94 protein-coding genes, 1 pseudogene and 1 riboswitch (1 of these 96 only partly in view) are annotated in these 109,013 nt (G+C 69.2%); of the genes and pseudogenes, 39 read left to right on the forward strand and 56 right to left on the reverse strand.

The features are described 5' to 3' along the window. From AB0L60_RS28525 to AB0L60_RS28545, 5 genes are all read right to left on the reverse strand, one after another. Positions 1-117: the 5' portion of an acyl-CoA dehydrogenase family protein gene (locus AB0L60_RS28525; protein WP_364619798.1), read on the reverse strand. Its footprint begins 1,047 nt before the window's first position; the window shows 117 of its 1,164 coding nt (coding positions 1-117); the start codon lies at positions 115-117; the stop codon falls past the left edge of the window. A gap of 3 nt (positions 118-120) precedes the next feature. Beyond that, entirely contained in the window at positions 121-2,115 is a 1,995-nt protein-coding gene (locus AB0L60_RS28530; RefSeq protein ID WP_364619801.1) for a biotin carboxylase N-terminal domain-containing protein, read from the reverse strand. 50 nt (positions 2,116-2,165) lie between these two features. Further along, complete coding sequence (locus AB0L60_RS28535; protein WP_364619804.1) at positions 2,166-3,770, reverse strand: carboxyl transferase domain-containing protein; 1,605 nt, start codon at positions 3,768-3,770, stop codon at positions 2,166-2,168. Further along, a complete protein-coding gene (locus tag AB0L60_RS28540; RefSeq protein WP_364619807.1) occupies positions 3,767-4,930 on the reverse strand; it encodes an acyl-CoA dehydrogenase family protein in 1,164 nt (387 codons plus the stop codon). The genes AB0L60_RS28535 and AB0L60_RS28540 overlap by 4 nt, the downstream gene beginning before the upstream one ends. An 88-nt stretch (positions 4,931-5,018) precedes the next feature. After that, positions 5,019-6,734: an acyclic terpene utilization AtuA family protein gene (locus tag AB0L60_RS28545; RefSeq protein ID WP_364619811.1), complete on the reverse strand. Its 1,716-nt coding sequence runs from the start codon at positions 6,732-6,734 to the stop codon at positions 5,019-5,021. Positions 6,735-6,913: 179 nt separating this feature from the next. On the opposite strand from AB0L60_RS28545, the gene AB0L60_RS28550 reads away from it, so the two are divergent. After that, positions 6,914-7,072, forward strand: coding sequence for a hypothetical protein (locus AB0L60_RS28550; protein ID WP_364619814.1), 159 nt, complete (start codon positions 6,914-6,916; stop codon positions 7,070-7,072). Positions 7,073-7,093: 21 nt separating this feature from the next. On the opposite strand, the gene AB0L60_RS28555 is transcribed toward AB0L60_RS28550, so the two are convergent. From AB0L60_RS28555 to thiO, 6 genes are all read right to left on the reverse strand, one after another. After that, complete coding sequence (locus tag AB0L60_RS28555; RefSeq protein ID WP_364620044.1) at positions 7,094-7,951, reverse strand: adenylate/guanylate cyclase domain-containing protein; 858 nt, start codon at positions 7,949-7,951, stop codon at positions 7,094-7,096. A 450-nt stretch (positions 7,952-8,401) separates the two neighbouring features. Next, on the reverse strand, positions 8,402-9,220 hold the full coding sequence (locus tag AB0L60_RS28560; protein ID WP_364619816.1) for an ABC transporter permease: 819 nt from the start codon (positions 9,218-9,220) through the stop codon (positions 8,402-8,404). Then, complete coding sequence (locus AB0L60_RS28565; RefSeq protein ID WP_364619819.1) at positions 9,220-10,188, reverse strand: ABC transporter ATP-binding protein; 969 nt, start codon at positions 10,186-10,188, stop codon at positions 9,220-9,222. The genes AB0L60_RS28560 and AB0L60_RS28565 overlap by 1 nt, the downstream gene beginning before the upstream one ends. Before the next feature lie 118 nt (positions 10,189-10,306). Beyond that, on the reverse strand, positions 10,307-11,050 hold the full coding sequence (locus AB0L60_RS28570; protein WP_364620047.1) for a thiazole synthase: 744 nt from the start codon (positions 11,048-11,050) through the stop codon (positions 10,307-10,309). A gap of 103 nt (positions 11,051-11,153) precedes the next feature. Beyond that, positions 11,154-11,366 carry a sulfur carrier protein ThiS gene (gene thiS / locus AB0L60_RS28575; RefSeq protein WP_364619822.1) on the reverse strand — a complete coding sequence of 71 codons (213 nt, stop codon included), beginning with the start codon at positions 11,364-11,366 and terminating at the stop codon, positions 11,154-11,156. Continuing rightward, positions 11,363-12,448 carry a glycine oxidase ThiO gene (gene thiO, locus AB0L60_RS28580; protein ID WP_364619826.1) on the reverse strand — a complete coding sequence of 362 codons (1,086 nt, stop codon included), beginning with the start codon at positions 12,446-12,448 and terminating at the stop codon, positions 11,363-11,365. The genes thiS and thiO overlap by 4 nt, the downstream gene beginning before the upstream one ends. A 153-nt stretch (positions 12,449-12,601) precedes the next feature. Between thiO and thiE the strand changes: the two genes are divergently transcribed. Then, positions 12,602-13,303 (forward strand): thiamine phosphate synthase, encoded by a 702-nt coding sequence (thiE, locus tag AB0L60_RS28585; RefSeq protein ID WP_364619829.1) that lies wholly within the window; start codon positions 12,602-12,604, stop codon positions 13,301-13,303. Here thiE and AB0L60_RS28590 read toward each other — a convergent pair whose 3' ends face one another. From AB0L60_RS28590 to AB0L60_RS28600, 3 genes are all read right to left on the reverse strand, one after another. Continuing rightward, positions 13,304-13,780, reverse strand: coding sequence for a molybdopterin dinucleotide binding domain-containing protein (locus AB0L60_RS28590; protein WP_364620050.1), 477 nt, complete (start codon positions 13,778-13,780; stop codon positions 13,304-13,306). Positions 13,781-13,868: 88 nt separating this feature from the next. After that, entirely contained in the window at positions 13,869-14,000 is a 132-nt protein-coding gene (locus AB0L60_RS28595; protein ID WP_364619832.1) for a hypothetical protein, read from the reverse strand. Between the two features lie 3 nt (positions 14,001-14,003). After that, the gene (locus AB0L60_RS28600) at positions 14,004-14,678 is read right to left on the reverse strand and encodes an NUDIX domain-containing protein (RefSeq protein ID WP_364619835.1); all 675 of its coding nucleotides are present in this window, start codon (positions 14,676-14,678) and stop codon (positions 14,004-14,006) included. Between the two features lie 156 nt (positions 14,679-14,834). Here AB0L60_RS28600 and AB0L60_RS28605 point away from each other — a divergent pair, with 156 nt between their 5' ends. From AB0L60_RS28605 to AB0L60_RS28615, 3 genes are read left to right on the forward strand one after another with little or no spacing between them, the layout of a single operon-like run. After that, positions 14,835-16,166, forward strand: a complete 1,332-nt coding sequence (locus AB0L60_RS28605) for a hypothetical protein (protein ID WP_364619838.1) — start codon at positions 14,835-14,837, stop codon at positions 16,164-16,166. Further along, positions 16,163-17,149: a glutamate ABC transporter substrate-binding protein gene (locus AB0L60_RS28610; protein WP_364619841.1), complete on the forward strand. Its 987-nt coding sequence runs from the start codon at positions 16,163-16,165 to the stop codon at positions 17,147-17,149. The genes AB0L60_RS28605 and AB0L60_RS28610 overlap by 4 nt, the downstream gene beginning before the upstream one ends. A 2-nt stretch (positions 17,150-17,151) precedes the next feature. Further along, positions 17,152-19,578: a tetratricopeptide repeat protein gene (locus AB0L60_RS28615; RefSeq protein ID WP_364619844.1), complete on the forward strand. Its 2,427-nt coding sequence runs from the start codon at positions 17,152-17,154 to the stop codon at positions 19,576-19,578. Positions 19,579-19,787: 209 nt separating this feature from the next. On the opposite strand, the gene AB0L60_RS28620 is transcribed toward AB0L60_RS28615, so the two are convergent. Genes AB0L60_RS28620 through fgd form a run of 3 tightly spaced genes read right to left on the reverse strand, consistent with a single transcriptional unit; the run spans position 19,788 to position 24,113 of the window. Beyond that, positions 19,788-20,984 (reverse strand): acetate kinase, encoded by a 1,197-nt coding sequence (locus tag AB0L60_RS28620; protein ID WP_364619847.1) that lies wholly within the window; start codon positions 20,982-20,984, stop codon positions 19,788-19,790. Continuing rightward, positions 20,981-23,062, reverse strand: coding sequence for a phosphate acetyltransferase (gene pta, locus AB0L60_RS28625; protein WP_364619850.1), 2,082 nt, complete (start codon positions 23,060-23,062; stop codon positions 20,981-20,983). Before pta ends, AB0L60_RS28620 begins: the two co-directional genes overlap by 4 nt. Before the next feature lie 40 nt (positions 23,063-23,102). Then, positions 23,103-24,113 carry a glucose-6-phosphate dehydrogenase (coenzyme-F420) gene (gene fgd / locus AB0L60_RS28630; protein WP_364619853.1) on the reverse strand — a complete coding sequence of 337 codons (1,011 nt, stop codon included), beginning with the start codon at positions 24,111-24,113 and terminating at the stop codon, positions 23,103-23,105. A 297-nt stretch (positions 24,114-24,410) separates the two neighbouring features. On the opposite strand from fgd, the gene AB0L60_RS28635 reads away from it, so the two are divergent. Beyond that, on the forward strand, positions 24,411-25,169 hold the full coding sequence (locus AB0L60_RS28635; protein WP_364620053.1) for an HAD-IIA family hydrolase: 759 nt from the start codon (positions 24,411-24,413) through the stop codon (positions 25,167-25,169). On the opposite strand, the gene AB0L60_RS28640 is transcribed toward AB0L60_RS28635, so the two are convergent. The 5 genes from AB0L60_RS28640 to AB0L60_RS28660 all read right to left on the reverse strand — a co-directional run bounded on the left by AB0L60_RS28640 (position 25,170) and on the right by AB0L60_RS28660 (position 28,641). Then, positions 25,170-25,631 (reverse strand): MarR family transcriptional regulator, encoded by a 462-nt coding sequence (locus AB0L60_RS28640; RefSeq protein ID WP_364619856.1) that lies wholly within the window; start codon positions 25,629-25,631, stop codon positions 25,170-25,172. Then, a complete protein-coding gene (locus AB0L60_RS28645) occupies positions 25,628-26,266 on the reverse strand; it encodes a type 1 glutamine amidotransferase family protein (protein WP_364620056.1) in 639 nt (212 codons plus the stop codon). Before AB0L60_RS28645 ends, AB0L60_RS28640 begins: the two co-directional genes overlap by 4 nt. 64 nt (positions 26,267-26,330) lie before the next feature. Continuing rightward, entirely contained in the window at positions 26,331-27,545 is a 1,215-nt protein-coding gene (locus AB0L60_RS28650; protein ID WP_364619859.1) for an O-succinylhomoserine sulfhydrylase, read from the reverse strand. Between the two features lie 34 nt (positions 27,546-27,579). Beyond that, a complete protein-coding gene (locus AB0L60_RS28655; RefSeq protein ID WP_354843433.1) occupies positions 27,580-28,002 on the reverse strand; it encodes a rhodanese-like domain-containing protein in 423 nt (140 codons plus the stop codon). 14 nt (positions 28,003-28,016) lie between these two features. After that, positions 28,017-28,132, reverse strand: a riboswitch (SAM riboswitch). Positions 28,133-28,194: 62 nt separating this feature from the next. After that, positions 28,195-28,641 (reverse strand): hypothetical protein, encoded by a 447-nt coding sequence (locus AB0L60_RS28660; protein ID WP_364619862.1) that lies wholly within the window; start codon positions 28,639-28,641, stop codon positions 28,195-28,197. Positions 28,642-28,928: 287 nt separating this feature from the next. Between AB0L60_RS28660 and AB0L60_RS28665 the strand changes: the two genes are divergently transcribed. The 3 genes from AB0L60_RS28665 (at position 28,929) to AB0L60_RS28675 (ending at position 32,490) form a co-directional block, all read left to right on the forward strand. Beyond that, positions 28,929-30,320, forward strand: coding sequence for an FAD-dependent oxidoreductase (locus tag AB0L60_RS28665; RefSeq protein ID WP_364619865.1), 1,392 nt, complete (start codon positions 28,929-28,931; stop codon positions 30,318-30,320). Between the two features lie 91 nt (positions 30,321-30,411). Further along, the gene (locus AB0L60_RS28670) at positions 30,412-31,284 is read left to right on the forward strand and encodes an amidohydrolase family protein (RefSeq protein ID WP_364619868.1); all 873 of its coding nucleotides are present in this window, start codon (positions 30,412-30,414) and stop codon (positions 31,282-31,284) included. A 108-nt stretch (positions 31,285-31,392) separates the two neighbouring features. After that, positions 31,393-32,490: a CaiB/BaiF CoA-transferase family protein gene (locus tag AB0L60_RS28675; protein WP_364619871.1), complete on the forward strand. Its 1,098-nt coding sequence runs from the start codon at positions 31,393-31,395 to the stop codon at positions 32,488-32,490. Positions 32,491-32,571: 81 nt separating this feature from the next. Here AB0L60_RS28675 and AB0L60_RS28680 read toward each other — a convergent pair whose 3' ends face one another. After that, positions 32,572-33,108: a YceI family protein gene (locus AB0L60_RS28680; protein ID WP_364619874.1), complete on the reverse strand. Its 537-nt coding sequence runs from the start codon at positions 33,106-33,108 to the stop codon at positions 32,572-32,574. Between the two features lie 102 nt (positions 33,109-33,210). On the opposite strand from AB0L60_RS28680, the gene AB0L60_RS28685 reads away from it, so the two are divergent. The 3 genes from AB0L60_RS28685 to AB0L60_RS28695 all read left to right on the forward strand — a co-directional run bounded on the left by AB0L60_RS28685 (position 33,211) and on the right by AB0L60_RS28695 (position 37,973). Beyond that, positions 33,211-34,032 (forward strand): helix-turn-helix domain-containing protein, encoded by an 822-nt coding sequence (locus tag AB0L60_RS28685; protein WP_364619877.1) that lies wholly within the window; start codon positions 33,211-33,213, stop codon positions 34,030-34,032. 65 nt (positions 34,033-34,097) lie between these two features. Beyond that, the gene (locus AB0L60_RS28690) at positions 34,098-36,719 is read left to right on the forward strand and encodes a LuxR C-terminal-related transcriptional regulator (RefSeq protein WP_364619880.1); all 2,622 of its coding nucleotides are present in this window, start codon (positions 34,098-34,100) and stop codon (positions 36,717-36,719) included. Between the two features lie 225 nt (positions 36,720-36,944). Further along, on the forward strand, positions 36,945-37,973 hold the full coding sequence (locus AB0L60_RS28695; RefSeq protein ID WP_364619883.1) for a hypothetical protein: 1,029 nt from the start codon (positions 36,945-36,947) through the stop codon (positions 37,971-37,973). 70 nt (positions 37,974-38,043) lie between these two features. On the opposite strand, the gene AB0L60_RS28700 is transcribed toward AB0L60_RS28695, so the two are convergent. Both AB0L60_RS28700 and AB0L60_RS28705 read right to left on the reverse strand, forming a co-directional pair. Beyond that, complete coding sequence (locus AB0L60_RS28700) at positions 38,044-38,604, reverse strand: methylated-DNA--[protein]-cysteine S-methyltransferase (RefSeq protein ID WP_364619886.1); 561 nt, start codon at positions 38,602-38,604, stop codon at positions 38,044-38,046. A gap of 52 nt (positions 38,605-38,656) precedes the next feature. After that, positions 38,657-38,959 carry a hypothetical protein gene (locus AB0L60_RS28705; protein ID WP_364619889.1) on the reverse strand — a complete coding sequence of 101 codons (303 nt, stop codon included), beginning with the start codon at positions 38,957-38,959 and terminating at the stop codon, positions 38,657-38,659. Between the two features lie 62 nt (positions 38,960-39,021). On the opposite strand from AB0L60_RS28705, the gene AB0L60_RS28710 reads away from it, so the two are divergent. After that, entirely contained in the window at positions 39,022-40,515 is a 1,494-nt protein-coding gene (locus AB0L60_RS28710; protein WP_364619892.1) for a PLP-dependent aminotransferase family protein, read from the forward strand. A gap of 208 nt (positions 40,516-40,723) precedes the next feature. On the opposite strand, the gene AB0L60_RS28715 is transcribed toward AB0L60_RS28710, so the two are convergent. Next, positions 40,724-42,025: an adenylosuccinate synthase gene (locus AB0L60_RS28715; protein WP_364619895.1), complete on the reverse strand. Its 1,302-nt coding sequence runs from the start codon at positions 42,023-42,025 to the stop codon at positions 40,724-40,726. Between the two features lie 358 nt (positions 42,026-42,383). Between AB0L60_RS28715 and AB0L60_RS28720 the strand changes: the two genes are divergently transcribed. Together AB0L60_RS28720 and AB0L60_RS28725 are read left to right on the forward strand one after the other, a co-directional pair. Then, positions 42,384-43,043: a hypothetical protein gene (locus AB0L60_RS28720; protein WP_364619897.1), complete on the forward strand. Its 660-nt coding sequence runs from the start codon at positions 42,384-42,386 to the stop codon at positions 43,041-43,043. A 56-nt stretch (positions 43,044-43,099) separates the two neighbouring features. Then, on the forward strand, positions 43,100-43,882 hold the full coding sequence (locus tag AB0L60_RS28725) for a site-2 protease family protein (RefSeq protein WP_364619900.1): 783 nt from the start codon (positions 43,100-43,102) through the stop codon (positions 43,880-43,882). A gap of 258 nt (positions 43,883-44,140) precedes the next feature. Here AB0L60_RS28725 and AB0L60_RS28730 read toward each other — a convergent pair whose 3' ends face one another. Then, the gene (locus tag AB0L60_RS28730) at positions 44,141-45,292 is read right to left on the reverse strand and encodes an FUSC family protein (RefSeq protein WP_364619903.1); all 1,152 of its coding nucleotides are present in this window, start codon (positions 45,290-45,292) and stop codon (positions 44,141-44,143) included. Position 45,293: 1 nt separating this feature from the next. Then, the gene (locus AB0L60_RS28735) at positions 45,294-45,737 is read right to left on the reverse strand and encodes a DUF3151 domain-containing protein (RefSeq protein WP_354843386.1); all 444 of its coding nucleotides are present in this window, start codon (positions 45,735-45,737) and stop codon (positions 45,294-45,296) included. An 83-nt stretch (positions 45,738-45,820) separates the two neighbouring features. Between AB0L60_RS28735 and AB0L60_RS28740 the strand changes: the two genes are divergently transcribed. Then, the gene (locus AB0L60_RS28740) at positions 45,821-48,064 is read left to right on the forward strand and encodes a hypothetical protein (protein WP_364619907.1); all 2,244 of its coding nucleotides are present in this window, start codon (positions 45,821-45,823) and stop codon (positions 48,062-48,064) included. A gap of 238 nt (positions 48,065-48,302) precedes the next feature. Then, positions 48,303-49,352 carry a fused (3R)-hydroxyacyl-ACP dehydratase subunits HadA/HadB gene (locus AB0L60_RS28745; protein ID WP_364619910.1) on the forward strand — a complete coding sequence of 350 codons (1,050 nt, stop codon included), beginning with the start codon at positions 48,303-48,305 and terminating at the stop codon, positions 49,350-49,352. Positions 49,353-49,419: 67 nt separating this feature from the next. Here the strand turns inward: AB0L60_RS28745 and AB0L60_RS28750 are convergent, their stop codons facing one another. The 3 genes from AB0L60_RS28750 to fbaA form a co-directional block, all read right to left on the reverse strand. Further along, entirely contained in the window at positions 49,420-50,886 is a 1,467-nt protein-coding gene (locus tag AB0L60_RS28750) for a DUF4185 domain-containing protein (RefSeq protein ID WP_364619913.1), read from the reverse strand. A 174-nt stretch (positions 50,887-51,060) separates the two neighbouring features. Continuing rightward, positions 51,061-52,179 (reverse strand): BTAD domain-containing putative transcriptional regulator, encoded by a 1,119-nt coding sequence (locus AB0L60_RS28755; protein WP_364619915.1) that lies wholly within the window; start codon positions 52,177-52,179, stop codon positions 51,061-51,063. Positions 52,180-52,269: 90 nt separating this feature from the next. Further along, positions 52,270-53,307: a class II fructose-bisphosphate aldolase gene (gene fbaA / locus AB0L60_RS28760; protein WP_354843373.1), complete on the reverse strand. Its 1,038-nt coding sequence runs from the start codon at positions 53,305-53,307 to the stop codon at positions 52,270-52,272. A 227-nt stretch (positions 53,308-53,534) separates the two neighbouring features. Between fbaA and AB0L60_RS28765 the strand changes: the two genes are divergently transcribed. Together AB0L60_RS28765 and AB0L60_RS28770 are read left to right on the forward strand one after the other, a co-directional pair. Further along, positions 53,535-54,188, forward strand: coding sequence for a VTT domain-containing protein (locus AB0L60_RS28765; RefSeq protein ID WP_364620059.1), 654 nt, complete (start codon positions 53,535-53,537; stop codon positions 54,186-54,188). A gap of 113 nt (positions 54,189-54,301) precedes the next feature. Next, positions 54,302-54,931, forward strand: a complete 630-nt coding sequence (locus AB0L60_RS28770) for a DedA family protein (protein ID WP_364619917.1) — start codon at positions 54,302-54,304, stop codon at positions 54,929-54,931. Between the two features lie 4 nt (positions 54,932-54,935). Here AB0L60_RS28770 and AB0L60_RS28775 read toward each other — a convergent pair whose 3' ends face one another. The 3 genes from AB0L60_RS28775 to AB0L60_RS28785 form a co-directional block, all read right to left on the reverse strand. Then, on the reverse strand, positions 54,936-56,078 hold the full coding sequence (locus AB0L60_RS28775; RefSeq protein ID WP_364619920.1) for a glycoside hydrolase family 76 protein: 1,143 nt from the start codon (positions 56,076-56,078) through the stop codon (positions 54,936-54,938). 63 nt (positions 56,079-56,141) lie between these two features. Then, entirely contained in the window at positions 56,142-56,825 is a 684-nt protein-coding gene (locus AB0L60_RS28780) for a TrmH family RNA methyltransferase (RefSeq protein WP_364619922.1), read from the reverse strand. Between the two features lie 18 nt (positions 56,826-56,843). Beyond that, positions 56,844-57,251 carry a DUF4190 domain-containing protein gene (locus tag AB0L60_RS28785; protein WP_364619925.1) on the reverse strand — a complete coding sequence of 136 codons (408 nt, stop codon included), beginning with the start codon at positions 57,249-57,251 and terminating at the stop codon, positions 56,844-56,846. Positions 57,252-57,342: 91 nt separating this feature from the next. Between AB0L60_RS28785 and AB0L60_RS28790 the strand changes: the two genes are divergently transcribed. The 6 genes from AB0L60_RS28790 to AB0L60_RS28815 all read left to right on the forward strand — a co-directional run bounded on the left by AB0L60_RS28790 (position 57,343) and on the right by AB0L60_RS28815 (position 63,345). Then, a complete protein-coding gene (locus AB0L60_RS28790) occupies positions 57,343-58,734 on the forward strand; it encodes a sensor domain-containing protein (RefSeq protein ID WP_364619928.1) in 1,392 nt (463 codons plus the stop codon). A gap of 44 nt (positions 58,735-58,778) precedes the next feature. Further along, positions 58,779-59,420, forward strand: coding sequence for a response regulator transcription factor (locus AB0L60_RS28795; protein WP_354843642.1), 642 nt, complete (start codon positions 58,779-58,781; stop codon positions 59,418-59,420). A gap of 306 nt (positions 59,421-59,726) precedes the next feature. Next, positions 59,727-60,173, forward strand: a complete 447-nt coding sequence (locus AB0L60_RS28800) for a hypothetical protein (RefSeq protein WP_364619931.1) — start codon at positions 59,727-59,729, stop codon at positions 60,171-60,173. Between the two features lie 54 nt (positions 60,174-60,227). Next, the gene (locus AB0L60_RS28805; RefSeq protein ID WP_364619934.1) at positions 60,228-61,553 is read left to right on the forward strand and encodes a cytosine permease; all 1,326 of its coding nucleotides are present in this window, start codon (positions 60,228-60,230) and stop codon (positions 61,551-61,553) included. Then, a complete protein-coding gene (locus AB0L60_RS28810; RefSeq protein ID WP_364619937.1) occupies positions 61,550-62,662 on the forward strand; it encodes a phosphotransferase in 1,113 nt (370 codons plus the stop codon). The genes AB0L60_RS28805 and AB0L60_RS28810 overlap by 4 nt, the downstream gene beginning before the upstream one ends. A 161-nt stretch (positions 62,663-62,823) precedes the next feature. Beyond that, positions 62,824-63,345, forward strand: coding sequence for a hypothetical protein (locus tag AB0L60_RS28815; RefSeq protein WP_364619940.1), 522 nt, complete (start codon positions 62,824-62,826; stop codon positions 63,343-63,345). 127 nt (positions 63,346-63,472) lie between these two features. Here AB0L60_RS28815 and AB0L60_RS28820 read toward each other — a convergent pair whose 3' ends face one another. The 7 genes from AB0L60_RS28820 to clpB form a co-directional block, all read right to left on the reverse strand. After that, complete coding sequence (locus AB0L60_RS28820) at positions 63,473-64,159, reverse strand: lysoplasmalogenase (protein ID WP_364619944.1); 687 nt, start codon at positions 64,157-64,159, stop codon at positions 63,473-63,475. Further along, on the reverse strand, positions 64,159-65,217 hold the full coding sequence (locus AB0L60_RS28825) for a beta-ketoacyl-ACP synthase 3 (RefSeq protein WP_354843340.1): 1,059 nt from the start codon (positions 65,215-65,217) through the stop codon (positions 64,159-64,161). The genes AB0L60_RS28820 and AB0L60_RS28825 overlap by 1 nt, the downstream gene beginning before the upstream one ends. A gap of 122 nt (positions 65,218-65,339) precedes the next feature. Continuing rightward, on the reverse strand, positions 65,340-65,885 hold the full coding sequence (pyrE, locus tag AB0L60_RS28830) for an orotate phosphoribosyltransferase (protein ID WP_354843337.1): 546 nt from the start codon (positions 65,883-65,885) through the stop codon (positions 65,340-65,342). Between the two features lie 8 nt (positions 65,886-65,893). Further along, on the reverse strand, positions 65,894-66,721 hold the full coding sequence (locus AB0L60_RS28835) for an SDR family oxidoreductase (protein ID WP_364619948.1): 828 nt from the start codon (positions 66,719-66,721) through the stop codon (positions 65,894-65,896). Between the two features lie 148 nt (positions 66,722-66,869). Further along, positions 66,870-67,994, reverse strand: a complete 1,125-nt coding sequence (locus tag AB0L60_RS28840; protein WP_364619951.1) for a hypothetical protein — start codon at positions 67,992-67,994, stop codon at positions 66,870-66,872. 198 nt (positions 67,995-68,192) lie between these two features. Beyond that, positions 68,193-69,074 carry a DUF5666 domain-containing protein gene (locus AB0L60_RS28845; protein ID WP_364619954.1) on the reverse strand — a complete coding sequence of 294 codons (882 nt, stop codon included), beginning with the start codon at positions 69,072-69,074 and terminating at the stop codon, positions 68,193-68,195. A gap of 162 nt (positions 69,075-69,236) precedes the next feature. Then, on the reverse strand, positions 69,237-71,792 hold the full coding sequence (gene clpB / locus AB0L60_RS28850; protein ID WP_364619957.1) for an ATP-dependent chaperone ClpB: 2,556 nt from the start codon (positions 71,790-71,792) through the stop codon (positions 69,237-69,239). Between the two features lie 191 nt (positions 71,793-71,983). Here clpB and AB0L60_RS28855 point away from each other — a divergent pair, with 191 nt between their 5' ends. From AB0L60_RS28855 to AB0L60_RS28865, 3 genes are all read left to right on the forward strand, one after another. Next, the gene (locus tag AB0L60_RS28855) at positions 71,984-72,961 is read left to right on the forward strand and encodes an NADP-dependent oxidoreductase (protein ID WP_364619960.1); all 978 of its coding nucleotides are present in this window, start codon (positions 71,984-71,986) and stop codon (positions 72,959-72,961) included. Positions 72,962-73,095: 134 nt separating this feature from the next. Then, entirely contained in the window at positions 73,096-74,256 is a 1,161-nt protein-coding gene (locus AB0L60_RS28860) for an FAD-binding oxidoreductase (protein WP_354843320.1), read from the forward strand. A 31-nt stretch (positions 74,257-74,287) separates the two neighbouring features. Continuing rightward, entirely contained in the window at positions 74,288-75,073 is a 786-nt protein-coding gene (locus AB0L60_RS28865; RefSeq protein WP_364619964.1) for an FAD-binding oxidoreductase, read from the forward strand. A gap of 13 nt (positions 75,074-75,086) precedes the next feature. Here the strand turns inward: AB0L60_RS28865 and AB0L60_RS28870 are convergent, their stop codons facing one another. The 7 genes from AB0L60_RS28870 to AB0L60_RS28900 all read right to left on the reverse strand — a co-directional run bounded on the left by AB0L60_RS28870 (position 75,087) and on the right by AB0L60_RS28900 (position 83,138). Then, positions 75,087-76,256, reverse strand: a complete 1,170-nt coding sequence (locus tag AB0L60_RS28870; RefSeq protein ID WP_364619966.1) for a globin domain-containing protein — start codon at positions 76,254-76,256, stop codon at positions 75,087-75,089. A gap of 668 nt (positions 76,257-76,924) precedes the next feature. Next, the gene (locus AB0L60_RS28875) at positions 76,925-77,317 is read right to left on the reverse strand and encodes a helix-turn-helix transcriptional regulator (RefSeq protein WP_364619969.1); all 393 of its coding nucleotides are present in this window, start codon (positions 77,315-77,317) and stop codon (positions 76,925-76,927) included. After that, complete coding sequence (dnaJ, locus tag AB0L60_RS28880; protein ID WP_364619972.1) at positions 77,317-78,495, reverse strand: molecular chaperone DnaJ; 1,179 nt, start codon at positions 78,493-78,495, stop codon at positions 77,317-77,319. The genes AB0L60_RS28875 and dnaJ overlap by 1 nt, the downstream gene beginning before the upstream one ends. Before the next feature lie 54 nt (positions 78,496-78,549). Beyond that, complete coding sequence (gene grpE / locus AB0L60_RS28885; protein ID WP_364619975.1) at positions 78,550-79,158, reverse strand: nucleotide exchange factor GrpE; 609 nt, start codon at positions 79,156-79,158, stop codon at positions 78,550-78,552. Further along, positions 79,155-80,993 (reverse strand): molecular chaperone DnaK, encoded by a 1,839-nt coding sequence (dnaK, locus tag AB0L60_RS28890; RefSeq protein ID WP_364619978.1) that lies wholly within the window; start codon positions 80,991-80,993, stop codon positions 79,155-79,157. Before dnaK ends, grpE begins: the two co-directional genes overlap by 4 nt. A 295-nt stretch (positions 80,994-81,288) precedes the next feature. After that, on the reverse strand, positions 81,289-82,059 hold the full coding sequence (locus AB0L60_RS28895) for a DUF1707 domain-containing protein (protein ID WP_364619980.1): 771 nt from the start codon (positions 82,057-82,059) through the stop codon (positions 81,289-81,291). An 8-nt stretch (positions 82,060-82,067) separates the two neighbouring features. Beyond that, positions 82,068-83,138, reverse strand: coding sequence for a DUF1707 domain-containing protein (locus AB0L60_RS28900; protein ID WP_364619984.1), 1,071 nt, complete (start codon positions 83,136-83,138; stop codon positions 82,068-82,070). 163 nt (positions 83,139-83,301) lie between these two features. Here AB0L60_RS28900 and AB0L60_RS28905 point away from each other — a divergent pair, with 163 nt between their 5' ends. Next, positions 83,302-84,195, forward strand: coding sequence for an LLM class flavin-dependent oxidoreductase (locus AB0L60_RS28905; RefSeq protein ID WP_364619987.1), 894 nt, complete (start codon positions 83,302-83,304; stop codon positions 84,193-84,195). 25 nt (positions 84,196-84,220) lie between these two features. Here the strand turns inward: AB0L60_RS28905 and AB0L60_RS28910 are convergent, their stop codons facing one another. Next, positions 84,221-84,706 carry an SRPBCC domain-containing protein gene (locus AB0L60_RS28910; RefSeq protein ID WP_364619990.1) on the reverse strand — a complete coding sequence of 162 codons (486 nt, stop codon included), beginning with the start codon at positions 84,704-84,706 and terminating at the stop codon, positions 84,221-84,223. A gap of 124 nt (positions 84,707-84,830) precedes the next feature. On the opposite strand from AB0L60_RS28910, the gene AB0L60_RS28915 reads away from it, so the two are divergent. After that, positions 84,831-85,313 carry a helix-turn-helix domain-containing protein gene (locus tag AB0L60_RS28915; protein WP_364619993.1) on the forward strand — a complete coding sequence of 161 codons (483 nt, stop codon included), beginning with the start codon at positions 84,831-84,833 and terminating at the stop codon, positions 85,311-85,313. On the opposite strand, the gene AB0L60_RS28920 is transcribed toward AB0L60_RS28915, so the two are convergent. The 3 genes from AB0L60_RS28920 to AB0L60_RS28930 all read right to left on the reverse strand — a co-directional run bounded on the left by AB0L60_RS28920 (position 85,302) and on the right by AB0L60_RS28930 (position 87,714). Beyond that, entirely contained in the window at positions 85,302-86,147 is an 846-nt protein-coding gene (locus tag AB0L60_RS28920; protein ID WP_364619996.1) for an RNA polymerase sigma factor, read from the reverse strand. The two genes, AB0L60_RS28915 and AB0L60_RS28920, sit on opposite strands and share 12 nt — an antisense overlap. A 109-nt stretch (positions 86,148-86,256) precedes the next feature. Further along, complete coding sequence (locus AB0L60_RS28925) at positions 86,257-87,129, reverse strand: haloalkane dehalogenase (protein ID WP_364619999.1); 873 nt, start codon at positions 87,127-87,129, stop codon at positions 86,257-86,259. A gap of 69 nt (positions 87,130-87,198) precedes the next feature. Next, positions 87,199-87,714 carry a MarR family winged helix-turn-helix transcriptional regulator gene (locus AB0L60_RS28930; RefSeq protein ID WP_354843282.1) on the reverse strand — a complete coding sequence of 172 codons (516 nt, stop codon included), beginning with the start codon at positions 87,712-87,714 and terminating at the stop codon, positions 87,199-87,201. 113 nt (positions 87,715-87,827) lie between these two features. On the opposite strand from AB0L60_RS28930, the gene AB0L60_RS28935 reads away from it, so the two are divergent. Then, a complete protein-coding gene (locus AB0L60_RS28935) occupies positions 87,828-89,510 on the forward strand; it encodes an MFS transporter (RefSeq protein WP_364620003.1) in 1,683 nt (560 codons plus the stop codon). Between the two features lie 123 nt (positions 89,511-89,633). After that, entirely contained in the window at positions 89,634-90,794 is a 1,161-nt protein-coding gene (locus AB0L60_RS28940) for a zinc-binding dehydrogenase (protein WP_364620006.1), read from the forward strand. 10 nt (positions 90,795-90,804) lie between these two features. Here the strand turns inward: AB0L60_RS28940 and AB0L60_RS28945 are convergent, their stop codons facing one another. The 3 genes from AB0L60_RS28945 to AB0L60_RS28955 all read right to left on the reverse strand — a co-directional run bounded on the left by AB0L60_RS28945 (position 90,805) and on the right by AB0L60_RS28955 (position 96,639). Next, positions 90,805-92,406: a dynamin family protein gene (locus tag AB0L60_RS28945; RefSeq protein ID WP_364620008.1), complete on the reverse strand. Its 1,602-nt coding sequence runs from the start codon at positions 92,404-92,406 to the stop codon at positions 90,805-90,807. Between the two features lie 239 nt (positions 92,407-92,645). Beyond that, positions 92,646-94,493 (reverse strand): dynamin family protein, encoded by a 1,848-nt coding sequence (locus AB0L60_RS28950; RefSeq protein WP_364620064.1) that lies wholly within the window; start codon positions 94,491-94,493, stop codon positions 92,646-92,648. Between the two features lie 85 nt (positions 94,494-94,578). Beyond that, the gene (locus AB0L60_RS28955) at positions 94,579-96,639 is read right to left on the reverse strand and encodes an IniB N-terminal domain-containing protein (RefSeq protein ID WP_364620010.1); all 2,061 of its coding nucleotides are present in this window, start codon (positions 96,637-96,639) and stop codon (positions 94,579-94,581) included. Positions 96,640-96,952: 313 nt separating this feature from the next. Between AB0L60_RS28955 and AB0L60_RS28960 the strand changes: the two genes are divergently transcribed. The 6 genes from AB0L60_RS28960 to AB0L60_RS28985 all read left to right on the forward strand — a co-directional run bounded on the left by AB0L60_RS28960 (position 96,953) and on the right by AB0L60_RS28985 (position 106,798). Continuing rightward, positions 96,953-98,755: an Hsp70 family protein gene (locus tag AB0L60_RS28960; protein WP_364620013.1), complete on the forward strand. Its 1,803-nt coding sequence runs from the start codon at positions 96,953-96,955 to the stop codon at positions 98,753-98,755. Between the two features lie 22 nt (positions 98,756-98,777). Next, positions 98,778-101,651, forward strand: a complete 2,874-nt coding sequence (locus tag AB0L60_RS28965; protein WP_364620015.1) for a LuxR C-terminal-related transcriptional regulator — start codon at positions 98,778-98,780, stop codon at positions 101,649-101,651. A 46-nt stretch (positions 101,652-101,697) separates the two neighbouring features. Beyond that, entirely contained in the window at positions 101,698-102,831 is a 1,134-nt protein-coding gene (locus AB0L60_RS28970) for a hypothetical protein (RefSeq protein ID WP_364620018.1), read from the forward strand. Positions 102,832-102,948: 117 nt separating this feature from the next. Then, positions 102,949-104,301 carry a S1 family peptidase gene (locus tag AB0L60_RS28975; protein ID WP_364620021.1) on the forward strand — a complete coding sequence of 451 codons (1,353 nt, stop codon included), beginning with the start codon at positions 102,949-102,951 and terminating at the stop codon, positions 104,299-104,301. A gap of 150 nt (positions 104,302-104,451) precedes the next feature. Continuing rightward, a complete protein-coding gene (locus tag AB0L60_RS28980) occupies positions 104,452-105,798 on the forward strand; it encodes a S1 family peptidase (protein ID WP_364620023.1) in 1,347 nt (448 codons plus the stop codon). A 166-nt stretch (positions 105,799-105,964) separates the two neighbouring features. Further along, on the forward strand, positions 105,965-106,798 hold the full coding sequence (locus AB0L60_RS28985; protein ID WP_364620026.1) for an NRDE family protein: 834 nt from the start codon (positions 105,965-105,967) through the stop codon (positions 106,796-106,798). A 110-nt stretch (positions 106,799-106,908) separates the two neighbouring features. Here the strand turns inward: AB0L60_RS28985 and AB0L60_RS28990 are convergent, their stop codons facing one another. Continuing rightward, positions 106,909-107,841 (reverse strand): hypothetical protein, encoded by a 933-nt coding sequence (locus AB0L60_RS28990; protein ID WP_364620030.1) that lies wholly within the window; start codon positions 107,839-107,841, stop codon positions 106,909-106,911. A 251-nt stretch (positions 107,842-108,092) separates the two neighbouring features. On the opposite strand from AB0L60_RS28990, the pseudogene AB0L60_RS28995 reads away from it, so the two are divergent. Further along, positions 108,093-109,013: pseudogene (locus AB0L60_RS28995) on the forward strand (Fe-S oxidoreductase); the annotation flags it as partial.

Here is a 109,013-nt window from a genome sequence, read left to right on the forward strand (position 1 = left end):
GAAGGGCTCGTTGCGGCGAGCCTTAGGGCCGGCGTAGTCGCGGAAGTTGTACTTGGCGGCCAGCTTGGCCACCGCGGCTCGCAGCGCCTTCTGCTCGTCGGTCTCGATGAAACTCATTGCCTACTCCTGATCTTCGCTGTGGACCACGGCGAGAACCGTGCCGACCTCGACCTGCTGGCCGGCGGAAACGTTCAATTCGGTGAGCACGCCGGCGGTGGGTGCGGCAATGGTGTGCTCCATCTTCATCGCCTCCAGCCACAGGATGGGCTGGCCCTTCTCGAGCCGGTCGCCGACCGCCGCGCCCAGGCGGATGACCGCACCCGGCATCGGGGCCAGCAGCGAGCCCTCGGCCACCTGGTCGGCCGGGTCCTCGAAGCGCGGCAGGCGGCGCACGGCCACCGGGCCGAGCGGGGAATCCACCGCGACCAGGTCGCCGTAGCGGGCGATCTCGAAGCGCCGGCGCACCGGGCCGCGCTCCCCCGGGACCTGGAGCACCACGAGATCCGGTGTGGCCTCCAGCAATTCGAGGCCGTCGTGGCCCTCGACCTCGACACCCGTGCGGGTCAGGCGGTAGCGCACCTCATGCTTGCCGGTCAGGCGCGACTCGTAGAACTTGGACTGCGGCTGCGACGGCAGATTGCGCCAGCCGCTGGGCAGGCCGCTGCCAACCCGTGCCGCGCGCCGGTTGGCGGCGGCGTCGGCGAGCGCGGCGGCCACGATGGACAGCTGCTCGCCGGTCTCGGAAACCAGTGGCGCCGAGAGCTTCTCGAGATCGTGGGTCGCGAAGAACGCCGTATCGGTGTCGCCCGCCAGGAACGCCGGATGCCGCAGCACCCGCACCAGCAGGTCGCGGTTGGTGACGAGGCCATGAATCTTGGCCCGCTGCAGGGCAGCAGCCAGCAGATGCGCCGCCTCGTCGCGGGTCTCGGCGAAGGAGATGACCTTCGACAGCATGGGGTCGTAGTGCACGCCCACCACGGAACCGTCCACCACGCCGGTGTCCAGGCGCACGCCCGGCTCGGTCAGCACGGTGAATTCGCCCAGGGTGCCGGGGATGTCGAGCTTGTGGACAGGTCCGGACTGCGGCTGCCAGTCGTGGGCCGGATCCTCGGCGTACAGGCGCACCTCGATGGAGTGGCCGCGCATCTCCGGCTGCCGCGCGGGCAGCGCGCGACCGGCGGCCACCTGCAGCTGCAGGCGCACCAGGTCGAGGCCGGTGACCTGCTCGGTGACCGGATGTTCCACCTGCAGACGGGTATTCATCTCCAGGAAGAAGAAGTCGCCCTTCTCGTCGGCCAGGAATTCGACGGTGCCCGCACCCTCGTAGCCGATGGCCTCCGACGCCAGCCGCGCCGCCTCGAACAGCCGCGCCCGCATACCGTCGATCTTCTCGACCAGCGGCGACGGAGCCTCCTCGACGACCTTCTGGTGGCGGCGCTGGATCGAGCACTCGCGCTCGCCGACCGCCCACACGGTGCCGTGGGTGTCGGCCATCACCTGCACCTCGATGTGGCGGCCGGTCTCCAGGTAGCGCTCACAGAACACGGTCGGATCGCCGAAGGCGGACTGGGCTTCCCGCTGCGCCGCCTCGATCTGACCGGTCAGCTCGGACAGTTCGCGCACCACACGCATGCCGCGACCGCCACCGCCGGCGGACGCCTTGATCAGCACCGGCAGCATGTCGGCGGTGACCTCGGCCGGATCCAGCTGCTTCAGCACCGGGACACCGGCGGCGTCCATCATCTTCTTGGACTCGACCTTGGAGCCCATCTGCTCGATGGCCGCGACCGGCGGGCCGATCCAGACGAGGCCGGCGGCCTGCACGGCCTTGGCGAATTCGGCGTTCTCGGAGAGGAATCCGTAGCCGGGGTGGATGGCGTCGGCACCGGCGGCCAGCGCGGCCTCGATGATCAGGTCGGCACGCAGGTAGGTCTCGCCGGGGGTGTTGCCCGGCAGGCGAATTGCGGCATCGGCCTCGGCCACGTGCGGGGCGTTCGCATCGGCATCCGAATAGACGGCAGTGGTCGCGATACCCATCCGACGGCAGGTGGCGAACACCCGTCGTGCGATCTCGCCACGGTTGGCGACCAGAACATTGGTGAGCCCGCCCGTCACCCCACCGCCACCCCTGTGGGAATCGCTTCGCGATACAGTCATTTCTGGCCTCACATCCGGAAGACGCCGAAGCCCTCGGCGCCCTTGATCGGGGAATTGTGGATGGCGGACAACGCCATTCCCAACACCGTGCGGGTGTCACGTGGGTCGATGACGCCGTCGTCGTAGAGGCGGCCCGACATGAACATGGGCAGCGATTCGGCCTCGATCTGCGCCTCGATCATGGCGCGCATCCCGGCGTCGGCCTCCTCGTTGAAGGGCATGCCCTTGGCCTCGGCCGCGGCCCGGCCCACGATGGAGATGACGCCCGCCAGCTGTGCGCCGCCCATGACGGCGGATTTGGCGCTGGGCCAGGCGAACACGAAGCGCGGATCGTAGGCGCGCCCGCACATGCCGTAGTGGCCCGCGCCGTAGGACGCGCCCATGAGCAGCGAGATATGCGGCACCTTCGAATTCGACACCGCGTTGATCATCATCGCGCCGTGCTTGATGATGCCCTTCTGCTCGTACTCCTTGCCGACCATGTAGCCGGTGGTGTTGTGCAGGAACAGCAGTGGCGTGTTCGACTGGTTGGCCAGCTGGATGAACTGGGTGGCCTTCTGCGCTTCCTCGGAGAACAGCACGCCGCGGGCATTGGCGAGAATGCCGACCGGGTAGCCGTGCAGTTCCGCCCAGCCGGTCACCAGGCTGGAACCGTAGAGCGGCTTGAACTCGTCGAAGTCGGAGCCGTCGACCACGCGGGCGATGACCTCGCGCGGATCGAACGGGATCTTGAGGTCGGTCGGCACGATGCCGAGCAGTTCCTCCGAGTCGTACATCGGCTCGATCACCTCGGTGACCGGGCGCGCGGCCGGACCCTGCTTCTGCCAGTTCAGCCGCTTGACGATGGAGCGGCCCAGCCGGATCGCGTCCTGCTCGTCCACGGCCAGGTAGTCGGCCAGACCCGAAATCCGGGCGTGCATTTCGGCGCCGCCGAGGGATTCGTCGTCGGACTCCTCACCAGTGGCCATCTTCACCAGCGGCGGACCGCCCAGGAACACCTTGGAGCGCTCCTTGATCATGACCGTGTAGTCGGACATGCCCGGGACATACGCGCCGCCGGCGGTGGAGTTGCCGAAAACCAGTGCGATGGTGGGGATTCCGGCTGCCGACAGCCGGGTGAGGTCCCGGAACATCCGCCCGCCGGGGACGAACACCTCTTTCTGCGTCGGCAGATCCGCGCCGCCGGACTCGACCAGGCCGATCACCGGCAGCCGGTTCTCCAGCGCGATGTCGTTCATGCGCAGGTTCTTGCGCAGCGTCCACGGATTCGACGTACCGCCGCGCACGGTCGGATCCGGCGCCACGATCATGCACTCGACGCCCTCGACAATGCCGATGCCCGCGATCACGCTGGCGCCCACATGGAAGTCGCTGCCCCAGGCCGCGAGCGGGGCCAGCTCCAGGAACGGCGAATCCTCGTCGATGAGCAGTTCGATGCGCTCACGCGCGGTCAGTTTGCCGCGCTTGCGGTGCCGGGCCATCTTGTCCGGGCCACCGCCCGCGATGTTCTTGGCGTACTCGGCCTCCACCTCGGCCAGCTTGGCCGTCATGGCCTCGGCGGCGGCCTGATAGTCCGCCGAATTCGGGTCTACGGATGTGCGCAGAATACTCAAGACTGGAACCCCAATCGCTTGGCCGCGAGGCTGGTCAGGATCTCGTTGGTGCCGCCGCCGATGCCGAGAATGCGGACATCGCGGTAGTGGCGCTCGACTTCGGACTCACGCATGTAGCCGAGGCCGCCGAAGAGCTGCACCGCCTGGTGGGCAACCCATTCCGCGGTCTCCACGGCGGTGTTCTTGGCGAAGCACACCTCGGCGATCAAATCGGTCTCACGGCGGGCGGCGCGCTCGGCCACGGCGTGTGTGTACACGCGCGCGACATCGATGCGGCGCGCCATCTCCGACAGCGTGTTCTGCACGGCCTGGCGGCTGATCAGCGGGCGGCCGAAGGTCTCCCGGTCCCGGCACCACTGCAGCGTCAGGTCCAGGCAGCGCTGGGCGTGCCCGTACCCCTGCACGGCCAGGCCCACCCGCTCGCTCACGAAAGCCTGTGCGATCTGGGCGAATCCGCTGTTCTCCGGGCCGACCAGGTTCGAGACCGGCACTCGCACATCGACATACGACAGTTCGGCGGTGTCCGAGCACAGCCAGCCCATCTTCTCCAGCTTGCGGCTGACGGTGAACCCGGGCGTGCCCTTCTCCACCACCAGCAGCGACACACCCGCCGCGCCCGGACCGCCCGTACGCACCGCGGTCACCACGAAATCGGCGCGCACACCGGAGGTGATGAAGGTCTTGGACCCGTTCACGATGAAGTCGTCGCCGTCCCGGACCGCCGTGGTCCGCAGATGCCCGACATCCGAACCGCCGCCCGGCTCGGTGATGGCCAGCGATCCGATCTTCTCGCCCGCCAGCGTCGGCCGCACCCAGCGCTCGATGTGCTCGGCATTGCCCGAGGCGATCAGGTGCGGCACCGCGATACCGCAGGTGAACAGGGAGGCGAACAGGCCGCCCGAGCAGCCCGCGTAGTGCAGCTCCTCGGCCACGATGGCGGCGTCGATGCCGTCGCCACCGGAACCGCCGGCGGATTCCGGGAACTGGATGCCCAGCAGCCCCAGCGCACCCGCCTTCTTGTGCAGCTCACGCGGGATCTCGCCGTTGCGCTCCCACTCGTCCAGATACGGCAGTACCTCCCGCTCCGCGAAACCGCGCACGGTGGCGCGCAATTCGCGACGTTCGGGTGTCTGCCACGGGTCTGCATATCCGGCGCTCATACCGCCTCGTTCCCTTCCGCGAGGCCGAACCCTCGCCTGTCACCGGCCCGGCCGGTCCACGGCCGCAGCGCAGGTCCGCCGCGCCGCCTCACGGCAGCAACTCCGCGGGAATGTCCAGGTACCGGGCGCGCAGCCATTCGCCGAGCCCCTTGGCCTGCGGGTCGAAGCGGGCCTGATAGGCCACGCCCTCGCCGAGCAGGCCCTCGACGATGAAGTTCAGCGCCCGCAGATTCGGCAGCACGTGCCGGGTGACCGGCAGCGCGGCGGTCTCGGGCAGCAGGCGGCGCAACTCGTCGACGGTCAGTGTGTGCACCAGCCAGCGCCACTGCTCCTCGGTGCGCACCCAGACGCCGATATTGGCATTGCCGCCCTTGTCGCCACTGCGGGCCAGCGCGATCGCGCCCAGCGGGGCGCGGGTGGTGGCTCCGGCCGGAAGCGGCTGCGGCAGTTCCGGTTCCGCGACCGCACCCAGCTCCAGGGTTTCCCCGGCCGGCGCGATCGCCACCTCGGTGCCGTCCGCCAGGACCGCCGTGTGCGGAATCTCCTTGGAATCCACGTATCCCGGCGTGAACACCCCGTACGGACCGCCATTGCCGGGCGGGGCCGTCAGCGAGAAGCCGGGGAAGCTGGCCAGGGCCAATTCCACGGCGACGCTGGAGAACGCGCGCCCCACCTTGTTCGGATCCGGGTCCCGGACCACACAGCGCAGCAGTGCGCTGGCCTGCTCCTCGGTATCGGCGTCGGGCCGGTCCAGCCGCGCCAGGGTCCACTCCAGCTCGGCGGGCCGTGCCGGCAGCCACGACTCCAGCTGCCGTTGCACCAGTTCGGCTTTGGCCTCGATATCCAGGCCGGTGAGGATGAACTCCATCTCGTTGCGGAATCCGCCGATGGTGTTGGTCGACACCTTGGTCTGCGGCGGCGGGGCCTCCCCGGTCACGCCGCTGATCAGCACCCGGTCGGGGCCCTCCTGGCTCACCTCGATGGTGTCGAGTCGTGTGGTGACATCCGGCCCGGCATAGCGCGCGCTCTGGATCTCGTACATGAGCTGGGCTTTCACCGTGTCCACGGTGACCGCGCCGCCGGTTCCCGCATGCTTGGTGATGACACTGCTGCCATCGCGCCGCACCTCGGCGATCGGGAAGCCCGGCCGCCCCAGATCGGCGATCTCGGTGAAGAAGGCGAAATTGCCGCCGGTGGCCTGGGTGCTGCACTCGATGACGTGCCCCGCCACCACCGCACCGGCCAGCGCGTCGTAATCGGTTCGGCCCCAGCCGAAATGCGCGGCCGCGGGACCGACCACCACCGACGCGTCGGTGACCCGCCCGGTGACCACGATGTCCGCGCCCGCGGTCAGGCATTCGGCGATGCCCCACGCGCCCAGGTAGGCGTTCGCGGTGAGCGGCGCGCCCAGCCCGAGCTCTCCGGCCCGCGCCAGCAGATCGTCACCGGTCACGTACGCGACCTTCGGTGCGAGACCGAGCTTTTCGGCCACCTCCCGCACCCGCTGGGCCAGCCCGGCCGGATTCAGCCCGCCCGCATTGGCGACGATCTTCACCCCGGACTCGAGGGCCAGGCCGAGGCTGCCCTCCAGCTGCTTCACGAAGGTTTTGGCGTAGCCGAGGTTCGCGTCCTTCATGCGATCGCGTCCCAGGATCAGCATGGTGAGCTCGGCCAGATAGTCGCCGGTGAGCACGTCGAGCTGCCCGCCCTCCAGCATCTCCCGCATGGCGCTGAGGCGATCGCCGTAGAACCCGGAACAGTTGCCGATCCGAATCAGATCCGGAGTGTCGGCGAGCTGACTCATGGCGGGCCTCCCTGTACACCTGCGCTGTCACAGCGCGGTCGGCGCAGCCTCTGTGCTGCGGTCGGTTACAGGGTCACATCGGTCCCGGAAAAAATCAAGCCCGCGTGCTTGTTATTTTCCAGAACCCCAGGTCGGGACCGGTCTCCGGTGCGTCGGCAACCTTCAGGCACACTGAACAGGTGTCCTCAGACGTCACCGTGATCGTCCTGCTCGCCCTCGCCGGATTCCTGCTCGGCGGGGCGTACTCGCTGTTCAAGACCTCGCGCCCGCTGGCCATCGGGCTCATCGTCTGCGGCGTGCTCGCGGCCGTGGGCGCGGTGCTCTGGATGACGAACTGACTCTCGGGCCGGCGCGGACCGTCACTCGGCTTCGAGGCGGAAGATGCGGAGATCTTCCGGGACGCCGTTCAGGGGAGCCGCGAAAAAGCTACGGCGATAGGGCTTTACACCCAGGCCGAGCTCCTCGAGCGTCTCCGGGCGCAGCGAGTCCAGCGTCACGCCCGAGAGCATGGTGTTGCCATTGCCGCCCGCCTCCATGACGCGTGCCGCGATGTTCACATCGATGCCGAGCCAGTCGCCGCCGATCTCGCGCGGACTGCCGGTGTGCAGCCCCAGGCGCATCTGCGGGCGATAGCCGTCCACCGATACCGCCGACAGGTTCTCCTTGGCCGCCACCGCCGCCCGCACGGCCCGGTCCGCGGACGGGAACACGGCCATCACGCCGTCGCCCATGCGCTTGACCACGTGGCCGCCGCGATCCACGATGGGCGGCTCGATGGCCTTGGCCACCCGCCGCAGCAGGTCCAGGGTCACCTCGTCCCCCGCGGCCAGGGACCAACTGGAGAAGGCCACCAGATCGGTGAACATGATGGTGATCTCCTGCGGGCCGCGGCCCTTGCCGATCCGCTCCAGCACGGCCTGCCAGACCTGCAACGCACCCAGCCCCAATTCGCGTGCGGCACTGGGGGAATCACCGACCAGTTTGTCCGCCGCGCGGGCCACGGCACGCGCGCCACCGGGCCCGGAGACCGAGAGCGGATCACCGAAGGCCGGATCGCCGGGCAGGTTCTCGCGCGCCTTGCGGATGGCGTCGATGATGTCGCCGCGCTGATTGGCGGCATTGACCATGGCCGAGAGCTGCCCGGGGAAACGGCCGCGCCGCCGCCCGGTCTGTGACTCGTCGGTCTCGTCGGGGTCCTCGGACGGTTCCGCGGGAATCAGGGGGATAACCGCATCCGGGTCGATGCGGGGTTGCCGTGCCCGGCTGCCGGGCGCGTCGCGGGACCGGTTGCGATCGGTTCCCAGTCCGTCCGTACGGTTCGCGTCGGAGGCGCGTTCACCGCCGTCGGAGGGTCGTTCGCTCACGCCCAGAGCGTATCTCAGCGTTCCGTCGCGGAATGGATCAATGATTGCCACCTGACACCTCCCGATCGGTGTAGCGGCCACATCATTGGACCCGCCGAAGGTTTGAGTGTTTTGGTTGCTGTTCCGATGCTACCGACCGTCCAGTACGACGGCCAACCGATCGACGCCGACAGGAAAAGTTAGCTGGAACACACTTTTGGCCCGTTATGACACCGGCCCGATACGGAGAATCCGTATCGGGCCGATGCTCGCCGCCGTGCCGGGCAGTGGCCGGCGGCCCCTAGGGCAGGGTCTGTGCGCGCTCTACGCGTCGCGCTCATTTACCACGAACAACGCGGCCGCGAAGATCAATCCAACAAAGATCGCGAAGTAGACCAGGCCGCCCCACGGACCCCAATGCCAGTACGACGACTTGGCGTCCACGGTGCCCAGGAACAGGCCCGCGTTCTGGAACGGCAGCAGCACCTGGATCTCCCGGCCGACCTTGCCGAACGCGCCGACCATGGGCTCGAGGATGACCGGCCATACGATCAGCAGCGACAGCGCGCCCGCCGACTGCCGGATCAGCGTGCCCACGCCGACCGCCAGGAAGACCACCAGCAGGATGAACAGCGGCACGGCGTAGAAGACCCGTAGATCGCCACTGCTCAGGCTCAGGTGACTGCCCGCGTCGTGATTCACCATGACCTTGAAGATAAAGAAGCCGAGGAAGGTCAGCACCGCACTCAGCAACGCCATAGCAACCCCGATGACGCCGGCTTTGGTGAGCAGCACGGTGGTTCGACCGGGAACCGCGAGGAAGGTGGTCTTGATGGTGCCGAAGCGGTATTCACTGGTGACCGCGAGCGCCGCCAGGATCATGACCATCAGGTAGCCGAAACCCGGAATGCCCTGGGCCAGGCCGGTGATACCGAGGCCCGCCACCGAGTTCTCCGCGTACGGCGCGTCGGCCGCGGTCATCTTGCCCTGGGCCAGCTGATCCTCGAACACCCGCCAGGACGCGTTCAGGGCCAGGCTGAACAGCGCCGCGATACCCAGCGCGAACACCACCAGCAGCGCCGTGCACCAGACCGGGGACTTGGTCGAGGTGAGCTTGATTCGTTCCGCCGCGAGCACTCCCATCAGAGCGCACCTCCCATAACCTGATCGAAGCCTTCGCCGTGGTACTGCACCGCGCCACCGGTCATGCGCATGAACGCCTCCTCCAGCGAGGCGCGCTGCGGCGAGAGCTCGTAGAGCGTGATGTCATTGGCGCCGGCCAGTTTTCCGACCGCGTCGCTGGTGACGCCCGCGACCACCAGGGCCGGGCCCTCCGCGTCCGCAGGTTCTTTACCGGCCGGCCGGGCACCATCCTCGCGGACCGTCATGCCGTTCGAGGTGAGCAGGCTGCGCAGTTGATCCAGCTGCGGACTGCGTACGCGCACAGACTGTTCCGAGGCCTTCTCGATGAAATCCTTTGTGGTGGTGTCGGCAATGAGCCGGCCCCGGCCGATCACGACGAGATGCTCGGCGGTCTGTGCCATTTCGGAGAGCAGATGGCTCGACACCAGCACGGTGCGGCCCTCGCCCGCCAGCCGCTGCATGAAACGGCGGATCCACAGAATGCCCTCGGGATCCAGGCCGTTCACCGGTTCGTCGAACAGCAGCACCTGGGGGTCGCCGAGCAGGGCGCCGGCCAGGCCGAGCCGCTGCGACATGCCGAGGGAGAAACCACCGGCGCTCTTGTTGGCGACCTCGGACAGGCCGACCAGGCGCAGCACCTCCTCCACCCGCGACTGCGGAATGTCATTGGAGGCGGCCATCCACCGCAGGTGCGAGCGCGCGGAACGATTGGGATGCACCCACTTCGCGTCCAGCAGCGCGCCGACGGTATCGAGCGGACGCTTCAGGTCGTGGTACGGCTTACCGTCGATGAGGGCGGTGCCGGAGGTCGGCGTGTCCAACCCCAGGATCATTCGCATGGTGGTCGACTTGCCCGCCCCGTTCGGGCCGAGGAAGCCGGTCACCTGCCCTGGACGGACCGTGAACGACAGGTCCGACACCGCGACGGTCTGGCCGTAGTGCTTGGTCAGGCCTCTCAGTTCGATCATGGCGACCAGTCTTCCCCATGTACGGAGCGCGCACTATCGCTCAATGGTCGCGCGTCGCTCATCCCTGAGGATGACTACGCGGCGGACCGGACTCCGGGTTCAGAACCCGGGCCGGACTTCAGAATCCGGGCGAGGACGCTTGGGCCCAGAAGCGCTTGGGGATTCGACCCGCTTGCCGCGCCAGCCACCCGCCCTCGACCGCGCGGGCCATGGCGGCGGCCATCAGCGCGGGCTGCCGGGCGCGGGTGACCGCGGTGGCCAGCAGGACCGCCGAGCAGCCGAGTTCCATTGCCAGCGCGGCATCACTGGCGGTGCCGATGCCCGCGTCGAGGATGACCGGCACGCCCGCGGCGGCCACGATCATCTCGATATTGTGCGGATTGCCGATACCCAGCCCGGTGCCGATCGGTGAGCCCAGGGGCATGACCGCGACGCAGCCGGTGTCCTCGAGGCGCTTGGCCAGCACCGGGTCGTCGGTGGTGTAGGGCAGCACGGTGAAGCCGTCGTCCACCAATTGCTCTGCGGCGGCGACCAATTCGATGGCGTCGGGCAGCAGGGTGCGCTCGTCGGCGATGACTTCCAGCTTCACCCAATCGGTTTCGAGAGCCTCGCGGGCCAACTGGGCGGTGAGCACCGCCTCGGCGGCCGTCCGGCAGCCGGCGGTATTGGGCAGCGGCGCGATCTCCAGCCGCTCGAGCAGGTCCAGCACGCCGGTGCCGCCCGCGGCGTCCACCCGGCGCATCGCTACCGTGGTGAGCTCGGTGCCCGAGGCGACCAGGGCCTCCTCCAGCACGGCCAGGTTCTCCGCCCCACCGGTGCCCATGATCAGCCGCGAGCCGAACTCACGGCCGGCGATGACCAGCGGCGCTGTGCTCGATGCGGCGTGCGCGGGGCCCTGCGTGGTTACGCGAGCAAGCGCGGAGGGGCGGAGCGACGCCTCCTGGCCCTGCGCTCCCGCCGGCGCGCTAGCCACCCTGCACCGCCGTCAGCACCTCGATCTCCCAGCCGCGGCCGACCGGCTCGTCCCAGCGGGACCTGGGGAACACCGCGCCGTCGATGGCCAGCGCCACGCCCTGGCACGGCAGGTTCAGCCGTTCCAGCAGCTGCCGGATGGTGAGCTCGTCGGGGAAAACATGATCCTCGCCATTGACGGTGACGCCGACCGGGATTGCGGTCATCGGACTCCTCCTGGGTGAAACGGTGCGGCGGTGGTGAACCGGCGCGGATCCGCGGCGCGCGCCTCGGGCAGCTCGGTGTCGGCGAGCAGCGCCAGGACGGCGGCGGCGGTGACCGGGGTGTCGAGAATGCCGTTGCGGCCGTGTCCCGCGGCCACGATCACCCGCTCGTCCAGGTAACCGATCAGCGGCAGATTGTCGGGCGAGCCCGGGCGCGAACCCGCGATGGCCTCGGCGAATTCGTACTCGCCGATACCCGGCAGCACGGCCTCGGCATCGGTGACCAGGTCGCGGACACCGGCGACGGTGACGGCGTTGTCGAACCCGACTTCGTATTGTGTTGCACCCAGCACGATTCCGTCACGCCGCGGCACAAGATATATGGGCCGGCCGTGCACCCGGGCCCGGACCACGCGGGCGGGCGCGGGCGGGGCGCTGGGGCGACGGCGCAGGCGCAGGATCTCACCCTTCACCGGGCGCACCGGCAGACCGGGCCACAGGTCGGCGGCCGCGGCGCCGGTGGCGAGCACGATGCGATCGTGCGGCAGGCCCGCCGGCGACTCCACCCGCTCCGCGCGGAACTCGACTCCGGCCGCGGCACAGGCGGTTCGGAGCGCGGTCACCAGGGCGCGATTGTCCACGGCAGGTTCGGCGACGGCGAGCAGTCCGGCGCGCACGCCGCGGCCCAGGCCGGGTTCGGCGGCGCGTACCCCGGCGCGGTCCAGCAGGCGCAGCTCGTGGCCGCGGGCATTCACCCAGTCGGCGATGGTGCGCAGGTCGGCGGCATCGGCGCCGTCCAGGGCGACGGTCAGGGTCTGGTCGGCGACGAAGACATCGGTGCCGGTGACGGCCCGCAGCTCGGCGGCGAAACCGGGCCAGCGGATCAGGGAGGCGGCGCCGAAGGCGAGAGCGGCGTCCTCACCGGGCCAGCCCTCCGAGAGCGGGGCGAGCATGCCGCCCGCCACCCAGGAGGATCCGGAGCCCACGGCCGGGTCGAAGAGGGTGACGGTCCAGCCCGCTCCGGCGGCACGCCAGGCTACCGAAAGTCCGATCACACCGCCGCCGACGACGGCCAGAGTCCGCATGTGAATCCACCTAACTCATCCCGGCATCCGCGGGACCTGCATATATGTCGCGCGAAACAGTGGACTCGGCGGGAGCGTCGCGCGGCTGTACGCCGGGTGCCCTCCCTCGGGTCGTTTCGACTCGAACACCGTAGCGCGACTACCGTCGAAGCTGTGCAACCCTCCCACCCGAACCGGCCCGCCACCCCACGGGAACGCCTCGCCACCGCGCGGCTGTACCTGTGCACCGATGCCCGCCGGGACCGGGGTGACCTGGCGGAGTTCGCCGAGGCGGCCCTGGCCGGTGGCGTCGACATCATCCAGCTGCGGGACAAGGGCTCGCCCGGGGAGAAGCAGTTCGGGCCGCTCGAGGCCAAGGCCGAACTGGGTGCGCTGGCCGAACTGAAGGCCGCCGCCCGCCGCCACGGCGCCCTGGTCGCGTGCAACGACCGCGCCGATATCGCGCTCGCGGCCGGGGTGGACGTGCTGCACCTGGGCCAGGGCGACCTGCCGCCCTGGTACGCGCGGCAGATCCTGGGCGGCGAGGTGGTGCTGGGCCGGTCCACGCACAATCGCGCGCAGGCCGGACTGGCCGCGGTGGACGAGCACATCGACTACTTCTGCACCGGGCCGGTGTACGCCACCCCGACCAAGCCGGGCCGCACCCCCGCGGGCATCGACCTGGTCCGGTCCACCGCTGATTCGCACACGCAGCGCCCGTGGTTCGCCATCGGCGGCATCGATGCCCGCACCCTGCCCGAGGTGCTGGACGCGGGCGCGACGCGAATCGTGGTGGTGCGGGCCATTACCGAGGCCGACGATCCGCAGGCCGCCGCCCGCGCTATCAAGCAGCGGATCCTGGAGAACGACCGCTAGCTAGCCGACCGGGTCGAGGCGGATCGGGACGCCGTTCAGGTTGGACATGCCCGCGAGGCGTTCCACATCGGCGAGATCGGTGGACATCAGGTCGTTCACGTTCGCGCCCCCGGCGGCATTGGCGCGCTGCCAGCCGCCGTCGTGACCCCAGCCGTGCGGAATGGCCACGGTGCCCTCGGTCATGTCCTCGGTGAGCCGGGCGGTCACCTCGATGGCGCCGTGCGCGGAGGTGACCCGGCAGCGGTCGCCGTCGGAAATGCCCGCCACCGCCGCGTCTTTGGGGTTGATGCGGGCGGCATGCTCGCGGTCGCCGCGCATGAGCGGCTCGGCATTGTGCATCCACGAGTTGTGCGATTTCAGTTCACGCAGGCCGATGACGCGCAGCGGATAGGCCGGATCGGCCGGCCGCGCGCTGAGGGCGCGAAGCTCGCCGATGATCTCGTCCGGGTGCCGGTGCGGCCGTAGACCGCGGCGGATTCGGCGCGGGCCAGATCGCGGGCCAGGGCGCGCACCCGATCGGGTTCGAGGCCGGTGACCTCGGCGGTGTCTTCGGGCGTGAAACGCGCTACGGCATCCCGTAGTTCACGTGCGCCGCCGACCTGGCGGCGAGCACCAGCTTCCCGTCCTCGACGGTGGCGATCAGCCCGCAGAGGGGCTCACAGATTCGGCAGTAGGTGGGAACCTCGTGCGTTGTCACGCCTCAAGACAACACCTGGTCCAGAGTGAGGAACAACACATTTCCGGCCAAATCGGTCTGTTCCGTGACCGATTCGGGCGCGCCGATGCGGGCGGTGCGGCCGGCCCCGGCGCCGTTCGAATGCAGCCAGAGGAATCCCTGCCCGGCCAGATCCAGGGTGCGCGGCAACGCGGCCGCCACCGCGCCGGTATCGGCGATTCCCTCGAGACTGATCAGGGTGGGCGTGGCGCGCAGGACGGGCCAGGCGGCGGCGAAGCCTGGGTGCAGCGGCCGGTCCTCGACCTCGTCCTCGGGCACCCAGACCAGGTCCTGACTCTCCTGGTTGCCGCGGGTGCGCAGCTGATCGGCGGCATCGGCGATGACGGTGGTGTAGGTCCAGCCACTGGGCGCGGTCGCGGTCACGCGGGATCCGCGCACCCGGATCGAGCCGGGCGCGATGCCCGCCTCCTCCTCGGCCTCGCGGACGGCGGCGTGCACGCTGGTCTCATGGGAGTCGCGGGCTCCGCCGGGCAGCGCCCAGGTGCCGCCCTGATGGGTCCAGGCGGCCCGATGATGCAGCAGGACTGCAGATCCACCACCGGCCAGCGGGGCGCGCAGCAACAGTCCGGCAGCGCCGAAACGACCCCACTGGCGGGTGCCATCCGGACTCTCCGCCCACCCGTCCCCATCACCACGCATCTTCGCAATCCCATCGTCCGGCCGCACTGCCGTGCACAGTCCCCGCTCAGCGGAGCACACCGCGGGGATTCCCGTGTCACAGCGGCAGTACGTCCACAATAAGCTCATCCGGTAGAGACAAGTCGGTCGTTCGATATCGGTCAGTAGGAGGTGAGGATGGCTCGCACCAAGGAATTGCGACCCGCGGAGCTGTCCCCCCGCGCCGCCGCGGCGGCCTGGCGCGAACGCTTCGCGACCACCGAACTGCGCAGTTTCGCCCAGTCCTCCCCGGCCAAACTCATCGCCATCGGGCTGGTCCTGCTGAGCCTGTGCGTGGCGGCCGGCACCGTGACCGCCACCACGGTGACCGACCGGCAACACGCCCTGGACGTCCTGCTGGATCAGTCGGAGCCCGATGCCTATTCGGCGCAGCGGCTCTACACCTCGCTGTCGGTGGCCGACGCCTCGGCCGGTGCCGCCTTCATTTCCGGTGGGCTGGAATCGAAGCCGGTGCGCGACCGGTATAACCAGGCGGTCGGCGAGGCCGCGGCCGAACTGGTGACCCAGTCCAATCGCAGTGACGGGGACAGGGATACGCGGCTGCGCAGCGGCATCGCCACCGGACTGCCGGTGTACACCGGCGTCGTCGAGACCGCGCGGGCCAACAACCGCGCCGGGGAACCGGTGGGCGCGGCCTATCTGAGCGAGGCGTCCAACCTCATGCAGGGAACGCTGCTGCCGATGGCGCAGGAACTGCAGGAGCACCGGTCCACCGCCATCACCGCCACCCAGCGCACCCACGTGCGCCCGCCCTGGCCCGCCATCCTGCTGCCGCTGCTGGTGGTGGCGGCGCTGATCGCGGCACAGCTGTTCCTGTACCGGCGCTGGCACCGGGTGCTGAATCTCGGGCTGCTGCTGGCCACCGGGACCATGGTGGTGCTGCTGGCCTGGACGGTGATCGCGGGCATCATCTCCGCGGTGGACACCACCCACGCCCGCGACCAGGGCAGCACCCCCACGACGGCGCTCACCCAGAGCCGCATCCTGGCCCAGCAGGCCCGCACCGCGGAGACCCTCAAGCTGGTGCGCCGCGACACCAGCGCGGACTACGACAAGGCCTACGACCAGGCCATCGACAAACTGCGAAACATCCTGTCCGGCTATCGAACCGACGCGCCCGGTGCGAGCGACGTGCAGACCGCGGCGGCCGCCCTGGACCGCTGGCGGGCCGCGCACCAGCGCATGAACGACGCATTGTCCAAGGGCGACTTCATCGGCGCGGCCGCGGTCGCCACCGGGCCGGGCGCCAACGAGGCCGCCGCCCAGACCGACGCGCTGGACCGCGCGCTCGGCGACGGCATCGCCGACGGCCGGAACATGCTGCGCACCGACACCTCGCACGCCGCCCGCACGCTGGACCTGCTCGGCCCCGGGGCACTGGTGCTGAGCACCGCCGCCGCCGTGCTGATCGCGGCCGGGCTCTGGCCCCGACTGCGGGAGTACCGATGACCCGAAGATCCGTCCGCTCCCTGACTCTCGCGATCCTGGCCGCGGCCGTGGCCTGCACGGCCGCCTGCGGGGACACCAGTCCTCCGCCGCCCGCGCCCTCGACCCGGGTGCCCAGCTATGTCGAGCCGCCGCTGCCGTCGGGAGCCGTTGCGGCACAGACCCAGACCGCGCCGCCGCCGGAGGTGACCGACTGCGGTGACCCGACCGCGAGCCTGCGGCCCAATGGCACCAGGAGCGGGCCGGACATCGACGCCATCCGAGCGCGAGGGCGGCTGCTGGTGGGCCTGGACCCGGGCAGCAATCTGTTCAGCTTCCGGGATCCGGCCAGCGGCACGCTCGCCGGATTCGATGTGGAGATCGCCCGCGAGCTGGCCCGGGACCTGCTGGGCGATCCGGCGGCGCTGGAGTTCCGGATCCTCGGCTCGGCGGACCGCGAGCGGGCGCTGCAGGAGCACACCGTGGACGTGGTGGTGAAGACCATGACCATCAATTGCCAACGGCGGCAGACGGTTACCTTCTCCACCTCGTATCTGCAGGCGCATCAGCGCGTGCTGGCCGTGCGCAACTCCGGCATCAACGGCCTCACCGATCTGGCGGGCAAACGGCTGTGCTTGGTCAACGGCACCACCTCGCTGGACCTGGTCCGGCGCGCGCAGCCCGCCGCGTCCATCCTCACCGTGCCCACCTGGGCCGACTGCCTGGTGGTGCTGCAGCAGCGGCAGGTGGACGCGGTCAGCACCGACGACACCGTGCTGGCCGGGCTGGCCGAGCAGGATCCGGCCACCGAGGTGGTCGGCCCCGACCTGAGCACCGAGCAGTACGGGATCGGCATCGCCAAGGGCGCGGACGATCTGGTCCGCTTCGTCAACGGCACCCTGGAACGCCTTCGCGCGGACGGGACCTGGAACCGGCTCTACCGCCGCTGGCTGGTGACCGAACTCGGCGACGCCGCCATTCCGCCGCCCCCGAGGTATCAGGACTGACGATGACCACACCGGAGCAGCCCGAGGGGACGGAGGCGGTCGCGCGCACGGAGATGACCGTGGGGCCGTACTGGCCCGCCCGGACCGAGCTGACCACGCGGCACGCACCGGCCGGCGACGGCGACGACGGCGCGGGCACCCGGCCCGCCCAGCGCACCGAGCCGACGCCGCGCGCGGAATCCCCCGGCACGGAGCCGACCGCCGTGGAACCGGAAATCCCGGTGGCGCCGGGTGTTTCGAGCGCCGAGGGCGAGTCGCGCACCCCGACCCGGCCCTCCCAGCGCACCGCCCGCATGACCCGCCCGCGCCCCGTGGTGCGGCGGCTCGGGGCCGGACTGGTGCCGATCCCGGCGGTGGAGCCGGTTGATCCGGAAGCCGCCGTGCTCGACGATCCGGTGGTGGCCGAGGGGCGGCGGTTCTGCTGGCGGTGCGGCAAGCCGGTCGGGCGGGCCACCTCGACCCAGGTGTCCACCACCGCGGGCACCTGCCAGACCTGCGGCGCGCCTTACGATTTCCGGCCCTCGCTGTATCCCGGCGACCGGGTGGCGGGCCAGTACGAGATCCAGGGCTGTATCGCGCACGGCGGACTGGGCTGGATCTACCTGGCCATCGACCGCAATGTGAGCGACCGCTGGGTGGTGCTCAAGGGCCTGTTGCACGCCGGTGACGCCGAGGCGCAGGCGGTCGCGCTGGCGGAGCGGCAGTTCCTGGCCGAGGTCGCGCACCCGAGCATCGTGAAGATCCACAACTTCGTCGAGCACCCGGGGGCGGACGGAACGCCGATCGGCTACATCGTCATGGAGTACGTGGGCGGGCATTCGCTGCGCGATCTGCTCGATCACCATGCGCCCGACCGCATGCCGGTCGCCGAGGCCATCGCCTACCTGCTGGAGATCCTTCCGGCCCTGGACTATCTGCATTCGGTGGGGCTCGCCTACAACGACCTCAAGCCCGACAACATCATGATCACCACCGACCGGGTGGAACTCATCGACCTGGGCGCGGTCACCCAGTTCGAGGCGTACGGAAACCTGTACAGCACCAGGGGATTCCAGGCGCCCGAGATCGCGCACACCGGGCCGACGGTGGCCTCCGACATCTACACCGTGGGCCGCACGCTGGCCGTGCTCACCCTGCGCCTGCCAATGGAGCGCGGCGCCTACGTCGACGGCATCCCGGATCCGAAGGAGCAGCCGGTGCTGGCCCGGCACCCGTTCCTCTACCGGCTGCTGCTGCGTGCCACCCACCCGGACCCGGAGCGCCGCTTCCCCTCCGCGCGCCTGCTCGCCACCCAGCTCACCGGCGTGCTGCGGGAGATCCTGGCCGTCGAGACCGGCAATGAGCATCCGCAGCTGTCCACGCTGTTCAGCCCGCCGCGCACCAGCTTCGGCACCAGCGAGCTCATCGCGCAGACCGACGGCATCATCGACGGCGTCCGCCGCGACACCCTGCTGCAGCCCCGCGACGTGGTGGCGGCGCTGCCGGTGCCCATCATCGATCCGGGCGACCCGTCCGCGCCGCTGCTCGCCGGGGCCGCGCATCCCGAACCCCGGCACTCCCTCGACGAACTGCGGCACGCCCGCCAGCGCGCGGCGGCCGAACCCGGCGGGGCGCCCGAGACTTTCGAACTGGAGGTGACGCTGGCCGAGACCCGCGCCCACCTGGACCTCGACGAGCCCGCGGCCGCCCGCATGCTGCTGGCCCGGCTCACCGGCGAGCCGCTGCCGCCGGCCGCGGACTGGCGCATCGACTGGTACCTGGGCCTGACCGAGCTGCTGGAACTGGAGTACGAACGCGCCTTCGCCCGCTTCGACGCCGTGCTGGAGGCGCTGCCCGGCGAGATCGCGCCCAAGCTGGCGCTGGCCGCCACCGCGGAACTCATTCTCCAGCACTGGGATTCGCCCGATCCCGAGGAGTGGCGGTCCTACGCCGAGAACTACTACGCCACCGTGTGGCGCACCGATCGGGGCGTGGTGAGCGCGGCCTTCGGCCTGGCCCGCCAGCTGGCCGCGGCCGGGAACATCACCGCCGCCGTGCACGCGCTGGATCAGGTGCCGCCCGCCTCACGGCATTACGCGGAGGCCCGGATGACGGCCATTCTCATGCTGCTGACCTGCGCGCCCGCCGCGGAACTGGACGAGTCGACACTGCGGGTGGCGGCGGCGCGGGTGCAGGATCTGCCGCCCGGCGAGGGACGCGCGGCCCAGCTGCGGATTCTCACCCTGGGGGTCGCGCTGGGCTGGGTGCAGGCCGGGAAGCAGCCGAAATCGGTCGGCTCCAAGCTGTTCGGGTCACCGTTCACCGAGCGGGATCTCCGGCGCGGCATCGAGGCCGGCCTGCGCGGCCTGGCCCGCTCCGCGCCCGAACGCACCCACCGGTACGCGCTGGTGGATCTGGCCAACGCGGTGCGCGCCAAATCCTGGTTCTGAAAGACCGGAAGAGTCCCGTGTCGCCCGCGGCGGTCACAGAGGCAGTCTGCGAACCACGGGACCGGCGAGGGAATTTCGGCCCCTACCACGGTTGTGCGTGGTGCGACACGGGTTCCGGTGGACCGGGCGACCCGGATCCGGTGACCACCATGCCAGGCCCATCATGATGTTTTCGTGAAGTCCGAATCGCTCCGCGGGCGCCGTGGCGCTCAGCCGACCAGATCGGCGGCGGCGCGGGCGATGGCGAGTTCCTCGTTGGTCGGGACCACCAGCACCGACACGTCCGAGTCGTCGGTCGAGATGCGCCGGGCCGTACGGTCTTTCGCGGTGTTCCGGTCGGCGTCGATGCGAATCCCGTACCGCTCCAGTCCCGCCAGCGACTCGGCGCGCACCTTGGCGTCGTTCTCGCCGACACCGGCGGTGAAGGTGATGGCGTCCACCTTCCCCAGCTCGATCAGGTAGGCGCCGATGTAGCGGCGCAGCCGGTGGATGTAGACGTCGAACGCCAATTTCGCGGTCGGATGGCCGGTCTCGATGAGGCGGCCGAGCTCCCGGAAGTCATTGACACCGGAGATGCCCTTGATCCCGGAGTTCCGGTTGAGCAGGGCGTCCACATCGTTCACATCCATATCCGCCGTGCGGATGAGGTGGAAGATGATCCCCGGATCCAGATCCCCGGACCGGGTTCCCATGACCAGGCCCTCCAGCGGGGTCAGGCCCATGGAGGTGTCCACCGCCTGCCCGGCCCGAATGGCCGAGGCCGACGCGCCGTTGCCGAGATGCAGGACGATCTGATTCAGCTCGGTTCTGTCCTTCCCGAGGAAGGCCGCGACCTGACCGGACACGTAATCGTGCGAGGTGCCGTGGAAACCGTACTTGCGAACACCGTGCGCCGCCGCGATTTCCGCGTCGATGGCGTAGGTCTTCGCCGCGGCGGGCAGATTGTGGAAGAAGGCGGTGTCGAACACCGCGACCTGCGGCACGTCCGGCAGCAGCGCGCGCGCCGACTTGATGCCGATGACATTGGGCGGATTGTGCAGCGGCGCAAGGGAGGACAGGTCGACGATGGCCTGCGCCACCGCGTCGGTGATGAGCGTCGGCTCGTAGAAGACCTCACCGCCGTGCACCACCCGGTGCCCGACCGCGGCCAGATCCGCGTGCGCCAGATCCTGGCCGCTCGCGATGAACAGATCGAACACCACGCGCAGGCCCTGCGCGTGATCGGCGATGAGCCCCTGATACTCGAAAGTCTTCTCGCCCGAGGTGTGTTCGACGGTCACCGCATCCGGCTCGACCGCCTCGCCGATGCGCTGCACCACGCCCTGCGCGCACACGTCGGCGGTCGCCGGATCGAGCAGCTGGTATTTGATGGACGAGGATCCGGAATTGATCACCAGAACCTTCATCGCGCCTCCTGCTGAGCCTGAATCGCGGTGATCGCGACGGTGTTCACGATGTCCGCGACCAGCGCGCCCCGCGACAGATCATTGACCGGCTTGCGCAGCCCCTGCAGCACCGGGCCGATGGCGACGGCCCCGGCGCTGCGCTGCACCGCCTTGTAGGTGTTGTTGCCGGTATTGAGGTCCGGGAAGATGAAGACCGTCGCCTGGCCCGCCACTTGGGAATTCGGCAGCTTGGCCTTGGCCACCGTGGGCTCGATCGCGGCGTCGTATTGAATCGGCCCCTCCACCAGCAGTTCCGGCGCCCGCTCGTGCACCAGCCCGGTGGCGGCGCGCACCTTGTCGACGTCCACGCCGGACCCCGACTCGCCCGTGGAGTAGGAGAGCATGGCCACGCGCGGATCGATGCCGAACTGGACGGCGGTGCGGGCGGAGGAGATGGCGATATCGGCCAGCTGGTCGGAGGTCGGGTCCGGCACCACGGCGCAGTCGCCGTACACCAGCACCCGGTCGGCCAGGCACATGAGGAAGACGCTGGACACCGTGGACACGCCCGGCTCGGTCTTGATGATCTCGAAGGACGGGCGGATGGTGTGCGCGGTGGTGTGCGCCGCGCCCGACACCATGCCGTCGGCGACCCCCATGTGCACCATCATGGTGCCGAAATACGAGATGTCGCTCATGAATTCGCGGGCGCGGTCCACCGTCATGCCCTTGTGGACACGCAGGCGGGCGTACTCCTCGGCGAATTCGTCGCGCAGCGGGCAGGTCTTGGGATCGAGCACCTCGGCGGCCTCGATGTCCACGCCGAGCTCGGCGGCGCGGCCGCGCACCGCCGCCTCGTCGCCGAGGATGGTGAGGTCGGCGATCTTGCGCTGCAGCACCCGCCCGGCCGCGCGCAGAATGCGGTCGTCGTCGCCCTCGGGCAGCACGATGCGCTTGCGGTCGTTGCGGGCGCGGTCGATGAGCTGGTATTCGAACATCTGCGGGGTGACGACGTTCGGGATGGGAATCTCGATCTGCCGCAGCAGTTCCCGCGGATCGACCCGCTGCTCCATGAGGGCCAGTGCGGTGTCCACCTTGCGGATGCTGGACAGCGAGACGCGGCCGCGGGTGAGCGCGGTGGCCTTGGCGGTCTCGAAGGTGCCGAGGTCGGTGGAGAGGATGGGCAGCTTGGGTTTGAGGCCCGCCATCAGTCGCGCGATGGACGGCTCGGGCAGCATGTCGCCGTTCATGATGATGCCGGCCAGCGACGGAAAGCCCTCCGCCTCATGGGCGTTCACCAGCGCGAGCAGCACGTCGGAGCGGTCACCGGGGGTGATGACGGCGACGCCGTCGGCGAGGCGTTCCAGAATGTGCTCGGCGGTCATGCCGCCGACGATCACCTCGAGCGCCTCGCGCTGCATGAGTTCCGGGTCGCCGCTGTAGAGTTCGCCGCCGATTGCCTCGCGCAGCTCCTCCATGGTGGGCGCCTGCAGCAGCGGCACCTCGGGCAGCGCCCAGGACGGCACGGTGCAGGCCTGCTTCAGGGCGGCCGCGTCGGCTTCCAGCCGTCCGGGCTCGCAGCGGTTGGCGATCACCGCCACCAGCTTGGCGTGCTCGGCCGCCAGCTCGGCGCGGCACAGTTCCACCAGCTGGCCCAATTCCTCAGGGGTGCGGCCCATTCCGCGCACCACCAGCAGCACGGGCGCGCCGAGGTTCACCGCGATGCGGGCGTTGTAGCGCAGTTCGCTGGGGCTGGCGACATCGGTGTAGTCCGAGCCGACGATGAGCACGGCGTCACACTGCTTGGCGACCGCGTGGTACCGCATCACGATCTCGCTGATCGCCGCGTCCGGATCCTCGTGCACCTGTTCGTAGGTGACGCCGATGGCCTGGTCGTAGTCGACATCGGCGGTGGAGTGCTCGAGCAGCAGCTCGAGAATGTAGTCGCGCCCGATCGCGGACCTGGTGATCGGCCGGAACACGCCCACTCGCGGCGTGGTCGCCGCGAGGGCCTGCAGGACACCGAGCGCCACCGTCGACTTGCCGGTGTCGCCCTCGGGGGACGCGATGTACACACTGGAAACCGGTGTGGCAGCCATGGGCGAAAGCCTACCGACCGTTATGGGCTGATTTCCGCGCCTACCCGATTGCGCGCAGGCGGGGCGCCAGATCGCGCTGGAACAGATCCAGGAACCGGCGCTGATCATGACCGGGCGCGTGGAAGACCAGGTGGTTCAGGCCCGCGTCCAGGTACGGCTTGATCTGCTCGACCGCCTGGTCCGGATCGCTGGCCACGATCCAGCGCTTGGCGATCTGCTCGATCGGCAGCGCGTCGGCGGCCGCCTCCATCTCGATGGGATCGGTGATGGAGTGCTTCTGCTCCGCGGTCAGCGAGAGCGGGGCCCAGAAGCGGGTGTTCTCCAGTGCCAGAACGGGATCGGTGTCGTAGGAGATCTTGATCTCGATCATGCGGTCGATGTCGTCGACGGAGCGGCCGGCCTTGGCGGCGCCCTCCGCGACGGCGGGCATCAGTTTCTCGGTGTAGAGATCCATGCCCTTGCCGGAGGTGCAGATGAAACCGTCACCGGCGCGGCCGGCATAGCGGGCCACCAGCGGGCCGCCCGCGGCGATGTAGACCGGGATGCCGCCCTTGGGCACGTCGTAGATCGAGGCGCCGACGGTCTTGTAGTACTGGCCGTCGAAGTCCACCCGCTCGCCCGTCCACAGCGCGCGCATCAGGTCCACCGACTCGCGCAGCCGCGCGAAACGCTCCTTGAATTCCGGCCATTCGCCCTGGAATCCGGTGGCGATCTCGTTCAGCGCCTCGCCCGAGCCGACGCCGAGCATGATGCGATCCGGGTACAGGCAGCCCATGGTGGCGAAGGCCTGCGCGATGACCGCGGGGTTGTAGCGGAAAGTCGGGGTCAGCACCGAGGTGCCGAGCTGAATGCGCTTGGTGCGCTCGCCCACCGCGGCCAGGAAGGCCAGCGAGAACGGGGCATGCCCGCCATTGTGCCGCCACGGCTGGAAATGGTCGGAGACGGTGACGCTGTCGAGGCCGTGCGCCTCCGCCTCCACCGCGAGCTCCACCAGTTCGCGCGGGCCGAACTGTTCCGCGGACGCCTTGTAACCGAGCTTGAGGTCTTTCACCTGGGCACTCCTGTCGCCTTGCTGCGCTCGAGCTGTACGGGCCAACCTCCCGCACGACCGCCGCGACACCGGCATCGCGAACGGTCCTACTTCGCACGATAGGTCAGCGGTGAAACGCGGTGCGGCAGGGGTCACACCCGAGGGATCGAACCCCGGGTGGGCGGACGGTATTCCGGGGATGAAACCGGTCGGACGGTCGGCAAGAGCGGGAATATATGAGCGTTCGGTCCCGGGATAGCGGAGAATGTGCGCGTGACCAACTCGAGCGCTGAACCGATCCTCTCCTATCTGACCGACATGGACGGTGTCCTCGTGCACGAGAATCACATGGTGCCCGGGGCCGATCAGTTCCTCGCCGAACTGCGCGACAACGACATTCCGTTCCTGGTTCTCACCAACAATTCGATCTACACCGCGCGCGACCTGCAGGCCCGGCTCAGGCACACCGGCCTCGACATTCCGGTCGAGTCCATCTGGACCTCCGCCCTCGCCACCGCGACCTTCCTCGACGACCAGCGCCCGGGCGGCACCGCCTACGTGGTCGGCGAATCCGGCCTCACGACCGCGCTGCACGAAATCGGTTACGTTCTCACCGATTCCGACCCGGACTACGTGGTGCTCGGTGAAACCCGCACCTACTCTTTCGAAGCCATCACCACCGCCATCCGGCTGATCTCCGCGGGCGCGCGCTTCATCGCCACCAACCCGGACGCCACCGGCCCGTCCCGCGAAGGCATCCTTCCGGCCACCGGCTCCGTCGCCGCCCTCATCACCGAGGCCACCGGCCGCAAGCCCTACTACGTCGGTAAACCCAACCCGCTGATGATGCGGTCGGCGTTGCGCCGCATCGGCGCCCACTCCCAGTCCACCGTCATGATCGGCGACCGGATGGACACCGACGTCATCTCGGGCCTGGAGGCGGGCATGCGGACCATCCTGGTCACCACCGGCATCTCCACCCCGGCCCTGGTCGAGCAGTTCCCGTATCGCCCGACCACCATCCTGCCGTCGGTGGCCGCCCTGGTCGGCAAGACCAAGGACCCGTTCGCGCTGTAGTCAGGCCGTGCCCGTCGCGTCGCCCTCGAGCGCGTCGAGGGCGGCCGACAGGGTCGTCAGCGCGTCCACGATGTGGGCGAGCTGCTCGATACCCAGCTGCGCCACAAGCCGTTTCGCCATGGCCTCGTGCTGCGGGTCGATCCGCCGCACCGCGTCGTGACCCGCCTCGGTGATGGCCACCAGCTTCGCGCGCCGATGCGCCGGATTGGGGCGGTATTCCACGAATCCCTTGTCCGCCAGCACATCCGCGATGCGCTGCACGCTCTGGCGGGTGATACCCATTTCGCGGGCGATACCGGCCACCGGGAGCGGTTCGTGCAGAATCGCGCCGAGCACCTGCCACCACGCGACCGTGATCCCCGACGGCCTGGCCAATTCCTCCGCGATCGAGAGGAATTGGCCGTTCAGCTTGAACGACGTGACGGCCGCGGCCCCGAACAGCTGCTGCGCGGTGCGGGTCATTGCGCGGCCGCCGCGCGCTGCTGCTCATACTCGAACAACGCGTAGAAGCCCGCCGGATCATTGTTTCCGTACAGCCGGTACCAGGACTCCAGCACGTGCGGCTCGTAGATACCCAGGCGCGCGAAGATCTCGCGGGCGAAATCGACCGGTCGGGTGCCGGTCGCGGTGATCAGGTCGCCGTCGGTGACCGCGGTCGCCTGAACATAGTGCTCGCCACCCGAATATCCGCTGTAGGCAAGATATCCCGCGTCATTGCTGGTGTGCCGCCGATCGTCCAGCAGGCCCTCCCGCGCCAGCCCGAAGGTCGCGCCGCAGATCGCCGCCACCGGCACCCCGGCCGCCAGAAACTCCCGGGCCTTGCGCGCGAAGGCCGCCTGCGTCTCGGGATGCTGCTCGGTTTCGAGTCCCGGCAGGATCAGCATGGCGCTGTCGGCGGGCTTCAGCTCATCGAGCACCAGATCGGGCAGGACCCGCATGCCGCCCATCGAGGTGATCGGCTCGGCGCCGAGGGCGACGGTCTTCACCTGCCAGGTTCCCGGCTCGCGGTGCCAGAGTTCGCGATTGATGTGCGCGGTCGCATGCCCGACCTCCCAGTCCGAGAAGGTGTCGTACACGGCCATGTGGACTGTTTTCATCATGACAGCATGCTGTCATGTTTGACAGCATGCTGTCAAACACCGCTCGATGACTCGCGCCGGATCAGCTCAGGGCCTGGTCCAGGTCATCGAGCAGGTCCTCCACATCCTCGAGCCCGATGGAGATGCGGAGCACGCCATCGGTGATCCCCACGGCCGCACGACCTTCCGGGCCCATCGCCCGGTGGGTGGTGGTGGCCGGATGTGTGATCAGCGTCTTCGCATCGCCGAGGTTGTTGGAGATGTCGACGATGCGCAGGCGGTTGAGCACCTCGAAAGCGCGCTTCTTGGCCTCGTTCTCCGACGCCTTCAGCTCGAAGGTGATCACCGTGCCGCCGCCGGACATCTGACGCTTGGCCAGCTCGTACTGCGGGTGCGAGGACAGGAACGGGTACTTCACCCACGCCACGGCGGGATGGGTCTCCAGGAACCCCGCGAGCTTCAGCGCGGAGTCCACCGACTGGCGCAGCCGCAGCGGCATGGTCTCCAGACCCTTGAGCAGGGTCCACGCATTGAAGGCGCTCAGCGCCGGACCGGTGTGGCGCATCAGGTTCTTCACCGGGCCGTCGATGTAGTCCTGCGGTCCGAGGATCGCGCCGCCGAGGACGCGGCCCTGCCCGTCGATGTGCTTGGTACCCGAGTACACGGTGATGTCGGCGCCCAGGTCGAAGCCGCGCTGCAGCAGCGGGGTGGCGAAGACGTTGTCCAGCACCACCTTCGCGCCCGCCGCGTGCGCGAGATCGGAGACCGCGCGCACATCGGTGAGGGTCTGCATGGGGTTGGAGGGGGTCTCGAAGAAGACGGCCTGGGTCGGCACCGACAGCGCCTGCTCCCACTGGTCCAGATCCTCGCCGTCGACGAAGACGGTCTCCACGCCCCAGCGCGGCAGGATCTCGTTGGCCACCACGAAGCAGGAACCGAACAGGCTGCGCGCCGCCACCAGGCGGTCGCCCGCGGCGAGCAGCGCGCCCAGCGCGGTGAACACCGCCGACATGCCGGAGGCCGTCGCGAAACAGGCCTCCGCGCCGTCGATCAGCCGCAGCCGCTCCTCGAACATGGCGACCGTCGGGTTGCCGTAGCGGGAGTAGACGAAGTGCTCGATATCGCCGGTGAAGGACGCCTCGGCCGCCTCGGCACTCTCGTAGACGAAACCCGAATTGAGGAACAGCGCTTCGGAGGTCTCGTCGAAGCCCGAGCGCCGGGTGCCGCCGCGCACAGCCTGCGTGGCGGGGCCGACGCCCTCGGGGAGCGGTTTGTCGAAGGAACCACCGGTGATCATGACTGCCTCCCTGCGATCCGGCCGGACACGAAACTCATGACTGACGCCAGGGCAGGCCGTCGGCACGCCAACCGGTGCCGCCGCGATGCCCCTGACCGTCGAGCGCACCCTCGAAGCCGTCGACCACATTGAAGGACGGGGCGATGCCGAGGGTGGTGGCGGCGGTGGCCGCGCCGATGGAGCGCTGGCCGGAGCGGCAGATGAAGATGACCGGCGCGGCCGAGTCCTGGCCGCGATCGCCGAGCGCCTGCTTCAGCTGATCGGTGAAACGGGCATTGGGCGTGCCGGAGACGTCCACCCACTCGATCAGCGCGGTCGGCCGGCCGATGCCGCTGGTGTCGGGCACCCCGACGAACCGCCACTCGGCTTCGGTGCGCACATCCACCAGCACCGCATCGGGGTTGTCGCGCAACAGTTCCCACGCCTGCTTCGGCGTGATGTCACCCGCGTAGCTCACTTGTACCTCCTGTGAATCCGCACTTGCCGCACCGCTGTCCGATGCGAGGCCAGGTCGTCACCCGGAGCACCCCACCGCGGAGGAGGGTTGCCGACCAGCCAGCCGGGGCTTGACGCTGGTACTCATGACCTGGGTTGAGACTGCCGAAAAAACGGCCCCACTGTCAAACCCCGGCCGCTACTTCGGCCGTTGTCAGGAATTGCAGACCAACCAGCGGGAATTCTCCCGGGTGAAGTGCCAGGTCGAGGTGGTTTGAGCGCCGGAGACCGTGAAAGTGACCTGCGCCGTGGCCTTCTCGCCGTCGACGGCCGGATCGGCCAGCTTGTCGAACGTGATGGTCCCCCCGGTCGCGGCCGCGACCTTGAGCGGCGAGGCGTTCTCGTCGAATCCCTTGCAGGACAGGGTCGGATCGTATTTACCGGTCTCACTACGGGACTTGATGAAGTTGCCCGCGGCCACCGTGAGCCGATCGGAATCTGTGACATTCTTCTCAACCGGCGAGACCAGCGTCGCGATCACGATGCCCAGGATCACGACGGCGATGACGCTCGCCGCGACCAGGAACGGCCACATGCTGCGGGCCTCGTTCTGATCGATCGGAACCGATGTCTCCCCGGCTGTCTCCTCGGCGTCGCTCATGGGTAGATCATGCCTGGTCGCCGCCGTGCGCCCGGCACGGCATTCCCACGGTTCGGGCCTCCGCATTCCCACAGTTCACGGCCCTGCGCGTGAAGGGCCCCGTGCGCCATCGATAGAATCAGCAGAATTTCCGCCCCAGGCGCGGGAATAGCAAGACTACGCAGCAACGCTGCAGCGTCGGGGGCCAACGGCGGTCACCGAAGCCAGGGCGTCAACTTAGCCTAAGCTAAGAACGACGGCTGAGTTTTGACGACAAGTTAGTTTCGACCCAAAGGGTGCGCGGAAGAATGACCGAACAGAGTGCAGCGACCCGCCCGCTACGCATTGCGATCGTGGGCGCAGGCCCGGCCGGTATTTACGCCGCCGATGCCTTGATGAAGTCCGATGCCGAGGTGAGCATCGACCTCTACGAGCGCATGCCCGCGCCCTTCGGCCTCATCCGCTACGGCGTCGCGCCCGACCACCCGCGCATCAAGGGCATCATCACCGCCCTGCACAAGGTCCTCGACAAGCCGCAGGTCCGCCTGCTCGGCAATATCGACTACGGCGTCGACATCACCCTCGAGGACCTGCGTCAGTTCTACGACGCGGTCATCTTCTCCACCGGCGCCAACGCCGACCGCGCCCTCGAGGTGCCGGGCATCGACCTCGACGGCTCCTACGGCGCCGCCGACTTCGTGTCCTGGTACGACGGCCACCCGGACGTGCCGCGCACCTGGCCGCTGGACGCGGAGAAGGTCGCCGTCCTCGGTGTCGGCAACGTCGCCCTCGACGTGGCCCGCGTGCTCGCCAAGACCGGCGACGAACTGCTGCCCACCGAGATCCCGCCGAACGTCTACGAGGGCCTGCAGGACAACAAGGCCCTCGAGGTCCACGTCTTCGGCCGCCGCGGACCCGCGCAGGCCAAGTTCACCCCGCTCGAACTGCGCGAACTCGACCACTCCCCGACCATCGAGGTCATCGTCGACCCCGAGGACATCGACTACGACGAGGGCTCCGAGGCCGCGCGCCGCCATTCCAAGCAGGTCGACATGATCTGCAATACGTTGGAGCAGTGGGCCATCCGCGATGTCGGCGACCGCCCGCACAAGCTGTTCCTGCACTTCTTCGAGAACCCGTCGGAGATCCTCGGCGCCGACGGCAAGGTCGTGGGCCTGCGCACCGAGCGCACCCAGCTCGACGGCACCGGAAACTGCAAGGGCACCGGCGAATTCAAGGACTGGGACATCCAGGCCGTGTACCGCGCGGTCGGCTACCTGTCGCAGAACATCCCGCTGCTGCCCTTCGACGACCAGGCCGGCACCGTGCCCAACGAGGCCGGGCGCGTGCTCGTCGACGAGGACGCCGACGGCGCGGCTCGCTACATGCCCGCTACCTACGTGACCGGCTGGATCAAGCGCGGCCCGGTCGGCCTCATCGGCCACACCAAGGGTGACGCCAACGAGACCATCGCCTGCCTGCTCGACGACGCCCCGAACTTCACCCCGGCCGCACGGCCGGAGCTGGAGGCGGTCACCGAATTCCTCGAGCACAAGGGCATCCCGTTCACCACCTGGGCCGGCTGGTACCGCCTCGACGCGCACGAGCGCGCCCTGGGCGAGCCGCAGGGCCGCGAGCGGGTCAAGGTCGTCGAACGCGACGAGATGCTCGCCGCCTCCGAGCCCGGCAAGGTTTCCTGACCAGCTCCGGGCAAGCTGTCCTGACCAGCGCCAATCCGGCTGCCGGACAAGGTTGTCCACACATGTCACCGTTCTGAGGCATGCTGATCACGTGTTCGATGCCCATCTCCACATCTTCGATCCGCGGTTCCCGCTGGTCGAGAACGAGGGCTACCTGCCCGACCCGTACACCATCGCCGCCTATCGCAAGCGCATGTCCCGCTTCGATATCGACGGTGGCGCCCTGGTCAGCGGGTCGTTCCAGGGCACCGATCAGAGCTATCTGCGGGCCGCCCTCGCCGAACTCGGCGAGGGCTGGGTCGGTGTCACCAATCTGCACGTGGACGCCACCGACGCCGAGATCCTCGAGCTGAACCGGGCCGGGGTGCGGGCCATCCGGTTCAATCTCAAGCGCGCGGGCGGCGACATCGTCGGGCTCACCATGCTGGCGCTGCGGGCCTACGAACTGGCCGGCTGGCATGTGGAGCTCTACATCGACGGGTCCATGCTGGGCTCGCTGGAACCGGTCATCACCAAGCTGCCCAAGCTGTCGATCGACCATCTGGGCATGTCCGACGACTGCCTGCCCTACCTGCTCAACCTGGTCGACCGCGGGGCCAAGGTGAAGGCCTCCGGCTTCGGGCGGGTGGCGATGAATGTGGGCTCGGCCCTGCGCAAGATCCACACCGTCAACCCCGAGGCCCTGATGTTCGGCACCGACCTGCCCGGCACCCGGGCCGGACGGCCGTTCCGCGACTCCGATATCTCGCTGCTCGCCGACGCCGTGGGCTCCGATCTGCACCGGGTGCTCGAGGACAATGCCCGCGCGTTCTACGGACTGCCCGCCAAGGAACGCCTGTTCGAGGACCCGAACCCGACCATGCGCCGGGCCGCGGGCGAAGCGCCCACCCTGCGGCTGCCGCGCTCGGAGCTCCCCGGACCACCGCCCCCGCCCACCCTGCCGCTGCCGATCATCGATCGCTAGCGCAACGGGCCACCCCCTGAGGGCCGTGGAGACTTCGCGTTATTGTCATACCGTCAACACCGGTGTGTGAGCCGGTGCGCAGGATTCGACGACGAACCGAGGTAGGGCGTGAGCACTCCATCCACCGCCAAGCAGGGCCCGCTCGCGGGCATCCGGGTTGTTGAACTGGCCGGCATCGGCCCCGGTCCGCACGCGGCACTGCTGCTCGCCGACCTCGGCGCCGACGTGGTGCGGGTGCAGCGGCCCGGCATGCTGCCCGGCTTCATGGAGCGTCCGCAGTGGCGCGGCCGCACCATCGTCGAGGCGAACCTGAAGGATCCCGCCGACATCGAAAGGGTGCTCGGGCTCATCGAGAAGGCCGACGTGCTGCTCGAGGGCTTCCGACCCGGCGTCACCGAACGCATGGGACTGGGCCCCGATACGGCGCTGGAACGCAATCCGCGCCTGATCTACGGCCGCATGACCGGCTGGGGCCAGTACGGCCCGATGGCCGACCGCGCCGGACACGACATCAACTACATCTCGCTCACCGGTGTGCTGAACGCCATCGGCCGCAAGGGCGAACGCCCCGTGCCGCCGCTGAACATGGTCGGCGACTTCGGCGGCGGTTCCATGTTCCTGGTCTTCGGCATCCTGGCCGCACTGGTGGAACGCCAGAACTCCGGTAAGGGCCAGGTCATCGACGCCGCCATGATCGATGGCGCACTCGCGCTCTCACACATGATCTGGGGCATGAAGGGCGTCGGCCTGTGGTCCGACGAGCGCGGCACCAACCTGCTCGACACCGGCATGGCCTTCTACGACACCTACGAGACCTCCGACGGCAAGTACATGGCCGTGGGCTGCATCGAGCCCCAGTTCTACGCGGAACTGCTACAGGGCCTGGAGATCTCGCCCGAGGGCCTGCCCAACCAGCTCGACCCCAACGGCCAGGACCAGCTGCGCAAGCTGTTCACCGAGAAGTTCAAGACCAAGACCCGCGACGAGTGGTGGGCGATCTTCGAGCACACCGACGCCTGCACCACCCCGGTCCTGACTTTCACCGAGGCCGAACAGAATCCGCACATCCAGGCCCGCACCGGCCTGATCGACATCGACGGCGTCGTGCAGCACGCCCCGGCCCCGCGCTTCTCGCGCACGCCGGCGGGCATCCCGACCCCGCCGCCGAACGAGGGCACCCCGATCGAAACGGTCTGGGCGGACTGATCTTCCGCGCACGGCCGAACGCCCCCTGTGGAATTCCACAGGGGGCGTTGACTTTTCCGATGCGGCGGGTGGTTCCCGGACTTACGGGGCGACGAGCTGGATGTCGAGCTCGATGGCGATCTTGTCGCTCAGCATGGCGTTGGGCATGCCCGGGGCGACGTCGAACTCGCTGCGCTTGATGGTGCCGGAGGCGGTGAAGCCGGCGTGCTCCTTGTTGTCCTGCGGGAAGACCTGCACGCCGCCCCACTCGACCTCGAGGGTGACGGGCTTGGTGATGCCGCCGATGGTGGCCTCACCGGTGACCTCGAACTCCTCGCTCAGGGCGACGGGCTCGGGGACGCGGAAGGTCAGGTGCGGGCGGTTGGCGACATCGAGGATGTCGGCGCTGCGGACGTGGCCGTCGCGCATCTCGTTGCCGGTGTCGAAGGAGTCGAAGTAGATGGTGGCCTCGATGGCGGCCTCGCCGGCCTCGTTGACCACGAAGCCGGTCTCGAAGCGGTTGAAGCGGCCGCGGACCTTGGAGATGCCCAGGTGCTTCACGGTGAAGTTGACCGAGGAGTGGGCGGCGTCCAGGGTCCAGGAGCCGGGGGCGAGGGTGGTCTGCTCGGAAGTCGTCATGTCAACCATTCTAAGTGGACTCCGGTCCGTTTATCCACACCTTGGTTATCCGGGGACTGCCAGGGCGCGGATAACGGAACCAGGACCGGGCAATATGGAAGGGTGTCCCGTTCCGAATTCGCCGAGTTCCTGATCGCCCGCCGCGCACAACTGCAGCCCGAGGACGTCGGACTGCCCGCCGGGCGGCGACGGCGCACACCCGGCTTGCGCCGCGAGGAGGTGGCCGCGCTCGCCGGTGTCAGCGCAGACTACCTGGCCCGGCTGGAACAGGGACGCGACACCAACCCCTCCACCGCCGTGCTGGCCGCCCTCGCGGAAGCCTTGCGGCTCAACGAGATCGAGAAGCACCACTTCGGCAAGCTGGCCCTCGGGCTGGAACAGAAGGCTACCTGCCCCGCCTCCGGGCAGGCCCGGGAACAGGTCTCCGAGACCATTCAGGCGGTCATCGACGCCCTGCAGCCGACGCCCGCGCTGGTGCTCGGGCGCTGGCTGAACCTGCTCGCCGGAAACCCCTCCTTCCGCGCCTTCGCCGAACCCCTCGGCATGTTCGACGCCGAGGCGCACGGCAACTTCGCCATCTACGTCTTCGCCCATCCGGCCGCCCAGGAGAGCTTCCTGAACTGGTCCGACGCCGCCGATATGGCCGTCACGTCCCTGCGCGCCGCCGCGACCCGATTCCCCGACGACCCGTCGGTCGAGGCCGTCGTCACCACCCTGAACCGCTACCCGGAGTTCGAGCGACGCTGGCGCGAGCACCGGCTCACCGATTTCCGATCCCTCGTGCTGAAGATTCAGCACCCGGCCCGGGGTGCGGTCGAGGTGGAGGTCGAGACCCTGGATCCGGCCGCCGACCAGACCGTCATGGTCTGGCTGGTCGACCGCCGCCAGGCCCGCACGCCCGGATTACGGCTGGTCAACGAATAAAACCCGCAGGTTCCGGGGGTTTCGTTCCCGCTGCCGGGGTGGGTCGGGCCATCTACAGTTGAGCCATGGCTCGGAATTGGCCGATGGTCGAGCGGGTGAAAGAACTCGAATCGATCAGGTCGGCACTCACCGGCGACGAGTTCGTCGGGGCGGTGCTCACCGGCGACGCGGGGGTCGGCAAGACGACGCTGGCGCGGCAGGCCACCGCCGCCGTCGGCGGCAATATCCGTTGGGTCGCGGGCACCGAATCCGCCCGCAGCATTCCGCTCGGGGTCTTCGCGCACATGGTGGGGGTGTACACCGCCCACGATCCGGTGACCTTCATGGCGGCCGCGCGCGAGGCGCTGCTCGCCGACGGGCACACCATCATCGGCGTCGACGACGCCCATCTGCTCGACCAGCTCTCGGCCACCCTGCTGCTGCAGCTGGCCATCGACAAGGCCGCCCACATCGTGTGCACCGTACGCAGCGGGGTGCAGGTCCCCGACGCGGTGACCTCGCTGTGGAAGGACGGGCACCTGCTGCGCATCGACCTGAGGCCGTTCACCCAGCGCCAGAGCGTGGAACTGGTGGAATCCATGCTGGGCGGGCAGCTGGAGGGCTTCACCGCCAACCTGATGTGGGAATCCTCCGGCGGCAATGCGCTTTTCCTGCGGCACCTGGTCGAGGGCGCGCTGGAGGCCGGCACGCTGCGGCAGGTCAGCGGGGTGTGGCAACTGCGCGGGCGCGCGGCCGTCACCTCGGAATTGGCTGCGCTGCTGGAGGATCGGGTCGAGCAGCTGCCCGAGTCGGTGCTGCGGGTGCTGGAACTGCTCACCTTCTGCGAGCCCATCGACCTGGACGTGCTCTCCGAACTCGCGGGCGAGGAAGCGGTGGAATCCGCCGAATCACGCGGTCTCATCAGGATTGTCGAGAACAGCCATCAACTGCTGGTGCGCTACAACCATCCGCTGTTCGGTGAGGTGATCCGGCGGCGGCTGGGTATCGCGTCGGCGCGGCGGCTGCGCGGGCGGCTCTACTCCTCGCTCCGGGACCGGCCCATCAACTCCGCGTCCGAGCGCATCCGATTGGCCGAATTGGCCTTGGACAGCGACAAATCCGCGGATCTAGAGCTGTTCCAGACGGCGGCCGCGGATGCCATCGCGCTGGCTAATCTGCCCTTGGGCGAACGGTTCGCGCGCGCGGCGGTGGAACGCCAGGGCGGAGTGGAGGCCGCCGACCTGCTGGCCCGCGCGCTGCTGTGGCAGGGGCATCGCATAGAGGCCGAGCGCACGCTGGCCGGATTCGATCCGGACGAGATGAACGAGGTGCAGCTGGCGCGCTGGGGCAGCACCCGGGTGTCGAACCTGCTGTGGTCCATGGGCGACGCGGATCGCGCCGATACCGTGCTGGAATCGGTGCGACACCGGGTCACCCATCCGAAAATTATTGCGACACTGGATGGCCTGGCCTCCGCGTGCGCGGTCAACGAGAACCGGATCGACGACGCGTTCGCCCTCGCCGAGCCGGTCATGTCCGCCCCGGACGCACCACCGTGGGCGGTGTACTGGGCTGCCTTCGGTGGCGGACTCGCCCTCGCGCTCATGGGGCGCGGTGAAGCCGCCCGGCAGTACGCGGCCCGCTCGCACGCCGTGGAGTCGCATATCGACGGATTGAACCGGTTCATCTCCACACACGCGGAAGTGCTGGCCCTGACCTTCATCGGCGAGTTGGAAGCCGCACGCCGATGCGCCAATACGCCCTACCCGTTCTCCTCCCCCGGCCAATATCTGGCCTGGGGCATGGCCAAGATCCTGCAGGGCACCGTGGACGTGGCGCAGGGCCAGTTCCCGCAGGGCATCGACAATCTCGAGCAGGCGCTCGCGGCGCTCACCACCGAGGGCGCGGCGTCCTGGATGTTCCCCGCCCAACTGCGGCTGGCGGAGGCGTACTCGGCGCTCGGGCGGCCCGCCGAAGCGGCGGAAGCCATTGCGGCGGCGACCCTGCGAGGCGGGCGTCACAGTGCCGTCTATGAACCGCTGCTCGAACTCGTGCGGGCCATGCAGACGGCCGCCGAGGGCACCGCGACGCCGGCCGTACGGCTCGCGCTGGAGGCGGCGGATCTGGCCGCACGCACCCACCAGCACGCCATCGAGGCCATGGCGCTGCATGCCGCCGCCCGCTTCGGCGATCAGTCGGTCGCCGGGCGGTTGTCGGATCTCGCGGCCCGCATCGACGGGCGGCTGGTGCAGGTGCAGGCGCGGCACGCGGTGGCGGTCGCGGCCCACGACGGACCCGGATTGGACACCGCAGCAGCGGAATTCGAGGCAATCGGGGCGCTGCTCTCCGCGGCCGACGCGGCCGCGCAGGCCGCCTCCGCGCACGAGCGGGCGGGTGATCGCCGGCGACTGCTGGAATCCGCGGCAACCGCCAATCGGCTGGCGGCCGCCTGCGGCGGCGCGTCGACCCCGGCGCTGCGGCAGTCCGCGCAGCCGCTGCCGCTGACCGCGCGCGAACGGGAAATCGCGAATCTGGTGGCCGCCGGGCTGTCCAACCGGCAGATCGCGGACCGGCTGACCGTCTCGGTGCGGACGGTGGAGGGGCACCTGTACCGGGCGTGCATCAAGCTCGACGTCACCGATCGGGAGGCGCTGGCGGAATTGATGCGCGGAGGGACGCCTACGGGCAAATCAGCAAAGCTGACCTGATCCGGATCGAGTAATCGATACCGGCGTGCTTCGCCACGCCGTCCTCCTGCCGCCGGCGTCCTGCCGCTGGAACTTCGCACCCTCAATTCGAGGCGCTGATCTGCGTCGATGCGGATAGGGCCGATGCACGGGCAAGCCGAGCCGAGAGTTCCCGCGAATAACCGGTAGTCATGGCCGGTCTCGGGGCCGGCGCAACGAAATATGTTGGAAGGCAGGTGTTTCGGCGTGGTCGGTCGAGATCGTGAAGTGAAGGGCACCGTGGCTCGGCGGGCGATCGCGGTGGGCGTCGTTCCGCTGGCGTTGACAGTGGCCTGCGCGAATACGAGTGACCACTTGGCCGAGTCGGCGCAGGGCAGCTCGACCCTGGCCGCCGTGCAGCCGAGTGACACCCGCGCCCCGGCGAATACCGTTGCCCCGGATGCGAATCCGCAGCCCAGTGCGGCGGCCCGGGACGACGCGGGCACCGCCGGCACGTCGAGCTCCGTCCAGTCCGCCCCACGCCCCGGCGCCGCCCAGCCGGGCGTGGCCCTCCCGGCCCATGACCAGGATCGCCCCGGCCCGCGTCCGAGCCTCGCGCAGCCCGGCGTCACCGTGCCGAATCGCCCACTGCCGCAAACACAGTCGCCGACGCAGGCCGAGCGCCCGATCCCCGCGAACTTCCGCCCGATCCCGAATCACGAAGCGGCGCCGGCGGTCGACTTCCGAACCCTGCACGCCCCGGCCGTGGTGGACCCGGTCCTCCCGATCGCCCCGCCCCCACGCACCGTCCGGATCGGCGACTTCAGCACCCCCGCCCCGGACCAGCTGCCCGACACCATCCTCGACACCGTGAACGGCGCAGCCGCCGACACCGAAGCCGGCCTGGCCACCGGCCTCAACTCCATCGGCGTCAACCCGAGCCGCTCCGACAAGATCGCCGCGGGCACCCTCGGCGGTGCGGCGATCGGCGCGGGCGTCGGCGCCGTCGGTGCGGGCGTTCCGGCGGCGCTGCTCGGTGCGGCAGTCGGCGGTGCGATCGGCGCGGGCGTCGGCGCGGCGGTCGGATTCGGGCTCGGTTCGGCCGGTGCCGTCGTGGCGCCGTGGACCGCGCCGATCGACGTCCCCGGCGGCACGGCCGGTGGGGCGCTGATCGGCGCGGGCATAGGCGCTGCCGCGGGAGCCGCGGCCGCGGGCATCCCGGCCGCACTCGCCGGGGGAGCTGTGGTCGGAGCGGGAGGCGCGGCGCTGGGCGGGTTCCTCGGCGGCGCGCTCTGACGCACACCTTCCGGTGATACCGGGCATCCGCACCAGGCTTTCGGTGCGGGTGCCTTCCATGCGGCGGTGGTCAGAAGAGGGTGGGTTCGCCGAAGCCCGGAGTGCGCTCGATTTCCAGGAGGCGCTGTTTGGTGGTGAGGCCGCCGGGGGCGGAGAAGCCGTGCAGGGCGTGGTCGGCGGCCAGTACCCGATGGCAGGGGATGATCAGGGGGATCGGGTTGCGGCCCAGGGATTGCCCGACGGCCTGGGCACCGCCGGGGGCGCCGATGCGGTTCGCGACCGCGCCGTAATTGAGGGTGTGACCCGGGTCGATGTCGCGGGTCACCGCGTAGACAGCGCGGTCGAACTCGTTGAAAGCGCTGGTGTCCAGGGGGATCCAGCGGAGGTCGTCCAGGTCGCCGGTGAGGTGGGCGCGGATGCGGTCGATGGCCGCGGCCAGCTCGGCGGTGGGCTCGGCCTCGTGGATGTCGGCCAGTCGGTGGCGGCGCAGGATGTGGGTGCGGGTGGCCGCGGGGTCGCGGTCGGGAAGGGCGAAGCGCAGGACGCCGGTGACGCTCCAGGCGATGGCGCACACGCCGATCGCGGTATCGAAGAGCGCCGCCGACGCCAGGGGTCGGGCCGGGGCGGACATGAGGCCAGTGTGCACGGTGGCACCGACAAGAATCCGATTCAAGTCCAGTTGGCTAGAACTGGACTGATTCTCCTCGGCACGGGATGGTGGACAGGGCCGCCACGGCCGGGGCGCTGCGACCGAATCGCCGCGCGGGAGCCGGCGGGCAGGCATCCGGGCGGAGCGACGCGATGGCCGCGAGGTCCGAATACTGCCGGGACGCTTCATATTCGGCGACCGACCAGTCCGACATGGGTGCATGCGGGCGATACCGCTCCAGCAGCTCACCCCAGCGCTCACCGGGCTTGGGCGCATACCGGTACACGAGACCGGCGAAGGCGGCGACGATCAGAATGGAGACCAGCAGAGCGACCATGAGCCCATAGTGGCTCTGGTCCGGACTTGAAGAAAATATCCAGTACCCCAATACTGGCCTGTATGGCGACACGAGTGATCGGCGCGGCCAGCCTGACGCGCGACCTGGGCCGGTGGCGGAACGACGAACCGGGCGCCCCCGCCGACAATGGCAAGCGGTCGGCGCGGCCCGCCTACGTGGCACTGGCGGAGAGCATCCGCCTGCTCATTCACGACGGCCGCGCGCCGCTCGGCGTCGCGCTGCCCAGTGAGCGCGATCTGGCCACCGCCCTCGCGGTCAGCCGTACCACCGTCACCTCCGCGTATTCCCTGCTGCGCGAGCACGGTTACCTGATCAGCCGCCAGGGCTCGCGCAGCACCGTGGCGCTGCCGCCGACCGTGGTGCACGATGGCGCGAAGCCCGCGCGCAGCATCCTGGCCATGATGGCGCAGCCGGAACTGCCGACCATCGACATGACCTACGCCGCCATGGCCGCCCCGCCGCAGATGACCGAGGCGTACTCCTTTGCCCTGCAAGGGCTTCCGACCTATCTCGGCACGCACGGCATGGACCCGGTGGGTGTGCTCATGCTGCGTGAGGCGCTGGCCCGCCGCTACACCGAGCGCGGGCTGCCGACCGAGCCGGACCAGATCCTCATCACCCTGGGCGCGCAGCACGGTCTGCGGCTGCTGCTCAATGTGCTCACCACCCCGGCCGAACGCGTGCTCATCGAGCACCCCACCTATCCGAACGCCATCGAGGCGATTCGCGATGTGGGTGCGCGCCCGGTGCCGGTGCCCATGCGCCCGGACGGCTGGGATCTGGACGGAATCCGCAGTGCCGCACGGCAGACCGCCGCCAGCGTCGCCTACCTGATTCCGGACTTCAACAATCCGACCGGTCACCTGCTCGACGCCGAGGGCCGGGCGGAGCTGGCCGCCATCGCCCGCGAGACCCGTATGACGGTGATCGTCGACGAATCCATGGTGGACCTGAACCTCACCGACCTCGAATCCCCGCCCCCCGCCGCCGCTTTCGCCCGCAATTCGGAGATCGTCACCATCGGTTCGGCCTCCAAGTCCTTCTGGGGCGGCCTGCGCGTCGGCTGGGTTCGCGCCAACCAGGCCCTGATCACCAAACTCCTGGGCACCCGCTCCACCGTCGACCTCGGTACCCCCGTCATGGACCAGCTGGCAACCGTCCACCTGCTCCGCAATGCCGACGAAATCCTCACCACCCGCCGCGACCAGCTCCGCTCCCGCCGCGCGGTCCTGCTCGAAACCCTCGCCGAAGAACTCCCCGATTGGCGCGTCACCGAGGGTGTCGGCGGCATGTCCGTGTGGGCCCAACTCCCCGCCCCGGTCTCCACCGCCTTGGCCGCCACCGCCCCCAACCACGGCGTATTGCTCGCCGCCGGACCACGTTTCGGCGTCCAGGGCGCCTTCGAACGCTTCATCCGCCTCCCCTTCACCCACGAGGAATCCGACCTGCGAGTCGCCGTGAAGTCCATCGCTGCGGCCGCCGCCGCCCTCAACCCGCACGCCGCCGACCCCCTGGCCCCACTCATCACCTACTGACATCACCCAGCCCGGCGGTGCTACACGACCCGAGACCCGCAATGCCCTGAAACGGCGCGCGCCCGCCGCGAAAGCGGCGGGCGCGTGTTTTCCGCTCAGCGACAACTGATTTCGCAAGATGCGGGTAACTCACCGGCTACGACCGGAATCGGTTCGGCACCTATCCGCAGGCACGGATGCAGAACCGGCAACGGCACCCAGCCGCCCGCTAGAGTCGCGGGGAGGCGGCAACGTCGTGGCGGACGATGGTCTGGTCACGACCCGGGCCGACGCCGATGCACGAAACCCGTGCTCCCGACAGTTCTTCCAGGCGCTCGACGTAGGCCCGGGCGTTGGCGGGGAGCTCCTCGAAGGTGCGGGCACCCGAGATGTCCTCCCACCAGCCGGGCATTTCCTCGTAAATCGGCTTGGCGTGGTGGAATTCGGTCTGGGTGGTGGGCATCTGCTCGACCCGCTCGCCGTCGATCTCGTAGGCGACGCAGATCGGGACGGTGTCCAGACTGGAGAGCACGTCCAGCTTGGTGAGGAAGTAGTCGGTGATGCCGTTGACGCGGGTGGCGTAGCGGGCGATCACGGCGTCGAACCAGCCGGTGCGGCGGGCGCGGCCGGTGGTGACGCCGACCTCGCCGCCGGTCTTGGCCAGGTAGGTGCCGGACTCGTCGAAGAGTTCGGTCGGGAACGGACCGGAGCCGACGCGGGTGGTGTACGCCTTCAGGATGCCGAGCACCGTGGTGATCTTGTTCGGGCCGACGCCCGCGCCCACCGCCGCGCCACCCGCGGTCGGGTTGGAGGAGGTGACGTACGGGTAGGTGCCGTGGTCGACGTCCAGCAGGGTGCCCTGCGAACCCTCCAGCAGCACAATCTCATCGCGCTCCAGCGCCTGGTTGAGCAGCAGCCGGCTGTCGGCGATGCGGTGCTTGAAGCCCTCGGCCTTCTCCAGCACCTCATCCACCACCTGCTGCGGGTCCAGCGCGCGGCGGTTGTAGATCTTCACCAGCACCTGGTTCTTGAATTCCAGTGCGGCCTCGACCTTCTGGGTGAGGATCTTCTCGTCCAGCACGTCGGCCACGCGGACGCCGACGCGGGCGACCTTGTCCTGGTAGCAGGGACCGATGCCGCGGCCGGTGGTGCCGATCTTCTTGTTGCCCAGGAAGCGTTCGGTGACCTTATCGATGGCCACGTGGTACGGCATGATCAGGTGCGCGTCGGCCGAGAGCAGCAGGCGGGAGGTGTCCACACCGCGCTCTTCCAGACCGGCGAGTTCGGCCAGCAGCACACCCGGGTCTACCACCACGCCATTGCCGATGACGTTGGTCACATCGGGGGTGAGGATGCCGGACGGGATCAGATGCAGCGCGAAGCTCTCACCATTGGGCAGCACCACGGTGTGACCCGCGTTGTTGCCGCCCTGGTATCGAACTACCCACTGGACCCGATCGCCGAGCAGATCGGTTGCCTTGCCCTTGCCCTCGTCGCCCCACTGGGCGCCGATCAGCACGATTGCCGGCATGTGAGTGTCTCCTACGGGTTCGACGCGCAGCCCGTCTGGTGCTGCAGCTACCCGCCGTCAGAAGGCGGTGGCCGTAGGCACACTTTACGGGAGTCCCCCATGAGTCCCGCGAGGTGGCATACCCGCAGTTCGCGGCCCGGCTCGGTCTGGACTGCGCTCCGCCTCCCCGGGCTCGGAGCGGATCCAGGAGCGAGGCGGCGAAGCGTAGGGCAAATCGGGCACGTAACGGATGCGCAGCGAGGACAGCGTGGCAAATGAGACAGGGCTATGGTGGCACGGGGAGAGGGACCGGCGGGGGTCCATCGGATATGCAGCGAGGCGGATAGGTGTTGGCAAGCCAGAGGAGGGTGTTCGGCAGTTGAGTACCCATGTTCTCCGCTGCGACGGCGCGCCCGTTCCCATCGCGCTGGCATCCCTGCCCCTGACCCAGACCTCCGCCATTCCCGATACCGGCGTTCTGGACGAGTTGCTGCCGGTCATGGCCGCCGACAGCCTGCCCAGGCTCATCGTGCTCGGTGAGGATGCCGGATTGGCCGCGGTCCTCACCCATCTGATGCGCACCGAACGCCTCGGCGTCGAAATCGGTTATGTGCCCATCGATCGCACCTACGGCTCCCGCGCCTACGAGACCGGTACCGGCTCCGCCGCCGCCAAGCGCGCGCTGGAGGGCAAGGCCATCGCGACCCCGCTGATTCGCGACGACACCGGCAAGGTGCTGATCGGCCGCGCCACCCTGGTCGGCGAGGCGGGCGCGAAGCTGGAGGGCGAGGCCTACGTCGACGACACCCGGCTGTTCACGGGAAAGGTCGCGGCACTGCATGTTTCGCCCATGCTGGAGATGCCCGGCCTGCACGCCACCGTGCAGCGCGGCCTGCGCAAGAAGCGCTGGGTCGAGGGACGCGCCATGCAGCTGGGCACCGGCGGCGCCATTGTCACCCGCGACGGGATCACCACCGATCGGGTGGTGAAGCGCTCCACGTTCTATCGGCACCACGAACCTTGGCTGCTGGTTCGCTGATTCACCCCCAGAATGGGTAGCGGCGTACAGCAGAGCCGACCAGTTGGGAGTATCAGGTGAATTACCCGCGCGCGGTGGGCCGGGCATCCGGAGCAGTCCGGCCCAGTCCGATGTTCCTACTGGTCGTGGTGATCACGGTGGCGGGCGGAGCGCTCGCCTGGGACGCCGACTACGGTTCGCGCCAGGCTCAATTCGGGGTTTTCATCCTGGTGGTGGCGGGCTGGATCGTATCCATCTGCCTGCACGAATTCGCGCACGCGTATGTGGCGTGGCGAGCCGGGGACCGCGAAGTGGAGATGCGCGGGTATCTGACCCTCAATCCGCTCAAGTACAGCCATCCGCTGCTGTCGATCGCGCTGCCGGTGGTGTTCATCGCGCTCGGCGGGTTCGCGCTGCCCGGTGGTGCGGTGTACGTGCACTCGCACAACTTCAGCCCGCGGGTACAGCGGATCCTGAGCGGCGCCGGGCCCGCGGTGAACGCGCTGTGCGCGATCGTGCTGCTGGTGATCGTGCGGTTCTACGGCAGCACCCATTCGCATGCGGCATTCTGGTTCGGGCTCAGTTACCTTGCGTTCCTGCAGATTACGGCGACCGTGCTGAACCTCATCCCGATTCCCGGCACCGACGGGTACGGGATTCTGGAGCCGTCGCTGAGCTATCAGACGCGGCGGTCGCTGGATCAGATCAAGCCGTTCGGCATCCTGATCCTGTTCGCGCTGCTGTTCACGCCCGAACTCAACCGGCTCTTCTTCGACGCGATCAACGCGCTGTTCGAACTGTCCGGGCTGCCGGGCAGCTGGTGGTCGAGGGGCAGCGCACTGACGCGCTTCTGGCTCTGACCCGGGTGGGCCGCCCGGACGACCCGGTGTCGGGCGGCCCATCGCAACGACATCGGTCCGGAGAAACCGTTGCCACCCGTCGCTGCGAGTCCGGAACCGGACTACCCCTCGTAAATCCGGCCTGATACGAACGGTAGAGGGACGCAAGCGGTTCGACGCGAGTAGCGGACTACCCGAAGATCAAGAGCAGGCCCCCGCAGACGAATCGGATATACCCGCAATTCCGGTCTCGGACCCACCGATCCGGGCGGACGTCGATCAGTCGATCGGCGTGACGTAGGGATGGGGGACGGTCGGCGGCAGCAGCGCCATGGCGGAGAGCCTTCGTATCCCGCACACCTGCATGAGATCCACGACGATGGAACGCAATTGGGCGAAGACCACGTGGGCGGACAGGCCCGCCCCGGTCACCAGGTCCTTGGTCGCACCCTTGCCGACCGAGCGCAGCACACGGGTCGCCTCGGCGGGATCGGGCTTCTCGTCCGGGTCGGCCAGCATCATGCGGCGCACCACATCCACGGCCTGACCGAGCTTCTCGACCTCCGCGACGAGGCCCGGATTCAGTACCTCGTCGTCGCGCACCGAGGTGAGCGCTCGGCGCAGCAGCACACGGGTATTGCGGACCGCGTTGTCGAGCGGGTCGGCGGCCTGCCGCAGGCGCTGCAGACGGGAGCGAGAGTTCCAGTACAGCGGAGAGATTCGAATGATCTCCCGGCTGCCCTCGAGGGTGTTGCGCATGGCATCGATCGCGCCCTGGGTGCCGCGCACGGTCTCGAGCGCCGTCTTGATCTTACCGGCATCCTGCTCGAGCAGGCCGTCCGCGCACTCGGTGAGGGCCTTGCCCATCACCTCGAGAATCCCGGCGGCCTGCTCCCGGGCACGGCGGACCGGATGCAGCGGGATCGCCGCCACCACCACGATGCCGACCAGACCACCCACCAGCGCGTCGATCATGCGCAGCGACGCACCACCCTGACCGGGCGGATAGAGCGTGGCCACCAGTACCGCGGAACTGGCGGCCTGCATGGTGATGACCGGGCCGCCGTCGAGGAAGACGGCGGCGCACATGGCGATCACCACCAGCAGCACGATCTGCCAGCCGCCGGTGCCCACCCGGGAGACGAACAGGTCGCCGATGCCGATGCCGACGGCCACGCCGACGATCAGCTCGACCGACCGGCGCAGCCGCGCGCCGAACGACAGGCCGATGGAGATCATGGCGGCCATGGGCGCGAAGAAGGGGCGCTCGTGCCCGATCACATTGTGGGCGATGAACCAGGCCACGCCCGCGCCGACCGCGCACTGCACGATCGGCAGCAGCGAGGACCGGACGCGCCCCGCGGCCCTGCGCACGCGGGTGACGCTGCTCTCCCGGGCAGCGTCGAAGGTTTCGCCCAGGCCGCCGCTCAATTCAGTCGAGGCCGAGCTCGGCGGCCGCGCGCGGGTCGCAGTCCTCGAGCAGGTCCAGGCAGCGCGCGTACTCGTCGGTCTCGCCGATGGCGCGGGCGGCCTTCGCGAGCGCGCCGACGCTGCGCAGGAAGCCCCGATTGGGCTCGTGGCTCCACGGCACCGGGCCGAAGCCCTTCCAGCCGTTGCGGCGCAACAGGTCCAGGCCGCGGTGGTAGCCGGTGCGCGCGAAGGCGTAGGCGGAGATGATGTCGTGGTTGATCTCGCCGTCAGCGGCTGCGCCCCGCTCCAGCGCGGCCTCGGCCAGGTAGGCCCAGGCGATGGAGGCGGTCGGATGCGCCGCGGCAACCTGCACCGGGTCCTGTTTCTGGAGCAGCGCGTCCTCCGCGTCGATGTTTTCCGGGAGCAGGACCGGCTGCGGTCCGAGTAGATCGCCGAAGGAGGTCATGCCGATCATTCTGCACCGCCGTCCGGAATGCTCAGTAGGCTGACCGTCGAATCACAGTTCCGCCGAAGCAAGGGGTGTAGCGCGTGTCCGACCCGAAAGACGACCAGCAGCCGCAGGGTCCTGCCAACTCGGCATCCGGCGCCGAGGACACCGCCGCCCCCAAGACTCCGACCGACCAGTCTGCGTCCCGGCCCGGCGGCCCCGCCCCGAGCAACCCCGCGAAGGGCCCCGGCGCACCGAGCGATGCCGGCGGAAACAACGCTCCCCCGACCGCGGCCACGGAAGTGATTCCCACCGCCGACTCCCGCACCGAGGAGATCCGCACCGGCGCAGCCGAACCCGCGTCGGCCGGCTCGAACCCGGCCCCCGGCCAAGGCAAGCCGGCCAACCCGCCCGCCAAGTCCTCGGCCGGTTTCGCCACCATCCACTACGAAACCCCCAAGTCGGCCGGACGCATCCAGCCTCCCGCACCACAGGGCACCCCTGGCGGCCAACCCCCGGCCGCCGCGCGCCAGGGTTCGGGCGAATTCGTACCCCAGTCAACCTCGAGCGCCCGGCCCGCCGCCCCCGGCGCGGCCGGCAAGCAGAACCCGCCCGGCACCCAACCATCGAACGCAGCCGCTGAGAAGTCCACTGGCGCTGGACAATCCGGACCCGGCGCAAAGTCACAGGCCGCAGGCGAGGCGCGGCGCCCGGACGCGTCCTCGACTCCCGGAGCGAAGGCGGGGAAGACCGCCCCGGCCGACCCCAAGGGCTCGAGCGCACCCGCGCAACAGAATGCCGGTGGAAAGCCGACCGGCGTGGAGCAGTCCGGCCCGGGCCGGCAGGCGGCGACGGACGATGCCCCTACGCAGTTCATTCCGATTCAGCGGCCGGGCGGGGAGAAGCCCGCCGCGGGCGAGGCCGCCGCGGCGGATGCGACCACCCAGTTGATTCGGATTCAGCAACCCGGGCGGGCGGCGAGCGGCGGGGCCGCGAAGGCCGGTTCCGCGCCCGCGGCTGCCGGGAAGCCGGGTGGAGCCCCGAGCGATGCGGCGCAGGAGAAGCCCGCGCCGCAGGGTGTTCCCACCGAGGGGATGCCGCAGGCGGATTCGCAGCCGGAGGATCGCAAGGCCGCCGCGGACAGCGGTAAGGCGAAGGATGCCGGTAAGGCGAAGGACGATGACGCGGCGGCCGAGAAGGCCGGCGGGGCGGGCGATTCCGCGGCGAAGCCGGACGGCGATTCCGGCGATGCCCCCGGCGGGGACGCGAAAACCGTTGTGATCAAGAAGGTTCCGAGTCCAGCGGATGACGCTACGACGGCACTGCCGATCGTGTCCGGGGATCAGGCGACCGAGAAGATCCGGGTGTCGGGGCCGCAGGGGCGGGCGGTCAGCAAGCCGCCGCAAACGCCGCGGGTGAACGCGGGGCCGCGGAATGTGGGTCCAAAGGGGAACGCGCCGGCGCTGGACGCGCCGGTCGAGGAGACCCGGCCGTCGCCGCCGCGGCCGCCGATGGGGCCGCGCCGGCCCGCGACCGCGCCGTCACCGGCGGATATGCAGCCGACCATGCCGGGCCAGCCCATCGGCGGGCCACGCATCGCCCCGCCGCAGCGGGTCGGAGCGGGTGCGCCGCCGCAGGGTCCGCGCGGCCCGCAGGGACCGGGCGCACCGGGCCCGAATGCACCGCAGGGCCCGAATTCACCGCAGGGCCCCAACGCAACGCAGGGACCGAATGCGCCCCAGGGACCGAAAGCACCGCAGGGTATGCAGCAGGGTCCGGTGCCGGCCGGCCCGGGACATGCTGGGCCGCAGGATGTTCAGGGGGATGGACCGCGCATTCTGGCGCAGCCGCAGCGGGTACCGGCCGCCGCCGAGGCAGCCGCTGGGACCGCGCCCGCCGCGGGCGGTGTGTCGAAGAAGCTGTGGATCATCGTGGCGGCGGCCGTGATCGCGGTGATCGCCATTGCCGGCGTGGTGTTCGGTGTGGTGAAGCACCAGAACAACAACTCGCCGGAAGCCCTGGTGCAGAAGACGATCACCACGTACACCGACGCGCTGAAGTCCGGGAATCTGGACGCATTGCGGGCCGTGACCTGCGGTGCGCAGCACGACTTCTACCAGAAGATCTCGGCCGACCAGTTCGCGAGCGTGTACAAGACCTCGCAGGACCAGAAGAGCATTCCTCAGGTGAAGAGCGTCGACGCCATTCAGATCACCGGCGACGCCGCGCTGGCGCAGGCGACCGTGTACACCGCGGCGGACCCGTCGAAGACGTCCGCACGCACCTTCGATCTGCGCAACGAGGGTGGTTCGTGGAAGGTATGTGACCCGCAGAACGGGCACTGATCGGCTCCCGGAAAATTTCCTGACGCATTTGCGCCCCCGGCCGCGATGAACATCACAAAGACCTGGTCAACAGTCCGGCACGTCGGTACAGTGTGCCGGATTGTCTGGGCCAGCCATTTCGGCATTCCGGCACTTCAGCGGTTGTACACCGTCCAGGACATTGTCTGATTCGTGAGGGCAGTGTCCGGCAGAAGTGGTGCGGGCCCACCGGGTTTCGATTTGCAGGGAGCTGAACACCATGCCGGAAACGGCAGAGGCTACTGAAGCCACCGCGGCCGAGCTGGTCGGACGGCACTTCCGTGTCCGTGATCACTACGACGTCGGCCGCGAGAAGATCCGCGAGTTCGCGCGTTCGGTGCGCAACGATCACCCCGGTCACCACACCGAGGCCGCCGCCGCGGCGCTCGGCTACGGCGGCCTGCTCGCCTCCCCGACCTTCGCGTCGGTGATCGGCGCGGCCACCACCCGCTCGCTGATCGGATCGGTGCTCACCGAGTACGACGTCTCGCAGATCCTGCAGACCGATCAGATCTTCGAGTACTACCGCCCGATCCTGGCCGAGGACCGCCTCGGGGTGGACGTCGTCGTCGAGAACATCCGAAGCTTCGGCGACAACGACTTCATCACCGTCAAGGTCACCCTCACCGATGCCGACGCGCTGCCGGTGCTGGTCGCCACCACCACCATCGTGGCCCGCAAGGGCGTCGAGATCGATCCGGCCACGGTCGAGACGGTCTCGGGCGTGGTCATGCACGGCCATGTGGTCGAGCCCGGCGAATTCGACGGCGACCCGACCGGTCTGATTCTGCTGGCCCCCGACGAGGTCGCCGAGCTGGCCGCCCCCGCCCCGCCCCAGCCGGTCCACACCATCCCCACCGCCGCCACCCTGACCGCCGGCACCGAGCTGCCCGCCGCCACGGTGCCGGTCACCCGCGGCGACCTGGTCAACTACGCGGGCGTCTCCGGCGACCCGAACCCCATCCACTTCAGCGACACCGCCGCCACCCTGGTCGGCCTGCCCACCGTGGTGGCGCACGGCATGCTCACCATGGGCCTGACCGCCGGCTACCTGGTGGACTGGCTGGGCGATCCGTCGGCGCTGGGCAAGTTCAGCGTCCGCTTCTCCGGCTTCGTACCGGTCGAGCCGACCGCCCCGACCATCGTCGAGTTCACCGGCAAGGTGAAGTCGGTGGACGCCGCCCGGGGCGAGGCCACCGTCGTTCTGGGCGCGACCTCCGAGGGCAAGAAGCTCTTCGGCCGCGCGATCGCCGAGATCCGGCTCAGCTGAGCCGAAACCTGGAGAGCGGGCCGCGCATTCCGTGCGGCCCGCTCTTTGTCGTTGTCCGCCAGGCGATTCAGTTCACCGTGGCGTGCATCAGGTAGACGTTGTAGTCGCTCCAGGTCGACATGGTGAAGTACATGTCGTTGCCGGTGGACCACGGATGGATGAAGCCGCCGTACAGCTCCGGGAATTGCAGTGCGCTCACCGTGACCGCGCTGTCGGACCACGTGCCCTGCGGCGTATCCGATTCCCGCACAACGAGTGCCGCCTTGGCGGTGTCCAGGTAGCTCATCTGCCATACTTTGCGGCTCTCGTCGTAGCGCACCGACAGCTCACCGGCAGGCGCGTCGACAATCGGTGTGACCGTGACCGATCCGTTCGTCTCGGGTATCCAGGAGCCGCTGTTCCAGTACTGGTAGGCCGTCGGGTTGAGCACCTGGTCCTTCGGCACCCGGGCCAGCCCCACCCCGCCGAGCCGCGAATTGGGGATACCAAACATGTAGACCCAGTCCCCCTGCGGCACCATGGCCGTCACCTGGAAGTTGGAGAGGCCGAAGATGTTCTCCCACTTGGCGTACGGGTCCTTGGTCCAGTGCTCGCCGTGGTCGTCGGAGTAGGCGATGCCGCCGTAGTTGGTGTACCAGGTGCCGGGCACGCTGTTCCAGGTGCGGATCGACATGTAGCTCAGGTACTGCCGGTCCCCGATGGCGAAGCCCGAGGTCGGGATGGTGGTGATCTCGATATTGTCCAGCTTGCGGCTGCTCAGCAGTTCGGCGGCGTGGCAGCGGTCGTCGGTGACCATGCGGTCGAAGACCACGCCGTTCTCCAGGTCCCGGTTCTTGCTGAAGGCCAGCAGGTTCGAGCGCCAGTCCTCACCCATGCCGCCCGGCGGATGGAAGTCGCGGCCGACGGTGTCGCCGAAGGCGATGGCGATCTCGTCCGGCGCGCTCTGCCACATGATCCCCAGGTCGGTGCCCTGGACCTGCCAGCGCTTGTCGGTGCGGTTCACCGAGTCGGCGCCGGTCAGCTTGGACACCTCGCGCACGTCGGAGACCCGCGGCGTCGGCCGGGCGGGCACCTGGGCGGCGGCCTCGATCGGCGGGTGCGCCGGATCGGGCCCGGGCGGCAGCGCCGGCGGATTCGGGTTGGGCAAAGCGAAATTGAACGGTTGCGGCCGCACGATCAGCTTGGGGAGGCCGAGCTGTTCGGCGAGTCCCGGTGGCGGAGCGGGAGTGTCGGTGAGATCCGGGCACGGGTTCACGCACGGATCCGGCGGCAGCTCCATCGCAACGCGCTTGGTGTTCTCCGGCACCGGCCCGGTGTCGACCGTGACCACCGGATAGGGCACGGGCACCTCGACGGTCTTCGGGACCAGCGACTCGTGTCCGGGCTTGGGGTCGGTGCCGCAGGGCCCGATACCCGGAACGGCCGGTGCCGCACCCGGATCCGGATCCGCCGCCGCGACCGGCCCGCCCATTCCGGCGAGTACGCCCGCCCCGACGATCACCGCCCCCGCAGCTGCCACCAGCCGCTTGGCCATGCACTCAACCTTCCGACAAACGGGCTCTCGGATACATCCGGGCAGAGACCCTACCCTCGGAACCGGGCGAACCGCCGGTACTCGACCGATCTCGATCGAATCGAGATCCGCGTGCCTGCCGCCGCCGCACCGTGAACCGAAACCGACAGTGCGGCAGCGTAATACAGCGACGGCTCAGCGCAGGGCCTGGAAGGTGAGCACGGTGGTGCCGACCCGGATGGCGTCCCCGTCGGCCAGCACGGCGGCCGATTCGATGGACTCCTCGTTGATGTAGATGCCATTGGCGGAGTGCAGGTCCTTGATGAGCAGTCCGGCCCGGCTCGGGGTGATCTGCGCGTGGTAGCGGCTGGCCTTGGGATCGTCGAGCACCAGATCGTTGTCCGTCATGCGGCCGATCTTCATGCCGTTCGGGCCGATCGGCACCACCCGGCCGTCGGACAGCCGCAGCTGCCCGGCGCGCACGGCGCGCGGCATCTCGGTGACGGTCTCGGTCATGGCCTTGGCCATGCGCTCGACCTCGTGAATCTGCCCGGTGCTCAACGGTTCCTGACGCAGCACCTTCTGCTCCAGCGCGATGAGCGCGGGACCCGGATCGATGCCGAGCTCGTCGGCCAGCACGGTGCGCACCCGGCGGCAGGCGTCGAGCGCGTCGGCCTGACGGCCGGACAGATAGAGCGCGGTGATGAGCTGCGCCCACAGCGGCTCCCGCAGCGGATGCGCACTGGTCATCGACACCAGCTCGCCGACCACGGAAGAGGCTCGGCCCAAAGCGATTTCGGAATCGATGCGGGCGGAGGCGACCAGCAGCCGCTCTTCGTCCATGGCGGTGGCGAAGCTCTCCGCGAAGCCGAGGCCGGACAGATCGTCCAGGGCGCGGCCGGTCCATTCCGCCAGCGCCTCGCCGAAGAGCCGGGACGCTGCGGTGGGGTCGCCGATCGAGGCGGCCTCGGAACCCTCGCGGCGCAGCGTCTCGAAGCGCCCGAGATCGCACTCGTCGTCCTCGATCTCCAGCCGGTAGCCGGAGGATTCGGTGCGCAGCAGCGCCACCGGGTCGACCCCGGCGGTGCGCAGGGTCTTGCGAATATTCGAGACGAACACCTGCAGACTCGCCTGATAGGAATCCGGTGGATCGTCGTTCCAGACAATGTCGGCCAGCGCCTGCGAGGACACCGCGCGCCGCCGGTTCACGGTCAGAGCCGCCAGCAGCGCACGCGGCTTGGGGCCGCCGACCGGCACGGACCGACCGGCGACCAACAGCTGCACGGGGCCCAGGACCCGCACATCGACAGTCATGCCACCTGCCTCGATAGAGACCGCGGCGCGCCCGCCGCTCGAAAATTGCCCGGGATTCCGCTCGTCGCAGCGGAATCCCGACCATTGAGCTTACTTGGCGCTGATCGAACGTCCCGCGGAGTTCAGGTCGTTGCAGGCCTCGACGACGCGCGCCGCCATCGAGGTCTCGGCCTTCTTGAGGTAGCTGCGCGGGTCGTAGACCTTCTTGTTGCCGACCTCGCCGTCGATCTTCAGGACGCCGTCGTAGTTGCCGAACATGTGGCCGGCGACCGGACGGGTGAAGGCGTACTGGGTGTCGGTGTCGACGTTCATCTTCACCACGCCGAAGCGCAGCGAGTCCTCGATCTCCGACTTCAGCGAGCCCGAACCGCCGTGGAAGACGAAGTCGAACGGCTGCGCGTCCGCGCCCAGGCCCAGCTTGGCGGCGGCCACCCGCTGGCCCTCGGCCAGCACCTCGGGCTTGAGCACCACATTGCCCGGCTTGTACACGCCGTGAACATTGCCGAAGGTGGCGGCCAGCAGGTACTGGCCGTTCTCCCCGGAGCCCAGCGCGTCGATGGTCTTCTCGAAGTCCTCGGGCGAGGTGTAGAGCTTCTCGTTGATCTCGGCCTCGACGCCGTCCTCTTCACCGCCGACGACGCCGATCTCGACCTCGAGGATGATGTTCGCCGCGTGCGCCTGCTTCAGCAGTTCCTTGGCGATCTCCAGGTTCTCGTCGATCGGGATCGCGGAACCGTCCCACATGTGCGACTGGAACAGCGGGTTCAGGCCGTTCTTCACGCGCTCGGCCGAGATGGCCAGCAGCGGGCGCACGAAGGTGTCCAGCTTGTCCTTCGGGCAGTGGTCGGTGTGCAGCGCGATGGTCACGTCGTACTTCGCGGCGACCACGTTCGCGAACTCGGCCAGCGCGACCGCACCGGTCACCATGTCCTTCACGCCCAGACCGGAGCCGAATTCCGCACCGCCGGTGGAGAACTGGATGATGCCGTCGCTGCCGGCGTCCGCGAAGCCCTTGATGGCCGCGTTGATGGTTTCCGACGAGGTGCAGTTGATGGCGGGGAACGCGAAGGAGTTCTGCTTGGCCCGAGCAATCATCTCGGCGTAGATCTCCGGAGTCGCGATGGGCACAATGACCTCCGTGTTGTGTGTGGTGCGTACTACAAAATTCTGTCAACTGACACGATAGGACAGCCCCTTTTCTACGGGGCAATGGCCTCACATACCCCACAAGTTTGTGAGGTTGCTTCGACGTTCGGTGTGATGTCCGGGCTACCGGTACTGTGGTGGCCGTGACCTTGCTGGCCGTATCCGATGCCGTGACGACCAATGCCGCGCTGCCCGCGATCTTGGACCCAATGCACCTCCTGACGGAGACTTGGCTGCAGCACGCGGTGCTCCCGGCGATCCTGGCCATCGTCTTCATCGAGACCGGTCTGCTGTTCCCGATCCTGCCCGGCGACTCGCTGCTGTTCACCGGCGGTCTGCTGGCGGCCCAGGCACACCCGCCGGCCGGCATGAACATCTGGTGGCTGGTGCCCGCGACCGCGTTCGTGGCCTGGCTCGGCGACCAGAGCGGCTACTGGATCGGGCGCAGCATCGGCCCGGCGCTGTTCAAGAAGGAAGACACTCGCTTCTTCAAGCAGCACTACATCACCGAGACGCACGCGTTCTTCGAGAAGTACGGACCCAAGACCATCGTCCTGGCCCGCTTCGTGCCCATCGTGCGCACCTTCATGCCGGTGCTGGCCGGTGTCTCGAAGATGGACTACCGCAAGTTCGCCACCGTCGACATCATCGGCGCGGTGCTGTGGGGCGGTGGCGTCACCGTGCTCGGTTACTTCCTGGGCAATGTCGAATTCATTCGTAAGAACGTCGAGGCGATCTTCCTGCTGATCGTGTTCGTGTCCATCCTGCCGGGCATCATCGCGGTCGCGAAGAACCTGCTGCACCGCGGCCAGGCCCCGGAACAGGCCGAGTACGCCACCTCGACGAACGAGCCGACCCACTGAGCCCTTCGGTGTCGACCACCCCGCTAACCCTCGCATCGGGCGGCCCTGCCTTTCTTTCCGCCTCCGGCGGATTCGGCCCGCTCGAGACAGCCGGACCAGTGCTCGTCTGGACCGTGGTTCTCACGTTCGTCTTCCTGGAGTGCGCACTCATCATCGGGCTGTTCCTGCCCGGTGACTCCATGCTCATCACCGCCGGCGTGGTGCTGGCCTCGCAGGTCGGCGAGGGGCAGGTCTGGGCGCTGTCGATCGGCACCATGATCGCGGCCATCGCCGGCAACCAGGTGGGGTACGTCTTCGGCCAGCGCGCCGGACACCATCTGGTGGCACGCAAGAACGGGAAGTACATCAATACCCGCAATCTCGAGCGGGTTTCGGACATGCTGCACAAGCACGGGTTCCTGGCGGTGCTGGTGGCCCGCTGGATTCCGTGGGTGCGCACGCTGTGCCCGCTGGTCGCGGGCGCGGCCGGGATGGACCACCGCAAATACACCATCGCCTCGTCCGTCGGCGCGGTCATCTGGGCGCCGGTGATCCTGCTGGCCAGCTACTACGCGGGCAGCTTCCTGGAGAACATGTCCTGGCTCATGCCCGCGGTCATCGGAACCCTGGTGGTCGGGCTGGTGCTCGGCACGGTCCTGGGCGTGCGGCAGTACCGCGTCGAAATGGCACGTCCCGCCGAGGATTTCGACCTCGACGTGGCAGAGGCCGCGACGGTGCCGCTGCCCCGGCTGCCGCGCGCCTGAACGATTACAGCCCGGCGGCCGTCACCGTGTGCGCGGCCTCCATCAGCTTCCAGCCCGAAAGCTGCACCGACAGATCGCGTTCCGGGTTACGTGAGGCGGTCACCGAACCGCCCTCGAAGCCGCCCGCGCCCGCGATGCCCGGAAGTCGCGCGGGCTGCCGCCAATCCGAGCCGAACAGCGGCTCCCCCTCCACATCCAGGCGGTGGTCCCAGGCCGCGTTCGCGGACGCGCGCACCATCGCGGCGGCCTTGCGGCGCGCGGTCACCTGCGCGGGGTCGTCGCCGGGCAGCATGAGGGCGGTCAGCGCCAGGTAGCGGATGAGAATGCCGTTGAACAGGCCACCGTCCCCGCCGCCGTCGCCGACCACCACGCCGTCCGCGGTCAGATGCTCCTCGACCGCGTCCACCAGCCGGACCACGCGCTCGGCGTGCCGGGGTTCGCCGGTGTGCACCGCGAGTTCGGTTTCCAGGCCGAGCGTCACGCCCTGGCAGTAGCTGTAGACCGGCTTCTCGACCTCGCCGGAGGGTAGGTGGATGCCGTCGAAGATGAGGCCGGTCTCCTTGTCGCGCAGATTGGCGTCGAGGAAGTCGGCCAGTTCCTGCGCCAGGTGGTAGCGGCCCAGCCGCGCCATCGCGATGCCTGCCGGGCCGTTGGCCGGGGCATTGTAGAAGTCGGAGCCCTTACGCCAGGGCACCGCGCCGAACTCCGGATCGAACCCGTTGGCCAGCGTCTTCTCCAGAGTGAGCAGCGCGCCCCGCACCTCGGCCACGCCCTGGGTGCGTTCGGCCCGCTCCAAAGCGATTGTCAGCCAGGCCATGTCGTCGTAGTAGTTGTTGGTCCAGCCGGTGATATTGCGCAGGCGCGAGGCGTGGGCGATGGACCAGAGGCGGCGCTGCCGGGCGGAGGTCGGCGCGCGATTGGCGGCGTCGACCGCGCAGTCGATCAGGTGGGCCTGCCACCAGTAGTGCCAGAAGGCGAAAACCCGCTCACCCTTGGTGGCGGGCCAGCCCACCACGCCGAGCTGGGTGCCGGGACAGCCCCACAGCTTGCGTAGGTGACGCGAGAGGATCGCGGACTCGGCCAGGTCGGCTCGCTCCGACCAGAGGGCAGCGGTCGGCTCGATATTGCGTCCGGTCCGCGAAGTCATAGGACTTATCGTGCCAGTCGGGCACTGCGCCCGTGGCTGATTTGTTACCGGGAGTCGTCCAGCTCACCAGGCGGCGGTGAGGTCGGCGTGCTGGCGGATCCAGGCGTGCATGGCGATACCCGCGGCGACACCGGCATTGATGCTGCGGGTCGAGCCGAACTGCGCGATCGAAACGGTCAGCAGCGCGCCCGCTTTCGCGGCCTCGGTCACGCCCGGGCCCTCCTGGCCGAAGAGCAGCAGGCACTCGCGCGGCAGCGCCGCGGTCTCCAGCGGCACCGCGCCGGGGACGTTGTCCACCGCCACCACCGTGAGGCCCTCATCGGCCGCGAAACGCAGCAGCTCATCGATATCGGCATGATGGTGAATGTGCTGGTAGCGGTCGGTGACCATGGCCCCGCGGCGATTCCACCGCTTACGCCCGACAATGTGCACGGCCGCCGCCGCGAAGGCATTGGCCGTGCGCACCACCGTGCCGATATTGGCGTCGTGCCCGAAGTTCTCGATGGCCACATGGAACGGGTGCCGGCGGCTGTCGATATCGGCGACGATGGCCTCGCGCCGCCAATACCGGTAGGCATCCACCACATTGCGCCGGTCGCCGTGCTCGAGCAGGTCCGGATCCAGGCGCGGATCGTCCGGCGGCTCGGTGCCGAACTCCTCGCGCCACGGTCCGACGCCGTGCGGATGCTCACCCCATTCGGTCGGTCCGGGGGTCGGCGGTTCGTGGGCGGTCGGGGCGGAACTCACCCCGGCGATGGTAGTTGCCTAGTGCGAGGAGCCGACCGCGCCCACGATGATGGCGAGCACGATGAACAGAATGACCAGGACCATCAGCGCCGTGGCGACGATGCCGCAGATCCAGCCGGCCGTCACCATGCCGCTGCCGCCGATCATGCCGTTCGACTCGCTGATCTCCCGGCGGGCCTTGCCGCCCATGATCCAGGCCACCGGACCGAGCAGCTGGCAGAACACCAGGCTCATGATGCCGAGGATCAACACGACCACCGCCTGCGGATGATCCGGCGCGGGTGCGCCGTAGTAGCCGGGCGGGTAGTAGCCGGGCGCCTGCGGCGGGTAGCCCTGGGGGTAGCCGGACTGCTGGTTGTAGCCCGGCTGCTGCTGGTAGCCCTGGGACTGCGGATCCCAGCCCGGCGGGGGCGCGTCGTAGGTCATGGCTGAATGCTAGGTGGTCGTGCTGGCTACACCGAATATTTTCTGGGCTGCTCCCTCGCCACCGCACCGCGCCGCCCGCGACCATGAATCCATGAGCGATACGGCCGCCCTACCCAGCATCGTGCTCGATCCGCCCGCGCCGCAACCGGATCCGGGCCCCCGCCCCACCCTCGCGTCCGTACTGCGGACCTTCCTGGTCACGCCGTTCCGGGCGCGCACCTGGAAGGAATTCGCCTACCTGATCATCGTTTTCGGGCTGGGCTGCGCCGCCGCGGTCTACCTGTTCCTGGGTATCGGCGGCAGCCTGTACCTGTCGGTGTTCGTGGTGGGCATCCCGGTGCTGGCGGCCATGATCCTCGGCGGGCGGGTATGGGGCCGCATTCATCGGGTGCTGGGCGCGGTGCTGCTCGACGCGGCTCTGCCCGAGCCGCCCCCGTTCACCTTTCGGCCCGGGCCGATCGGCTGGCTGCGCAGTGCCTTCACCGACCGGACGTCGTACCGCGCCCTGCTGTTCCTGATCCTCGACGGCCTGCTGGGTGTGGTGATCGGCTACGGTGTGCTGACGGCGGTGGCGGTGACGGGTTTCATTGCGCTGTCGCCGATTCCGTGGGCATTCATGGATCCCGCCAATGTGGACGAACGCGGCGTGTCGCACCGGTCGATGATCCAGCTCGGCGACTACTACCTCGACACCTGGCCGCGCGTCCTGGGTTTCGCGGCGCTCGGCGTGCTCGGCTGCTTCCTGCTGCCGTGGCTGATCCGCGGCGTCTGCTTCCTGCACCGCGTGCTCGCGCTGTGGCTGCTGACCCCGACCGCCCGCGATCTCGAGCTGGCCGGCCTGCGCGAGAGCCGCCGCGCCGCGGTCGACGACTCCACCGCCACCCTGCGCCGGCTGGAACGCGACCTGCACGACGGCACCCAGGCGCGACTGGTCAGCATCGCCATGATGCTGGGCCGCGCCGAGGAGCGGATCGCGGCGGGCGGCGACGCCGCCGAGCTGATCGCCCAGGCCCGCACCGGATCCAAGGAGGCACTGACCGAACTGCGGGAACTGGTGCGCGGCATCCATCCACCCGCCCTCGAACTCGGGCTGGAACCGGCGCTGGAGACCCTGGCCGCCCGCTGCGCGCTGCCGGTGGAGCTGCGGGTGCTGCTGCCGCTGCGGCCCAGCCCGGCCATCGAGGCCATCGCCTATTTCTCGGTCGCGGAACTGCTCACCAATGTGGTGAAACACGCTGCCGCGAACCGGATCTGGGTGGCGGTGCTGCCGGCCGGGACGAATGCGCTGGCGGTGAGCGTGCGCGACAACGGCCAGGGCGGTGCGCTGCAACCGGTGGGCGGACCCGGCGAAGACGTTGTGGTGGGCGGGCTTTCGGGGCTGGCGCAGCGGGCGCGCGCGGTGGACGGCACGCTCACGGTGGACAGCCCCATCGGCGGCCCGACCGTGGTCACGCTGGTGCTGCCGCTGGCCGGGCCGCAATGATCGAGGCCGTGAACACTCCGAACAACGTGGACGCGAACGAGCCGCTGCGGGTGGTCATCGCGGAGGATAATGCCATTCTGCGCGACGGCCTCACCGCCTTGCTGGCGGAGCGCGGGTTCGAGGTGGTGGCCGCGGTGAGCGACGCGACCGGTCTGCACGCCGCGGTCGCCGACCAGCTGCCGGATGTCGCCGTGGTGGACGTCCGCATGCCGCCCAGCTTCACCGACGAGGGCCTGCTGGCCGCGCTCGCGCTGCGCCGCAGCCACCCCGGCACCGGGGTGCTGGTGTTCTCGCAGTGGATCGAAACCCGTTATGCCACCGAGTTACTGGCCGCCGGTGCGGGCGGCGTCGGCTACCTGCTCAAGGACCGGGTGGCCGACGTCGGCGATTTCACCGATGCCCTGCGGCGCGTCGCCACCGGCGGCACCGCGCTGGATCCGGAGGTGGTCGGCCAGCTCATGGGCGCTGCCCGGCAACAGGATTCGCTGGCCCGGCTCACCCCGCGCGAGCGTGAAGTGCTGGAATCCATGGCCCAGGGGCTGTCGAACGCGGCCATCGCCCGGGCCCTCTCGGTGACCGAACGCGGGGTGGAGAAGCACATCGGCAACATCTTCTCCAAGCTGGAATTGCCGCCCTCGGATCTGCATCATCGGCGGGTGCTCGCCGTTCTGCGGTTGCGGGGTTGAAACAGCGCTGCACGGTTCCGGGCGGCGGGGATCGGGCACTACTGGCTGCTGGAGACCGAGGAGTCGCTGCGGCTGCTGACCCATCGACTGCGAGACGGTCGATACCCACCGACCGGTGAGTACTCGGGACAGGTCACCCTGGGCCTCGATGGCCTCGACCTGCCGCTCGATCTGGACGCTCACCGCGCTCCGCACATCCGGCGTGCCCGTTTGACCCACCAGCCCTCTGACCTCGCCTGATCGGCCCACACGGAACAAGCATCGGGACTATCCTGGAATTCTGATAGGCCGTGGTTGGAGGGTGTCATGGACCACGCGCGTATAGCCCGTACGGTGCTCGGAGTGACGGCGGCATATCTCGTCGCACTCGGGTTGTGGCTGGGGTGGCTGGTCCCGCTCACCCCGCCGGGTACCGTGCCGGTCCAGATCGTCACACTGGTCGGTCTCTTCGGAACGTTCCTGGGCCTGGGCATGCTGTTCGCCCAGCGCCCTAGCCGCTCCGACCGCAGACTACGCCGGCACGGGCTCGAGGGCTGGGCGAACATCGAAGCGGTCCACCCCTTGCAGCGCACCGACCACTGCACCGAGATCACCGAACTCGATCTCGAACTCGTGGTGCCGGGCTCGGAGACCTACTACGGCAGCATCGTCTTCGATGTCGAACCGGTGGTGAAGCCGAAAATCGCTGTGGGCGGCACGATTTCGATCCGCGTCGACCCGCAGAACCGGGACCGGATCATCCTCTGCCTCTGATATATATCCAGCTCAGTGCCGGATTCGCACGATTCGGGCCGTAGGCTCCTCGGCATGACGATCGCCGAGAAACCCGACCGCAGGGAAGCGCCGCTGGTGCTCGACACCCAGCCGCCGCGCACGCTGGGGTTCACGGATCAGGCGGCGTTCTGGCTCAATCTCGGCGTCAGTCTCATCGGCTTCAGCGGCGCCGCGTACGTGCTCTTCCCGACCGGGAACCCGCCGCTCCCGCTGGCCGGGGCGCTGCTGGCGACCGTCCTGGGCACCGTGGCCGGCGCGGCCATGGTGGCCGGACCGGGCGCCGTCGGGGCCCGTACCGGCGCACCGGCCATGGCGGTGCTGCGCGGCCTGTTCGGGACGCGGTTGTCGTATCTGCCGACGGTCGCCAATATCGTGCAGTGCATCGGCTGGGGCGTGTACGAGCTGACCGTCATCGCGCTCGGCGTCTCGGCGCTCACCCACGACCGGGTACCGCACTGGGTGGTGATCGTCGCGGCGGGCACGCTGTCCACCACCATGGCCATCTGGCCGCTGTCCGCAGTGCGGGCGCTCCGCAAATACGTCTCGGTGGCGGTGGCCGTCGCCATGCTCTACTTCACGATTCAGCTACTGCGGCAACCGATTCCGGTGCAGCACGACACCAGCTGGAGCGGATTCTGGCCCGCCGTCGACACCACCCTGGCCGTATCCATCTCGTTCGTGCCGCTGGCCGCGGACTACACCCGGCACTCCCGATCGGCCAAGACCGCGGCCGGGGCCACCGTGGCAGGCTACTCGATCGCCCAGGTGTGGTGCTACCTGCTGGGCATCATCGCCATCCTGCAGGCGGGCGGCAATGCCGACCACGTTTTCGACTCCTTCCTGGGCGTGACCGCGGGCTGGCTGTTCTTCGCGGTACTGGTGCTGCGCGAGTCGGACCAGTCCTTCGCCAATGTGTATTCGACGGCCATGTCCATCCAGAACCTGTTGCCGCGGGTGGATCGGCGACTGCTGGCCGGACTGGTCGGTGTGGCGGTGACACTGCTGGCGCTACCGGTGCGCGACTTCAGCAGTTACGCGAACTTCCTCTATCTGATCGGCTCGGTCTTCGTGCCGCTGTGCGCGGTGCTCATCGTCGACTACTTCCTCGGCCAGGGCCGCCGCGACTGGAATCTGGCGCAGGACGCGCCCGCCCGGCCGCTCATGCTGCTGCCGTGGGCGGTCGGCTTCGTGGTGTACCAGCTGTTCAATCCCGGCTCCATCAGCTGGTGGGCGACATTCTGGAGCCGGGCCCAGGACGCGCTCGGCGTACATCCGGGCTGGTGGTCCTCGGCCTCGCTCTACTCATTCCTGGCGGCCGCGGCGGTGACCGCGCTCCTGGCGCGGGTCCGGCGGGGATGACCGACGGCCGCGTCTACAGCATGGGATTCGACCCGCTGGTCGAACCCGATTGGCCCGCACTGACTTCCGCCGAGGTGGACGCGGTGCTGGGCACGGACGCGGCGATCGTGTGGCGCAGCCCGAGACCACTGTCGGCGACCGCCCGGGTACGCCCGGCGGACGGGCACGACCTCATCGTCAAACGCCTCCCCCGGGCGCTGCGCGACGCCGCCGGGCTCGGCGAGGAGCACCGCTTCATGGATCACCTGCGCTCGCGAGGAATTCCGGTGCCGCGCGTACTGCACACGGTCGACCTGGGCGATTTCGTCTACGAGGTCCAGGAATCGGGTGTCGGGCGAGACGAGTACGAGGGCGTCTTCTCCTGGACGCCGTACCGCTCCCTCGACGGGGCGGCCGCGGCCGGGCGGCTGCTGGCCCGCCTGCACCTGGCCGCCGCGGGATACGAGGCGCCACGCCGCCCGCCCCGGCCGCTACTGGCAAGCTTCACCCTCTTCGCCTCCGCCGATCCCCTTGCGGCCGTGGTGAATCGGGCGGCGGAACGCCCCGCCGTCGGCGCATTCCTCGCCGAACGCGACTGGCGGGCGGACCTGGAACGCGTCCACCTCCCGGCCTACGAGCGGCTCCGGCCCCTGCTCGCGGACCTGGAACCGCTGTGGACACACAATGATTGGCACGGCACGAACCTGCTCTGGTGCGACCGCGACGTCACCTCCGTCATCGACTTCGGCCTGTGCGACCGCACCACCGCCGTCCACGATCTCGCCACCGCCATCGAACGCAGTGCCGTGGACTGGATTTCGATCCGCGACGGCGGACCGGCGAAGGTGCGATTCGACCAGGTACGCGCGCTGCTCCAGGGCTACGAATCGGTCCGGCGGCTGACCGCCGCCGAGCGGCGCGCCCTCCCGGCGCTGCTCCCCCTCGTGCATTGCGAGTACGAGCTGTCCGAGATCGACTACTTCCTCGGCGTCGTCCCCGGCGGCAATGCGAAGAACGCCGAAATCGCCTACGACGAGTACTTTCTCGGCCATACCGCATGGTGGACGGAATCCGGTGCGGGCCGCGAACTGCTATCCGCAATCCCCGGAATGGCACGCGTCACCGAATAGTGGTGGCGAGCACAATTCCACGGATCTCGAATGGCGGCGACGGGACTTGATTCCGCGACCGCGATCGGATAAAACTTGTTCCGTTGCCATCGGCAACGCGAATCGTTCTGCACGCCATCTGAGTTCAGCGTGCTGCGGGGGTCGGGAGGACAGGAAAAATCATGCGTCGCACCATTCGTAATTTCGGTCGTAAGGCAATCGTCGCGGCACTGCCGCTGGCCGTCGCCACGACTTTCGCAAGCGCGGGAACGGCTTCCGCCACCGCCCCGGCCGACGCCGTGCAGTCGGCCCCGGTCGTGCAGATGGTCACGGCTCCGGTCGCGGCCGCCATCGCCCAGACCATCGCGCCGGCGGCGGTCTCCATCGCTCCGGAGGCCGCGCAGCCGGTCACCCCGGATGTCGAGCAGCCCGCTGCGCCCGAGGTCGCGCAGCCGGCGGCCGAGATTTCGCAGCCGCAGGACATCGCCACCGATCCCAATGCCAAGAACCACGATCCGATGGCCAATGCCGCGGTGGTGGGCGCGGGTGTCGGGGCCGTGTTCGGCGCCGTCATCTGTGCCGTCACCGTGGTCGGCATTCCGCTCATCCCACTGTGCGCCCTCGGCCCGGCGCTCCAGGGCGCGCTGATCGGCCTGCTCGTCGGCGCGGTCGACCCGGATGCCATTCCGCAGGTCCTGCCCTGATCCCTCGGGCATAAGAACACCGGAACCCCATCCCGAGACTCGGGATGGGGTTCTTTTCCAATCGAATTCGATGACCGGCAACGGTTGCCGATGACAGATTCGGTGACCTATTCGGTGACCGATATGGCTACCGATGCGCGCGGGGATCCGCGAGCAGATATTGCGCGGCGGCATACGTGCCGAGAATGACGCCCTCACTGATCCGGCGCGACTTCTCACCGCGCGCGAAAATGCGCCGCAGCACGATCAATCCGTCGGATAGTGTGAACAGCAGCGCACCCACGCCCAATCGGCTGCGCGGGTCCGCATTCGGAATGTTCACGCCCGCAATATTCTTCGCGCCCCGGGCCAGTTCCGGATCGGACGCCAGCGTGGCCGCCGTGCCGAGGGTCGCGCCGTAGACGGTGAGCGGCACCGCGATCGCCGGGGCCTTGAACCGCATCAGCGTCGCCGCGCCCAGCCAAGCCGCCAGGCGCGGAGCCGCGATCTGCGCGCGCGGCCGGCCGCCGCGCCGGAACCACAGCCACGAGTACCCGGTCTGCATGACCGCGAAAGACGAAGCGCCGGCTATCAATCGGCGATCGTCATCGGGGTCGATGAGCAACACGTCGCCGACCGTGGCCGCGGCCAGCGACCCGAGCAGCACCGTGCGATCGGTGCGATGCAGGGCCGCGCCGTTCATCGCCACATCGGCCGCCAGCAGCGGCATCAGCAAAGGCTTTGCGGCCCACTGCAATTTCTCACGGCCGGTGACGGCGCCGAACACCGTCACCGCCGCCGCTCCGACGAACGCGGCGCGAAACGGGCGGGCCATCAGAAGCTGGGTTCCGCCGGCGCGGGCGGCAGCACCGCGACCTGACCGGCATAGGACAGGCCCGCGCCGAAGCCGAGCAGCAGGGCCAGCTGACCGCCCTTGGCCTTGCCGGTCACCAGCATCTCCTCCATGGCCAGCGGAATCGAGGCCGCGGAGGTGTTGCCGGTGTTCTCGATGTCATTGGCCATCGGGATGTCGTCGGCGAGCCCGAGGTTCTTCTTCATGAGCTCGTTGATGCGGGCATTGGCCTGGTGCGGGATGAACACCTCGATGTCCTCCTTGTGTACGCCGGACTGCTCGATGGCACTCGACAGCGCGCGCGGCAGGGTGACCGCGGCCCAGCGGAAGACCTTGGGGCCCTCCATGTGCAGCGACATGCGGCCCACCGGCTCGACGGCCGGGTCGGTGCCCTGCAGGCGCTGCGCCTTGTTCATGAACTCCAGGAAGTCGACGTCCTGCGCGATGGCCTCGGCGTTCTCGCCGTCTGAGCCCCATACGGTCGGCGAGATGCCGTTCTCCTCGCTGGGCCCGACCACGACCGCGCCCGCGCCGTCGCCGAAGATCATGGCGGTGCCCCGATCCTTCGGGTCCAGGCCCACGGTCATCGTTTCCGCGCCGATCACCAGGATGTATTCGGCCGAGCCGGAGCGGATCATGTCGGTGGCGACACCCAGGCCGTAACCGAACCCGCCGCAGCCGGAGGTCAGGTCGAAGGCCGGGATGCCGTTCATGCCGAGGTCGGCGGCGACGCTCGGCGCACCGTGCGGGGTCAGCTTGAGCCAGCTGGAGGTGCAGAAGAGCAGCGCGCCGATCTTGGACCGGTCGATGCCGGTGTTGTTCAGCGCCCGGTTGCCCGCCGCCACCGCCATGGTGCGCAGCGTCTCGTCACCGGAGATCCAGCGCCGGTTGTGGATGCCGGTGCGCTCGAAGATCCACTCCGGGGTGGAGTCCAGGACCTCGCACACTTCGGCGTTGCTGACCACGCGCTGGGGCCGGTAGGCGCCGATGCCGAGCATCGCAACATTTTGATGACCCTTGTTGATTGCAATGCTCACCACTGGTGACTCACACGACCCTTCACAACACCTTTGTCGGACGTAAGACCAGGACCAGGCTAACCCAGAGCAAGGGTTCAGCCCAGAGCAAAGTCTTGTTAACCCTGGGGTAAGGACCTAAGTCCTCACCCCAGGGCGAGGTCCTTCAGACCCAGGATCGACCGGTACTCCAGACCCTCGGCCGCGATGATGTCGTCGGCGCCGGTCTCACGGTCCACCACGGTGGCCACACCGACCACGATGGCGCCCGCCTCACGCAGCGCGCGCACCGCGGTGAGCGGGGAGTTTCCGGTCGTCGTGGTGTCCTCGACCACCAGCACTCGCTTGCCCACGATGTCCGGGCCCTCGATCTGACGCTGCATGCCGTGCGTCTTGGCGGCCTTGCGGACCACGAAGGCGTCGATGGCCCGGCCGGGCGCGTGCATGACCGCGGCCGCCACCGGGTCCGCGCCCATGGTGAGCCCGCCCACCGCGTCGAAGTCCCAGTCCGCCACGAGCTCGCGCAGTAGCTTGCCGATGAGCGGGGCCGCCTCATGGTGCAGGGTGGCGCGGCGCAGGTCCACGTAGTAGTCGGCTTCCTTGCCCGAGGACAGGGTCACCCGGCCGTGCACCACGGCGAGGTCGCGCACCAGAGCCGCGAGTCTGTCCCGGTCGGTGGTCGTTACCTGCATTGCTTTCTCTATGTCCTTCCGCGTGCGTTGAACAGGCCCCGGTTCAGGCGGGTCACCAGGGATCGTGGGATGAACCCGGCGATCGCGACGATCGCTTTGTACTGCATTCCGGGCACGCTGATCACCCGGTCTCTCTCCAGATCATGCAGCGAACCCGCCACCACCTCGTCCACGCTCAACCACAACGGTCGCGGTAGCGAGGCCATGTCGATTCCGGCCCGCTCATGGAATTCGGTGCGGACGAATCCCGGGCACAAGGCCTGCACCCGGACTCCGGTTCCGGCCAGCCCGCCGGCCAGCCCCTGGGAAAAGGATACGACGTACGCCTTGGAGGCCGAATAGGTCGAACCCCGTCCGGGTATCAGGCCCGCGGTGCTGGCCACATTGACCACGGTGCCCTTGGCCGCGTGCAGCATGGGCGGCAGGGCCGCCCGGGTCAGCTGTACGACAGCGGTGACGTTCACATCCAGTTGCTGCTGCAGGGCGTCCGGCTCCAGCGTCCAGAACTCGCCCGACATGCCGAATCCCGCATTGTTGACCAGGAATTCGACGCCCTGTGCCAGGCGTTCGGCCACCCGGCCGCGGTCGGCGGAACGGCCCAGGTCCGCGGGCAGCGTCTCGGCTCGCGCACCGAAACGCACCCGCACATCGTGTGCCAGCGCGGCCAGCCGATCCTCATCCCGCGCCACCAGCACCAGGTCGTAGCCGAGCGCGGCGAGCCGGGTGGCGTACGCCTTGCCGATGCCGGAGGTCGGTCCCGTGATCAGGGCCACCGGGCGGTGGGCACCCGGCAGGCGCGGGGCGCCCGCCGGACGATCAGAGGAACTCTCGGTCATCGGCGGCCCATCACTCGCACGACTGGGGAGCGGTCGGCGATGACCGGAACTGCGCCCCTATTCTGATCCCTGACCGACCCACACGCGGCGAATTCGCGCAGACACCACGTGGCTGCGGCGTGCCGCGCGCGGACACGGCCGGGGTGGGTCACCTCGGCGCGGGTCCCTGGTAGGGGCGGAACCCCGGATGGAACGGACCGCCGGGCGGGGCGCTGCGGCCCTGGTCCTTGCGCCAGCCCTCCTCGGGCTCGCGGTCGGAGTCGGATTCGTCGCGCCAATCCTCGGATTCCGGTTCCGCCCAACGGTCTTCGTCCCCGGGGCGGCGCCGGTCGTCCTCGTCGTACGGGTCCGGCTCCTCCCCCTCGGGGGCGGGCGGCCAGTTGCGGCGCGGGCGGTTGCGCGGGTCCGGCACGACTTTCAGTGCGGGACGCCAGTTTTCGGGCTCGTCGTCCGGTTCGCTCGCGCCGGCGATATCGCTGACCAGCGTGGGCTCGTAGTCGTCGGCTTCCTCGGCGCGCGGGCGGGCCGGGCGGTCCTGGCCGCGCGGGCGATCGCGGTCGTCGCCCAAGTCGCCGAATTCGTCGTGGCCGTCGTAGTCGTCGTCCTCGGGAACCGGGTGCGAGCGACCGGGTTCGGGGAGTTCGTCGCGGCCGCGCTCGGCATTGATGACCGGCGGCAGCACGTGCAGCAGGCCCGACAGCCGCAGCACCGCGTCGATGGCCATCTCCCAGTCCTTGGCCACGGCCCCGACCGGCAGCATGCCCAGGGTCCAGTTGCCCTCGGACCACAGCTGCTGCACGGTGTCGGGCAGCGACTCGATGAACGCCACCATGCGCTGATCCACCGCGTGCCGGGCGACGTCCGGGTTGGTGGCGAAGACCACCCGGTCGCCGATGGCGCCGAGCAGCTCCAGATCGTGATCCTTCGGCGGCGCCGCGGTTTTCAGCCGCAGGTCGATGTCGATGTCCGAGCCGATCTGCCGGCGCACCGCGACCAGGGTGGCGGCGTCCTCCAGATCGAAGAGCACGAACTTCTCACCCTTGCGGTTACCCGATACCACGTCCACCGCGGACAGGTAGCCGAGCTTTGCCAGGGCGCCACGCCGCCAGGTGGAAGCGAGCGCGGGCTCCACCGAAACATAGGTGTAGCCCTGGGATTTCGCCCAGACCTGTCGCACGTGCCCGGTGCGCTGCCGCTGCAGCCGATCGAAATAGAGCAGCACGATCGCACCCACGAGCGCGATCGCCGCCAGCCCGAACCATATCGCCGTCATCGCCGCCTACCCTACTGTGTTTAATTGCCCCTCCGCTTCGCTCCGGGGCGGGTTCGCGGCGCTGGAGGTCTCGATTCTTCCCTCCTCCGCTCCTCCGCTTCGCTCCCCCGCTCCGTCAGACCAGAATCGAGCGCTCCGCCTCCCCGCGCTTGCGCCGCGAACCTTTGGGTTGGTCAGTTTTTCCGCTTGCACCATGTGTCATCGGGTAGCACTCGGCATCGAGGTGCTGATGATCAGCTTCGCCTGGATGGATCCGTCGGCGTTCTTGTCGCCCTGGACCATGATCACCTCGCCGACCGGCAAGTCCGAAACCTTGGTGCTGCCCAGGGAAATCACCTGTGTCTTGTTGTCGGTCTTCACGGTCGCCGTACCGCCGGACAGCGTGGTGATGGTGAGGGTGGAACCGTCGTTGTTCGAGATGGTGCCCATGTTCGCACCCAGCTCGTCCAGATCGCCCAGGCCGGGGATGGTGGGAATGCCGCTGGGCAGGGGCAGGGCCGAGGAGTTGCCGGGCAGGCTCGGCGCCGGGTACCCGGAGGTCCTGACGCTGCCGGGTGCGGCGCTGTTCGACGAATCGTTGTTCGACAGCAGGGTTCCCGCCGCGACGCCGACAATGGCGACCACGATGACCGCGGCGATGGTCAGCGCGATCCACATGGTGGTCCGGCGGGGTGGCGGGGGCGGGACCGGATGCTGCGGGAAGCCCGCGGGCTGATATCCACCGGGCGGCATTCCCGGACCACCCGGGTAACCGGGCCCGCCGGCGGCCGGTGGATACCCGGGCGCGCCATAGCTACTCGTGGGGGCATACCCGGGCTGGCCCGGGTAGACGGCGGTCGGCTCGTAGCCGCCGCCGGTCTCGTATCCACCCCACTGCGCGTCCGCCGGCGGCAGCACGCGGGTGGAATCGGGCCCGGCCGGCTGCCCGAAATAGTCGACCGGACCGGCGGGTATGGCCTCGGTGGGCCCGTAGCCCGCGGCGCTATCCGAGGGGTAGCCGCCAGGTGCGGCCTGCTCGGCGGGCCCCTCCCCCGGGCCCGGTTCCGGCCGCCGCGACCACGGATCGCTCGGATTAGTCATGACCTCCAGGGTAGGCGGCCGACCCGTCCCGAGCCGCGAACTCGACCGGACGGTTCCCAATCCGCGGACCGTTCACACCTCGAAACCGGCAAGGCTCGGTCGCCCGGGACGGGCAAGGCCCCCGCCGAGCCGAAGCTCGCGCGAGGGCCCGGGTCCGCTGGGTCAGCGGCCGACGACGAGGGTGTCGCCGTCGGGGGTGACGTTGACCTTCACCGTGTCACCGTCCTGCACCTCACCGGCCAGCAGTTCCTTGGCGAGCGAGTCGCCGATGGCCTGCTGGATGAGGCGGCGCAGCGGGCGCGCGCCGTAGGCCGGGTCGTAGCCGCGCACGGCCAGCCAGAAGCGGGCCGAGTCGGACACGTCCAGCTTCAGGCGGCGCTGGGACAGGCGCTTCTGCAGCTGGTTCAGCTGGATGTCGACGATCCGCTCCAGCTGTTCCTCGTCGAGCGCGTGGAACATGACCACGTCGTCGAGCCGGTTCAGGAACTCCGGCTTGAAGGCGCGGCGCACCGCGTTCATGACCGCGTCCTTGTCACCGCCCGCACCCAGATTGGAGGTCAGGATGAGGATGGTGTTGCGGAAGTCGACCGTGCGGCCCTGGCTGTCGGTCAGCCGGCCCTCGTCGAGCACCTGCAGCAGGATGTCGAAGACGTCCGGGTGGGCCTTCTCGATCTCGTCGAACAGCACCACCGTGTACGGGCGTCGCCGCACCGCCTCGGTGAGCTGGCCGCCCTGGTCGTAGCCGACATAGCCGGGGGGCGCACCGACCAGGCGGGCCACCGAGTGCTTCTCGCTGTACTCGCTCATGTCGATGCGGACCATGGCGCGCTCGTCGTCGAACAGGAAGTCCGCCAACGCCTTCGCGAGTTCGGTCTTGCCGACACCGGTCGGGCCGACGAACATGAACGAGCCGGTGGGCCGGTTGGGGTCGGCGACCCCGGCCCGGGCGCGGCGCACGGCATCCGAAACCGCTTGCACCGCTTCCGGTTGCCCGACGACCCGGTTGCCCAGTTCGTCCTCCATGCGCAGCAGCTTCTGGGTCTCGCCCTCCATCATCTTGCCCACGGGGACACCGGTCCACGACGACACCACCTCGGCGATATCGTCCGGCCCGACCTCCTCCTTGAGCATGACGTCGCCGTCGGCGGCGGTCTTCGCCTTGGACTCGGCCTCGGCGAGTTCCTTCTCCAGCTTGGGAATTCGCCCGTACCGGAGTTCGGCGGCCTTGTTGTAGTCGCCGTCGCGCTCGGCCCGCTCGGATTCGCCCTTGAGCGACTCCAGCTCCTCCTTGAGCACGCTCACCGCGTCGATGGCCTGCTTCTCGTTCTGCCAGCGGGTCATCAGCTGGTTGAGCTTCTCGCGGTCGTCGGCGAGCTCCTGGCGCAGCTTCTCCAGCCGCTGCTTGGACGCCTCGTCGGTCTCCTTGGCCAGCGCCACCTCTTCGATCTCGAGGCGCCGCACGACGCGTTCGATCTCGTCGATTTCCACTGGGCGGGAATCGATTTCCATGCGCAGCCGCGAGGCCGACTCGTCGACCAGGTCGATGGCCTTGTCCGGCAGGAACCGTGAGGTGATGTAGCGGTCGGACAGGGTCGCCGCGGCCACCAGCGCGGAGTCGGTGATCCGCACGTGGTGGTGGTTCTCGTAGCGCTCCTTGAGCCCGCGCAGGATTCCGACGGTGTCCTCCACCGACGGCTCGCCCACCAGCACCTGCTGGAACCGGCGTTCCAGGGCCGGGTCCTTCTCGATGTGCTGCCGGTATTCGTCGAGGGTGGTGGCGCCGACCAGCCGCAGCTCGCCGCGGGCCAGCATGGGCTTGATCATGTTGCCCGCGTCCATGGCGGATTCGCCGGTGGCGCCGGCGCCCACGATGGTGTGCAGCTCGTCGATGAACGTGATGATCTGTCCGGCAGAGGATTTGATCTCCTCCAGCACGGCCTTCAGCCGTTCCTCGAACTCACCGCGGTACTTGGCGCCGGCCACCATCGCGCCCAGGTCGAGCGAGACGAGTTTCTTGCCGCGCAACGATTCCGGGACGTCACCCGCCACGATGCGCTGGGCCAGGCCCTCCACGATGGCGGTCTTGCCGACGCCGGGCTCGCCGATCAGCACCGGGTTGTTCTTGGTGCGACGGCTCAAAACCTGTACGACACGGCGGATTTCGGTGTCGCGGCCGATGACCGGGTCCAGCTTGCCCTCGCGGGCGGCGGCGGTCAGGTCGGTGGAGTACTTCTCCAGCGCCTGGTATGAGCCCTCCGGATCCGGCGAGGTGACACGGGCATTGCCGCGCACCGCGGTGAAGGCCTCGCGCAGGGCGTCGGCCGTCGCGCCGTACTTCAGCAGCAGTTGCTGAACATCGGAGTCACCGGCGGCCAGGCCGTAGACCAGGTGCTCGGTGGAAACGTATTCGTCGCCCAGCTCGGTGGCCAGCCGCTGGGCGGAGCTGAGCGCAGCGATGGCTTCGCGCCCGAGATTGGGGGTGGTGGTGGCGCCGGTGGCCCGGGGCAGCCGGTCCACGATCTCCTGGGCCTCGCGCCGCACCGTCGCCGGGTCGACTGCGACAGCCTTGAGCAGCGGTGCGGCGATGCCGTCGATCTGGTCCAGCAACGCCACCAGCAAGTGCGCCGGACGGATTTCCGGGTTTCCGGCTACGGCGGCCGCCTGCTGCGCGGCGGTCAGGGCCGCCTGGGTCTTGGTGGTGGGATTGAACGAGTCCACTGTCACCTTCCTACTTGTCGTTGCTCTCTACAACGCGATAGAAGTTGAGTCTGTTCCGCTCAAGTCTGACCAGTTTTCGACGTCAGGTCCAGAGTCCGAGGCCGATTCCTACGCTACGCGTACGATGACTCCATTCGTTGACGCATCACACCAGCTCATCCATCCCGGTTTCCGAATGAATGGAGCAGCACATGCGCGCGATCGTCGTCCGTGAATTCGGTGGCCGCCCCGAGCCCGCCGACATGCCCACCCCCGAGGCCGGACCGGGCGAGGTCCAGATCCAGCTCGAGGCCGCCGGGGTCAACCCGCTCGACCAGCGGATCATCGACGGCTTCCTGGACGGCCAACTGCCGCACGACTTTCCGCTGATCCCGGGCACCGACGGCGCGGGCACGATCAGCGCGGTGGGCGCGGGGGTGAGCGACTTCGAGGTCGGGGAGCGGGTGGTCGGGAAGTTCCTGAACCCGCCGGTCGGGCACGGCACCTTCGCCGAGTACATCGTGGTGCCGCACGACGGCGCCCTCGCCAAGCTGCCGGACGAGGTCTCCGCCATTCGCGGCGCCGCCCTGCCGACCGCGGGCATCACGGCCCTGGACCTCATGCACGCCGCCGGGGTCACCCGCAACCAGAAGGTACTGGTCGTGGGCGCCTCGGGTGGCGTCGGCTCCTATCTGGTGCAGCTCGCGGCGCTGGCCGGCGCGCACGTCATCGCCACCGCCCGCCCCGACGACACCGATCGGATGATCCGGCTCGGCGCGACCGAGGTCGTGAACTACGGCCGGATCACCGTCACCGACTCCCCCACCCACGCCGAGGGCTCGGAGTTGTCGGTCGCGGATTCGGTGCGGATCACCGATCCCGGCGGCATCGACGTGCTGTTCGATCTGGTCAGCCCGCCGCCGGTTTTCGCCGACAACGCGAGCCTGGTCAAGTCCGGCGGATCGGCCTATTCGACCATCTGGTCCGCCGACGAGGCGGATCTGCAGGCCCGGGGCGTGCACGGCGGCAACCTCCAATCCCACGGCGGCGCAGCCGAATTGCGCGAGCTGCTGCGGATGGTCGGCGACGGCGACCTGATGGTCCCGATCAGCGCCATGCCGCCGCTGGCCGAGGCTCCAGGCGTGATCGGCGCATCCGGCGCACGCGGCAAGATCGTCCTGGTGATCTGAACTCCGGGTTACGCCAATCGATCGGACTCCGGCTATATCCGTGCGACCACCGCGTTTTAAGGGATACTTGACGCGGAGGGCCGCCTGGCAGCAGGCGTTCCGGGGTAGCAGCACAGGAAGGAAAGCTCGACGTCGTGGATGCGCGTTCGGCAGCGCTGGTCCGCGCAAACTTTCGGACAGTCGTCGAGGCCCCCAACGGGCCGGAACGGCTGATCAGCGCGTTCTACGGTCATCTTTTCGCAGAGATTCCCGCCCTGCGGGAACTATTCCCCTCCGCCATGGACATGCAGCCGAAACGGTTGGTCACGGCCATCTCGTTCGTGCTCGACAACCTGGAGGACTGGGATCGCGCGCAACGCTTCCTGGAGCAACTCGCGCGCGACCATCGCAAGTACGGAGTGGAGGCGGCGCATTACGACATCGCCGGGCGCGCCCTGCTCCACGCCTTCCGCAGCTACAACGGCACCGCGAACTGGAGCCGGCAGCTGGAGGCGGGCTGGCGCGACATCACCATCCTGATCTCGGCGTCCATGGCCATCGGCGCCAATTCGGATAAGTCGCAACCGTATTGGGAGGCGACGGTGGTCGGGCACCGGCGGGTGGTGGACGATCTGGCCATCGTCCGTCTGCAGACCGACACCCCGATCCCCTATCAGGCCGGGCAGTACGTACCGGTGGCCATTCCGCAGCGGCCCAAGATGTGGCGCTACCTGTCGCCGGCCATCCCCACCAATCCGTACGGCGAGATCGAGTTCCATGTGCGGAAGGTGCGCACCGGCTGGGTGAGCCCGGGCATCGTGAACGAGACCCAGGTCGGCGACCGGTGGATGATCGCCGCTCCGCTGGGTGGCCTGCACGTGGATCTGAGCCGCCGCAAGGACGTGCTCATGATCGGGTCAGGTACCGGCATCGCCCCGCTGCGGGCCCAGCTCATCGAGATGGGCCGGCGCGGCATCAATCCGCGCGTGCACCTGTTCATGGGCGGGCGCTACCCGTGTGATCTCTACGACGTGGAGAACATGTGGCAGCTCTCACAGTCCAATCCGTGGCTCACGGTGGTCCCGGTCTGCGAGAACGAGACCAACCCGTGGTGGCACCCCTATCCGCCGGCCGAGACGCCGTTCGGCATGCATCGGCGGCTGATCGGCAATCTGGGCGCGGTGGTGGCCAGCTTCGGCGCCTGGGCCGATCGCCAGATCCAGATCGCCGGCTCGGCCCGCATGATCGCCGACACCAAGCGCGCCCTGCTCGCGGTGGGTACGCCGACGTCGGCGATAAGCTCGGATCCGGTGTAGTGCACGGCCTTTCGACAATCAGGAGTTATCGGTGACGCTCGGCCCGGACGAGACCGGAGAACTCGCGCTCGGCGCGCAGACGGAGTGGAACGCCACGGTGGTGGGTGCGCACCGGCTGCGCGAGGACACCACGGTGGTGCGGCTGATCGGCGAGTTCGTGCCGTTCGCGGCGGGCCAGTCGGTGGAGGTGCGCACGCCACAGCATCCGAACATGGTGCGCCGCCTGTATCCCGCGCTGCCGCCCTCGCTGGACGGCAAGCTGGAATTCCATGTGCGCACGGTGCCGGGCGGCTGGTGCAGCGGTTCCATCGTCGCCGACTCGCATCCGGGCGACGAATGGCGGATCAGCGCGCCCGCGGGCTGGCTGACCGTGGAACCGGCGGCCACCGAGGTGGTCATGATCGCCGACGGGGTCGGGCTCGCGCCGATGCGCGCGCTGCTGCTGGATCTGTCGCGCCGGGAGCAGCCGCCGCGCACCCACCTGTTCGTGGGCGGGCGCTACCCGCGCGACCTCTACGCCTCCGACATGCTCTACCTGCTGACCGGCGAATTGCCCTGGCTCACCGTCGTTCCCGTGGTGCAGAACGAGTACGACCCGGATCTCGTCGACGCCTGGTACGAGCAGTGCCGGGTGGACATCGGCTTCCGCCCGGAGGAGATGATGCCGGGCACCATCGCGGACATCCCGGAACGCTTCGGCCCGCTGGACCACCACCAGATCCTGGTCTGCGGCGGAGCGGCCATGGTCCGCAACACCATCGATCAGCTGGTCGCCATCGGCGCGCCCGCCGAAGCCATTCGCTACGAAGGCTTCTGAGGTTCCGCCGCGCTCAGAACAAGGGGTCGTGGCGGATGTTCTCGATGGGGGTGCCCGCGGCCATGAGCCGGAACTTGGTGGTCTGCACCATGGACGGCGCACCGACGATCTGCACGTCCCGGTCGTCCCAGGAGCCGTGGCTTGCCACGATCTTGCCGATCTGACCGACCACCCGCGGCCGCAGGCCCGGATACTCGCGGGTCCCGCCGGAGTCGGCGAAGTGCCACCACGGGTTCTCGGTGGATTCGGTGACCGGGTGCACGCTGAGCCACTTGTTGGCGCAGGCCAATTGGCTCAGCACCTCGAGATCGTAGAGATCGCACGGGTAGTGGCCGCCGACGAACAGATCCACCTTGGGGTTGGAGCGCCGGGCGGTCATGGCCATGAGCTGGGCGCGCAGCGGGGCGATGCCGGTGCCGCAGCCGATCATGAGCAGCTTGCGCCGGGTGTTGCGGGGCACGCCGAGCCCGCCCAGTGGCGAGCCGATCAGCCACTGCTCGCCGACCCGGCTGTGGCCGACCATGGCCGGGCTGACCCAGCCGCCGGTGACGCCGCGGATGTGGAATTCCACTTCGCCGCCGGAATTCGCGGGGATGGCCGGGGACAGGTAGCGCCACATGCGCGGGCGGGACGGGATCTGCACGCTCATGTACTGACCGGCCGCGTACTGCATGGGCTGGTCCAGCCGCAGGCGCACGATGGCCAGGTTGCGCAGTACTTCCCGGTGCTCGATGACGGTGCCGGTCCATACCGGCGGGGTGGTCTCCCGCTCGGCCGCGTTGATCATGGTGTCGGCGATGACGCCGATGCCCTCGTCCCAGGCGCGCCCGATCTCGTCGGTCCAGATCTCGGTGCCGGCGTAGGCCTCCAGCGCGCTCTTGAGCGATTTCCCCACGGCCTCATAGTGTTCGGCCACCACCCCGTACTTGCGGTGATCACGCCCGAGCTGGGCCAGGAAGGGCAGCAACCGGTCCGGCTCCTCCAGCCGGTCCACCACGTAGGCGATGGCCTTGACCAGCCGGTCACGCTGGGCGTCCAGGGCGGCGGGGAAGTGGTCGCGAACGTGGGGATACTCCGTGAAGAGGATGGCGTAGAACGATCGCGCGAGTTTCTCGGGGCCACCGTCTTCCGCAGCAACCGCCTTGAACGTTGTTCTTATCAATGCGACGGTGCGCGAATCCATGTGTGCCACAACCCCATTTCGCAATCGAACGCAGGCGTGACCGGCGAGTGAAGTGCTGCGGGACACTCGACAGCAGCCGTTGCCAAGCAAGTGTAGGCGAGGCTAGCCAGCAACGGAACGGGACGTTTCAATAACACGGCCCTTATTCCTCGAAAACGTGAATGTTGCGGGGTATCCGAGCCGAAAACAGACTGTTCAACCGGAACACGCCGTGAGACACAGGCTTTCGGACGGCGAACCTGCCTGATCCGTTTTGCAAGACTCAGGAAAGCAGCGATCCTGCCGCAAGTGAGCCGGTCCTTGAATTCCATTGCAGCATACGGACAAAACTCATGATTGGCGTTAATTTCTAACGTACCGGTCCGTTTGTAATTAACCGCACCAAGAACTTCGCCAATCCCACAGTCCCCATGGGCAGCTCAGCACATTACCCGCAACAATCGTAAGCGGGCGAACACCCGTCCTCATCCGCAAAGCCTGATACAGAATGGGGAGGGGTCGGGAGCAACGCTCCCGACCCCTCCCCATTCCCCAAACGGGACAACTGATTTCGCGAGATGCGGGTAACTCCCCGGGTACGCCCGAAATCGGTTCGGCTCCCGACCGCCGGCACGCGTGCGAAACCGGCGACGGCTCCCGAGCCGGGCGCTGAAGTCCCGGGGAGGCGGCTACTGCTTACGCCGGTTTCGGGGCTGCCACACCACGAGAGCGGTGCTGCGCTGTGGCGGGATCAGGTCGGGGCGGTATCCCGACCGGAGCCTTTCCACCTCGGCGGTCAACTCGCTCACCCGCTGCTGCAGCTCCTCCACCTGGTTGGTGAGTTCGATGATCCGTTTGATGCCGGCCAGGTTCACGCCCTCGTCCTGGGACAGGCGCTGCACCTCGCGGAGCAGCTCCACATCCCGGTCCGAGTAGCGCCGCCCGCCGCCCGAGGTGCGTTGCGGCGAAACCAGACCCAGCCGGTCATAGGTGCGCAGCGTCTGGGCGTGCATGCCCGCCAGCTGCGCGGCCACCGAGATCAGGAAGTACTGGGCCTCGGTCTTCTTCGGATCGGAACTCATTACGCACCTGCCCATCCCGCACGTGGATCGAACCCGCTGGTCTTCTCCGCCTCCGCGTAGCGCCGCAGCGCCTCGGCGGCATTGTCGTCCAGCTTCTGCGGTACCGCGACCTTCACCGTGACCAGCAGGTCACCGGCGCCGCCGTCGCGCTTGGGCACACCGCGCCCGCGCACCCGCAGGGTCCGGCCGTCGGCGGTGCCCGGCGGCACCTTGACGCCGACACGGCCGTCCAGGGTGGGCACGGAAACCGTGGTACCCAGTACCAGTTCGGAGTACGAGACCGGCAGCACCAGGGTCAGGTCGTCGCCATTGCGGCCGAAGACCTTGTCCTGGCTGACGTGCACGGTGACGTACAGGTCGCCCGGAGGCGCGCCGCGCAGGCCCGCCTCGCCCTGACCGGCCAGCCGGATCCGCTGCCCGTCGCGCACACCCGGGGGAATGCGCACGGTGATGGTGCGGGTCCGGTTCTGGATGCCGCTGCCGCGGCAGTCGACACACGGGTCGTCGATGATCGACCCGGTGCCCCGGCAGTCCTCGCACGGCTCGCTGAAGCCGAACGCGCCCTGGTTCCGGCTGACCACACCGGTGCCATTGCAGTGCGGGCAGACTCGCGGGCTGGTGCCCGGCTTGGCACCACTGCCGTGGCAGGTGGTGCAGGCGGCCGGGCTGGTCATGCGCAGCGGGACCGTCACGCCCTGGGCGGCCTCGCGGAAGCCGAGGGTGGTCTCGGTCTCCACATCCGAACCGCGCCGCGGACGCGACGAGGTCCGGGTGCCACCGCGATTGAACAGTCCGCCCAGCAGATCGCCCAGGCCGCCGTCGGCGCCACCGGCTCCGGCGCCCGCGCCGAAGATATCGCCGAGGTTGAACTCGCCGGAGAACCCGCCGCCGGGCTGGCCGTAGCCACCGCCGGGCGAGAACCCGCCGCGGCCGAAACCGCCGCCGGCGAACAGCTTCCGGGCCTCGTCATACTCCTTGCGCTTCTCCGGATCCGACAGCACGGCGTTCGCCTCGCTGACGGCCTTGAACCGCTCCTCGGCCGTGCTGTCCCCGGGGTTCTTGTCCGGGTGCAGGTCACGGGCCAGCTTGCGGTAGGCCTTCTTGATCTCGTCCTGGGTGGCGCCGGAGGAAACACCCAGATCCTTGTAGAAGTCCTTCTCGAGCCACTCTCGATTCACCGGGCATCTCCTCCTTTCTGTGTCGTCGGTGACGCCGGGGGCGTCTGTACGTTGTTAATCAGTGCCAGCGGCATCGGTGCCAGCGTTCGTCGTATCCGGCTGCGCCGCAGCCAGATCCGCCACACCGTCGGTGACGCCGACCAGCGCGTGCCGCAGCACGCGATCGCCGAAGCGGTAGCCCTTGCGCATCACCATGCCGAGGATCGGGTCCGCGCCGCTGCCCTCGTGCTGCACGGCCTCGTGCAGGGTCGGGTCGAAAGGCTCTCCCTCCGAACCGAATTCCTCGAGGCCCTGCTTCTGCAGGGCGGTGACCAGCTTGTCCGCGACCGACTTGAGCGGTCCGTTGTCGAGGTCACCGTGCGCTCGGGCGCGATCCAGATCGTCGAGCACCGGGAGCAGTTCGCCCACGACCGCGGCCTTGGCGGTGTCGATGGCGGCCTTGCGGTCGCGTTCGACGCGGCGGCGGTAGTTGGCGTACTCCGCGGTCAGACGCTGCAGATCGGCGGTGCGCTCGGCCAATTCGGCCGTGATCGCGTCGGCGAGGGCGTCCTCGCTGACCTCGGGAGTTCCCTCGGTCCCGAGGGCCGCGGCGCTGTCCGCCGCGGCCTCGAAGACCTCACCCGTGGCCGAGTCGACCATGTTTTCCGGGTTCTGGTTCGTCACTTCTTCTCAGGCTCCTCGACGACCTCGGCGTCCACGACGGTGTCATCGGACTGCGGCGCGCCCGCGCCGTTGCCCTGGGCGGCCTGGTCCGCGGCCGAGGCCTCGTAGATGGCCTGGCCCAGCGCCTGCGACTCGGTGGCGAGCTTCTCCACCGCGGTCTTGATGACCGAGATGTCGGTGCCCTTGAGCGCCTCGTTCGCCTCCGCGATGGCCGCCTCGACCTTGGTCTTGACGTCCGCCGGGACCTTGTCCTCGTTGTCCTTGATGAACTTCTCGGTCTGGTGCACCAGCGACTCGGCCTGGTTGCGGGTCTCCGCCTCCTCGCGACGCGCCTTGTCCTCGGCCGCGTGCGCCTCGGCGTCCTTCACCATGCGGTCGATCTCCTCCTTGGACAGGCCGGAGCCGTCCTGGATCTTGATCGTGTTCTCCTTGCCGGTGCCCTTGTCCTTGGCGGTGACGTGGACGATGCCGTTGGCGTCGATGTCGAAGGTGACCTCGATCTGCGGCACGCCGCGCGGGGCCGGCGGGATGCCGGTCAGCTCGAACGAGCCGAGCAGCTTGTTGTGCGAGGCGATCTCGCGCTCACCCTGGAAGACCTGGATCTGCACGGACGGCTGGTTGTCGTCGGCCGTGGTGAAGGTCTCCGACCGCTTGGTCGGAATGGTGGTGTTGCGCTCGATCAGCTTGGTCATCACGCCGCCCTTGGTCTCGATGCCCAGCGACAGCGGGGTGACATCGAGCAGCAGGACGTCCTTGACCTCACCCTTGAGCACACCGGCCTGCAGGGCGGCGCCGACGGCGACGACCTCGTCCGGGTTCACGCCCTTGTTGGGCTCCTTGCCGCCGGTCAGTTCCTTGACCAGGTCGGACACGGCGGGCATACGGGTCGAACCACCAACGAGCACAACGTGATCGATGTCGCCGACCGAGATGCCGGCGTCCTTGATGACCGACTGGAACGGCTTGCGGGTGCGGTCCAGCAGATCCGAGGTGATCTTCTGGAACTCGGCGCGGGTCAGCTGCTCGTCGAGGAACAGCGGGTTCTTGTCCGCGTCGACCGTGATGTAGGGCAGGTTGATCGAGGTCGACTGCGAGGACGACAGCTCGATCTTGGCCTTCTCGGCGGCCTCGCGCAGACGCTGCATGGCCATCTTGTCCTTGGTCAGGTCGATGCCCGAGGTGCCCTTGAACTTGTCGACCAGCCAGCCGACGATGCGCTCGTCCCAGTCGTCGCCACCGAGGTGGTTGTCACCGGAGGTGGCGCGGACCTCGACGACGCCCTCACCGATCTCCAGCAGCGAGACGTCGAAGGTGCCACCACCGAGGTCGAAGACCAGGATGGTCTGTTCCTTGTCGCCCTTGTCGAGGCCGTAGGCCAGCGCGGCCGCGGTGGGCTCGTTGACGATGCGGAGCACGTTCATGCCCGCGATCTGGCCGGCCTCCTTGGTGGCCTGGCGCTGCGCGTCCTCGAAGTAGGCGGGGACGGTGATCACGGCGTCGGTGATCTCTTCACCCAGGTAGGCCTCGGCGTCGCGCTTCAGCTTCATCAGCACGCGCGCGGAGATCTCCTGCGGGGTGTACTTCTTGCCGTCGATGTCGACAGACCAGTCCTCGCCCATGTGGCGCTTGACGGACCGGATGGTGCGGTCGACGTTGGTGACGGCCTGGTTCTTGGCGGGCTGACCGACGAGCACTTCACCGTTCTTGGCGAAAGCGACGATCGACGGCGTGGTGCGCGATCCTTCCGAGTTGGCCACGACGACCGGTTCGCCGCCTTCGAGAACGGCGATGACAGAGTTCGTGGTCCCGAGGTCGATACCGACCGCACGAGCCATGGTGATTCCTCCTAGTTGACGTACCTGAGCGCCCCGGAATCCCTTCCGAGCGACTCCGGCGCACTGCAATCCCAGTAACACTGAGCGTGGTCGGCTCAATCCTGCACCCGCCGGCGGCGGCGCGCAACTTGAACTTGAGTCCAACTCGCTCAACCTTGCTGACCTGTCCCAACGGGGACCGCACGTCATCTATTCCAGGCAGCACAAAAAAATTCTTCGCGGGCAGGCGCGACTCGCCGCCCTCGTGTCCACACCGGTCGGCTGACAGCTACCGATGGGCCGGGACCGTGATCGATCAGCTGGGCGGGTAGATCGCCATCGGCTCGCCGGTGGCGGCGACCTTGAAATAGCCGTGCTGGGAGCCGTCGTCGACATAGACGGTCACCACCGGACCGCCATCGGCGCCCCGGGCGATCTCGACGTGGCCGATCCGGCCGTTGGGCACGCCCGCCGACTGCGGAGCCCCGGCGAGCAGGCCCGCGATCTTCTTCAGATCCAGGACCGACATGTCGAAGATGTCCACGCCCGCAGACCGGGCGATGTCGTCATAGGAGCGGAAGCTGCCGTCGTAGCGGATGTGCGCGTCACGTGGCGCCGACGGATCCTGGCGGCGCTCGATGATCACGTAGGTGGGATAGAGGAGAACCTGATCGGCCTTGGTGTCGCCGAAGTGGTCCCGGTAGGCCGCGACGAAACTGGCCAGGCCCGGGCCCGTGGTCGGGTCCGGCAGAGCGGGTTCCGGTGCGGCCGTGCGCGAGACGCAACCCGCGAACGCGCCGAGCAGGGCCGCGGCCACCAGGATCGCGGCGGCGACCCGCATACGAGTGGACGGACCGCGCCGATTCGCCCGGACCACAGGCGAGTTCACCAGATTGGCCGGGATCTGCAAATCCGACAGCACTGCGTCCAGATCCCCGAAGGTCTTGGCCGCCATGACCTTCGCGGCCCGCTCGATGTGTTCGACGGCGGTGAGCTCGCCGGCGTCGCGGGCGGCGTCGAGCAGGGTGCAGGCGTCCACACGATCGGTGTCGCGGGCTCGCAGTCCCTGGGAGCGTGCATCAGCCATGGTCTCGCCTATCCCCCGAATGCCAGCGTGCGCACGATCCGGCCGTCGAGGGTCGACTCGACGTAGCCGTTCTCACTCGCCTTGTTGCCCACATAGATACGGACGATCGGCCCCTTGGCCGAACCTTCGATATCGAGGTAGCTGATGGTGCCCTGATCCACCTTGGTGAGCGCGGGAGCCTGGGTCAGCAGGGCCGCGATGGCCTGTACATCGAGGGCGGCCAGGTCCGCGGTCGGGGTCTGCGGCGGCCGGGTCTGGGGTTGGTCGCCCTCATCGAAGCCGCCGCGATAGGTATAGCGGACCTTGCGGTTGGCCTGGGTTCCACGCGTCGCCACGGCGTAGTCGGGGTACAGGTCGACCTCGTCGACGATGGTGTCCCCGAACTTGGCCCGGTAGGCATCGCGGAAATAGCTGATGCCCTCGGCCGCGGTGAGTTTGGGCCGCGGCAGCACCATCGGCTTGATCACGCCCAGGTCCACGGCGGGCGGCCCGGCAATGGGGGAAGGGGGCCGATCCACCGCGACGAACGTCCCCACTGCCACCGCGATGCTGAGCGCGGCGACACCGGCCGCGAACCAGTTCTCGCGCCGCGACTTCGGCGGCATCGGATCCGGCCGGGCGTCGGCGGGCCGCTGCAGATCATCGGTGAGCTGGGCCAGTTCGCCCAATGTCCGCGCCTCGCCGGCGAGTTCGGTGAGGGTGCGATGGTCGGCGGCGCTCAGCTGCCCGTCCGCGCGGGCGGCGTCGAGCAGGGTGCAGATGGCCTGGCGGTCGCTGTCGCGGGCCCGGGTGCGCGGCGGATAGCCGCCCGCGGACGGCCGTCGTGCCCGCCGGTCGGCGGGCGTGAGGTCGGCGGTCTTGGTGCTCGGCTGCAGGTCGCCGATGAGCCGTTGCAGTTCGCCGAGGGTCTGTGCGGTCTGCGCCAGCTCGGACCGCTGGTGGTACTCCTCGACCGCGAGCTCGCCCTCCTCGAAGGCGGCGTCGAGCAGCGCCCGTGCGTTGACGCGGTCGATGTCCCGCGCCCGCATACGCCCGGCCGCGGGCGAATCCCCGGGCGATCCGGACGATTTCGAGCTCACGCGGGGATCGTAAACGGAACTTGGCCGTACCGCGCGGTTTCCGGCAGAGCGGTGAGCAGGGGCGGGACACGCCCGGGATGCGCGCCGACGTCCGAAATGCCGGTGTTGCACGCAACCGCCCACGAAGATCGTGAGCGTCGATTTCCGCTGGTGAGGAGGCGCGATGCAGGCAAGGTTCGGTATTTCGATCCCGCCCGTCGCGGCCGCGCTGCCGGACGTCATCGATATGGCCGTGGCCGCCGACGCCGAGGGGCTGGATCTGGTGGCCATCCAGGACCACCCCTACAACGCGCAGTTCGGCGACACCTTCGCGGTGATCGGCGCCTGCCTGGCGGCCACCGGCCGGGTCAGCCTGTACCCGGGCGTGGCGAATCTGCCGCTGCGCACGCCCGCCATGATCGCCAAGCAGGCCGCCACCTTCGACCTGCTCAGCGGCGGGCGCTTCGAATTGGGTTTGGGGGCGGGCGCTTTCGAGAGCGGCGTGGTGGCCATGGGCGGGCCCGCCCGCAAGGGCCGGTCGGCGCTCATGGCCCTGGCCGAGAGCATTGCCATCATCCGGGCGGAATGGCGGCCCGGGCAGCTGGTGTCCGTGGTGGGCACCGAATACACGGTGCAGGGCATCGAGGGCGGGCCCGCGCCCGCGCACAATATCGGGATCTGGCTGGGGGCCATGGGCCCGCACGCGCTGGACCTGATCGGCGCGGCGGCCGACGGATGGGTTGCGCCGCTGCCGAATTGGATGCCCTGGGAACAGTGGGCCGGTGCCAATGCCCGCATCGACGCCGCCGCGCGCTCGCTTGGGCGGGATCCGCGCACCATCACCCGGCTGGCGGCGCTGCCCGGCGTGGTGAGCGACCGGTCGCTAAACCCGGATCCCCGTGGCTCCGACCCGATTCACGGCTCGCCGGAGGAGTGGGCGGACATCATCGTCCGCCTGGCCCGCGACGCCGGGTTCGACACCTTCATCTACTGGCCGCCGGGTTTCGACGTCGACCAGGTGCAGCGTTTCGCGCGACAGGTGGTGCCCATCGCGCGAAAGCTCCTGGGCGACGGCTGAACCCGCGATCGGAGCGCCTCGAGGGTTACCGCGCCGCCTTCGCGGCCTCGACCGCTTCGATTTCCGCGGGCAGTTCACCGGGCTGACCGACGCCGGTGGTGATCAGGTCGTGCAGGCTCTCGGTGATGTAGAACGTCCACGCCGGGGAGCAGGCGTCGTAGCACTCGTAGTCGGGAACGAGTCCGACGTGGGTGAAGCGGAGTTCGGTGCCGCCGTCGGTTTCGGTGATGTCGAAATGCATTTCGGTATTCACCCATTCGGTCTTGTCCTGGACGAAGGACTGCCAGTTGTCCTTGACCAGCCAGACCACGCGGCGGTTCGGCACCACCTCAATCAGCTCGATATCGCTGCGGTGGACGCCGGGGACCTCGAAGACGAAGGTGTCGCCCTGGCGCTCGGTGCCGCCCCTGATGCCCTTCCCCCACCACCCGCGGGCGTTCAGGACGGCGGCGAAGACCTCGGCGGGGGTGCGGTCGACGGTGACGCTGGTGGTGAAGTTCTGATCGGTCATGGCAGGTCCCATTTCTTTCCTGAGCACACAGGACGGGTCGGAGTGGACTGTCTCGCGAGAACTTACTTGCATCACGATAGTGCGCTCACTTGCATCACACAAGCGAATGGGCCAATCTGGATACATGTTGGGACGCATGTACGACGGGGAGGTCTGCTCGGCCGCGCGCACGCTCGAGATCGTGGGCGAGCGCTGGAGCCTGCTCATCGTGCGCAATGCCATGTTCGCCGGGATGACCCGGTTCACCGAGTTCCAGCGCTCGCTCGGCATCGCGCCGAACATCCTCACCAAGCGGCTCGCCGAATTCGTCGAGGCCGGAATCTTCGAGCAGCGCAGCGGCACCGGCAGCGGCCACCCCGAATATCTGCTCACCGCCAAGGGACTCGACCTGAAACCGGTCATCCTCGCGCTCACCGACTGGGGCGACCGCTGGGCGGCGCCGGACGGACCGCCGGTCACCTACCGGCACACCGGGTGCGGCGGGAGAGTCGATGTGCGCCTGGAGTGTTCGGACTGCGACGCCAGCCCCGACCTGGCAGCCGTGACGGCCGAGCTCGCGCCGTGGGCGTACGAGATGAAGTACGGGACGCCCGCGTCACTCCAGTAGCGGGAACCGCCCGGAACGCAGCAGCCCGGCGATGGCCTCCAGCTTCGCCTGCGGCGCAGCGTAATCCGGATGGGCGCCGAGCACGGCGGCGGCGTCGTGCAGGCGCACCATCTGCCGCTCCGCCTCCTCCACACTGCGCCCGCCCGGCGTGATCGGGTGCGCGGCGAAGGCGGGGCGGCGCGGATCCACCCGGCCCAGCTCGAGGGCCTTCTCCACCCGCCGCGAGCACCGGCAGAACGCCTGGGGATTCGCCAGCCCACAGGTGGATTGCAGGAAGTTCCCGAGCCGCTTCTTGGCCCGCTCCACCCGTTTCCGATACGCGGCGGGTGTCGCGCCGACGATCCAGGCGGCCTCCTCCGAGCTCACCTCGAAGACGTCGGAGAGCACGTATGCCACGCGTTCGTCGCGGCCCAGGCACTGCAGCATGGCCTGGCTGCAGTTGAGCCGCACCTCGTGGGTGAGCAGCGTGGACTCCGGGCCGCGGTAATCCTCCTCGGCCAGGCCGTCTTTCAGTCCCTCGCCGAATTGGTCGAGGCTGAGCTGCTGCGCTTCCTGCGGCGTCTGCCGCTTCAGATTCAGCAGGTAGTTGACGCCGATGCGGTAGGCCCAGGTGGTGAGCCGGGCCTCGCCGCGCCAGGTCGCGAGATTGCCGACCACCCGCAGCAGGATCTCCTGGGTGGCGTCCTCGGCGTCGGCGGGCCGCCACACCATGCGCAATGCCAGCCGGTAGATCGGATCCTGCAGCAGCCGAACGACATCCGAGACGGCGGCGCGATCGCCTTCGACGGCCCGTGCGACGAGCGCGCGCTCGTCGATGTCCGATCCGGTGTCCATATCGCCAGCATAGGGATCGCGGGGCGCGCCATGGTGCGCCCCGCGATCAGCCCTGCCACGGCGAAACCAGGCTAACCGGTCGAACCGCCCGGCGGTGCGCCCCGGCGGATCAGGCCACGGCCGGGGAGGCGGTGAGGGCGTGGCGGTGGATCCACTGCGCGACCGCCTGCCCGATGGCATCGGGCTGGTCCTCGGGGCAGTGATGCCCCGCCGGTCCGATATTCGCGAGCTCGGCGGCGGCGAAGGTCCGCTCCGCCCACTCAACCACCTCCGGCGAGCCGAGGCCGACACCGTCCTCGACGTGCATGACCAGCTTCGGCACCTCGGGGCTCGCGGCCATCCACCGGTCGTAGTTCTCGATGATGGCGACCACGTCGGCCGGCTCGCCCTCCAGCGGGAATTCGCGCGGCCAGGCCAGCATCGGCCGGCGGGACTCCGGGGTCGGATAGGGCGCGCGGTAGGCGTCCAGGGCCTCGGGGCTCAGATTCCGGGTGGCGGCAGGCAGGTTGAATTCGATGAACATATTGCGTTCCAGCACCATCTCCTCGCCTTCGGGAGAACGGAAGCGGCGGAACAGCTCCGCGCCCTGCGGCGGCATCTCCGACCAGCGCATCGGCCGCAGGAAGGTCTCCACCACGGCGATACCGCGCACCCGCCCGGGATGCCGTGCGGCCCAGTCCATTCCGAGTGCGCCGCCCCAGTCGTGGCCCACGATCACGACCTGGTCCAGGCCCAGGGCGTCGAACCAGGCATCCAGGTAGCGGGCGTGATCGACGAAGCGGTAGTCGCTGTCCGGCTTGCCGGAGGCGCCCATGCCGATGAGATCGGGTGCCAGGGCGCGGGTCTCGCCGCTCACGTGCGGGATCACATTGCGCCAGAGGTAGCAGGAGGTGGGGTTGCCGTGCAGGAACACGACGGGCACCGCACCGCGGCCGGTGTCGGTGTAGTTGATGAACGAGTCCAGAACGTCGATGGTGGCCATCGTCGGTGTCCTTCCGGGTGAGTTGCCTACACCTGGTTGGACACGCGCCGGCCCGGCCTGTGACAGCGCCTAGGTGTGATCTGGGCCATACATGGGCACGGTGCCCGGCGCGACGGTCAGACCGGGGTGGACACCCGGGGTCAGACCGTTGCCGATCGCCGTCCGCTGCAGCAGCGCGAGCAGCCGCGGCCGGTCCTCGGGGTCGAGCGCGGCGAGCAGTTCCGCATTGAGTCCATCGGCGATCGCGGCGGCGCGGGCGATGGTCTCGCGCCCGGCGGGCAGCAGGTGCACGGCGTGGGCGCGGCGATCGACCGGATGCTTGCGCCGCTCGACCAGGCCGCGCTTCTCCAGGTCGTCGATCAGGCTGACCATGACATTCCGGTGGATCCCCAGGGCATCGCACAGCTGTTGCTGGGTCCGGCCGTCATTGGCCTCGAGCAGGCGCAGCGTGCCGTATTGCGGCGGCCTGATCCCCAGCGGCGCGAGCAGCGCGTCGAAGCGGTACGCGGAATGCGATCCCAACTGCCCCAGCAGGAAGGCGGCGCTCTCGAACAGCGGTGAGTACTGAGGATCGGCGTCGGTCACCTACACAGCTTACAGCAACGCCCTGACTGTGATTGCCCTATTGATTGATAATCACTTTAGGTGCATAGTTTGGGGAGTCGATCCAACCCCCCGACAGCGAAGAGAGCTCGCGCATGGATACCGACAATTCCCCCACCCTCGATCCACGCCGCTGGATCGCCTTCACCGTCGTGCTGGCCGCCGGATTCATGGACCTGCTCGACGTCACCATCGTCAATGTGGCCGTGCCGAGCATCCAGAAGGACCTGGGCGCGGCCTACTCGCAGATCGAATGGATCATCGCCGCGTACGTGCTGTCCTTCGCGGCCGTGCTCATCACCGGCGGGCGGCTCGGCGACATCTACGGCCGCAAACGCCTGTTCCTGCTCGGCATGGCCGGATTCACCGCAGCCTCACTGGCCTGCGGCCTGGCCTCCTCACCCGCACTGCTCATCGGCTCGCGGTTCGTCCAGGGCGCGATGGCCGGGCTCATGGTGCCGCAGATCCTCGCCATCATTCGCGTCACCTTCCCGAAGGACGAGCGCGCCAAGGCCATTGCCGTCTACAGCGGCGTCGGCGGATCCGCGTCCGCGGTCGGATTGTCCCTGGGCGGGCTGCTGGTGCAGTGGAATCTCTTCGATCTGAGCTGGCGGCCCATCTTCCTGGTGAACGTGCCGGTCGGCCTGATCGCGCTGGCCGCCGCGGCCCTGGTGATGCGGGATTCGCGGTCCGCGCACGCGCCGCGCCTGGACATCGCCGGCATGGTGCTCGCCATTTCCGCGGTGCTGCTGCTGGTGTATCCGCTCACCGAGGGCCGTCGATTGGATTGGCCCGCCTGGACTTTCGTCATGATGGGCGCGGCGGCCGTGGCCTTCGCCGCCTTCGTGGTCTACGAACGGTGGCGCAGCCGCAACGGCGGATCACCCCTGATCGACCTGGACCTGTTCCGGTCGCGACCGTTCACCGTCGGCCTGGCGAGCTGGCTGCTCTTCTGGATCGGCTTCGGCGGGTTCTTCCTGATCTGGACGCTGTTCATGCAGGCCGGGCTGGGCTGGTCGCCCATGCGGGCCGGCCTGACCTCGGTGTTCTTCGCGGTCGGCGCGGGCATCGGAGCGGGCGTGTCGGTCAGCGTGCTCGCGCCGCGGTTCGGCAAGTGGGTGCTGCTCGCGGGCGGCCTGGTCACGGCGGGCGGGTTCGCGCTGTACGGCGCGATGGCCGCCCACTACGAATCCGATTTCGCCTCCTGGCAGATGGTGTTGCCGCTCATCGTGACCGGCATCGGATTCGGCATCGTGGTCGCGCCGACCATCGACATGCTGCTCGGGCAGATTCCCGACCGCGAGGCCGGGGCGGCATCCGGGCTGCTGAACACCGGCCAGCAGCTGGGGATGGCGCTGGGCGTGGCACTGGTCGGCATTCTGTTCTTCGCCCAGCTGGATCATGATTCGGCGCGCGGCGTGGACTCCGTTACCGCGCGGACCCGCACCGAGCTGGCGGCGGCCGGGGTGCCCGAGTCCGCGCAAGAGCAGATCCTCGCGAACTTCCGGGCCTGTGTGCGGGATCGCTCCGCCGAGGTGGATCCCTCGGCAGTCCCGGCGAGCTGCCAATCTCCGGCCGCGAATCCGGCTGTCGGCCAGGCCCTCGCGCATGCGGGTGAACAGGCCAATGCGGTCAACTTCGCGCACACCTTCGACTACACGCTGGGGTGGGGCATCGGGCTGATGGCGCTGGTGTGCCTCGGATTCCTGGCGCTGCCGCGCGACACCCGGCTCGAGCAGCACGAGGTGGAGACCGAGGAGGAACTCGTGGGAGTCTGACCCCGCCGGCGGGATCCGGGCACGGAGTCCGGCAAAACGGCTGCGGGTTCGGTGATTCACCGGACCCGCGGTCCGTTCCGGTGAAGAATCCACAGTGTCACCGGCATTCGACAGGAGTCAGGCATGCGCGCGACCGTGGTCAGCAAGGGCGAATTCCAGGTCGAGAACCTGCCCACCCCCGTACCCGGGCCCGGTCAGGTACTGCTGTCCGTCACCCGCTGCGGCATCTGCGGGTCCGACCTGCACGCCCGCCTGCACTGCGACGAACTCGCCGACCTGGCCGCCGCCACCGGCTACGACCACTTCATGCGCTCCGACCAGCGGATCGTCATGGGACACGAATTCACCGGCGAAATCGCCGAGTACGGTCCCGGTACCCGCCGCCGCTGGAAGCCGGGCACCCCGGTGGTGGCGCTGCCCATCCTGCGCACCGGCCGGCAGCCCGAACTCACCGGACTGTCCGCCAACGCGCCCGGCGGCTACGCCGAGCAGGTGCTGGTGCAGGAACCCATGACCTTCCCGGTCCCCAACGGCCTGTCCCCCGACCACGCCGCCCTCACCGAACCGATGGCGGTGGGCTGGCACGCGGTCCGCCGCAGCCGGATCGGCAAGGGACAGACCGCCTTCGTCGTCGGGTGCGGTCCCATCGGGCTGGCCGTCATCTCCATGCTGAAGGCCGCAGGCGTGCGCACCGTGATCGCCAGCGACTTCTCGCCGCGCCGGCGCGAACTCGCGGGCCGGTGCGGGGCCGATGTGGTGGTCGACCCCACCGTCGAATCACCGTGGGAGGCAACGCCGAAGAAGCCGCGGATCACCGGCGCCTCCGACATCCTCAATCTGGGCTTCGACGCCATGGAACGGCTGCGGCGGATCCCGAACTTCCCGTGGTGGTACCTGTTCCGCGTCGCACACACCCTCGACCGCGGTCCGACCGGGCCCGTCGTCTTCGAATGCGTCGGCGTGCCCGGCATCATCGACCAGATCCTCACCGCCGCACCGCCATTGACCCGCGTGGTGGTCGTCGGGGTGTGCATGCAGCAGGACGCCTTCCATCCCGCCACCGCCATCAACAAGGAGATCGAGCTGCGATTCGTCCTCGGCTACGACCCGGGCGAATTCCGCGACACCCTCCATATGATCGCCGACGGGAAGGTGGATCCCAGCCCGCTGATCACCGGGACCGTCGGCCTCGACGGCATCGACGCGGCCTTCACCACCCTCGCCTCACCCGAGCATCACGCCAAGATCCTGATCGACCCGCGCAGCGACCGCACCGCACCCTGACGGCGGGCGCCTAGCGGCCGGGCCGCCGCAGCGCCGGGAAAGGCGTGGTCGGGGGCTCGTGCAGGATATCCAGCAGGCCCTCCGCGCTGCGGGCCGCGGTCAGGCAGGCATTCGCGGTGAACTGATCGGCCAGCGGGTGGCGGGCCCGGGCACGCCATTTCTGGACCGCGGCCAGGGCCGCCTCGCGCTGGGTGGCGAGATCGGTGTGGGCGGACAGGCCCAGTCGCAGCGTAGGGGCCACGCCGGTGCCGCCGATGAGGCGGTTCAGTTCGGCCAGATCTTCTGGGGGCAGGGGCAGTTCGTCCGAGCGCAGGTGCGCCAGCAGGCGGAGTTCGGCGAAGCCGTGCACATCGGCGAGCAGGGTGCGCACCCGCGGCAGCAGGGGATCGGCCGCCGAGCCCGGGTTGGCGGTGAGAATGTGGGCCAGGGCGGTGAGGGCGGAATGAGCCTTCAATTCATCGGCGCGCTGGGCGAATTGGACGTCCAGGACGGTGCGGAGTTCGTCGAGGCCACTGCGGTCGGACAATTCGGCCGCCAGGGCCTGCGAGCCGCGGACACCGAGCCGGATCAGGGTGACGGCCAAGCGGATTCCGAACAAACCGAAGCGGGCCGCCAGGTGGGCACGCAACTCGGCCGGGACCGGCAGCGGCAGATCGGGATGGGCGAAGCGGTCCGCCGACAGCAGGGCCGCGGTCAGCTCGTCCACCGGGGTGGCGGCCAGCGCCTCGAAGGCATCGTATTCCCGCTGGCGCAGCGTGGCGGCGGCGAACGCGAGCAGGCCCGCCACCGGAATCACGGACTGGCACAGGCCGGTTCGCTCCAGCTCGATCGCGAAGCGGGCGGCCACATCGCGGGCGGAATGCAGGGCGTCGATGCGCCCGGCGCCGATCTCGTCGGCCCGCGACACCACGCCCACCACGCCTAGCGGGCCGGAGAAGGACTGCGGCGCACCGGAACTCGCGCTCGTTCCGGCGCCGATGCGCTCCAGGAAATCCACATCGGCGGCGTCGAGACGACGCAGTAGATAGAGCACGGCGTCGGCGGGCGGCAGCGCCGGGCCCGGACCGCCCGGCGTGAGCAGCCGCGACGTGCGCGCCGACACCTCCCGCGACAGCGAGGAAATACCGGGCGTATCGATGATGGTGGTCTGCGCCAGCTCGGCCGACGGCCACTCCACCGCCAGGTGGTCCACTTCACGCGGCGCGGGGGCGTTCCAGCGCAGCGCCGACAGATCGAAGGTGAGCCCGTGTGCGCCCGGCAGCCCCTCGGCCCCGCGGCCGCGCCGCACCACCACATCGGCGCGCGCCCCGTCCGGGCTGAACGCGGTCACCCGCGGCGCGGTCCCATTGCGGTACCAGGTGACCAGCCGGGTGCACTCGGTCGCGTCGGTCGGCGCGATGTCCTGCCCGACCAGGGCGTTCAACAGCGTCGACTTACCGGCCTTGAGCTGGCCCGCCAACGCCACCCGCAGCGGCTCGTCCAGCCGCCGCGCGCACTCGTCCAGCTGACCGCGCACCCACGGCCGCTCGCCCAGCGCCCGCCGCGCCGCCGCCACCAGCCCGCGCGTCTCCGGCACCAGCCCATACCCGACACCGCTCGCGTCGTCCCTCATAGGCTCCCGATTCCGAAGCACACCGCACCTCCACGCATCGCAAGGCATTCGCCCGGCCACGCCGAATCGTTATCAGAACCGCCCAGCTCTCACAGCCGATTCCCAGTTCCGAGAGGCAGCTCACCACGCGCGAACCCGGCCACCCAACCCTTGATCTTGCCCGGCCCGAACGTGAACGCCCCACCGCCCTCCCGGTGCGCCGCGCTCTTCCCGGCCGCTAGCGGGCCGAGTCGTCTGCACTAGTGCGGTGTGTGCGGGAGTTGCGGCTGGGCGGCGGGAGCCGGCGCGGCCTGGGGTTCCGCGCCGAGGAGGGTGTTGGCGTGACGGCGGAGTTCGGCGACGACGCGCAGGCGGCGTTCGAGTTCGGCGGCGCGTTCGGTGCGGCGGGCGGCCTCCAGGTTGGCGGCCTCCTGGGCGGCGCGCAGCGATTCGTCGATGGAGCGCAGGGTGCGGTCGGCGATGGCGGTGAAGTGATCACGCAGCAGGCGGTGGATGCGGTGCAGGCGGTCCTTGGTCTCCTTGCCGGTGTGGAAGGCGATGTCGTCCAGGTAGCGGCGCACCGCCATCTTGGCATCGGCACGACGCTTGGCCAGGCGGGCCTTCTTGTCGTCGCTGAAGGCCTTGCCGCCCAGCAGGACTCCCGCACCCAGCGAGAGCGGGTTGATCAGGGCCAGCCCGGCCATGGTGCCGACCATGCCCGCCATCACCACGCCGCCGTAGGAGCCGCGCACCCCCACCAGCAGCTTGTGGCCCAGGCCCAGATCGGGTTCCAGATCGGCGAGGGTGCAGGACTCGGCGCGGGAGTCGTCGTCGAGGGTGTCGCGCACCTCGGGCAGATCCACCGCGCCGAGATCGTCGAAGTGGGTGGCGACCCGCTCGGCCAGCTTCACCGCGCGGGTGCCGGTCCACACCAGGTTGTCGCCGACCGCGGAACCCACGGTGGCCGTGAGCCATTCGTCCATGCTGTCCCAGTGCCGGCCGGGATCGTGCTGGTCGATCCAGTCCTCGGCGGTACGGGCGATATCGCGCAGGCGGTTGCGCAGATCGTGGTCGATATCCCCGGCCAGATCGGTGATGCCGTCACCCAGCGTCTGCTGCCAGGCGGCGGTGTGGCGATGCAGTTTCTCCGCTTCGGCCTTGGCTCCGTGCAGCTCCCGGATGGCCGCCGCGCCCCGTTCGGGATCACGCAGCGCGACCAGCTCACTGCCCAGTGCCAGCGCCAGATGCTCTGCGGCAGAGGAGATGTCGAGTGCGACCGCACGCTGCATCGCCGCCTGATCCCGGGCCACCACCTGCTCGCGCAGGAACTGGAACACCATCCCGAACCCGGACTCGCGGCCCAGGCCCTCGTCCTGCAGGCGCATGGCGTGCGCGCGCAGCACCGCCGACACCGGCAGCATGGGCATCTCGATCCCATTGGCGTGCAGGTGCTTCCAGTTCGCCTCGAACACCTGCCGCCAATGCGGATACAGGTCGATCTTGGTGACCAGCACCGCCACCGCCGGGCACAGCTCCCGCACCTGCCGCAGGAAATCCACCTCGGTCTCGGTGAGCTCGGTGGAGGCGTCGGTGAGCACCAGCACCGCGTCCGCGGCCGGGGCCTGCGCGAGAACGCCTGCCGCGCCGGTGGTTCCGTGCACTCCCAGTCCCGGCGTATCCACCACCACGATGCCGTCGGCCAGCAGCCGGCTCGGGGCCTCCAGCTCGAGCCGCAGTACGGCCCGGCCCTGCGGACTGCGCGCGGTGAGGGCGGGGACCGCCTCGAACGGCACCGGCTCCCTGGTGTTCTCGCCGCCGTCGGCGCCCGCCGCGACCACGGTCGCCCGCGGTTGCTCACCGTAGGACAGCACCGTGGTGACCGCCGTGGTCGCATCGTCGGCGACCGGGCAGACATCCATATTGATGAGTGCGTTGACGAACCGGCTCTTGCCCTGATTCCCCAGACCGGCCACCAGGATCCGCCGCCGCGGGTCGCGCACCTTGCCCGCGACCGTCTCCAGCCGCGCGACCAGATCCCCGCGTTCCGCGGCCTTCGCCACCGCGATGGTCTCCGACACCATCGTCAACAGCGGATTCGCCGCCACCATGCCCGTCACAGCCTGCTCACCGAACCTATTCCAGCCGTTTGTGTTCCGACAGGTCGTCGCTCACCACGGCGAGCGACCCTTCGACCTACGAGTGCAGAATGTCGCCGACGACGTCTCCGCCCGGGTGCGTTCCGAGATCCACTCCGGTGTGCGCCCCACCATCTCCGAACAGCGACGCGTCCGCACCCGGAGCATGCACCCCGCCGCCGAAAGCCTGCGAAACATCCACACCCGCCCAGGGATTCGTACCGGCACCGTGCAACCCGGCATCCACCGCGGTCCCACCGTGCACCCCGGCATCGAGCCCACTCCCCACCTGCACGCCCCCACCGGCCTGCGTCCCCAACCCGGCATCCAACCCGCCGCCGACCCCGGCGACCGAATTCCCCACCCCGGTCAGACCGGTACCCACGCCCCCGCCCAGCTGCGTCCCCGCATCCAGTGCCGAATGCACACCCGCATCCAGCCCGGTCCCCACCTTCGCGGCCCCGCCGAGCCCCGTCTCCAGCCCCGCGCCCACCTGGGTCCCCGCGCCGAGGGCCGAGTGCACTCCGGCATCAAGGCCACTCCCGACCTGGGTCCCAAGCCCCGCACCACCATTCGCGGCCCCGCCCAGCCCGGTCTCCAAACCGGCCCCGACCTGAGCCCCGGCGCCGACGGCGGGGTTGAGCCCCGCGCCCAGCTGGTTGCCCACGCCGACCGCGGTGTCGATCCCGGTCCCGAGGCCACCCTGCACGCCCGCGCCGATCCCGGTCGCCACATTACCCACGCTGGAAATGCCCGTTTCCAAACCGCTTCCGAGTTGCGCACCCAGATCCGCACCCGTGTGCAGGCCGCTATCGAGCCCCGCACCCAGCTGCGTCCCGGCACCCGTCAGAGTGTCGGCTGTACCGGAGAGCCCGGTCTCCAGGCCGGCTCCGACCTGTGTGCCCAGGCCCGCGCCGACATTCGCGGCGCCGCCGATGCCGGTCTGCAGTCCTGCGCCCGCCTGGGTACCCGCGCCCAGCAGAGTGTTGATTCCGGTGTCGAGACCCGCACCGACCTGGGCACCGGTGTTCAGGCCGCCCGAGAGTCCACTGTTCAGGTCGCCGCCGAGCTGGCTGCCGACCCCGACCACAGTGTTGGCGGCCCCGGAAAGCCCGGTCTCCAAACCACTTCCGAGCTGCGCACCCACATTCGCCGCACCATTGAGGCCGGTCTGAACGCCCAGGCCCGCATCGAGTGCGCTGTCGATTCCGGTGGAAAGCCCGGCGCCGAGACCGGTTCCGAGGCCACCTGCCGCGTTCACCGCGCCATCGAGACCCGTCTGCACACCCGCGCCCACTCCGGCAGCGGTGTTCAGCGCGCCGGTGAGGCCCGCGCCGACGCCGGCAGCGGAGTCGAGGGCGCCGGTCAGGCCGGTCTGAAGGCCCGCGCCCACATCGGCGGCGGCGTTGACGGCGGCGGAAAGGTTGGCGCCGAGACCGGTTTCGAGGCCGCCGGCGGTGGAGAGGGCACCGGTCAGGCCGGTGGTGAGGTCCGCGCCGGCCTGGGTGACGGTGTCGAGGGCGCCCTGGAGACCGGTCTGGAGGCCGGCGCCGGCGGTGAGGCCACCGGTGAGGGCGGAGGTCAGGTCGGCGGCGGCCTGCGCGCCGAGCACGCCACCGAGGTCGGTCTCCACGCCGGTGGCGACGTCACCGGCCACGCCGAGCGCGCCGCCGAGTCCGGCGGACAGGCCCGCGCCGAGGTCGGCGGCCGTACCGACGACCGCGCCGATGCCATCGGACAGGCCCAGCTCGAGGCCGGTGCCGGTGTCGCCGGTCAGGCACACCTGGGTGGCGGTGGCAGCGGTGGTGCCCAAATTCACACCCGCGGAGTCGCCGATCGCGGCCGAGCCGCCCACGCCGCCGTTGGCCCCGGCCCCGAGACCGGTGTCGGCGCCCAGCCCGGTCGTCCCGCCCGCGGCAATGATGTCGGACAGCTGCGAACCTCCCGCAACCAGTGCGGACTCGGCCACCATGGGGGCCACGGCGGCGATGTCCTCGGGGGTCACATTCTCCAGACCGGCGGCGGCCAGCGCCCCGCCCGGATTGTTGCAATAGTTGACCGCGGCCTCGTGGTCACGCAGCAGATTGAGGATGAACTCGAGAATTGCGTTGGGGCTCATGGCGAATCGTCTCCCTGGATGGGCGGGCCCCGCTGACCCGCGCTGCTCGAATTTCCTTTCACGTTAGGAAGGCATCTCGTTACGCGTAACGGGGTGAACTCCCCCAAGTTCCACGGCGGTCACCTACGGGGGCAGGAGAACATTAGGGGAATTCCCCCAAACCTGTGGGGGAATCGGTAACGGGATCCCCTCAGCTACCGACAGGCGGGGTGGGCCACCCGGCCTAACCCGAGATTTTTCGTACAAATCGGACCGAAGAGCTTTCGGCACGCGATCCACCGATCGCGCGTTGGGTAATGACAGGGGAACTCGAATGAGTCAGGGGCTGGCGCTCGGCATCACCGTCGGGTCGTCGAATACGGTTGCCGTGACGACTTCGGGGGGACAACACACAGTACATACGCTGCCCAGCCTGCTGGGCGCCGAGCCGGAGGTCCCGGACGGTTTCCTGGCCCGGGTCGGGGATCCCGTGGACATCAGAACCCGGGACGGATCCGCGGTCCGCGCCGCCGACCTGGTGGCGGCGGCCATCGGCCGCGGGGTGAACGGCACGGGCCCGGCCGCGGCCACGGTCGCCTGCTATCCGGTCTGGTGGTCGCAGCACACCGTGGAGGTGCAGCGGACCGCCCTGGACGCGGCCGGCCTGGACGCGGTGGCCCTGGTCCCGGAGCCGACGGCGGCCATGCGCTGGCTGCAGGAGGTGCACGAGTCCAGCCACGACGGCGCGATGGTGGTGTACGACCTGGGGGCCACCGGCCTGACGGTTTCGGTGGCGCGCACAGGGGCCATGTCGGGCCTGCTGGGCGAACCGGTACGGACCACCGAGGTGGCCGGGTCGGAATTCGATCTGCTGACAATGCGTTTCGTGCTAGCCCATGCGGTCGGCGAAAAGGATTTCGATCCTTTCGACCCTTTGGTGGAACAAGAATTAGCGGCACTCCGCGTTCGCTGCAAAATTGCGAAAGAAACTCTGTCCACAAATACCGCCACCATGGTGCCCGTGCGTTTGCCCGCCATGGCCGAAGTGGACGTACGACTGGTTCGCGACGATATCGAGGAACTGCTGCGGGGTCCGCTCCTCGGTTCGACCGACCTGGTCCGTGAGGCCCTGCGCCGGGCCGGACTCACCGCGGCCGATCTGGACGGCTTCCTGGTCATCGGCGGCGGCGCGAGCATCCCGCTGGTAACCGAACTGCTGTCCACCGAATTCGGTATCCCGGTCGCGGCCGCCGCCGACCCGGCCCACCTCAGCACGCACGGCGCCGCCCTGCTGGCCGCCGACCTGCTCGCCGACACCACCGACACCGAGGCGCATCCGGCGATCGCGGTCGGTGGCGTGGACCTCGCCGAGGCCGACGGCGGCCCGGCCCTCGCCCCCGGCCGCACCGCGGCCGGGCTCCCCCCGCGGCCCCGGGCCGGCTCCCCGGCCGGGCCCGCGGACCCCGAACCACCGGGCCCCGGCGGCGATTTCGGCCGAACGGCGGCGGACGATACCACGCTGATGGCAGAATCGCCTGTGGCCCAACACATTCCGCTGCTGCCCGACCTCCCGGTCGAGGAACCAGCCGGCGGCTTCCGGCACTGGAAGCGCCTCGCGGTGATCGGCGCGGCCGCGGTCGCGGTGGCCGCCATCGCCACCGGCACCCTGGCCATGGGCACCGGCGGACAGTCCACGCCCGCGAAGCCCACGGGCACACAGTCCCCCTCGACCTCCGACGTGGCGCTCGATTCCCCAGCGCCGACGGGTGGGGACACCACCCCCGGCGCCCCGGCCCCGGCGGCCGGGAACCCGGTCTCCGCGACCAAGCCCGCGGCGCAGCCGGGCGCGGCCAAGCCCGGCAGCCCGGCCACCACCGGCGCCGCGGCCCCCGCACCGGCCGCCGCCGACCCGACCACCCCCGCCGCGCAGGCCGATACCCCGGCGCCGCAACAGAATCCGGCGAGCCCCCAGCCGCCGCAACAGCAACAACAACAACCACCGGTCCAGATGCCGACGGTGCCGCAGTTCCAGCCGCCGACGGTCCCCAGCGTGACGCTCCCCACGGGCGCACTGAACAATGCGGTTGATCAGCTCGGCAACGCCGTTCCACCGGTCGTTCCGCACACCGGCCGCTGAGAGTTGGTTCCTCGTGACAGGCATGACCCCCGTCGCACTGGATTCCATCCCGTGCGCCCGTGAGATTTTCCGGGACCTCGATTCCGACGATTCCGCCTCGGCGCTCTACCTGCTCCGGGGCCGCTCCGGCACCGGAAAGTCCACCCTGCTGGGCGCCCTCCGAGCGCGGTTGCGCGCCCGGGGCGTCCCGCACACCGACAATCCGGCGCACGCGTTGCGCGCATCGGCCCCGGGCCGGGCGGACGGCAACAGCCGCGCCCGCGGCGCCCTCATCGTCGACGACGCCCACGCGCTGAACCCGGCCGAATTCGACCTGCTGTGCGCCGCAGCCGAATCCGGGGAGTACCCGGTGGTGATCGCGCTGCGCCCGCGCCCGCACGACCCCCGGCTGCGGAGCCTGGCCGATCTGGTGGCCCGCCGCGGCCGGGTGGTCGATCTGCGCGCCCTGGGCGCCACCGAGATCGCCCCGTTCGCCCGCGAACTGGGCATGATGGTGCCGCGCGGGCTGGCCCAGCACATCCACCGCCAGACCGGCGGCATCCACGGCGGTGTGGTGGCCGCGCTGACCGCCGCCTGCGCCACCCGCCTGGACGCGGGCGTGACCGCCGTGGACCAGGCGGTGACGGCCTGGGCGCGAGCGCGTCTCGACGACGCCGATCCGGACCTGCTGGACGCCCTGGTGGTGGCTGCCATCGGCACGGGCCTGGATACCGGCGAGCTCACCGAGGTGCTCGACGTCGCCCCGCCGGCCGCCCAGGATCTGGTGGACCGGGCCCGGGGCAGCGCCCTGGTCACCGATGCCGATCTGCTGCTGGCCCCGGCCGTCCCGCCGCTGCGCACCCTGGTCGGCGACCGCCGCTTCCTGACCGTCGCCCGCCGCCTGCTGCACGCGCGCCTGGACGCCGGACTGCTGCGCGACCACACCGCACTGCTGCTCGCCGAATCGGGCGTCCGTGACGAGCGGCTGGCCGAATTCCTGTGTGCCGCAGCCGAACGCGCCGGGGACGAGGCGGTCCGGCACTACGCGGCCGCGGCCGCCGCCGGCGCGGATCCGGAGGCCCTGGCCGTGCGCTGGGCCGATGCCGCCGCCCGGGCCGGGGACGGCGACACCGCCCTGCGCCTGGCCGAGCCCACACTGGCCAATCCGGCGATCCCGCTCGCGGATCTGGCTGCCGCCGTGCGCATCTGCGCCGGTGTGTGGACCCGGCGCGGCCTGGCCGGCCGGGCCGCCCAGCTCTACACCTGGCTCGGGCCGACCCGTGTCGGCCCGGACTGGGCGGTCGCCGCCACGGTGCTGTCGCTGTCCGGTGACGCCCGGGGCGCACAGGCGCTGTCGGTCAATGCCGCCCAGTGGCCGCCGACCGAGGCCACCGCGCGCGCGGCCTCGATCGCCAATGCCCTGTTCGACACGATCGGATCGGCCAGTGCCCCCGGCGATTTCAGCGCGGCGCCGCGCACCGATCGCGGGAACGGCCACACCGGCACCCCGCTCCCGCCGCCGCACCGGACTTTTGCCGCGCCGGCCGCCGGAACCGGCGCGCCGGCCCGGGCCGCGAGCCCCGCGGCCCGGCCCATCGGCGACCGGCCGCACCCCGACGACACCGCACCGGTGAGACCCGCTGCGAGCGCGCCGAATACCTTCGGAGCCGGCTCGGCCCCGACCGGTTTCACCGCCGAGATGCGGGCCATCGCGCCGACAACCCTTGCCGTGCAGCGCTTCACCAGTCCCGCGCAGGCGCGGCGGGGCGCGGCCGTCACGGCGGCCTCCGCGCTCATCCACGCCGCGCACTCCGGCCCGGCCCCCACCGATGCCGGCGGCGATCGCTTCCTGCCGTGCTCGGCGGTGTCGATCGCGGTGCTGCTGTGCCTGAGCATGGGTGATCCGCGCCGGGCCGCGGACGCCCTGCGGCAGGGCACCCAGGACCGCGGCCCCAGCCGCGATCCGCAGAGCCTGGTGCTGGGCGCGTGGGTCGCCATGCTGGGCGGCGACGAACATTCGGCGGCCACCCTGATGTCGGAAGTCCGGCTGACGGAACTGGATCCGCGCGATCGGCTGCTCGCGCACGGCGTGATCGTCGGCCTGGCCCGGCGCAGCGGCGATCACGCGGCACTGGCCATGGCCTGGCAGCAGGCCTTCCCGCTGTTCGACGAGGTCGGCGCGGATCTGCTGGCGCTGCTGCCCATCGGCGAGCTGTGGCTGGCCGGCATCCGCCTGCGTGATGAGGCCCGGATGACCGCCCTGGTGACCGGCGCCGACGAACTGCTGCGCCGGCTCGGCGAGCCGCCCGCCTGGTCGAATGCCTTCCACTGGTACGCGATTCAGGCCGCGATCGCCCAGGAGAGCCCCGAAGCCCTGCTGCCGCACGCCCATCGGCTCAAGACCTCCGCCGCGGCGGGCGATCCGCAGGCCGCGGTGCTGGCGGACGCGGGCCGCACCTGGGTGCTGGTGCTGCGCGGTCAGGTGGTGCGCGAGCAGGTGGAGGGCGCGGTGGCCCGGCTGGCCGGGCTCGGCCTGCGCTGGGACGCGGCCCGGCTGGCCAGTGAGGCCGCGCTGGCGGCGGGTGATTCCGCCACGGCGACGGCGCTGCTCAAGCTGGCGCGCACGGTGCGCGCGCAGTCCCGGCCGCCGGAGTCCCCGGTGCGCGCGCCCGAGCCCGCGGCCCCGCAGCCACGCCCGGAACCGATCACCGATACCGTGCTGAGTGAACGCGAGCGTGAAGTGGCCGAACTGGTCCTACTGGGGTTGACGTACCGGGAGATCGGGGCCCGGCTCTATATTTCGGCCAAAACGGTGGAACATCACGTGGCTCGGATGAGACGTCGAATCGGTGCCGGCTCGCGTTCGGAGCTATTGTCAATGCTTCGCGCCATGGGTCACGGTTCACTCCTCGTCTGACCTCGGCGCGGAGAGCACCCGGACGCATCGAGCGAGGTAGAAGAGGATGGCCACTGGGGTGGGCCTGCGGATCGCGGACGACGAATCCGTCGTTGCCGTGCTGACAGGCGATGACGCCACACTCCCGGTGCACTACACCGTGCGCGAGTCCGTGCTGCACATGTCCGAGGACGGCGACGCCGTACTCGGCGGCGACGCACCGGAGGGCTACAGCCATTCCATCCGGGGCTTCGTGGGCGCGGTCGGGGATCCGGCCGGGCTCGCGGTGGACGACGGTGAGGCGTACCGGGCCGAGGACCTGATGGCCACGGCGGTCTTCTGCCTGATCAGTCAGGCCGCCGAACATCTCAATGGTCCCGCCGAGTTCTATCTGGCCCACCCGACCGCCTGGCCCGACGCGCACGTGCGCTCCCTGCGCGAGGCGCTGGACTATCTGGGCCTGAAGTCGGTGGTGCTGGTCAGCGAGCGGGATCTACCCCAGGCGGACGCGGAGACCGGGAAGACCCTGGCCTACAACGCGGCCCGCGCGGCGCTGGCGGCGGTGCTGTCCACCCCGGCCGGCCTCACGCCGCCCGATGCCAGCGCGGCCACCGAGAACGCCGCCGACGTCACCGACGTGCTGCCCGCGCTCAAGTCCTCCGAACTGGCCCAGGCGTATTCGGCCGCGGTCCCGGCCGTCACCACCGCCGAGCCGGCGGTCACCCGCGCGACCGCGGCGGTCGCGGTCACCCACGCGCCGCGCGCCAACCGCGGCCCGTACATCATCGCCGCGGCGGCCGCCCTGATCGGTTTGCTGCTCGGTGGCGTCGGGGTGGCGGCCGTGTTGCGCACCGACGACTCCACCCCGGGCCCGCCGCGCGGCGAGGTGCGCTCGGAGCCGGTGGCCACCGCGGGGGTGGCACCGCCGCTGCTACCGCCGACCGGTTCGGACAATCCGACCGCGGCCGCGCCGCCCGCCGATGCCGCGGACGTGCCGGTCACCTCGGACCCCACGACCACGCCCCCACCGCCGACGACCACGCCGGACCCGCCGGCCACCACACCGAGCCCCACCCCGCGCACCACCCCGCCCACGACGACACGCCCGTATCCGCCGATCTACCAGTATCCGTCGGTGCCGACCTTCGAGCTGCCGCAAGCGCCGGTGCTGCAGGATCCATGGGGACAGAATCCGCGTTGATTTCGTAGAGCCCTTCGGTGGTTGATGCCCTAAAGTGGTGCGCTGACCGACCTTCCGGAAGGTAACCGGATCCGGGCCCGGGACATCGGTCTGCTGGTGCACTTACGAAGGGACTCCATGCGCAAGTTCATGGCGCGTCGCGCCACGGTTCGAGCAGCCACCGTCGCGTTCGCCTCGACCGTCCTCATCGGTCCCTTGCTCAGCACCGCTACCGCCGACCCGGCGTCCCCGGATCAGCTTGCCGCCGACAAACTTCCGGCCGAGCTGGTCACCGCCATCCAGCGCGATCTGAAGATGACGCCCGCCGAATATCTGGACCGGGCCAACCAGGCCCAGCAATTGCGGGACTACGCAACGACTTTCCGCAGCCAGCGTCCCGATGACTTCGCGGGCGCGTGGCTGGGCACCGACGGCAAGCCGGTCATGGCCGTCACCTCGCTCGATGCCGCCAAGATCGCCGCCGCCGACGGCTATCAGACCCGGCTGGCCCCGATCAGCGCCGACAACCTCGAGAGTTCGGCCGATCAGCTGAACATGTGGATCACCAGCCTGCCGCGCGATCTGTCCAATGCCATCAACTCGGTCGCCATCGACTTCCTCAACAGCCAGCTGGTGCTCAGCGTGGCGAACACCCCGGCCGGGCATTTGCTGAATCTGCCCACGCTGATCGCGAATATCAAGGTGATGCTGTCCCCGGATTCCGGCGGCCCGGTCGAACGCCGCCCCATGGGCGGTGACACCTACATCACCGCGCCGACCGCGCTCAGCGATTCGTCGCTGCGCAGCGTCGATGTGTGCTCGTTCGGCTTCAACAGTGTGGATTCCGCCGGAAACGCCCTGAACATCAGTGCCGGACATTGCAATCCGAATGTGGACAAGGGCACCAGCGCCGATGTCTACATTCCGAATGTGAAAAACCTGGTGTCGAGCCCGAAGGCCGGCAGCTTCGTCTCCTCGAATCTGGGCGGCCGCAGCGCACTCGACTATTCGGTCATCAAGCTGAACGACGACGCGGTGCGGGCCGGCATGGATCAGCCGTCGGTGCGCGGCGCCAACGGCACCACCCTGACCATCACCGGGGTGGCCGACCCGATCACCGGCGCTCCGGTCTGCAAGTCCGGTCAATCCTCCACCTTCACTTGTGGTTTCGTGGTGGCCGACCGGGTCGAGACCCAATTGTTCACCGCCGAGGGGCAGTCCAAGACGGTGCGCGGCTTCGCCTCCAGCGCCTGCACCCTGGGTGGTGACAGCGGCGGCGCGATCGTGACCGGCACGCTGGCGCTGGGCATCACCAGCGGCTCGAATGCGGCCGACGCGCCGAACTGCAACGAGGCCAATACCGCGCTGGCGCAGTATGGTGGTACGGCGTCGCTGGGCATCCCGGTGCGCGCGATCCTCACCGAAATCGACGCCAATTCCGGCGGCGGCGTCGGCAGCGGAATTCAGGTCCGGACGCGTTCGAACGCGTGATGATTCGCGGCCCGTTCCAGCGGGCCGCGAAAATCGGACACCTCCCTCATTGCGTGTGCTTTAGACACGCCCGCTGTTTGCCCGCCGAATACCGAAACGTCATCTCACAATAAGTAGGCATAACCGGCCCGACACCATATAGTCGGGGCCATGCTCCTGCCACGTATGCGCTTCTCCATGCCTGCCGTGGGCCGCCGCCCACGGTCCCTTGTCCGAACTGCGGCGATCGCGGCCACCACTGTGCTCGTCGCCGGACCCCTGGCGGCGAGTGCGCACGCGGAGCCCGTGACCCCCGCGACGCCGGATCTGCCGGCCGAGCTGGTCACCGCCATCACCCGCGACCTGAAGATCTCCCCGCAGGACTACCTGCAGCGCGCCGACATCGCGCAGAAGGTGGCCACCTTCGCCACCACCGCCCAACGGCAGTTCCCGGGCGTCTTCGGTGGCGCCTGGCTGGACGAGACCGGCAAGGCCATCGTGGCGCTGGCCCCCGGCGACACCCTGGACCAGGCCCGCAAGGCCGTGGCGGACGCCGGCTTCACCGCCAAGGACGTCGCCAAGAGCGAGACCACGCTGCGCGGTGAGAAGAACGCCTTCCAGCAGTGGCTCAAGGACCAGCCGGAGTCCGTGTCCAAGGCCATCCGGGGCGTGGCCATCGACACCCTGAACAACAGCATCGCGGTGCGGGTGGACAAGCCCGATCTGCCGCTGCCCGGCTTCGTGGACCCGACCCGTGTCATCGTCATGACCGCCCCGCCGGTCGGCGGCGAGGGCCAGGACGTCCCGAAGGCTTCCGACATCGCCGGTTCCGGCCCGCAGACCATGGCCGCCGGCCAGGCCTACGCCTCGGTGGCCGGTCGCATGTCGCTGCGCTGCTCGCTCGGCTTCAATGGCACCGACGGCAACGGCAATGTCGTGAACATCACCGCCGGCCACTGCAACCCCAACATCTCGGCCACCCCCGGCGCCAACTCGCCGGGCGTCTACCAGATGGTCGGCGGCGAGAGCCTGGGCCCGCAGGTCGGCGTCTTCCAGAAGTCGGTGCTGGGCAACCAGGACTACTCGATCGTCGGGATCAGCGACCAGTACCGGGACGCCTTCTCCAACCCGCTGGTGAACGTCCCGGGCGCGGCGCCGGTCAACATCACCGGCGTGGCCGTGCCGGTGGTCGGCGCCCCGGTCTGCAAGTCGGGTGCGCGCACCGGCTTCAGCTGCGGCGTGGTGAACGCCGTCGACCAGACCGTCCAGGTCGGCGACCGCATGCTCACCCAGTCGTTCTCCGCCAATATCTGCGCCCTGCCCGGTGATTCGGGCGGCCCGCTGGTGACCGGCACCCTGGCCCTGGGCATTTCCAGCGCCTCCTCGGTCGCCGACTACCCGGTCTGCGAGATCCCGAACCTGATCGGTCTCATCACCGGCAACACCCCGCAGCTGTTCGCGCAGCCGGTGAGCACCGTGCTCTCCGACAACCCGGGCCTGCGTGTGCGCACCCTCTGATCACAGCACCCTCGAAAAGGCCGGTAGCCCAACCGCTACCGGCCTTTTCGTATTCCGGGGTACCCCGGGCGTGCCCCACGGGTGACAGCACAGGGGCGGCGGGCGGCAGCGGACGGGGAGCGATCGGGCGTGGTGGCGGCGAGCCCCGGTCGGGCATGCTGGGGTTATGTGTTTGGTGTTGCTCGGCTGGCGGGCGCATACGGAGTACCGGTTGATCGTGGCCGCCAATCGGGACGAATTCTTCACCCGCCCAACGGAATCGCTACGGCCCTGGAACGAGGTGCCCGGGCTGCTGGCGGGCCGGGATCTGGGTGCGGCGGGACCGGTGCCGGGCACCTGGCTGGGTCTGCTGTCCGATCGGCACCGCTTCGCGACGGTCACCAATGTGCGCCGGCCCGGCGACTTCCGCCCCGATGCCCGCTCCCGGGGCGCGCTGCTGATGGATTTCCTGCGCGGCGATCCGGTGCCGGAGAAGTTCGTGCGTGGCGTCGCGGCCGCGCCCGACGACTACAACGGCTGCAACCTGCTGGTCTCGGATCTGGAAACGCTGTGGTGGCACAGCAATCGGAGCGACCGGACCCCGCGCGAACTCGCGCCGGGCTTCCACGGCCTGTCCAACAATGCGCTCGTGTCCCTCGAACCCGACGGCAGCGTATCGACCGGCACCGATGATCCGGTCTGGCCCAAGGTCCGCGGGGGCGTGCGCGCGCTGGCCGCCGTGGCCGCGGCCGATCCGGGCGATGTCGAGAGCTATCTGGCCGTCCTGGCCGACCGCACCCCCGCCGCCGCCTCCGCGTTGCCGGAGACCGGACTGGACCCTCTCGCCGAACGCGCGGCCTCCGCGCGCTTCGTCGATCATCCCGTGCATGGAACCCGGTGCAGCACAGTTCTTCTGGTGCGTGAGGACGGCAGCTACGTGATGACCGAACGCACCTTCGCCCGGTTCGGCCGCGACGGTGACACGGTGTCGCTCGAAGGCCGTCTCGAACTCCCCGCCTGACTCGGCACAGCAACCGGCCCGACTCGGCAAAGCATTCGGCCCGCCTCCGACGAGTGAGGCGGGCCGAAACGGGTAAGAAGCAGGGCCGGGGTCTGCGACCCCGGCGAATTTCAGTTCGGGGTGGCCTGGGTGGTCGCGGCCGTCCCGTTCATGTTCGAATCGCTCCACTTGCTGGTGCCGGGCGCAGCCTGCAGCGTGTTGATCAGGTCCATACCGGCGATCCCCAAAGCGGGTGCGCCGAACGCGATCGTGCCGAGAATGCCGCCGATACCGGCCAACGCGACGAAGGTCGGGATGGAGGCAAGGCAACCGACAACGGTCAGGCATTCGATGGCGCCGAGCGCAATTCCGATCCCCCCGCCGAGAACCACACCGACGGCAGTTCCGACGAAGCCTCCGATGGCGGTCGCGAGGCCGAACTCGGTGGTGAAGTTGTTCATCGCGCGCTGGTCCTCGACCGGCGATGCGATGTCCTTGACCACCATCACCGGATGCGTGAACGCCGGCAGAGTGCCGGCATCGAATCCGGCGGGCTTCTCGGGTACGACCTCGAGGACGGTGTTATCGGCCTTCAGCGCGGCCTTGACCGGGATCTTGGTTCCGGCCACCGAGTAGTTGAGCGGAAAGGAGACAACGGTGGCACCCTGCGGGTCCTTGACGTTCACGATCGTCTGTTTCGGGTCCGTCGGAGTGTCGCCGTCCTGCTCGGCTAGCTCGAAAACACCGTTCTTCAGGGTGGACACGATGGTCTTGTCCTGCACCATCTTGCCGTCGACGAACTTTGCGTCGACGAGCTTGCTGGAGTAGTTGATCCCCGCAGGCTGAGCGGGAGCCTCGTCGGCGTGGGCGGTCGTCATCCCGATGGTCATTGCGCCGATGACCAGGGCAGCAGCCGCAGTGGTACTGCGCAGCTTCATTCGGTTGGTATCCAATCCGTCATGAGTGAGATCCGCTGTGCGCCTCTTCGCCACGCGAGGCCCGGCTTCCCTCGGGCCATGCCACGCGCTAGGACGAGTCCTCCCCGAGCATGTGAAGACGCGCACAGCTGTTGGACAGCGTGAGCCTAGTCGATCACCCTACGATTTGCGAGATCCGTTTCCCTCTGCTGGACATAGTGTTTCGCGAGTAAGCCTGCCCTTGGTTACCGCACCGATTTGCCGGGATTTACGGTGTGGGAAACCCTGGACAGTTAAGTTACCGGCGGGTAACTTACCGTCCATTAGGATACGAGCAACTCGAGGCGGAACCAGGCTGCCTCGCAAGACGCTCGTAGAACCGTAAGAGAGGTCGCTACATGAATGCCCTGACAGTGACGCTGGGCACGATTGGGGCGGTGTTCACAGTCTTCTGTTGGGCATCGTTCATCGGAGGTGTGCGGAACATCGCGCGCACCGTTATGGTCGGGCAGTCCGCACCCGATCGCTGGCGGCCATTCTTCCCCCGCTTCAAGACCATGATCGTGGAATTCCTCGCGCACACGCGCATGAACAAATTCCGCACGGTCGGCTGGGCCCACTGGCTCGTCATGATCGGCTTCCTCGCCGGGTTCATCCTGTGGTTCGAGGCGTACGGCCAGATCTTCGACCCCGAATTCCACTGGCCCATCCTCGGGTCCTGGGGCATCTACCACCTGGTGGACGAGATCCTCGGCATCGGCACGGTGATCGGCATTCTGGTGCTGATCGTCATCCGCCAGCTGAATCACCCGCGCGTGCCGCAGCGGCTGTCCCGGTTCAGCGGTTCCCGGTTCGCGCCCGCGTACGTCATCGAGGCGATCGTCCTGGTCGAGGGCCTGGGCATGACCTTCGTGAAGGCGGGCAAGATCGCCACCTACCACGAATCCCACACCTGGAGCGACTTCTTCACCGAGCAGGTGGCCAAGCTGCTGCCCGACTCGGTGATCATGGTGTCGATCTTCGCGTTCATCAAGCTGGTCTCCGGTGCGACCTTCCTGCTGCTGGTCGGCCGCAATGTCACCTGGGGTGTGGCGTGGCACCGGTTCGCCGCGTTCCCGAATATCTATTTCAAGCGTGAGGCTGATGGTGATGTCGCGTTGGGTGCGGCGAAGCCGATGATGTCGGGTGGTAGGCCGATCGAGATGGAGACCGCGGATCCGGACACTGACACTTTCGGTGTGGGCCGGTTCGAGGACTTCTCGTGGAAGGACATTCTCGATGTCACGACCTGTACCGAGTGTGGTCGTTGTCAGTCGCAG

The sequence above is a fragment of the Nocardia sp. NPDC051981 genome (assembly GCF_040680715.1).
Taxonomy (GTDB): domain Bacteria; phylum Actinomycetota; class Actinomycetes; order Mycobacteriales; family Mycobacteriaceae; genus Nocardia.

Coding starts and splice junctions, on each gene's coding strand:
- AB0L60_RS28540 (WP_364619807.1), bottom strand. CDS start 4,930: ATGAGCGCCGGATATGCAGACCCGTGGCAGACACCCGAACGTCGCGAA.
- AB0L60_RS28545 (WP_364619811.1), bottom strand. CDS start 6,734: ATGAGTCAGCTCGCCGACACTCCGGATCTGATTCGGATCGGCAACTGT.
- AB0L60_RS28560 (WP_364619816.1), bottom strand. CDS start 9,220: ATGGGAGTGCTCGCGGCGGAACGAATCAAGCTCACCTCGACCAAGTCC.
- AB0L60_RS28565 (WP_364619819.1), bottom strand. CDS start 10,188: ATGATCGAACTGAGAGGCCTGACCAAGCACTACGGCCAGACCGTCGCG.
- thiS (WP_364619822.1), bottom strand. CDS start 11,366: ATGACCGCAATCCCGGTCGGCGTCACCGTCAATGGCGAGGATCATGTT.
- thiO (WP_364619826.1), bottom strand. CDS start 12,448: ATGCGGACTCTGGCCGTCGTCGGCGGCGGTGTGATCGGACTTTCGGTA.
- AB0L60_RS28600 (WP_364619835.1), bottom strand. CDS start 14,678: ATGCGTGGTGATGGGGACGGGTGGGCGGAGAGTCCGGATGGCACCCGC.
- AB0L60_RS28605 (WP_364619838.1), top strand. CDS start 14,835: ATGGCTCGCACCAAGGAATTGCGACCCGCGGAGCTGTCCCCCCGCGCC.
- AB0L60_RS28610 (WP_364619841.1), top strand. CDS start 16,163: ATGACCCGAAGATCCGTCCGCTCCCTGACTCTCGCGATCCTGGCCGCG.
- AB0L60_RS28615 (WP_364619844.1), top strand. CDS start 17,152: ATGACCACACCGGAGCAGCCCGAGGGGACGGAGGCGGTCGCGCGCACG.
- AB0L60_RS28620 (WP_364619847.1), bottom strand. CDS start 20,984: ATGAAGGTTCTGGTGATCAATTCCGGATCCTCGTCCATCAAATACCAG.
- pta (WP_364619850.1), bottom strand. CDS start 23,062: ATGGCTGCCACACCGGTTTCCAGTGTGTACATCGCGTCCCCCGAGGGC.
- AB0L60_RS28635 (WP_364620053.1), top strand. CDS start 24,411: ATGGACGGTGTCCTCGTGCACGAGAATCACATGGTGCCCGGGGCCGAT.
- AB0L60_RS28640 (WP_364619856.1), bottom strand. CDS start 25,631: ATGACCCGCACCGCGCAGCAGCTGTTCGGGGCCGCGGCCGTCACGTCG.
- AB0L60_RS28645 (WP_364620056.1), bottom strand. CDS start 26,266: ATGAAAACAGTCCACATGGCCGTGTACGACACCTTCTCGGACTGGGAG.
- AB0L60_RS28650 (WP_364619859.1), bottom strand. CDS start 27,545: ATGATCACCGGTGGTTCCTTCGACAAACCGCTCCCCGAGGGCGTCGGC.
- AB0L60_RS28660 (WP_364619862.1), bottom strand. CDS start 28,641: ATGAGCGACGCCGAGGAGACAGCCGGGGAGACATCGGTTCCGATCGAT.
- AB0L60_RS28665 (WP_364619865.1), top strand. CDS start 28,929: ATGACCGAACAGAGTGCAGCGACCCGCCCGCTACGCATTGCGATCGTG.
- AB0L60_RS28680 (WP_364619874.1), bottom strand. CDS start 33,108: ATGACGACTTCCGAGCAGACCACCCTCGCCCCCGGCTCCTGGACCCTG.
- AB0L60_RS28690 (WP_364619880.1), top strand. CDS start 34,098: ATGGCTCGGAATTGGCCGATGGTCGAGCGGGTGAAAGAACTCGAATCG.
- AB0L60_RS28700 (WP_364619886.1), bottom strand. CDS start 38,604: ATGTCCGCCCCGGCCCGACCCCTGGCGTCGGCGGCGCTCTTCGATACC.
- AB0L60_RS28705 (WP_364619889.1), bottom strand. CDS start 38,959: ATGGTCGCTCTGCTGGTCTCCATTCTGATCGTCGCCGCCTTCGCCGGT.
- AB0L60_RS28710 (WP_364619892.1), top strand. CDS start 39,022: ATGGCGACACGAGTGATCGGCGCGGCCAGCCTGACGCGCGACCTGGGC.
- AB0L60_RS28715 (WP_364619895.1), bottom strand. CDS start 42,025: ATGCCGGCAATCGTGCTGATCGGCGCCCAGTGGGGCGACGAGGGCAAG.
- AB0L60_RS28735 (WP_354843386.1), bottom strand. CDS start 45,737: ATGACCTCCTTCGGCGATCTACTCGGACCGCAGCCGGTCCTGCTCCCG.
- AB0L60_RS28745 (WP_364619910.1), top strand. CDS start 48,303: ATGCCGGAAACGGCAGAGGCTACTGAAGCCACCGCGGCCGAGCTGGTC.
- AB0L60_RS28750 (WP_364619913.1), bottom strand. CDS start 50,886: ATGGCCAAGCGGCTGGTGGCAGCTGCGGGGGCGGTGATCGTCGGGGCG.
- AB0L60_RS28755 (WP_364619915.1), bottom strand. CDS start 52,179: ATGACTGTCGATGTGCGGGTCCTGGGCCCCGTGCAGCTGTTGGTCGCC.
- AB0L60_RS28765 (WP_364620059.1), top strand. CDS start 53,535: ATGCACCTCCTGACGGAGACTTGGCTGCAGCACGCGGTGCTCCCGGCG.
- AB0L60_RS28775 (WP_364619920.1), bottom strand. CDS start 56,078: ATGACTTCGCGGACCGGACGCAATATCGAGCCGACCGCTGCCCTCTGG.
- AB0L60_RS28785 (WP_364619925.1), bottom strand. CDS start 57,251: ATGACCTACGACGCGCCCCCGCCGGGCTGGGATCCGCAGTCCCAGGGC.
- AB0L60_RS28790 (WP_364619928.1), top strand. CDS start 57,343: ATGAGCGATACGGCCGCCCTACCCAGCATCGTGCTCGATCCGCCCGCG.
- AB0L60_RS28800 (WP_364619931.1), top strand. CDS start 59,727: ATGGACCACGCGCGTATAGCCCGTACGGTGCTCGGAGTGACGGCGGCA.
- AB0L60_RS28805 (WP_364619934.1), top strand. CDS start 60,228: ATGACGATCGCCGAGAAACCCGACCGCAGGGAAGCGCCGCTGGTGCTC.
- AB0L60_RS28810 (WP_364619937.1), top strand. CDS start 61,550: ATGACCGACGGCCGCGTCTACAGCATGGGATTCGACCCGCTGGTCGAA.
- AB0L60_RS28815 (WP_364619940.1), top strand. CDS start 62,824: ATGCGTCGCACCATTCGTAATTTCGGTCGTAAGGCAATCGTCGCGGCA.
- AB0L60_RS28820 (WP_364619944.1), bottom strand. CDS start 64,159: ATGGCCCGCCCGTTTCGCGCCGCGTTCGTCGGAGCGGCGGCGGTGACG.
- pyrE (WP_354843337.1), bottom strand. CDS start 65,885: ATGCAGGTAACGACCACCGACCGGGACAGACTCGCGGCTCTGGTGCGC.
- AB0L60_RS28835 (WP_364619948.1), bottom strand. CDS start 66,721: ATGACCGAGAGTTCCTCTGATCGTCCGGCGGGCGCCCCGCGCCTGCCG.
- AB0L60_RS28840 (WP_364619951.1), bottom strand. CDS start 67,994: ATGACGGCGATATGGTTCGGGCTGGCGGCGATCGCGCTCGTGGGTGCG.
- AB0L60_RS28845 (WP_364619954.1), bottom strand. CDS start 69,074: ATGACTAATCCGAGCGATCCGTGGTCGCGGCGGCCGGAACCGGGCCCG.
- AB0L60_RS28855 (WP_364619960.1), top strand. CDS start 71,984: ATGCGCGCGATCGTCGTCCGTGAATTCGGTGGCCGCCCCGAGCCCGCC.
- AB0L60_RS28870 (WP_364619966.1), bottom strand. CDS start 76,256: ATGGATTCGCGCACCGTCGCATTGATAAGAACAACGTTCAAGGCGGTT.
- AB0L60_RS28875 (WP_364619969.1), bottom strand. CDS start 77,317: ATGAGTTCCGATCCGAAGAAGACCGAGGCCCAGTACTTCCTGATCTCG.
- dnaK (WP_364619978.1), bottom strand. CDS start 80,993: ATGGCTCGTGCGGTCGGTATCGACCTCGGGACCACGAACTCTGTCATC.
- AB0L60_RS28895 (WP_364619980.1), bottom strand. CDS start 82,059: ATGGCTGATGCACGCTCCCAGGGACTGCGAGCCCGCGACACCGATCGT.
- AB0L60_RS28905 (WP_364619987.1), top strand. CDS start 83,302: ATGCAGGCAAGGTTCGGTATTTCGATCCCGCCCGTCGCGGCCGCGCTG.
- AB0L60_RS28910 (WP_364619990.1), bottom strand. CDS start 84,706: ATGACCGATCAGAACTTCACCACCAGCGTCACCGTCGACCGCACCCCC.
- AB0L60_RS28915 (WP_364619993.1), top strand. CDS start 84,831: ATGTTGGGACGCATGTACGACGGGGAGGTCTGCTCGGCCGCGCGCACG.
- AB0L60_RS28920 (WP_364619996.1), bottom strand. CDS start 86,147: ATGGACACCGGATCGGACATCGACGAGCGCGCGCTCGTCGCACGGGCC.
- AB0L60_RS28925 (WP_364619999.1), bottom strand. CDS start 87,129: ATGGCCACCATCGACGTTCTGGACTCGTTCATCAACTACACCGACACC.
- AB0L60_RS28935 (WP_364620003.1), top strand. CDS start 87,828: ATGGATACCGACAATTCCCCCACCCTCGATCCACGCCGCTGGATCGCC.
- AB0L60_RS28940 (WP_364620006.1), top strand. CDS start 89,634: ATGCGCGCGACCGTGGTCAGCAAGGGCGAATTCCAGGTCGAGAACCTG.
- AB0L60_RS28945 (WP_364620008.1), bottom strand. CDS start 92,406: ATGAGGGACGACGCGAGCGGTGTCGGGTATGGGCTGGTGCCGGAGACG.
- AB0L60_RS28950 (WP_364620064.1), bottom strand. CDS start 94,493: ATGGTGGCGGCGAATCCGCTGTTGACGATGGTGTCGGAGACCATCGCG.
- AB0L60_RS28955 (WP_364620010.1), bottom strand. CDS start 96,639: ATGAGCCCCAACGCAATTCTCGAGTTCATCCTCAATCTGCTGCGTGAC.
- AB0L60_RS28960 (WP_364620013.1), top strand. CDS start 96,953: ATGAGTCAGGGGCTGGCGCTCGGCATCACCGTCGGGTCGTCGAATACG.
- AB0L60_RS28965 (WP_364620015.1), top strand. CDS start 98,778: ATGACCCCCGTCGCACTGGATTCCATCCCGTGCGCCCGTGAGATTTTC.
- AB0L60_RS28970 (WP_364620018.1), top strand. CDS start 101,698: ATGGCCACTGGGGTGGGCCTGCGGATCGCGGACGACGAATCCGTCGTT.
- AB0L60_RS28975 (WP_364620021.1), top strand. CDS start 102,949: ATGCGCAAGTTCATGGCGCGTCGCGCCACGGTTCGAGCAGCCACCGTC.
- AB0L60_RS28980 (WP_364620023.1), top strand. CDS start 104,452: ATGCTCCTGCCACGTATGCGCTTCTCCATGCCTGCCGTGGGCCGCCGC.
- AB0L60_RS28985 (WP_364620026.1), top strand. CDS start 105,965: ATGTGTTTGGTGTTGCTCGGCTGGCGGGCGCATACGGAGTACCGGTTG.